This window comes from Pseudoneobacillus rhizosphaerae, assembly GCF_917563885.1.
In the GTDB taxonomy this organism is placed as follows: domain Bacteria; phylum Bacillota; class Bacilli; order Bacillales; family Cytobacillaceae; genus Pseudoneobacillus; species Pseudoneobacillus rhizosphaerae.
Map to the genome: position 1 here is coordinate 1 of NZ_CAKJTG010000003.1, position 104292 is coordinate 104292.

The 104292-nt window shown below is 36.6% G+C and carries 92 protein-coding genes and 1 pseudogene; 54 read left to right on the forward strand and 39 right to left on the reverse strand.

What is annotated here, in order from left to right:
- Positions 1–234 precede the first annotated feature (234 nt).
- Entirely contained in the window at positions 235–468 is a 234-nt protein-coding gene (locus LRP83_RS23300) for a topoisomerase DNA-binding C4 zinc finger domain-containing protein (protein WP_354002321.1), read from the reverse strand.
- Positions 469–490: 22 nt separating this feature from the next.
- On the opposite strand from LRP83_RS23300, the gene LRP83_RS02470 reads away from it, so the two are divergent.
- Entirely contained in the window at positions 491–1411 is a 921-nt protein-coding gene (locus tag LRP83_RS02470) for a serine hydrolase domain-containing protein (protein WP_230495092.1), read from the forward strand.
- Positions 1412–1464: 53 nt separating this feature from the next.
- Here the strand turns inward: LRP83_RS02470 and LRP83_RS02475 are convergent, their stop codons facing one another.
- The gene (locus LRP83_RS02475; RefSeq protein ID WP_230495093.1) at positions 1465–2712 is read right to left on the reverse strand and encodes a DUF4153 domain-containing protein; all 1248 of its coding nucleotides are present in this window, start codon (positions 2710–2712) and stop codon (positions 1465–1467) included.
- 365 nt (positions 2713–3077) lie between these two features.
- Here LRP83_RS02475 and LRP83_RS02480 point away from each other — a divergent pair, with 365 nt between their 5' ends.
- Both LRP83_RS02480 and LRP83_RS02485 read left to right on the forward strand, forming a co-directional pair.
- Entirely contained in the window at positions 3078–3713 is a 636-nt protein-coding gene (locus tag LRP83_RS02480; RefSeq protein ID WP_230495094.1) for a TetR/AcrR family transcriptional regulator, read from the forward strand.
- Between the two features lie 5 nt (positions 3714–3718).
- A complete protein-coding gene (locus LRP83_RS02485; RefSeq protein ID WP_230495095.1) occupies positions 3719–4123 on the forward strand; it encodes a Spx/MgsR family RNA polymerase-binding regulatory protein in 405 nt (134 codons plus the stop codon).
- 279 nt (positions 4124–4402) lie between these two features.
- On the opposite strand, the gene LRP83_RS02490 is transcribed toward LRP83_RS02485, so the two are convergent.
- The 4 genes from LRP83_RS02490 to LRP83_RS02505 form a co-directional block, all read right to left on the reverse strand.
- Positions 4403–6028 (reverse strand): FMN-binding glutamate synthase family protein, encoded by a 1626-nt coding sequence (locus LRP83_RS02490; protein WP_230495096.1) that lies wholly within the window; start codon positions 6026–6028, stop codon positions 4403–4405.
- A gap of 220 nt (positions 6029–6248) precedes the next feature.
- Positions 6249–6758, reverse strand: coding sequence for a DoxX family protein (locus tag LRP83_RS02495; RefSeq protein WP_230495097.1), 510 nt, complete (start codon positions 6756–6758; stop codon positions 6249–6251).
- A gap of 299 nt (positions 6759–7057) precedes the next feature.
- Positions 7058–9274: a catalase/peroxidase HPI gene (gene katG / locus LRP83_RS02500; RefSeq protein WP_230495098.1), complete on the reverse strand. Its 2217-nt coding sequence runs from the start codon at positions 9272–9274 to the stop codon at positions 7058–7060.
- A 391-nt stretch (positions 9275–9665) separates the two neighbouring features.
- A complete protein-coding gene (locus LRP83_RS02505) occupies positions 9666–10172 on the reverse strand; it encodes a DoxX family protein (RefSeq protein ID WP_230495099.1) in 507 nt (168 codons plus the stop codon).
- Between the two features lie 798 nt (positions 10173–10970).
- On the opposite strand from LRP83_RS02505, the gene ftsZ reads away from it, so the two are divergent.
- The 3 genes from ftsZ to LRP83_RS02520 all read left to right on the forward strand — a co-directional run bounded on the left by ftsZ (position 10971) and on the right by LRP83_RS02520 (position 14832).
- Complete coding sequence (ftsZ, locus tag LRP83_RS02510) at positions 10971–12146, forward strand: cell division protein FtsZ (protein ID WP_230495100.1); 1176 nt, start codon at positions 10971–10973, stop codon at positions 12144–12146.
- Between the two features lie 583 nt (positions 12147–12729).
- Positions 12730–13719, forward strand: coding sequence for an alpha/beta fold hydrolase (locus tag LRP83_RS02515; protein WP_230495101.1), 990 nt, complete (start codon positions 12730–12732; stop codon positions 13717–13719).
- 84 nt (positions 13720–13803) lie between these two features.
- Complete coding sequence (locus LRP83_RS02520; protein WP_230495102.1) at positions 13804–14832, forward strand: Ig-like domain-containing protein; 1029 nt, start codon at positions 13804–13806, stop codon at positions 14830–14832.
- Between the two features lie 175 nt (positions 14833–15007).
- Here the strand turns inward: LRP83_RS02520 and LRP83_RS02525 are convergent, their stop codons facing one another.
- The gene (locus tag LRP83_RS02525; RefSeq protein ID WP_230495103.1) at positions 15008–15514 is read right to left on the reverse strand and encodes a DoxX family protein; all 507 of its coding nucleotides are present in this window, start codon (positions 15512–15514) and stop codon (positions 15008–15010) included.
- Between the two features lie 432 nt (positions 15515–15946).
- Here LRP83_RS02525 and LRP83_RS02530 point away from each other — a divergent pair, with 432 nt between their 5' ends.
- Positions 15947–17392: an amidase gene (locus tag LRP83_RS02530; protein ID WP_230495104.1), complete on the forward strand. Its 1446-nt coding sequence runs from the start codon at positions 15947–15949 to the stop codon at positions 17390–17392.
- A 261-nt stretch (positions 17393–17653) separates the two neighbouring features.
- Here LRP83_RS02530 and LRP83_RS02535 read toward each other — a convergent pair whose 3' ends face one another.
- The gene (locus LRP83_RS02535; RefSeq protein ID WP_230495105.1) at positions 17654–19702 is read right to left on the reverse strand and encodes a catalase; all 2049 of its coding nucleotides are present in this window, start codon (positions 19700–19702) and stop codon (positions 17654–17656) included.
- 258 nt (positions 19703–19960) lie between these two features.
- Here LRP83_RS02535 and LRP83_RS02540 point away from each other — a divergent pair, with 258 nt between their 5' ends.
- From LRP83_RS02540 to LRP83_RS02555, 4 genes are read left to right on the forward strand one after another with little or no spacing between them, the layout of a single operon-like run.
- Positions 19961–22084: an MMPL family transporter gene (locus LRP83_RS02540; RefSeq protein WP_230495106.1), complete on the forward strand. Its 2124-nt coding sequence runs from the start codon at positions 19961–19963 to the stop codon at positions 22082–22084.
- A gap of 26 nt (positions 22085–22110) precedes the next feature.
- The gene (locus LRP83_RS02545; RefSeq protein ID WP_230495107.1) at positions 22111–22782 is read left to right on the forward strand and encodes a response regulator transcription factor; all 672 of its coding nucleotides are present in this window, start codon (positions 22111–22113) and stop codon (positions 22780–22782) included.
- Positions 22779–24173 (forward strand): sensor histidine kinase, encoded by a 1395-nt coding sequence (locus tag LRP83_RS02550; protein WP_230495108.1) that lies wholly within the window; start codon positions 22779–22781, stop codon positions 24171–24173. Before LRP83_RS02545 ends, LRP83_RS02550 begins: the two co-directional genes overlap by 4 nt.
- A gap of 4 nt (positions 24174–24177) precedes the next feature.
- Positions 24178–24567, forward strand: coding sequence for a hypothetical protein (locus LRP83_RS02555; RefSeq protein WP_230495109.1), 390 nt, complete (start codon positions 24178–24180; stop codon positions 24565–24567).
- Between the two features lie 159 nt (positions 24568–24726).
- Here the strand turns inward: LRP83_RS02555 and LRP83_RS02560 are convergent, their stop codons facing one another.
- Positions 24727–25689: a helix-turn-helix transcriptional regulator gene (locus LRP83_RS02560; RefSeq protein WP_230495110.1), complete on the reverse strand. Its 963-nt coding sequence runs from the start codon at positions 25687–25689 to the stop codon at positions 24727–24729.
- A 110-nt stretch (positions 25690–25799) separates the two neighbouring features.
- Between LRP83_RS02560 and LRP83_RS02565 the strand changes: the two genes are divergently transcribed.
- Both LRP83_RS02565 and LRP83_RS02570 read left to right on the forward strand, forming a co-directional pair.
- Complete coding sequence (locus LRP83_RS02565; protein WP_230495111.1) at positions 25800–26279, forward strand: GyrI-like domain-containing protein; 480 nt, start codon at positions 25800–25802, stop codon at positions 26277–26279.
- Between the two features lie 21 nt (positions 26280–26300).
- Positions 26301–26768 (forward strand): DUF8821 family protein, encoded by a 468-nt coding sequence (locus tag LRP83_RS02570; protein WP_230495112.1) that lies wholly within the window; start codon positions 26301–26303, stop codon positions 26766–26768.
- A gap of 580 nt (positions 26769–27348) precedes the next feature.
- Here the strand turns inward: LRP83_RS02570 and LRP83_RS02575 are convergent.
- Positions 27349–27972, reverse strand: coding sequence for an acetate uptake transporter (locus LRP83_RS02575; RefSeq protein WP_230495113.1), 624 nt, complete (start codon positions 27970–27972; stop codon positions 27349–27351).
- A gap of 551 nt (positions 27973–28523) precedes the next feature.
- Between LRP83_RS02575 and LRP83_RS02580 the strand changes: the two genes are divergently transcribed.
- Both LRP83_RS02580 and LRP83_RS02585 read left to right on the forward strand, forming a co-directional pair.
- Entirely contained in the window at positions 28524–29198 is a 675-nt protein-coding gene (locus LRP83_RS02580; protein WP_230495114.1) for an ABC transporter ATP-binding protein, read from the forward strand.
- 5 nt (positions 29199–29203) lie between these two features.
- The gene (locus tag LRP83_RS02585; RefSeq protein ID WP_230495115.1) at positions 29204–31834 is read left to right on the forward strand and encodes an ABC transporter permease; all 2631 of its coding nucleotides are present in this window, start codon (positions 29204–29206) and stop codon (positions 31832–31834) included.
- Positions 31835–31889: 55 nt separating this feature from the next.
- Here LRP83_RS02585 and LRP83_RS02590 read toward each other — a convergent pair whose 3' ends face one another.
- The 3 genes from LRP83_RS02590 to LRP83_RS02600 form a co-directional block, all read right to left on the reverse strand.
- Complete coding sequence (locus LRP83_RS02590) at positions 31890–32024, reverse strand: FbpB family small basic protein (RefSeq protein WP_230495116.1); 135 nt, start codon at positions 32022–32024, stop codon at positions 31890–31892.
- Between the two features lie 65 nt (positions 32025–32089).
- Positions 32090–32224 (reverse strand): BA3454 family stress response protein, encoded by a 135-nt coding sequence (locus tag LRP83_RS02595; RefSeq protein WP_230495117.1) that lies wholly within the window; start codon positions 32222–32224, stop codon positions 32090–32092.
- 51 nt (positions 32225–32275) lie between these two features.
- Positions 32276–32539 (reverse strand): hypothetical protein, encoded by a 264-nt coding sequence (locus tag LRP83_RS02600; protein ID WP_230495118.1) that lies wholly within the window; start codon positions 32537–32539, stop codon positions 32276–32278.
- Between the two features lie 658 nt (positions 32540–33197).
- Here LRP83_RS02600 and LRP83_RS02605 point away from each other — a divergent pair.
- Positions 33198–33725: an endonuclease/exonuclease/phosphatase family protein gene (locus LRP83_RS02605; RefSeq protein ID WP_230495119.1), complete on the forward strand. Its 528-nt coding sequence runs from the start codon at positions 33198–33200 to the stop codon at positions 33723–33725.
- Between the two features lie 142 nt (positions 33726–33867).
- On the opposite strand, the gene LRP83_RS02610 is transcribed toward LRP83_RS02605, so the two are convergent.
- Complete coding sequence (locus LRP83_RS02610) at positions 33868–34704, reverse strand: DMT family transporter (protein ID WP_230495120.1); 837 nt, start codon at positions 34702–34704, stop codon at positions 33868–33870.
- A gap of 103 nt (positions 34705–34807) precedes the next feature.
- On the opposite strand from LRP83_RS02610, the gene LRP83_RS02615 reads away from it, so the two are divergent.
- The 6 genes from LRP83_RS02615 to LRP83_RS02640 all read left to right on the forward strand — a co-directional run bounded on the left by LRP83_RS02615 (position 34808) and on the right by LRP83_RS02640 (position 39636).
- On the forward strand, positions 34808–35053 hold the full coding sequence (locus tag LRP83_RS02615; protein WP_230495121.1) for a hypothetical protein: 246 nt from the start codon (positions 34808–34810) through the stop codon (positions 35051–35053).
- A 50-nt stretch (positions 35054–35103) separates the two neighbouring features.
- Positions 35104–35250 (forward strand): conserved phage C-terminal domain-containing protein, encoded by a 147-nt coding sequence (locus LRP83_RS02620; protein WP_435531322.1) that lies wholly within the window; start codon positions 35104–35106, stop codon positions 35248–35250.
- 431 nt (positions 35251–35681) lie between these two features.
- On the forward strand, positions 35682–36179 hold the full coding sequence (locus tag LRP83_RS02625) for a cation diffusion facilitator family transporter (RefSeq protein ID WP_230495122.1): 498 nt from the start codon (positions 35682–35684) through the stop codon (positions 36177–36179).
- Positions 36160–36420, forward strand: coding sequence for a cation transporter dimerization domain-containing protein (locus LRP83_RS02630; protein ID WP_230495123.1), 261 nt, complete (start codon positions 36160–36162; stop codon positions 36418–36420). Before LRP83_RS02625 ends, LRP83_RS02630 begins: the two co-directional genes overlap by 20 nt.
- Positions 36421–36482: 62 nt before the next feature.
- Complete coding sequence (locus LRP83_RS02635) at positions 36483–38252, forward strand: ABC transporter ATP-binding protein (RefSeq protein ID WP_290369482.1); 1770 nt, start codon at positions 36483–36485, stop codon at positions 38250–38252.
- 55 nt (positions 38253–38307) lie between these two features.
- Complete coding sequence (locus LRP83_RS02640) at positions 38308–39636, forward strand: MATE family efflux transporter (protein ID WP_230495124.1); 1329 nt, start codon at positions 38308–38310, stop codon at positions 39634–39636.
- Between the two features lie 96 nt (positions 39637–39732).
- On the opposite strand, the gene LRP83_RS02645 is transcribed toward LRP83_RS02640, so the two are convergent.
- From LRP83_RS02645 to LRP83_RS02660, 4 genes are all read right to left on the reverse strand, one after another.
- Positions 39733–39936, reverse strand: coding sequence for a hypothetical protein (locus LRP83_RS02645; RefSeq protein WP_230495125.1), 204 nt, complete (start codon positions 39934–39936; stop codon positions 39733–39735).
- A gap of 86 nt (positions 39937–40022) precedes the next feature.
- Positions 40023–40388, reverse strand: coding sequence for a hypothetical protein (locus LRP83_RS02650; RefSeq protein ID WP_230495126.1), 366 nt, complete (start codon positions 40386–40388; stop codon positions 40023–40025).
- Between the two features lie 20 nt (positions 40389–40408).
- Positions 40409–41338, reverse strand: coding sequence for a hypothetical protein (locus tag LRP83_RS02655; protein WP_230495127.1), 930 nt, complete (start codon positions 41336–41338; stop codon positions 40409–40411).
- A gap of 179 nt (positions 41339–41517) precedes the next feature.
- Positions 41518–42168, reverse strand: a complete 651-nt coding sequence (locus LRP83_RS02660) for a hypothetical protein (protein ID WP_230495128.1) — start codon at positions 42166–42168, stop codon at positions 41518–41520.
- 618 nt (positions 42169–42786) lie between these two features.
- Here LRP83_RS02660 and LRP83_RS02665 point away from each other — a divergent pair.
- From LRP83_RS02665 to LRP83_RS02685, 5 genes are all read left to right on the forward strand, one after another.
- Positions 42787–45687: a DEAD/DEAH box helicase gene (locus LRP83_RS02665; RefSeq protein WP_230495324.1), complete on the forward strand. Its 2901-nt coding sequence runs from the start codon at positions 42787–42789 to the stop codon at positions 45685–45687.
- Positions 45688–46073: 386 nt separating this feature from the next.
- Positions 46074–46289: a hypothetical protein gene (locus LRP83_RS02670; RefSeq protein WP_230495129.1), complete on the forward strand. Its 216-nt coding sequence runs from the start codon at positions 46074–46076 to the stop codon at positions 46287–46289.
- Positions 46279–47250: a hypothetical protein gene (locus tag LRP83_RS02675; protein WP_230495130.1), complete on the forward strand. Its 972-nt coding sequence runs from the start codon at positions 46279–46281 to the stop codon at positions 47248–47250. The genes LRP83_RS02670 and LRP83_RS02675 overlap by 11 nt, the downstream gene beginning before the upstream one ends.
- Complete coding sequence (locus tag LRP83_RS02680; RefSeq protein ID WP_230495131.1) at positions 47243–47713, forward strand: hypothetical protein; 471 nt, start codon at positions 47243–47245, stop codon at positions 47711–47713. Before LRP83_RS02675 ends, LRP83_RS02680 begins: the two co-directional genes overlap by 8 nt.
- 6 nt (positions 47714–47719) lie before the next feature.
- Positions 47720–49741: a hypothetical protein gene (locus tag LRP83_RS02685; RefSeq protein ID WP_230495132.1), complete on the forward strand. Its 2022-nt coding sequence runs from the start codon at positions 47720–47722 to the stop codon at positions 49739–49741.
- A 142-nt stretch (positions 49742–49883) separates the two neighbouring features.
- Here the strand turns inward: LRP83_RS02685 and LRP83_RS02690 are convergent, their stop codons facing one another.
- A complete protein-coding gene (locus LRP83_RS02690) occupies positions 49884–50279 on the reverse strand; it encodes a (deoxy)nucleoside triphosphate pyrophosphohydrolase (RefSeq protein WP_230495133.1) in 396 nt (131 codons plus the stop codon).
- Positions 50280–50736: 457 nt separating this feature from the next.
- Here LRP83_RS02690 and LRP83_RS02695 point away from each other — a divergent pair, with 457 nt between their 5' ends.
- Together LRP83_RS02695 and LRP83_RS02700 are read left to right on the forward strand one after the other, a co-directional pair.
- Positions 50737–51678, forward strand: coding sequence for an HNH endonuclease (locus tag LRP83_RS02695; RefSeq protein ID WP_230495134.1), 942 nt, complete (start codon positions 50737–50739; stop codon positions 51676–51678).
- Positions 51679–51822: 144 nt separating this feature from the next.
- Entirely contained in the window at positions 51823–52461 is a 639-nt protein-coding gene (locus LRP83_RS02700; protein ID WP_230495325.1) for an SIR2 family NAD-dependent protein deacylase, read from the forward strand.
- A 245-nt stretch (positions 52462–52706) separates the two neighbouring features.
- Here LRP83_RS02700 and LRP83_RS02705 read toward each other — a convergent pair whose 3' ends face one another.
- Together LRP83_RS02705 and LRP83_RS02710 are read right to left on the reverse strand one after the other, a co-directional pair.
- A complete protein-coding gene (locus LRP83_RS02705) occupies positions 52707–53189 on the reverse strand; it encodes a competence protein ComK (protein ID WP_230495135.1) in 483 nt (160 codons plus the stop codon).
- Between the two features lie 445 nt (positions 53190–53634).
- Positions 53635–54498, reverse strand: coding sequence for a hypothetical protein (locus LRP83_RS02710; RefSeq protein WP_230495136.1), 864 nt, complete (start codon positions 54496–54498; stop codon positions 53635–53637).
- Between the two features lie 271 nt (positions 54499–54769).
- Here LRP83_RS02710 and LRP83_RS02715 point away from each other — a divergent pair, with 271 nt between their 5' ends.
- The gene (locus LRP83_RS02715; protein WP_230495137.1) at positions 54770–55306 is read left to right on the forward strand and encodes an RDD family protein; all 537 of its coding nucleotides are present in this window, start codon (positions 54770–54772) and stop codon (positions 55304–55306) included.
- A gap of 289 nt (positions 55307–55595) precedes the next feature.
- On the opposite strand, the gene LRP83_RS02720 is transcribed toward LRP83_RS02715, so the two are convergent.
- The 3 genes from LRP83_RS02720 to LRP83_RS02730 all read right to left on the reverse strand — a co-directional run bounded on the left by LRP83_RS02720 (position 55596) and on the right by LRP83_RS02730 (position 56438).
- On the reverse strand, positions 55596–55697 hold the full coding sequence (locus tag LRP83_RS02720) for a YvrJ family protein (protein ID WP_230495138.1): 102 nt from the start codon (positions 55695–55697) through the stop codon (positions 55596–55598).
- Between the two features lie 266 nt (positions 55698–55963).
- The gene (locus LRP83_RS02725) at positions 55964–56182 is read right to left on the reverse strand and encodes a DUF2922 domain-containing protein (protein WP_230495139.1); all 219 of its coding nucleotides are present in this window, start codon (positions 56180–56182) and stop codon (positions 55964–55966) included.
- 37 nt (positions 56183–56219) lie between these two features.
- The gene (locus tag LRP83_RS02730; RefSeq protein ID WP_230495140.1) at positions 56220–56438 is read right to left on the reverse strand and encodes a DUF1659 domain-containing protein; all 219 of its coding nucleotides are present in this window, start codon (positions 56436–56438) and stop codon (positions 56220–56222) included.
- Positions 56439–56797: 359 nt separating this feature from the next.
- Here LRP83_RS02730 and LRP83_RS02735 point away from each other — a divergent pair, with 359 nt between their 5' ends.
- Positions 56798–57061, forward strand: coding sequence for a YesK family protein (locus tag LRP83_RS02735; protein ID WP_230495141.1), 264 nt, complete (start codon positions 56798–56800; stop codon positions 57059–57061).
- A gap of 254 nt (positions 57062–57315) precedes the next feature.
- Here LRP83_RS02735 and LRP83_RS02740 read toward each other — a convergent pair whose 3' ends face one another.
- On the reverse strand, positions 57316–58212 hold the full coding sequence (locus LRP83_RS02740) for a DNA/RNA non-specific endonuclease (RefSeq protein ID WP_230495142.1): 897 nt from the start codon (positions 58210–58212) through the stop codon (positions 57316–57318).
- A 486-nt stretch (positions 58213–58698) separates the two neighbouring features.
- On the opposite strand from LRP83_RS02740, the gene LRP83_RS02745 reads away from it, so the two are divergent.
- From LRP83_RS02745 to LRP83_RS23305, 5 genes and pseudogenes are all read left to right on the forward strand, one after another.
- Positions 58699–58935 (forward strand): hypothetical protein, encoded by a 237-nt coding sequence (locus LRP83_RS02745; protein ID WP_230495143.1) that lies wholly within the window; start codon positions 58699–58701, stop codon positions 58933–58935.
- Positions 58936–58983: 48 nt separating this feature from the next.
- Positions 58984–59787 (forward strand): annotated as a pseudogene (locus LRP83_RS02750) (PGN_0703 family putative restriction endonuclease).
- 115 nt (positions 59788–59902) lie between these two features.
- Complete coding sequence (locus tag LRP83_RS02760) at positions 59903–60913, forward strand: helix-turn-helix transcriptional regulator (RefSeq protein ID WP_230495146.1); 1011 nt, start codon at positions 59903–59905, stop codon at positions 60911–60913.
- Between the two features lie 193 nt (positions 60914–61106).
- Complete coding sequence (locus LRP83_RS02765; protein WP_230495147.1) at positions 61107–61778, forward strand: DUF1643 domain-containing protein; 672 nt, start codon at positions 61107–61109, stop codon at positions 61776–61778.
- A 145-nt stretch (positions 61779–61923) separates the two neighbouring features.
- Entirely contained in the window at positions 61924–63036 is a 1113-nt protein-coding gene (locus tag LRP83_RS23305) for an SIR2 family NAD-dependent protein deacylase (protein WP_354002320.1), read from the forward strand.
- A gap of 115 nt (positions 63037–63151) precedes the next feature.
- Here the strand turns inward: LRP83_RS23305 and LRP83_RS02775 are convergent, their stop codons facing one another.
- Together LRP83_RS02775 and LRP83_RS02780 are read right to left on the reverse strand one after the other, a co-directional pair.
- Complete coding sequence (locus LRP83_RS02775) at positions 63152–63748, reverse strand: hypothetical protein (RefSeq protein ID WP_230495148.1); 597 nt, start codon at positions 63746–63748, stop codon at positions 63152–63154.
- Positions 63749–63812: 64 nt separating this feature from the next.
- Positions 63813–65114 carry an NCS2 family permease gene (locus tag LRP83_RS02780; protein WP_230495149.1) on the reverse strand — a complete coding sequence of 434 codons (1302 nt, stop codon included), beginning with the start codon at positions 65112–65114 and terminating at the stop codon, positions 63813–63815.
- 313 nt (positions 65115–65427) lie between these two features.
- On the opposite strand from LRP83_RS02780, the gene LRP83_RS02785 reads away from it, so the two are divergent.
- Positions 65428–66594, forward strand: a complete 1167-nt coding sequence (locus tag LRP83_RS02785) for an iron-containing alcohol dehydrogenase (RefSeq protein ID WP_230495327.1) — start codon at positions 65428–65430, stop codon at positions 66592–66594.
- A 498-nt stretch (positions 66595–67092) separates the two neighbouring features.
- Here the strand turns inward: LRP83_RS02785 and LRP83_RS02790 are convergent, their stop codons facing one another.
- Positions 67093–67200, reverse strand: coding sequence for a putative holin-like toxin (locus LRP83_RS02790; RefSeq protein ID WP_230495150.1), 108 nt, complete (start codon positions 67198–67200; stop codon positions 67093–67095).
- A gap of 387 nt (positions 67201–67587) precedes the next feature.
- A complete protein-coding gene (locus tag LRP83_RS02795; protein ID WP_230495151.1) occupies positions 67588–68346 on the reverse strand; it encodes a hypothetical protein in 759 nt (252 codons plus the stop codon).
- Between the two features lie 486 nt (positions 68347–68832).
- Between LRP83_RS02795 and proA the strand changes: the two genes are divergently transcribed.
- Complete coding sequence (gene proA, locus LRP83_RS02800; protein WP_230495152.1) at positions 68833–74649, forward strand: anti-phage protein ProA; 5817 nt, start codon at positions 68833–68835, stop codon at positions 74647–74649.
- Positions 74650–74933: 284 nt separating this feature from the next.
- Here proA and LRP83_RS02805 read toward each other — a convergent pair whose 3' ends face one another.
- Complete coding sequence (locus LRP83_RS02805; protein WP_230495328.1) at positions 74934–75371, reverse strand: cell wall hydrolase; 438 nt, start codon at positions 75369–75371, stop codon at positions 74934–74936.
- A 225-nt stretch (positions 75372–75596) separates the two neighbouring features.
- Positions 75597–76772 carry an MFS transporter gene (locus LRP83_RS02810; protein ID WP_230495153.1) on the reverse strand — a complete coding sequence of 392 codons (1176 nt, stop codon included), beginning with the start codon at positions 76770–76772 and terminating at the stop codon, positions 75597–75599.
- An 80-nt stretch (positions 76773–76852) separates the two neighbouring features.
- Between LRP83_RS02810 and yeiL the strand changes: the two genes are divergently transcribed.
- From yeiL to LRP83_RS02835, 5 genes are all read left to right on the forward strand, one after another.
- On the forward strand, positions 76853–77524 hold the full coding sequence (gene yeiL, locus LRP83_RS02815; protein WP_230495154.1) for a transcriptional regulator YeiL: 672 nt from the start codon (positions 76853–76855) through the stop codon (positions 77522–77524).
- Between the two features lie 1030 nt (positions 77525–78554).
- Complete coding sequence (locus tag LRP83_RS02820) at positions 78555–80897, forward strand: EAL domain-containing protein (RefSeq protein ID WP_230495155.1); 2343 nt, start codon at positions 78555–78557, stop codon at positions 80895–80897.
- A gap of 210 nt (positions 80898–81107) precedes the next feature.
- Positions 81108–81680 carry an RNA polymerase sigma factor gene (locus LRP83_RS02825; protein WP_230495156.1) on the forward strand — a complete coding sequence of 191 codons (573 nt, stop codon included), beginning with the start codon at positions 81108–81110 and terminating at the stop codon, positions 81678–81680.
- Complete coding sequence (locus LRP83_RS02830; RefSeq protein ID WP_230495157.1) at positions 81670–82791, forward strand: DUF4030 domain-containing protein; 1122 nt, start codon at positions 81670–81672, stop codon at positions 82789–82791. Before LRP83_RS02825 ends, LRP83_RS02830 begins: the two co-directional genes overlap by 11 nt.
- A 220-nt stretch (positions 82792–83011) precedes the next feature.
- Positions 83012–84049, forward strand: coding sequence for an alpha/beta fold hydrolase (locus tag LRP83_RS02835; RefSeq protein ID WP_435531323.1), 1038 nt, complete (start codon positions 83012–83014; stop codon positions 84047–84049).
- Positions 84050–84263: 214 nt separating this feature from the next.
- On the opposite strand, the gene LRP83_RS02840 is transcribed toward LRP83_RS02835, so the two are convergent.
- Positions 84264–85475, reverse strand: coding sequence for an MFS transporter (locus LRP83_RS02840; RefSeq protein ID WP_230495159.1), 1212 nt, complete (start codon positions 85473–85475; stop codon positions 84264–84266).
- A gap of 214 nt (positions 85476–85689) precedes the next feature.
- Here LRP83_RS02840 and LRP83_RS02845 point away from each other — a divergent pair, with 214 nt between their 5' ends.
- Complete coding sequence (locus LRP83_RS02845; protein ID WP_230495329.1) at positions 85690–85989, forward strand: winged helix-turn-helix transcriptional regulator; 300 nt, start codon at positions 85690–85692, stop codon at positions 85987–85989.
- Between the two features lie 49 nt (positions 85990–86038).
- Here LRP83_RS02845 and LRP83_RS02850 read toward each other — a convergent pair whose 3' ends face one another.
- The gene (locus LRP83_RS02850) at positions 86039–86485 is read right to left on the reverse strand and encodes a GNAT family N-acetyltransferase (protein WP_230495160.1); all 447 of its coding nucleotides are present in this window, start codon (positions 86483–86485) and stop codon (positions 86039–86041) included.
- A 276-nt stretch (positions 86486–86761) separates the two neighbouring features.
- Between LRP83_RS02850 and LRP83_RS02855 the strand changes: the two genes are divergently transcribed.
- The 4 genes from LRP83_RS02855 to LRP83_RS02870 all read left to right on the forward strand — a co-directional run bounded on the left by LRP83_RS02855 (position 86762) and on the right by LRP83_RS02870 (position 91751).
- Positions 86762–87271, forward strand: a complete 510-nt coding sequence (locus LRP83_RS02855; protein WP_230495161.1) for a GIY-YIG nuclease family protein — start codon at positions 86762–86764, stop codon at positions 87269–87271.
- A gap of 281 nt (positions 87272–87552) precedes the next feature.
- Positions 87553–87978 carry a MarR family winged helix-turn-helix transcriptional regulator gene (locus tag LRP83_RS02860; protein WP_230495162.1) on the forward strand — a complete coding sequence of 142 codons (426 nt, stop codon included), beginning with the start codon at positions 87553–87555 and terminating at the stop codon, positions 87976–87978.
- Positions 87979–88138: 160 nt separating this feature from the next.
- Positions 88139–89899, forward strand: a complete 1761-nt coding sequence (locus tag LRP83_RS02865) for an ABC transporter ATP-binding protein (protein WP_230495163.1) — start codon at positions 88139–88141, stop codon at positions 89897–89899.
- On the forward strand, positions 89892–91751 hold the full coding sequence (locus tag LRP83_RS02870) for an ABC transporter ATP-binding protein (protein WP_435531317.1): 1860 nt from the start codon (positions 89892–89894) through the stop codon (positions 91749–91751). Before LRP83_RS02865 ends, LRP83_RS02870 begins: the two co-directional genes overlap by 8 nt.
- Positions 91752–91955: 204 nt before the next feature.
- On the opposite strand, the gene LRP83_RS02875 is transcribed toward LRP83_RS02870, so the two are convergent.
- The 3 genes from LRP83_RS02875 to LRP83_RS02885 form a co-directional block, all read right to left on the reverse strand.
- Positions 91956–93203 (reverse strand): MFS transporter, encoded by a 1248-nt coding sequence (locus tag LRP83_RS02875; protein ID WP_230495164.1) that lies wholly within the window; start codon positions 93201–93203, stop codon positions 91956–91958.
- 599 nt (positions 93204–93802) lie between these two features.
- Positions 93803–94012 carry a YqaE/Pmp3 family membrane protein gene (locus LRP83_RS02880; RefSeq protein ID WP_230495165.1) on the reverse strand — a complete coding sequence of 70 codons (210 nt, stop codon included), beginning with the start codon at positions 94010–94012 and terminating at the stop codon, positions 93803–93805.
- Between the two features lie 349 nt (positions 94013–94361).
- A complete protein-coding gene (locus tag LRP83_RS02885) occupies positions 94362–95102 on the reverse strand; it encodes a hypothetical protein (protein WP_230495166.1) in 741 nt (246 codons plus the stop codon).
- Positions 95103–95488: 386 nt separating this feature from the next.
- Here LRP83_RS02885 and LRP83_RS02890 point away from each other — a divergent pair, with 386 nt between their 5' ends.
- The 3 genes from LRP83_RS02890 (at position 95489) to LRP83_RS02900 (ending at position 98000) form a co-directional block, all read left to right on the forward strand.
- A complete protein-coding gene (locus LRP83_RS02890; protein ID WP_435531318.1) occupies positions 95489–96253 on the forward strand; it encodes a cupin domain-containing protein in 765 nt (254 codons plus the stop codon).
- 320 nt (positions 96254–96573) lie between these two features.
- Entirely contained in the window at positions 96574–96939 is a 366-nt protein-coding gene (locus LRP83_RS02895) for a PH domain-containing protein (protein ID WP_230495167.1), read from the forward strand.
- Positions 96940–97052: 113 nt separating this feature from the next.
- Positions 97053–98000 (forward strand): carbohydrate kinase family protein, encoded by a 948-nt coding sequence (locus LRP83_RS02900; RefSeq protein WP_230495168.1) that lies wholly within the window; start codon positions 97053–97055, stop codon positions 97998–98000.
- A gap of 127 nt (positions 98001–98127) precedes the next feature.
- Here the strand turns inward: LRP83_RS02900 and LRP83_RS02905 are convergent, their stop codons facing one another.
- From LRP83_RS02905 to LRP83_RS02915, 3 genes are all read right to left on the reverse strand, one after another.
- On the reverse strand, positions 98128–99432 hold the full coding sequence (locus tag LRP83_RS02905) for an alpha/beta hydrolase family protein (protein ID WP_230495169.1): 1305 nt from the start codon (positions 99430–99432) through the stop codon (positions 98128–98130).
- 171 nt (positions 99433–99603) lie between these two features.
- Positions 99604–100026, reverse strand: a complete 423-nt coding sequence (locus LRP83_RS02910; RefSeq protein WP_230495170.1) for a DUF3021 family protein — start codon at positions 100024–100026, stop codon at positions 99604–99606.
- A gap of 18 nt (positions 100027–100044) precedes the next feature.
- Complete coding sequence (locus tag LRP83_RS02915; RefSeq protein ID WP_230495171.1) at positions 100045–100482, reverse strand: LytTR family DNA-binding domain-containing protein; 438 nt, start codon at positions 100480–100482, stop codon at positions 100045–100047.
- A 500-nt stretch (positions 100483–100982) separates the two neighbouring features.
- On the opposite strand from LRP83_RS02915, the gene LRP83_RS02920 reads away from it, so the two are divergent.
- From LRP83_RS02920 to deoD, 3 genes are all read left to right on the forward strand, one after another.
- Entirely contained in the window at positions 100983–101720 is a 738-nt protein-coding gene (locus LRP83_RS02920) for a GntR family transcriptional regulator (RefSeq protein WP_230495172.1), read from the forward strand.
- Between the two features lie 152 nt (positions 101721–101872).
- Positions 101873–103261 (forward strand): purine-cytosine permease family protein, encoded by a 1389-nt coding sequence (locus LRP83_RS02925; RefSeq protein ID WP_230495173.1) that lies wholly within the window; start codon positions 101873–101875, stop codon positions 103259–103261.
- Between the two features lie 30 nt (positions 103262–103291).
- On the forward strand, positions 103292–104002 hold the full coding sequence (gene deoD / locus LRP83_RS02930; protein ID WP_230495174.1) for a purine-nucleoside phosphorylase: 711 nt from the start codon (positions 103292–103294) through the stop codon (positions 104000–104002).
- The last annotated feature ends 290 nt before the right edge of the window (positions 104003–104292 follow it).

The following is a 104292-nucleotide window of genomic DNA, read 5'->3' on the forward strand; positions in this document are numbered from 1 at the left end:
ATTTAAGCTATTTTCAGTGCTATTTCGTAATTAAGCGGAATTTTTCCGTCTATTTAACAGATTTGGTGTTTATCTGATCTCCCATCTTAAACTGTTAGTGTAATTCCAATTATAATGGCTTTAAATTATCACGGATAATATTCGGAAACTGAAAAAGCATGTCAATTAGCTCTTTTTCTTTTTTTTCTTACCAACGAATCTGAAATAAAGGTACTATTCATTTTATGATTCCTTCTACTCTATCTCCATCGTATTCCCACATCTAGGATAATAACTACATCCATAAAAATGCTTCCCATGCCGGCTTTTTCTTCTAACCATATACCAACCACAACTTGTACACTTTATCTGATTGTTTAGAACCTCAATATGTTTTCTGGGCTTTTTTGTGCAAAATCCTGAAAGGTTTAGGTTGCTTTGTAAAATGAAGGAAATTAATTGTTTATAGCGAATAAGTTTCGAGTGTATTTTTTACAGGAGGATAAAGGAATTGGATGTACTAGCCTTAAATAAATTTGAAAAGAAACTAAAAAGTGTTAAAATTGAAGGCTTTATTATTAATCAAGGGAATAAGCGAATTTTTGAATATGTGAAAAATAAGAAGGTTCATGACAAACCTACTAAGGTTTATTCTATTACCAAAAGTGTTGTTTCAATGTTAATAGGAATATTGATTGATAAAGGATTAATTAACAATATTCACGAACCAATATACAACTATTTTCCAGAATTAATAAAATCTAATGAATCGTGGAAAAAAGAGATTACTATATTTCATTTGCTTACGATGACCTCAGGGTTAAAGGTAAACAATTTTCAAGCGTCCAAAAATTGGGTCAAATGTATCTTAGAGCAACCAAGTTTACATAAACCGGGTTCAATCTTTCAGTATAATTCTGGAGATTCTCATTTGTTAAGTGCCATTATTAAAAATGTTTCTGGAATGCCAACTGCTGTATTTGCGGAAAAAAAACTATTTAGCCCATTGGGAGTCAATAAATATTTATGGGTAAAAGATCCTCAAGGAATTCATGGCGGTGGGTTTAGTATTTCACTGAATCTAGAAGATATGATGAAAATTGGAACTTTGCTCCTAAACAAGGGCAACTATTCTTCAAACCAACTCATTTCATCAAATTGGATAGAACAATCAGCATCAACTTATAATCATGTTGAAACCGCTCCATCCGGGATATATGGATATGGTTATCAGCTCTGGACATTTGAGAGTTTTCATACGGAAAATCCAATGGATTATTACTATGCTAATGGGTTATTTGGGCAAAATATATTTGTTGTGCCCAAATTAGAAATGGTAGCAGTGACAAAAAGTCAATTACAGAATGACAACCAATCTTTACCTAGACAATTTTTTGAAGAGTTTTTGCAAGGTCTGGATGGATTAAGGTAACAAAATATGTGTTGAATTTGAAAGGGAGTCGTCGTAAAGGGACTCCCTCTTTTCTATTTAAAAATTAAAGGGAAAGTAAATGCAACGATAGCTGCCCAAAGTGCATAGATCGGCAAGTACTTAGTAACCGCATCTTGGACTAATGATGGTCCGGTTTTGTTTTGTAGAAAACGCAGATAAGGGAACATAATCCAAATTAGATTAGCCCAGATAAGGATGTTTACGCCTAAAACAGCCAGTCTGTTGGGAGTAATCCCATAAGAAGAAAGTCTGAATACGATGGCTGATAAGGCCACACTGTCAATGATAAGCGCAAGAACAATTAGGGCAAAATTTATATAATCAGAAATAGTCTTTTTCTCGTCTGTACCGCTTTCAGTAATCGAAAAAATCGTGACGGCCAAAACAGCAAGGAGTACTCCGTTAAAGGCTAAAAGGAAATTGCGGTCCAAAAATGGATTTTTCCCAACCGCCATAACCGCTATAAGATAGACCACCAATGTGATAAGGACAAGCGGACTAAAAATTTTAGCGATATATGGTGCGATATTTTTAGCAAGTCTAAGATTCCTTGTTACTAGGTAAGTAGCGACAATAGAAAGAGCGGCGGCGCCAAATAAAACGATATTGCTAAAGTAGAATTCTTCGATATCCAAGCCGACAAAGCTAAATAACCTCAAGGTTAATAGTGCTAGTAGTATTCCGCTAATGGCCATGATGCCGTAGAGTATCCCAAAGTCTAAATTAAATTTAATATAGGCCAATCTCGTTTTGCCTGCCCTATATTCATTTCCTGTAAAAGCAAGCCCTACCAATCCCCATAAGAATATCGGCAGGTGTATATAAGCAAGAATCATACTGTCTGTATATTTTAATGGCAGCATATTAAGATAAACCCCGGTGATTATGAACAGCGCTGCAAGGGTGTAAAGGACACTTTTTTTAGGGGTCCGGTTGTAAACTAAATAGGCAGCAATAAAGGGGAGAATACCAAAAGCAAGGTTAATTGGAGCAATTGCTTCCTGTTCGATAAAATGGAAAATGATTCTAGTGCAAACTCCTGCCAAAATGGCTAAAATACCCATGAATAAGAAACCTTTCTGAAGCAATGGAGCTTTTTCTGTAATTGCCGTCTCCTTGAAATTCAATCTTTCATACCAAACAGCAAGAACCTGCGAATCAGGGTTTTGTTCCCAAGCGTGTAAGAATGACTTTTTAAATGCCTTCGGGTCTTCTCTAAACATTCTCTCCAGCACATGGGGGTTAGCAATATTTTCAATAATCGTATTGTTTCTGTCCATGGTTATACCTCCTCTAATATTTGTCATAATAGGTCTTACCTTCCACCACAATGATTAGAAATCCAACATTATGATCCTGACTGATGAAACTACCTCTCTTATGGATTGTTAGTTGATTTTAACACAACATTTATTGATAAACAATAAATTTTTATTAATATTGATAATATTTTTGTTGTTAAATTGCGAGTGTAGACAAAGGGACAGGTACTCCATCCCAATTGTTAAACTTTTAATCGACCAATCATTAGCAGGGACAAGGAACCCTTGTCCCTGTATTAAAATTGACATATGACACTGTGTCATATAGAATTGTTTTATAGAAATGTGACATGCTGTCATATTGTTGAACTGGAGGTAAAAAAGTGCCAAAGCAAACATTTTTTAATTTGCACCAGGACAAGAGGAAAAAACTAATTGAATCTGCAGAAATTGAGTTTACAAGAGTCCCTTTATTTGAAGCTTCAATAGCGAATATTATCAAAATGGCCGGTATATCACGGGGGAGTTTTTATCAATATTTTGAAGACAAAGATGATTTATATTTCTATTTATTAGAAGCAAAATTAAACAAGGCAAAGAAAACCTTTATTGGTTTCTTAGAAAAACATCAGGGTGATTTAATTGAAGCTTTAGTGGAAATGTACTTTTACTTTTTAACTACATTATCCGATGAGGAAGAAAAGAATTTTTTAAGGAATGCATTGCTTTATACATCCTATAAAGTAGAGAGTTCCTTTAGTAGTATGTTTGATACGTACTTAGATAACCAAGAATTTATAAAGATTACCGGGTTAATTAATAGACAATGCCTTAATATAAGTGGAGACAAAGAGCTGTTACATATCTTTAAAATACTCTCTGCATTAGCTTTTAACAACCTTATTGAAAAAACAGTAAAGGGGTTAACGGATACTGAGGCAATGGAATCCTTCAAACTAAGCGTGAACTTAATCAAACAGGGGATATACAAGATAGAGATCGATAGAGCTGAGGTGTAGGTTGAATGACTGTAACGATATATGGAATTGGATGCAAATCAACAAAGAAAACAAGACAATGGATGATAAAAAACAAAATCCCATTCGTGGAACGAAATATTAAGGAAGAACCTTTAACGGTACTTGAACTTCAAGATATTTTACGAATGACACTAGAAGGTACAGATGACATTATGGCTAAGAAATCAGCACCTTATAAATCAATGAATTTAGATTTTGATGAACTTTCTTTACTAGAATTATTAGAAATTGTTCATCAGCATCCAAGGTTACTGAAGAGCCCTCTTATCGTGGAGGGGAAGAAGCTTCAAGTTGGTTATAATGAGGAGGAAATCCGTCAGTTTCTTCCGAGAAAGATGCGGAAATTTCAGTGGTTACAATTACAATGGCGCACTAGTGATGAAATGTAACGTTTAGGAAGACTATATATATCTATTGAAGTAGACCTTGCCTTTGAAGGGATAATTTCAACTTAACTTAGAGGAGAAATTTATAAATGGAAGAATTACTCAGTCAGCACGGGACAAACTAAAATAATATTAGTTTTTAATGTATTTCTAATTCTTATTATTCATCTCTTATATACAACTAGAAATCAATTTGAAGAATATAATTTAGATGTATTCCAGACAAAAAGGAGCGGGTTTTAATTTTCCCACTCCTTTCATAATAAGACTACCACTTGAAATTCAATGATGCATTACATCCATCTTCATTTCCTCAACAGAAATCATATTGCGTTTTATTTCAGTTAAATTTCTAACCGTGTCTTCATCACCTTTAAACAGGACATGTTTTTCTGAAAATTGAGTAGGGCAGGTAATACCACATGCAGCGGCTAGTGCAAATAAATCTTCCCGAAGTGAAATGACATAGTTAGCTGCGCGATATTGTTTTTCTTCAATCACTAAGGCACGCTGTAATTTAGGGTTTGTAGTTGCTACACCAACCGGACAATCATTGCTATGGCATTTTCGTGCTCCAATACAACCTACAGCAATCATCATTCCTCTAGCTAACTGAACTAAATCAGCTCCCATACTAAGAGCAATAGCGATCCGATCTGCTGAAAATAATTTTCCAGAAGCAATTATTTTTACTTTATCCCGTACTCCATGTATTTTAAGAGTTTCGTCTACTATCATCAACGCTGACTTGATAGGAAGCCCCATACTATCCGCCATATATTTATAGGTAGCTCCACTTCCACCTTCACCACCATCAACACTAATGAAATCAGGATATATATTTAATGCTTTCATTTCCTGCACAAATTCATCGAATGTATCAGGACCGCCAACAACAATTTTTATTCCAACAGGTTTCTCCGCTACATCCCTAACTTTTTCCACGAAATATAGTAAAGAGGGGGTGTCGTAGAATTCATCAAAACGATTTGGACTATCAATTGACTTCCACGGTTCTACGCCTCGAATTTCAGCTACTTCAGGCGTTACTTTTGCTCCTTCCACATGACCTCCTCTAATTTTTGCACCTTGACCTAATTTCAATTCAAACGCTTTAATTTTAGGTATTGCTGCTTTCTCCCTTAATTTTTCAAAAGAGAATGTCCCATCTGGATTACGGAACCCAAATTTAGCTGGCCCGATTTGACAGATAATATCAACATCACCTTTTAAATGATATTTAGTTAGACCACCTTCTCCCGTGTTCATGAAACTTCGTGCTAGTCCAAGACCAACAGACAAAGAGGTGATGGCGTGATCTCCCAAAGCCGGAAAACTCATTCCACTCATTCCAATAGGGCTTTTGGTAACGAAAGGGTATTTGCATGTATTTTTTCCAATTACAATCGCATTCTTATCTTCTAATAACCACGGTTTTGTTTCTGTATTTTCTTGATGTTCAAAACGTCCAAATGTAAAACTTTCTTTATCAGTTACATATTTTTTAGTTTCAATTATAAAACTGTTATCAACTTTAAGTTGATCGGTTTGTTTTGAAAAGAAGGCATTTTTTATATAGTAACCCGGCTCTTGATAATCACGCTTTCCCCCAAATGCGATAACACTTTTTAAGTATTTCCCTTTCTTCACAATCTCTTCAAAATGGCCTGGGGCGTATGGAGTCCCTTTTTCTTCATCATCTACAAAATATTGTTTAATTTCATTTCTTTTATGTTCAAGAATATAACGCAACCAACCCAAAACCGGATAATTTCTTTTAACAGAGTGTTGAGTTTGTTTTTTATCATTTTTAATAACAAACATGATAAAAACTACAGCGCTTACAAACAAAATAAATAGTAAAGCAAAAAAGCCTAAAATAAGCCATTGAGTAATAGACGTTAACATTTTTATTCTCCTTTTAATTAAAATCTACCATATTCATATTTACTTCATTATTGTATATGAGGAAGGAGTTTTATGATATTAAAGAAGCTTGAAAGAAAAATCTACCAACCAATCCAATACTTAGAGATACTACTTATTTAAAAATGATTATCGCTTTTGTCCCATCGACGAAAAAGGAAAGGGCTGATCCAATTGAATCAACCCTTTTCGCAGCGTCACACTAAGCAGCTATTTTGTTACCCTTATCTTCTTTACCAAATCTCTTCTTGAAGAATGGAACCACATAACGGTCAAGTCCAAACACACCAGCGTTGTAACCAGCAACCATAATTAGCACACCCATAATAATGTCAGTAGGGTTATGACTTACAGTACCAGATAACAGGAAGCTGAAGTTCATCACGACCGCGAAGAAAGCAGCAGCTGTTGTTAAGCATCCAAGAATCAAGCCTAAACCTACTAAGAATTCTCCCCAAGGAATTAACACATTAAAAATTTCCGCGTTTGGAATCGCAAAGCTTTCAAGGAAACTTACCCAACCACCGTAGACAATTCCACCTGGACCTGCAACCGGATTGGCCACAGCGCCTTTTAAAAACCCAGTAGCATCAAAGCCGCCACCGGTAATTTTACCCCAACCGGCCGTTAACCAAGCATATCCTAAATAAATACGAAAAACAGTAAACAACGCAGCAGACAATTTATTAGTTCTTAAAAAATTTACCAACATGTGAATCAACTTCCTTTCAATGGATAATTTGGATTAATTTATCATTACACTATCAATATACTGGAAATTGAGTTAACAATGCAGGGATATTAGAAACCTTCACAAATCCGTAAAAACATTATGGCAAATGTTTGAACAAGAGTGGAGGGGGAAATAAACAGAAGAAAGAGGTAGATACTTCGCCAATTCATTGGTGATAACGAACCAATGATTTTAATTAGTCCATATTATAAAACCTTAATGAAAGATTTTCGGAAGTCAAAAACCGCCGTCCATTTGACGGCGGTTTCCTCTATCACTTATTTACTAGTAAGCTGTGCCTTCTTAAGGTTAACCGTCTTAAGATCAAAGCGGTCTGCATTCATCACCTTCACCCAGGCAGCAATAAAATCACGAACAAACTTCTCTTTGTTATCATCTTGAGCATAAACCTCTGCTATAGAACGTAGGACAGAGTTTGAACCGAACACGAGGTCTACTCGAGTTGCTGTACGCACTAGTTCTCCTGTTTGGCGGTCACGGCCTTCATAGACATTTTCCTTTACAGGCTTCCACGCCACTTTCATATCAAGCAAGTTTACAAAGAAGTCATTGGTGAGTTGGCCAACTCGATCGGTAAATACACCGTACTGTGTTCCGCCATAGTTTGTACCGAGAACACGCATACCCCCAATAAGAGCCGTCATTTCAGGTGCAGTAAGCTTTAAAAGCTGGGCCTTATCTACTAGAAGCTCTTCTGGGCTTACGCTATAGCGTTGCTTTTGATAGTTACGGAAACCATCAGCAACAGGCTCTAGCACTTCAAAGTTTTCTAAATCCGTTTGCTCTTGTGTGGCATCTCCACGTCCTGGAGCAAAAGGTACGGTTACATCAAAACCTGCATCTTGGGCCGCTTTCTCTATTGCTGCACAACCGCCTAGGACAATCAAATCAGCCATGCTGACGTTCTGATCTAGCTCTTCCTGAATGCCTTCTAAAACATGTAGGACTTGAGCCAGTTGTTCAGGTTGATTGACTTCCCAATCCTTTTGTGGAGCAAGTCGGATGCGAGCACCATTCGCACCACCGCGATGATCGGAGCCACGGTAGGTACTAGCAGAAGCCCAAGCAGTTGTTACTAGCTTACTGATTGTTAGTCCTGAGTTTAAGATTTTTGCTTTAATCTCAGCTATATCCGTATCTGCTAATTCATAATTACCTGCTGGAACAGGATCTTGCCAATTAAAATCTTCTTTTGGAACTTCTGGACCTAGGTACCTTGCTTTTGGCCCCATGTCACGGTGTAATAGTTTAAACCACGCACGAGCAAATGCATCGGCAAACTCTTCCGGATTCTCATAGAAACGACGAGAAATCTTCTCATATACTGGATCATGACGAAGAGCCATATCAGCCGTTGTCATCATCGTTGGCACTTTAATGGATGGATCTTCTGCATCAGGGGCAAGATGCTCCTCAGCAGGATCGACAATCAGCCACTGCCATGCGCCTGCGGGACTCTTTGTCAGCCACCATTCATATCCAAACAAGAGTTCAAAGAAACCATTATCCCACTGTGTTGGGTTAGCCGTCCATGCACCTTCAATCCCACTTGTGATGGTGTCACGTCCTTTACCGGAACCATACGAGCTAATCCAGCCTAAACCTTGTGCTTCAATAGGAGATGCTTCTGGCTCACGCCCCACTTGAGAGGCATCACCTGCACCGTGTGCTTTGCCAAACGTATGGCCACCAGCAATAAGGGCAACTGTTTCTTCATCATTCATCCCCATACGTGCAAAGGTATCTCGAATGTCACGAGCCGAAGCAAGTGGATCTGGCTTACCGTTTGGACCTTCAGGGTTTACATAGATAAGCCCCATTTGAACTGCAGCAAGAGGATTCTGTAAGTCACGTTCACCAGTGTAACGATTATCCCCTAGCCACTCCGTTTCCGCACCCCAATAGACATCTTCTTCAGGATGCCAAATGTCAGGGCGCCCAGCACCAAAACCGGCTGTCTTTCCTCCCATGGATTCAATCGCTACATTACCTGCTAGTAAAAGCAAGTCCGCCCAGGAGATCTTATTTCCATACTTTTGCTTAATTGGCCATAAAAGCCGTCTTGCTTTATCAAGATTCCCATTGTCTGGCCAACTGTTAAGAGGAGCAAAACGTTGGTTGCCTGTTCCACCGCCACCTCGTCCATCTCCAGTACGGTATGTACCAGCAGCATGCCAAGACATACGAATAAAGAATGGACCGTAATGACCATAGTCAGCTGGCCACCAATCTTGGCTATCTGTCATAAGAGTGTGTAAATCTTGCTTAAGAGCACTGTAATCTAGTTTTTCAAATTCCTCAGTGTAATCAAAGTCTTCTCCCATAGGGTTCGATTTTCTATCATGCTGATGAAGAATATTCAAGTTTAAAGTATTTGGCCACCATTCCCGGTTTGACGTACCAGATGATTTGCTACTTGTAGCACTGCCGTGAAAAGGGCATCCTTCCATGTTGCTATTCGGTTTAGCATCCATAATTTTAATCTCTCCCTTTATGTAAGATTAGTAATATATAATACATCTAGTTTTATGAAGCTCAGAAACTAGAATTATTATCATTAATATTAATTCTATTGGAATTCATGACAAAGAGATAAAGTATTTCTAAACATTTTATGAAAAATAAAAAATATTTATCTAGTGTGAATGGACAATTACATTAAGGAGTTAATTGATGATACAGATACAATTTATTTAAACAAAGAGTTGTTATCTGAGAGGAGAGTGAAAAGAAAAATTTAACATTTTATATATTTAATTATAAAGAAATGGAGTGACTTTAAGCAAGTAATAAGGGTATTAGATAATAGTTTATAAAAATAAAAAGGGCTGATTCAATCGAATCAACCCTTTTTGTAGCGCTACATTAAGCAGCTATCTTGTTCCCTTTCACTTCTTTACCAAATCTCTTCTTGAAGAATGGAACCACATAACGGTCAAGTCCAAACACACCAGCGTTGTAACCTGCTACCATAATTAGAAAGCCCATCATGATGTCAGTTGGGTTATGGCTAACAGTTCCAGATAACATGAAGCTGAAGTTCATCACGACTGCGAAGAAAGCAGCCACAGAAGTTAAGCATCCAAGGATTAGTCCTAAACCAACCAATGTTTCTCCCCACGGAATTAACACGTTAAATATATCGGCATTCGGAATCGCAAAGCTTTCAAGGAAACTTACCCAGCCACCATAAACAATTCCATCTGGACCATTAACCGGATTAGCGATAGCACCTTTTAAGAAGCCACTTGCATCAAAGCCACCAGTCAATTTGTGAATCCCTGCATTTAACCAAGCATATCCTAAATAAATTCGAAGTACTGTGAATAAAGCCGCTGCAATTTTATTGTTTCTTAAGAAATTCACTAACATGTGAATCATCTTCCTCTCAATTTATAATTTAATTTTAATGAATGATTACACTATTAATATACAAAAAAACGATTAAACAATGTGGGGATATTAGAAACCTTCACAAAGCTGTAAAAACATTATGGCAGAACGTTGAACAGAAGGGCGAACAGTGCTGACACCATAGCCTTTAAGCCGCTTTACTCATTTAATATGAATATATATTCAAGCAGTTAAGTAGTCACTGTATATACAGTGCGAGAAATGTTAATACGTGAATTATCCAAAAGAGACTCTGTTGGTAAGATTATAGTATGACCTATCCATAGCTTTAAAAGAAAGTGATATAAAAGTAATCAGGAGCCACCATCATCGGTCTAGCAATTGGAGAAAATAATGATAGAACTTCACCTTTTCTTCATTTGACCGACATACATACTGATTTTTAGACGAAAATTTTAGTAATGTTACTGTACAAGTCCCTCATAAAGAAATAGAGGAGTATTCATTAATACCTGGCGACTTCTTTTATTGTTATCAAAGTGATGGTCGAAGAAATTCTCCTAGCTTTTACAGTTGATGAAAAAAAGAAGCACAGTTTTTAGCTAAAAGAAGATGATGATCAGGGTGAAGATGAAGACTAAAAAATAGCTAATAGATGTGCAGGTAATACAAATAGACATTCGTCAAATTGTATTACTAGCACATTTTTAATTGAAGGCCACAATAGTCCCCTTAAAAACAAACAATGTTAATCTTTTAACTTATGGATTTTACAAGAGAGGGAAACTATTTTGGTTTAAGTAGGAGGAGATTTTGATGTTCGAGATGGATATGAATATAGATCAAGTAGCAAGAATTAAGGTAATCGGTGTCGGTGGTGGGGGGAATAATGCTGTAAACCGCATGATAGAGGACGGGGTTCAAGGTGTAGAATTTATCGCCGTTAATACAGATGCACAAGCTCTTAATCTATCAAGAGCAGAGATCAAATTGCAAATTGGAACAGTATTGACCAGAGGCTTAGGAGCAGGTGCTAATCCTGAAATAGGTAGAAAAGCTGTGGAAGAAAGCAGAAAACAGCTTGAAGAAATACTAACAGGAGCGGACATGGTCTTTGTAACGGCAGGAATGGGTGGGGGTACAGGTACCGGTGCCGCTCCTGCCATTGCTCAAATTGCCAAGAAACTTGGTTCACTTACGATTGGTGTGGTGACACGTCCGTTCAGCTTTGAAGGCAAAAAGAGAGCAATAAATGCAGAAAAGGGAATCGAAGCAATGAAGGAAGCAGTGGACACATTAATTATTGTTCCCAATGATCGTTTATTACAGATTGTAGATAAAAAAACACCAATGGTAGAAGCTTTCCGTGAAGCAGATAATGTCGTACGCCAAGGGGTTCAAGGGATTTCGGATTTAATTGCCGTACCAGGATTAATCAACCTTGATTTCGCTGACGTGAAAACCATTATGAGTAATCAAGGTACAGCATTAATGGGTATAGGGGTTGCAAAAGGTGAAGACCGTGCAATAGAAGCAGCAAAAAAGGCGATTTCCAGTCCGTTGCTTGAAACCTCCATTGATGGAGCAAAAGGTGTACTAATGAATATAACAGGTAGCAGTAATCTAAGTCTGTTTGAAGTACAAGAGGCAGCTGATATCGTTGCATCGACTACAGACCAAGAATTAAACATGATTTTCGGTTCCATTATTAACGAATCCCTAACAGATGAAATCATGATAACTGTCATTGCTACCGGTTTTGATGATAAAGAGAATCCCTCCACAAACACAAGTGAAGAAACTATTGAAACACAGCCAAGTTCACGACTTAATGATGATAGGACCATACGTAAAGAACATGTGAATGATCTCTCATGTGACTGGCAGCAGCAAGTAGAAAACGTGAATGAAAGAAGCCAACAATCTCCACAGTTAGAGGAGTTACTTGATACCCCAACGTTCTTGCGTAATCGAAACAAAAGGTATAAGTAAGATCATAGGAATCAGGGAACAGGTGATAAAGTATTGTAGGAAGACAAGTGGTTTGAAAATGCAAAGGTCTTATTGGTATGGGGATTGGATGAAAAAATAGCTTTATATTATATCGGTATACAGTGCGAAAAATGTAGATAATTGCGTAAGTGAATTGGACCGTTAAAAATCAACTGCTGTTATTAAATTCAATCAAACGTTTGTTTGAAAAAAGTTATTTTTAAATAATAAATATATAGTTGTTCTTATTTGGGACTACCAAGTGGATTTCCTATTTTAATAATAGGGTTATAGAGGTCGGGACGGGAGAACGTTTGAGAACTAACAGAAACCATAAAAAAAAAGGGCTGACTCAATTGAGTCAGCCCTTCGTATTAAATCCATTAAGCGGCAAGTTTGATACCTTTTCCTTCTTTACCAAATCTCTTCTTGAAGAATGGAACGACATATCTGTCTAAACCAAACACACCAGCGTTGTAACCAGCAACCATCTAACACTTGGTGCCAGGCACTGTTCGCTAAGAGGACTATTTTATTTCAGCATTGAATATTTTACTTATAGGAAAGAGGGGGAGGAATATTCTTGGTAAAAAGATTGACACCAAAAATTTCGGATAGGAACAATGGGATAGCCAGTTTAGAAAGCTTAGATATTAACGGTTTGACTCAATTTATACTAATACGTGGGCAAAACGTCAATAATCCAATTCTTCTCTATATACATGGTGGACCAGGGATAGCAGCCATTTCTTTTGCGCGAACCTATATGTCCCGACTTGAAGAACACTTTATTGTGGTGAATTGGGATCAGCGTGGTTCGGGTCTCTCTTATTCGAAGGATATCCCTGAAAGCGAAATGAAAATCGAACATTTTGTCACGGATATTGGGATAATTGCTAGCACGTTATGCAAGAGATTTGATCAGAATAAAATCTTTCTAGTCGCATCCTCATGGGGTAGCGTAATTGGTACACTTGCCGTACAAAGATATCCTGAACTATTCCACGCCTATATTGGACTAGGACAGATTGCGAACATGAATGAAAGTGAACGAATCTCCTATGAGTACGTGATGCAAAGGGCAAAAGAAACCCAAAACGATAAAGCCTTGAAGGAATTAAGTAAGATTGGCAAACCGCCTTTTTCGGGAAAAGCATTGGAGATACAAAGAAAATGGTTAGCTGCCTTTGGCGGCTATGTACGCAGCCATTCCTCTCAAGGTCCATTGATAAAGATGATTCTTAAGGAATTAATTCGTTGTACGGAATATACCTTTTTCGATATTTTCACGAAATACCTTCCTGGGAGAAAATTTTCGAATGAAACTCTATGGGAGGAACTATTGACCATTAATTTTTTCAAACAAGTTCCAGAACTAAAGGTTCCAATTTTCGTTTTTATTGGTCGCCACGATTATCTTACCACCTTTGAAGTGGCCCAAGAATATTTTCACTTTGTCCAAGCACCATCGAAAGAGTGTATCTGGTTTGAAAATTCAGCACACATGGCATTAATTGAAGAGAATGAGAAATTTTCGAAACTATTAATTGAAAAAATAAGACCGTTGGTATGAAACATGGGATCGGTTCGGGACGCGGGGACGGAGGGACAGGTTACTGATTCCGTGGACCGTACTAAATAAGAAGGGGAGTTTTAATTGAAAAAATTATTTGTCATGTTGGGAATTATATTGATCATCTTAATGCCATTAGAAGCTGTTGGAGCCATGGCAGCCAATAATAATCTACCAAATTTTAATTCTTTTAAATGTGGTGAAAAGCCATCTTATGAAAAGCAAATTTTTCTATGTGAAAAGGAGCCAAATAACCAATTTAATCTTGCTAATTCAATTGTAGTGAATGAAAATTTCATGGGGACACTTGGTAAAGATGACATTGACTACTTTAAGGTGAAGGTGAATAAAAGTGGTGAGCTTGAGCTCTTTTCAACCCATACGGATGGATTAGAGCTTGAAATGAAACTATTTGATGGGAAAAATAATCTCATTGATCCAGTAGATCGCTTTGAGCTAGAGAATAGCAATACTACTGTCGAAAGCTTCGAAGTGGATCCAGGCGTCTACTATATTAGTATCACCGACCTACTTAATTCAGCTGAGGATCATATTTACATCTTTAGTCCTTTTATGCAAATTGAGCTGCCAGAGTACGAGGAGCCTGAATTTGACAATATTGCACCTGACAAACCTAAAGTAAGTATTGTCGATGATAACGATACGCTTATAAAAGGGACAGCCGAACCTGGTGCCTTAATTATGGCTGAAGTCGGCGAGCTCTATATCGCTGAGGATGTAGAAGTGGGTGCTAATGGCTCGTTTTCTTTTAAAATCAAACCGCTTAAAGCAGGAACAACGATTAAAATTTGGGAACAAGATTCTCAGGGGAATCAAAGTGAAATAACTACCCTTAAGGTACTAGATAAAACTCCACCCAAAACATTAGTAGTGAACAAGGTGACTACAAAGAGCAAAACCGTGTCTGGAAAAACAGAAGCAAACGCTACAGTTGAAGTGAAGTTAGGTACGATGCTATTAGGAAAAGCAACAGCTGATGCAAAAGGTAACTACAAAATAACGATTAAACAACAGAAAAAAGGAAATAAGTTAACCATAAACGCTATGGATAAAGCGAAAAACGTAAAGAGTGCAAGCGTCATAGTTAAATAGAAGGCAAAGAGCCTACTCATTTCATTGAGTGGGCCTTTTTAACAGATAAAATGTATAAAATTTTGGGGCTTGATAAATGTCTAGGCTCTGTACGACTGAGAAGAGGGAACGCCAGATCATGAAAATATAAAAAAGGGCTGATTCAATCGAATCAACCCTTTTTGTATACACTACATTAAGCCGCTATTTTATGACCTTTTCCTTCTTTACCAAATCTCTTCTTGAAGAATGGAACGACATATCTGTCTAAACCAAACACACCAGCGTTGTAACCAGCAACCATAATTAGAAAGCCCATCATGATGTCAGTTGGGTTATGGCTAACAGTACCAGACAACATGAAGCTGAAGTTCATGACGACTGCGAAGAAAGCAGCCACAGAAGTTAAGCATCCAAGGATAAGACCTAAACCAACTAATGTTTCGCCCCACGGAATTAACACGTTAAATATATCGGCATTCGGAATCGCAAAGCTTTCAAGGAAACTTACCCAGCCACCATAAACAATTCCATCTGGACCAGTAACCGGATTAGCGATAGCACCTTTTAAGAAGCCACTTGCATCAAAGCCACCAGTCAATTTGTGAATCCCAGCATTTAACCAAGCATATCCTAAATAAATTCGAAGTACTGTGAATAAAGCCGCTGCAATTTTATTATTTCTTAAGAAATTCACTAACATGTGAATCATCTTCCTCTCAATTTATAATTTAATTTAAATGAATGATTACACTCTTAATATACAAAAAAACGATTAAACAATGTGGGGATATTAGAAACCTTCACAAAGCTGTAAAAACATTATGGCAGTTCATTGAACAAGAAAAAGTGTCTCTGGAACTGCTCTTTTGGTGCGGATGAAAAAAGACTTACTAAACAGGATATCCTTTTTCTTATTGAAAAAAAATCACATTAAAATAGTAAGTCGCACAATTTGGTAAGTCATAATTGATTCATTTCTATGGTATGGAATTTTTGTAAGTCTATCAGATTTTAGAATTGAATGGAGCTGTCTCCTCCACACATGGACAGTTTGCTGAGTGCCAAGGAGAACGTAGACAAAAGTTTCAAATATTAAAAATCGTACACATTACTAGCAAAAAGGAGAAATAGAATGAATAAGAGGGGATGTGAGGAGATGAAGGTTGAGATTCTTGATATGGATGCTACAACTCTATCGAAGAAATTGAGGACAGGAGAAATAAGTTCTGTTGAGGCTACGACTACTTATATCCAACAAATAAAGCGTGCGAATACCAATTTAAATTTCTTAGTGGAGGACAGATTTACGCATGTTTTACAAGAAGCAGAGCAATGTGACGAAATATTGAAAGAAGGAAAAGGGGAAGGCAGGCTATTTGGTGTCCCCATCAGTATGAAAGAATGCTTCGATGTTGCAGGTATGAAAACAACTGGTGGTTTAAGTCATTTGAAAGACTATGTAGTGGACCAAGATGCTGATATCGTTACAAAGCTAAGGGAAGAAGGAGCTATTATTTTAGGAAAAACCAACACTCCTACTCTATGCTTCTGTCAAGAAACAGATAACAAACTATATGGCCGGTCAAATAATCCTTGGGATATAACTCGAACAACCGGTGGTTCAAGTGGGGGCGAAGCAGCTTGTATTGCCGTTGGGGGAGCGGCTGTTGGTATAGGATCAGATATTGGCGGTTCCATTCGATTTCCTGCACATTTTAATGGTGTAATTGGATTTAAATCAGGTGCAAACCAAATATCCTCAATCGGTCATTTTCCCCCTGTTACGGACCCCTACCAAGAAAAGATGCTTGGGATTGGAGCTATAGCAAAGTCAGTTGCGGATGCAGAACTAATTAATGAAATCCTTGCAGTTAACCCTTTGGAAGAAATCGATTTAACAAAATTCGAATTAATAATTCCACCAATCCATCCTAAAGCACCAATAGGAGAGGAGACAAGGGAGCTTCTAGAAACAGTTAAATCGTATCTATCAAACCATTATTCTATAACAAATCCATATCCTCCTTATTTTGAAAAAATGGCCATGATGTGGCAATTATGTATGTCTATAGATGGTGGAGCTGGAGTTGCTAATCACGCTTTTCTTGATAAAAAATCCAGTCCAATAAAGGAATATATGAAAGAACTATTCTACCAAAATGCAAATATCCATCGGCACTTATCGTGGGGACTAATTGGAGTTAAACTCTTTAAGCCATCCAATAAGCAATTAGATAAATTGAAACATGATCTAGCTATTGCACAAAAAGAGAGTAAGGACTATTTTCATCAAAAGGTGCTAATTGTTCCAGTCTATCACGAACCTACTTTGCCGCATGGTGAAGTCTATAAAGAAATATTTTCGATTCGTAAAACCTATCAAAAATATATGCCCTATGTATCAATTGCTAATACACTAGGACTTCCAGCCTTAACCATACCAGTTGGAGAAAACAAAAATGGACTTCCAATCGCCATTCAGTTAATAACAACAGTAGGACAAGAAAAGTCACTTTTTTACTTTGGAAGACTAATAGAAAAAAATTTTCGAGGATATCGCCGTTGTAATCTACATTAAGAATTAGTTGCCCTATTGAAAAAGCAACATATCCGCAGACCTGCGTTTTTGGATGAGTTGGAGAAGTTGAAATAAAAAGAGTTAATTCAAAAGGACGAAGGGACAGTGAACTATAACCCGCTTAATGTCCCTTTTTTAAGGTGTCTATTAAACGGGTTATAGTTCACTGTCCCATTGTACCTTCTAATTTCCCAAATTACACATATTCACTTATTTAGATGACCGAAATAAGCGCAAGAAGTCCCCGTGCTTTACAGTGAATCAACTCAGTTGTCGGTCCCAATGACGATGAGCAGAAATGGCTTTTACGAATTCAGGGACAAATCGATTCACATCGTCTTCAAGTACAACTCCTGGGCTATTACCAATCTTATCTTTCTTCAGCCAATCTTTACCATCGTGAGTAGCACCAATTGGCTTATAGTGAGTGAAGGCTTCATAAATAAATCGAGCGGCATCTCGATTAAATTTCATGTTTTTGGCGCTACCTCGAACCATGTAGACGGCATCGTACAGGACGGAATCTGTCGTTAAAAATGTATGGTCAACCTTAAGTTGAGCCCCATCTCTACCTGTTACGTTCCCCAGCTTTTCACTAATCACTTCGTACTGGATGTCGTTTGATTTTAAAGAGTCGAGAACATATTTCAATTCTGCTCCATTATAGCCTTCTGTCACAATGACAGCGACTTTACGGCCATTTGGTTTTTTGACTGTATTCATTTGACTTAGTGCCGGTGATGATTTTGTCACATTAGAGCCCCCACTTTTAGGTGGATTTACTCCAATGTTATCAGCAATTGTCCTTGCCAATTCAAGATTAACATTCGCAAACATATCAACAACCTGTTGTTTAACAGAATCACTTTTCACATGAGCTAATTCAAAGACAAAGGCTTCCGTAATATGGCTTTTTTCAACTGGGCTCATACTGTTCCAGAATAAGGTTGCTTGCGAGAAATGGTCTTTAAAGCTTTCACTTCTAGCACGGACTTTACGACCCTCGACCTTTTCTTGATAGGTAGCGAAACCGCCTTCCTCTGGACTAACAGGGGCTGGGGTATTGCCAGCTAATGAATTTCGATGATAGCTGACCTTTCCAAGATTTATCGTTTGTCTATGATATCCATCGCGTTGATTATTATGGAAAGGGCAGACAGGACGATTAATCGGAATTTCATGAAAATTTGGCCCACCTAAGCGAATGAGCTGTGTATCAGTATAAGAAAATAATCTTCCCTGGAGTAAGGGGTCATTGGTAAAATCAATACCCGGTACAACGTGACCAAGATGAAACGCGACTTGTTCGGTCTCAGCAAAGAAATTATCAACATTACGATTAAGCGTCATTTTGCCGATGATTTCAACTGGGACATCTTCTTCAGGCCAGATCTTTGTAGCATCCAAAATATCAAAATTAAATTTAAATTCATCTTCTTCTGGTAATATTTGAACACCTAACTCATATTCTGGGTAATCACCTCTTTCAATCGCATCCCACAAATCGCGGCGATGGAAATCTGGATCTCGGCCAGCAAGCTCATGTGCTTCATCCCATACAAAAGAATGGACCCCTAAAATAGGCTTCCAATGGAATTTGACAAAATGAGCTTTTCCATCGTCATTGACTAAGCGGAAGGTGTGAACTCCAAACCCCTCCATCATACGAAAGCTTCGCGGAATCGCACGGTCAGACATGATCCACATAATCATATGGGCAGATTCCTGATTGTTGGCTACAAAGTCCCAAAACGTATCATGGGCTGTTGAGGCTTGAGGAATTTCATTATCGGGTTCAGGTTTAAATGCGTGTACAAGATCTGGAAACTTAATCGCATCTTGAATAAAGAAAACAGGAATATTATTACCAACAAGATCATAATTTCCTTCTTCCGTATAAAACTTTGTTGCAAATCCACGGGCATCCCGAACAGAATCAGCTGAACCTCGAGAGCCATTAACGGTAGAAAAACGTACAAATACAGGTGTTTTTACAGAGGAATCCTGTAAAAACTTTGCCTTCGTATATTTCTCCATGTTTTTATAAACTTGAAATTCTCCATGTGCCGCAAAGCCTCTTGCATGCACAACCCGCTCAGGAATCCGTTCATGGTCAAAATGAGTCAACTTTTCTCTAAAATGGAAATCCTCCATTAATGTGGGCCCACGTTCCCCGGCCTTTAATGAAAACTCATCTTCAGACATTTTCAATCCTTGATTGGTTGTAAGCTTTTTGCCACGGTCATCAACACGGAAAAATTCTAATTGCTCATTTTTACTATTTTCATTTCCCTTTTTCCTATCGTTCATAGTCCATAATCCCTCCCTAAGGAAAGATATATGATTAAAAATCCTGAATTATTATTAATGTAGAAGTTCTTTTGAAGAGGCAAAGGGAGTAACTAGAGCATTCATGGAAAAGAATGTGTATTTTGTTGATACCTAGTAAATAAATGCCATCGATACACAATAAAATCAATTTCTCGACAAATGTAAACAAAAGTTGAGATTAAATTTATATTCACCTAGTAAGATAATCATCGGATGACATGAAAGGGGACTTACATTTTGAGAAAACTGTTAATTACAATTACCGATTGGATATCAACAAAACGTGGGATGTGGGTGACAATTACCGCTTGGCTAGTCCTGATGGTCGGATTAAGTGCAGGACCTAGGCTTGATGATTATAAAGTGACTAATTTTCAATCCCTCCCTAATGAAGCGCAATCAATCATTGCAGAGCAAAAGGTTGAAGAGATATTTCCAAACAAACAGGGGACGCCAGGAATTCTAGTTTTCCATAATGAAAATGGAGCCATTAGTATAGATGAGGTTAAACAAATACTTAATGGGATAGAAGTAGAAGATATTAAAGGAATTGAGACGATCCTTGATATAGTGGCACTCCCACCTCAGGCGTTAACGGGCTTTATCTCTAAAGATGGTTCAACGATGATAGTTCCGATGGAATTGGAACAGGGCTTGGGTAATAGCGAGTATTCCGAAATTAATGACAAGGTTTCTGAGATTGGTAATAAACTAGCAGCTGAGTTTGAAAATATGTCTTTTTATATTACCGGTCCAGCGGGGATTGCTGGGGATACACTGAAGCTGTTTGAACAAGCTGACTTTGTTCTATTACTCTCAACAATCGTGATTATTTTAGCATTACTAATTGCGATTTACCGTTCACCGTTACTTGCATTCATACCGCTTCTTGCAACAGCAATTGTCTACCAGGTTGTGAATCAAAGTATTGCCTTACTAGGGGCGGGTGGGTTAGAAATCAATAACTCTACAACCTCTATTATGAGTATTTTACTTTTTGCGGCAGTGATTGATTATTCACTATTTGTCTTTTCCCGATACCGTGAGGAACTCAACAATTTCGAAAATAAATATGAAGCAATGAAACGGGCAATGCGTGCAACTGGTGAACCTGTATTTTTTGCCGGAGGTACTGTATTAGCAGCAATGCTAGTCCTATTCTTCGCTAATTTCCGTGATTATCAGAACTTTGCTCCCGTTTTCGGTCTAGCCATGTTCTTTATCATGTTAGCATCTATCACATTGGTGCCTGCTTTATTTACGTTATTTGGTCGTAAGGCATTTTGGCCGAAAGTTCCGAAGTATGGCCAAGAAAAAGAAGTAAAACACGGAATCTGGGGGCCAATTGCCAAATTTGTCGTGAACAAACCTGGTTTCTCTGGAGGCATTGTTGGAGTTATTCTTCTCCTTACTGCGATTAATGTGTTTAATCTTGACTTTGAATTCGATATGGTTAAAAAATTCCCTAAGGACTTACCTTCAAGAGTCGGCTATGAAATTGTGGAAAAAAGATATGAAAAAGGAGAACTTGCACCTACAACACTGTTAATCGAAAGTGATAAAGCTTTAACACAGGAGTATGTAACGGCTATTACACAAAAGCTAAAAGAAGAAGAAGAAGGAATTGCTTCTATAAGATTGACTGCACAATCTGAAGATGGAAAGGCTATAAAATTAAGTGTTGTGTTAGCAATGGATCCATATTCTACGAAATCTATGAATATTATAGAAGATTTACGGGGAGATACACCGAAACTGTTAAATGATCTATCAATATCTGGAGAAGCACACTATAGTGGGGTAACGGCAAAACTTGTAGATGAGCGCGATGTAAATAAGAGGGACATTTTTACAATTGTGACACTCGAAACATTACTCATACTCAGTCTTTTATTTGCCTTAACTCGTTCCATTAAAATGCCAATCTATATGATGGCCACCATCTTACTATCCTATTTATCTGCTTTAGGACTTGGTATTTTCCTTGTTGATATTTTATTTGGTTATGATGCTGTAAGCACTCGAGTGCCAGTATATGCTTTCATCTTCCTTGTCGCATTAGGTATCGATTATAACATCATCCTTGCCTCTAGATTTATAGAAGAGAGGAAGACTCATCGGGTAAAAGATGCTCTTGAAATAGCAATCAGAAATACCGGTGGCGTCATTTCTTCTGCAGGTATCATTCTAGCCGCAACCTTTGCAGCGTTGACAACGATGCCGATTGCAGACCTATTCGTCTTTGGATTCATAGTCGCTATTGGAATCTTAATGGATACATTCCTCGTTCGCGGAATGTTATTGCCAGCTTTAATACTATTATTTGAAAAAGACAAGCAAACCTCGCATAATAGTCAATAAATCCTACCTAATAGGAGGTTTAGTATATGAAGATTCTGGTGATAGACGATGATGTTTATATACAACAACTTGTTTCGATACATTTAAGCCGAGAAGGCTATCAAGTATATAGAGCGAACCATGCAGAAGAAGCATTAGCCTTCTTGGAAAAGAAGACAGTTGATCTAGCAATTGTTGATGTGATGATGCCGGGAATGGACGGATTTGAATTGACAAAGATATTGTCGAATGACTTTGATCTCCCGGTTATTCTGCTTACCGCCAAAGGGCAAATTGATGATAAGGAACAGGGCTTCTTATCAGGTTCTGAGGACTATATCGTTAAACCCTTTGAGGTGAAGGAACTCCTATTCCGGGTTGCTGTTGTTTTACGGCGTGTGGAACGTGCCTTAGAAGCTGTCATAAAAGTAGGAAATCTCATGATAGATCGAAAGAACTTTGAGATAAACATCAATCAAGAAACCATTCTTCTGCCTTTAAAGGAATTTGAACTACTAAGCCTATTAGCTTCACGTGTGAATAAGATTACTCCAAGATCTGTCCTAGTTGAACAAATTTGGGGAGCTGATTATGAAGGGGGAGAACAAACCTTAAATACGCATATTAACCGTATCCGAGAACGCTTAAAAAAATACGAAGCTACTGTGGAAATTCAAACGGTTCGAGGAATTGGCTATAAGTTAGAGGTCATGAAATGAAGACTTTATATAGGAAATTTATCGTTGCAACACTAGTAATTTTAACAATAAGTATTACAGTCGGAATTATTTTAGCTAATTTTTTTTACATGACATCTACCAAACAGAAGATTGATCAACAAAATGTAGAGATTGCAGAGAAGATTACATTAAACCTTGAGAATATGCATACCCATAGCTCCTCCTTTGAGCCTTTCTTGGAGTCAATTGGAGATCTAGGGTATCAGATTTTGGTGGTAAACGAAACGGAGAAAAAAGTTTATTTCGGCCAGCCTTTTATCAAGACAGAACTTCCTGAAGGGGCTATGAAGGTTCTTACAGAAAAGGAAGTTTATCATGGAATGAGTCATTTTTCTCAGTTTTGGATGATGGGCCATTTCTCCAATGATGTAAAAAACACAGTAGGCGTTCCATTCACAATGAATGAGAAGCAATATGGATTGTTTTTACGCCCAAATAATAAGCTCCTCTTTTCGGATATTCATATGATTCTTGCCTGGTTTTTTGTAGCAGTTGCTGTTGTTAGTATTTTGGGGGTCATCCTATTTGCCAAACATCTTATCCGGCCAATTACCAAGTTAACAGAAGCAACCAAAGAAATTACACGTGAGAATTTTCAGTATCCTTTAAAAATCGAACGTAATGATGAGATTGGTCAATTGGTGGAAAGTTTTAACACCATGCAGAAGCAGTTACAGCATAATGATGAAGCTCGTAAATCTTTTATTAATAATGTATCGCATGACTTTCAGTCCCCACTTATGAATATTCAAGGATATGCAGAGCTTTTACTGTCACAAAAAGTGACTGATCATGAATACAGAGAATACTTACAAGTCATTGATCAAGAATCAAAGCGGCTCTCAAATCTAACGAAGCAGTTATTGCTGTTAACATCCCTTGATCAGAATGCCTACCCCTTGAGGGTTTCAGAAGTACAAGTGGATGAACAAATTAAACAAACCATCCGTAGGTATCAATGGAGACTACAGGAAAAAGAGATTGAGGTTTCATATAAATTACCATTTATTCGGACGAGGATGGATGCGGAGCTTATGAGCAACGTTTGGGATAATTTGTTAACCAACGCGATCAAGTATAATGCTCATGGGGGTAACATTTGGATTAGCTTAGTTAGAAATGAAACGTGCCTAACTGTCATTTTTCGAGATACAGGAATAGGTATGTCCGAAAAGGCCATCACACAAATTTTTGACCGTTTTTATCGTGTCGATTCATCCAGAAAAAGGGATGGTACAGGATTAGGACTATCCATTGTTAAACAAATAATCGATCTACATGGAGGAGAAATCAAGGTTGAAAGCGAGGTTGGCAAAGGAACAACCTTCACTATCATCCTCCCAAATATAAATAGAAAATTGGAGGAATAAAAAAATGGAACAAACTTGGAGTATACGATTAATTCGATTTGCAGCAATATTTGGGATAATCGGTACCTTTATTGGCTCGCAAATGTCTGGAAGTATGGATTATTCGTTGAGACCCATTCATGCCCATATCCTACTGGTTGGATGGCTTTCAGTGTTTGCTTGGGGAATTTTTTACAGAGTATATAAGATAAAATATAAAAAACTTGTACCAGTTCACAGCATACTTGGAATGGTTGGGGCAGCAGGATTAACCTTAGGTATGTGGATGTACAATATTAATCCATACAATCTAAATGAAACCTTTGTAATGATCTTCTTTATTGTGGGAGGAACCTTACTTTTACTAGCCTTTCTCCTTTTCGTTGCAATCACTTTCCTTATTGATAAACAATGAAGCGCTGGGAGGGACAGGCCATCGTCCCAATCTAATGCTTATAAATTTAATATGGAAACTGATACAAAGACTGATCAGAATCCTAAAAGTTAGATAAGAATATTTAGGCTGCTATTTGGGTATGAGTTCGATAGTTTATGGACTCATACCTTTTGAAAATCATGGGCAAAATAAGCCTAATCTTTCTTGAAAACATGTTAGAACTTCATCTGGCACTTCTTTGAACTTTATATCCCCTCCTAGAAAAAGTAGCCAATTGGTGATTTCAATTAATTCTTCGGAATTATCAACATTGATAAACGTTTTGAGATTGGCTGTAGTTTGATACGGACTCGTGTAGGAAAGGGACACTTTTAACGGGTGGTATTTTTTGAACTGCGCAATCGCCATTGGACCTAGTTCAAGAAAAAGATTAGTGGCTTCTTCATCTTTACTTAGTTTTTCTACTATTTTTTTCCTACTCCATTTAATTTTGGCAGGGTATGGTTCTACATCAATGAGATGGTCTACTGGGAAAACTTGTTTCCTTTCTTCCTTTAAGTCAAAGCCTTCAATCAACCAAAAGCTTTTTTCATGATAAAGGTGCAAGAGATAAATATGATAAGACTTGATTACCTTCTCTTCATTAATCGTAATCGTTAAATGGCGATCTAATAAAAGGAATTGGATCAGTTTTTCTACTATCGGATGGGGAAGGTCTGACAAATCAAGTAGGTCGGGATTCTTGGGGTTAGTCCCTTCAAATAGCAAGATTTGATTTAATAGCACAAGATCATCTTGCTGGTTTTCTGAGATGAGTCCTAATAGTTTTTCAGCTAAAGACTGACGACTCTTTAAAAAGGGGAGTTGTTGATTTCTGGTGGCCATAAAGGCAATAAAAAGAGCTTTGATCTCATTATCAGTGAAGCGAACTGTAGGTAAGACAGAGTTGTTCATCACAAAATAACCCCCATCCCTTCCAACTTCAGCAACAAGTGGCATCCCGAGTGTCTCAATCTCTCTAATATCTCGAATCGCTGTGGAACGAGAAATATTAAATTCTTGCATGATTTCAGTAATGGTAAAGTGGGCACGATTATTGATATACCGCATAATAGTATTAATCCGTTCAACTTTTTTCATCGGAACCTCCTAAACAGTATCACTTTTTGACATGATTTAAGGCTATTATAATACTATCAAGTGAAAAGACAAACCATTTGATTCATACTAAAAAAAGGAAGGTTTTGAATATGACAAATTATACTCTAGAAGAAAAAGACAGCTTTACCGTTTTAGGTATTGGTACGGAGCTTAAGAGTCATTACACAGACTATGCTGGTATAATCAAGGAAAAGTCAGACTTTTGGACGGCAGTCAAACAAGATGGCAGGCTTGATTCTTTAAAAGCGTTAGCTACGAATGACTACATTTTTGTAGTAAACGAAGCAGTGAATAATAAAATGATGCATTATGCAGGGGTCATGACAGAGCAGACGTTACCAGAAGCAGACCGAGTGATCCAATTTCCTAAAGGGGAATACCTTGTTGTAAAAGGTGAAGCGAAGAATGCGGAAGAGTTGAGCAATATGCTTACTGGGATTGCCTTCGGTCAAGTCCTGCCAGAAGCAAAGGACTTTGCTTACGTTGGCGGACCAAATGCATCGGTAGAGATGGGGGAACGAAACGGCGTCCTTTTTGGTGAAATGTGGATCCCTGTTGTGAGGAAGTAACGAGGTACAAGGAGGAAGGAAATGTCTTATATCGTTGATTTTAAAAATGTGTCTACAGTCGGTTTAGAGTCTTCGCCAGTAGCAGAAGCACTTGCTGGATTACGAGCTAACGAAGCTCGTTATTTTATGAACAAGTACAAGCATGAATTCACGGTCGTTCCAGCGAGCGAAAGCCAGGAGACCCTTGATTATGTGAATCAAATTTTGAAAGAGGAACGTGGCATTGAGTTTGCGGCCAAACCTTTAGAAACATCTAGTAATCAAGTCGAAAATATCAAATGGACCTACGTCTTTTATGAGGATGGTCTTGCGGTTAATGTCTTGTATACAGTTGATGGCCCTAAGCCAAAGCGGGCCGTCGGATTTAAGCTTTCGGAGGGGATGGAAGTACCAAAGGAGCTAGAAGAGAAGTTTAAGTTTGCTAGACAGAAGTCTAAACTAGCTGGAACCATTCGGGGCTCGTACTTTGTTATTAAAGGAGAATATTAAAAAACTGATAATAGTAGGAGCATTGACACTACCCGAATTCTCTTGTTCCACGAATGAGGAAGGATCTCATACTCTTTAATCGATTAAAAAGTAAAAGGAAGCTTTCACTTGAGTTGAGAAATAGTCACCGGAGCTGGCAGGGTGGCTATTTCTATTTTATTGCTTGGCTCAGTTAAAGTTTAATGTTGTTTTTATCAATATGGTTGGGGTTTGCGGACATTGGTTCCGCTATTCTAGTAAAAAGAGAGGTTTTTAGGGCTTTTGCGGACACAGGTTCCGTTATATTGGATTATTAGAGGCTATATTCTATGAAATAGCGTAAATAGCGGATTGTATGTCCGCCCAAACACGAAAATAGCCTAATATGGATCAAATAGCGGATTCTATGTCCTCATCCATTTGTCCAAAAACAACATTCTTATTTAACAGAGCCTATTGCTTAAAAGACGAAAGCGCATTGCTTAGACCTGACAAGCATAAATTGTTTTGAATAGAAGAAGTCGCGTAGAATACCATTTTTACACCATAGCTACAAAAAGAAAAACCAAATTCTTAAGAAGTTGGTTTTACGAAAATGAAATTATGAGTGCTTTTTAAATATTCCAAAGGGTTTGCCGAGAGGTAGCAGGGTTTGTCCAAAATGGGTGTTTAATACGGTTCCGGCTGATCCATAGAAAGAGAGCAAGGCGATGCAAAGCTCGGAAATAGCAGCTAGCATATGAGTTTGTTCGTGCATTATATCGAATGTGCTCAATGCAAGACCAATAAATAGAAAATCGATGAACACAAAGATAAAGAATAATACCTTGTGTGTTTCCATTGCCCCAACCGTCATGTACAAGCTAAAAATGAGATAGCCAAGAAAAGCGACCCCAAGCTGTTTTGAATCCACGTTGCTAGCTAATTCTTCCCCGAAAGCCCCGAGCTGAATGAGCCAAGACATTCCAACGCCAAACCAAAATAGACCAAATGCCCCAAATGCTGTTACTCCAAAAATATTATTATGCTTAGCATCATGAATGCACGCAAATAATTGTGCGAGACCACCTAAAAAAAATGCCCACGGAATAATAAATGAAAGTCCATCCGTTAAGCCTAGCTTTTGTGAAGATGCTACCAGTGTAACCATGGCCAGTCCAAATAGGCCAAGTGCTGATGGATCTGCTGTCATCACTTTCACGTGATTTATATTCTGAGTGTCCATGAGTCCCTCCAAATGAAATGAGTTACTGAGTAAAGAGCGGTTTATCCATATTCTTTGTAGTGAAGGGGAATTTATGCAAGATAGGGAGTGTATGGGACATAGGGCACCTTAATTGATGTCTCGCTTCCCGAATTTTCTTGTTTCACATATTTATTGTAAGAAAAATAAGGTGAACAATCCCATCCGCAGAATTAGTTACACTTTTGAAATTGTTCCTACCAGTGGCATGTGATTACAAGTTATCAACAAGCTAAGATGGGGATTACATTCTTTGGAGCGAGTATGATCTGCAAAAAATTCAGATTTATCAACAATAATCGATAAAGTTGTATACAAAAGTGGATAAGTGCTTGTTTTTTTAGACGAACAAATAGCTTATCCACAATATAAATCCTTGAAAATGGAAGCAGGAGAACCGTCCCCTTGCTTCCTGAAAAATTTAAAAGTTTACAGAATATACCAACAGTTACTATCATAAATAATAGGTACAACCCAATGTGATGTACGCCGAATACATACCAATATGATTCATGATTAGGAGGGAAGAGGAAATGATACATATACAAAATTTGGAGAAGTCTTATTATGGGGATGGGGTCGTCACGAAGGTGTTAGATAACGTGAACCTAAAGTTTGAAAGGAAGGATTTTACTACGATTGTGGGTCCTTCGGGTTCCGGGAAATCGACACTACTAAATATAATGGGCACACTCGATTCACCGACAAACGGTAAGGTGCTTTATAACGAAGAAGATATCTTCACAATCAAAAATAATAAACTAGCAGACTTTCGTTTCCAACACATTGGTTTTGTTTTTCAACAATTTCAATTGTTGCCAACTCTGACGGCGATGGAAAATATCTTAGCACCTTTATTTGCAAGGAAGACTACTTTCTCCAAACAAGAACGTGTTGAGGAACTTTTGGAACTACTCGGTTTAGGAGATAAGAAAAATTCGTTACCTTCCCAATTATCAGGAGGGCAGCAGCAAAGAGTCGCGATTGCCCGGGCGTTGGTCAATTCACCCAAATGGATATTAGCTGACGAACCTACCGGAAATTTGGATCAGAAAAATGGTGAAATCATTTTTGAAATCCTTCAAAAGTTAAACAAAGAACAGGGCTGTGGGATTATTTTAATTACACATGATGATACATTGGCCAAGAAAAGCGACAGAACCATCTATTTAACAGATGGAAAAGTGGTCGATGATGTTCGGAGGTGAAGGGATTGTTACGATTTATTTTGAAAAATTGGCTTCGAAATAAAAAACGAATGCTACCGATGTTGATTGGTGCCCTCATCATTAGCTCTGGACTAGGGCACATTTCGGGGGTGCAAGAAACGAGCAGAGGCACGATTGAGTATCTTTTACAAAAGAAGTGGAAGTCTGCTTATGATATTGTGGTGCGGCCGCCAGATTCTAGAAGTATAACGGAAGAGCACCGGCTGCTCGAGCCGAACTATTTAAGTGGGATTTCAGGTGGAATCTCTCTTGAACAGCTAGACAGGATTAAAAAAATGGAGGATGTAGCGGTTGCTGCTCCCATCTCGGTTATAGGAAATACATCAGCGCTTGTGACGTTTGATACGTTGAAACAGGGGAAAATGGAGGAGCCAGGGGTTTATAGTATTACCTTTAAAACCGTGTCGGATAATGGGTATCGAGAAGAAGAACGGGATTCTTTCACCTCTTACTTTACAACAGATGAATGGGCTCCAGCAAACGATGTACCTGAGGCATATTTTCCTTATGGGTTAGTCGGTTGGCCAGGGAGGTTATTTTCACAAACCAATCAATTATTAGTCGGTGTCGATCCTGCTGAGGAAGCGAAGTTGGTTGGACTTGATCAATCCATCGTCAAAATGGGTTTTAGCCGATACTTTCGAGATGAAGATAAGGTTACAGTAAGTGAAGGGAATCATACGAATCGAGGGAAAGCTTTTACCATGTCCCATATTCCGCTTCTTGTAAGCAGTGAACCTTTCGTGAATGAAACCTATGAGTTTACAATACGAAAATTAGATCTTCCTTTTTCTGATAAAGAGACGGCCAAGAAAACGATGGAAACGGTATTAGAAAAAGGTGGAGAAACATATTTAAAGAGTATTGAATCAAAGCCATTCAAAGAGTATACGTTTGATTCGAAGCTAGGGCACAGGATTTTTCTTGGGAAGCTGACAGGGATTGACCCTGAAACGCAAGACACGTTTTCCCACCCCAAATATGATGCTGACTTTTCTTGGTTGATCACGACAAAGGCTTCACCTCTAGAATATAAAGAAATTCAGAGTCCATATAAAGAGAAATGGAATTACGCCTTTGAAATTGAGCCTCAAAAAATCTATTCAGGTGGTGCAAACGAAAGGTACGGCTATCGAGCTTTAAATTATTATTCAGAAGATGTGTTTGACTCTCCGAAAATGGATCCTTACTACGTGGGAGTTTATGATCCTACGAAACTTGCTTTAACAATGGATCCTTTAACGGATGTACCGATGGAAACGTATCGCCCAGCCACAGCTAATCTTGTGCTAGATAAGGATGGGGAGCCGGTTAATCCTCCAGTCACCATACAAAATGAAGGATCAGCTTATAGTCTTTTAACAAGTCCACCAGTATTACTAACGACAATTGATGCCGCAAAGAGCATTATGGGTGATAAGCCAATTAGTGCCATTCGAGTGAAGGTGGCGGGAGTCGATACCTTTAGTGAAGAAAGTCAGGCAACCCTTGAGAAGGTTGCCAAGGAGATTGAAGAGCAAACCGGACTCATCACGGATATTACGTTAGGTTCTTCACCGCAACAAACCTTAACCTATGTTCCTAAAATGGGATCAAAAGAGGCAATGGGCTGGATTGAGCAGCCATGGGTTCATATTGGAGCATCAATAGGAATTTTTAAAGAATCGAAAGTTGCCTCAAGTTCCTTAATGTTTATCATCATGTTAGTAGCCGTCATTTACGTCATTTCGACGAATATCGTCTCGTTTTTAGCTCGTAAAAAAGAACTTGCCTTGCTGCTAGCCATAGGCTGGAAAAATAGATATTTAGTTAAAATGGTATTCTATGAGGCACTTATTCTAGGCGTATTTGTAGCTGTGTCCTCTTTGACGATGAGTTTGATTGCCTATTTCCAAAGTGATGATGAAGTACCGATTTCAATCATAAAATTTATCATCATAGGGTTAATTGGCTTTTTGATCTATCTATTGGGAGCAATTGTTCCAGCCTTTATAGTAGGTAGAATTCAACCGAAAGAAGCAATGAGTGCAGGCGAAATTTCGCAGAATTCACGCCGATTAACAAAGGTCAATGGAATTTTCTCGATGGCCATTGGACATTTTTTTGGTAAATGGAAGCGGAATGCTTTGTCCGTCATATCGATACTTTTGCCTACCTCACTTTTGATGTTTTTCATCTTTATTTCTTTCCGATTAAAAGGGGTTCTCTATACCACTTGGCTAGGGGAGTTTGTTGCGATGGAAATTGGTGTGTCCTACTATATTATTGTTGGAGTATGCTTATTAATTGCCATCTTAACAACGTATGAAATCATGTGGCAGAATGTCACGGAAAGAAGTGCAGAACTATCGGTGTTAAAAGCGTTTGGTTGGAGCAATAGCTCCGTGCAATCCCTAGTGCTGATGGAAGGACTCATAACGGGAATCCTCTCAGGTATATTTGGCTACCTATTATCACTAGGAATGATTAACCTTATCTATCAACAACTCGTGATAAAAGAAATTTGGTTACTTTCTCTTGCGATTATTCCCATCATCGTCGGACTCATAGGTGCTTTTATCCCTGCACGAATGGCTGTACGTATTAATCCGGTGAAGGGGATGAATCGGTTGTAGTGATCCCAAGTGCCACTTACAACAAATCGAAAGAGCAACCAAATTGGTTGCTCTTTTATGATATTTGTAACTTATTGTAATGCTTATTATCAATTTTGATTTCAATTCTCTCAATCGCTTTTGTATCCCGAATGATTTCTTGCTTGTTTTCTAAGATTAATTCCTTGAAGCTTAGTTTTCGTTTTCTCATGATAAATTCCTCCGCTATCTAATTTTTTTTGAAATTCTATTCATTATCGTTCCGTGTATTGGTATTTATTTTGCCCATTGACTCAATACTTGATCTCTTGCAATCTGAAATATTTCTTCTTCTGTTTGGTCTTTGTTAGCAATGACATTAGTTTGATAGATTTTCCCTTCGAGTTGAACATCAATCGTATATTTGTACATAATAATTGTGCACCTTTTCTTTCTTCCATTTTTTTTATTTTATCGTAGGACTTAAGCTTCCTTAGCTTGTTGATCCTGATGCAGTAGAGCTTCTAGGCTGTAAATATGTTGAATGAGCTTTTGAATATCGGTTTTGGCATTTGCAATAAACTCACATTCTTGTTTCGTATACGGCCTTTGTGTATCCCCATTAGGTGCCACATCGTAGAAAACCACATTTCCTACAACAACCCTACACATTTCCCATTTTTCATTTGTTAGTTGATTACAACGATTTTCAATCTTGCGAAATTCTCTTTCTGTCAAAATGGACATCCCTATCCCTCAATCCTTTTTATGCTTTTCACTATGACAATGTTGTTTTTGTGTATAAAAGAATTATAAGGGATAAGACATTGGCCTGAGAATGTCATCACGATAGGTGTCCCAAATTTGTCACAAAGCCTGTCACAATTTCTTCAATTATTTGAATCTTTAATCTGATTCCATCCGCAAAAAAAAGAGGCAGTCTCAAGATTGCCTCTTCCACTCTGAAGAATAAGTGTAAAACAGCATGCTGGAAGGTGAAACCTCTCCGCATGTAGAAGCCGGATCCTAAGGTGGAATAATCAACCTATAATTAAACCCACTTTATCAAAATTCCAAAAAATAGTTAGCAGTTTTGATTCACTTTTTATAATGATATATTTACTAGAAAAGGGAATAGGTTAACCAACTCGTTGAGATAGGAAGAAGGAGTATAAATTGAGATTAATAAGCTGGAACTCCCAAAGGTTTGCAAGAAGCGGACCGGATTAAATTGACAATTCCATCGTTTGGAACAATCACATATGACTTTGTTAAAATGCTGTTGGATGAGTTAAAACATAGAGGGCTGTAATATGAAGTAGCAGCTCAAAATGAAAATCAACAGTTGACAAATATTCCGGATAGCAACGGAAATAGGATTAGTTTCTTAGACCGGGATGTCTTATTGATTCGAAAAGATCATCAACTTAAGGTTATTAAAAAACAAGAATCGAATTTCACAGCGAATTTTAACGGGATTCTTCAGGGATGGTCCTCTATTGATGTTCAAATGGACAGACAGGTTTTTAGAATGATCAATACCCATTTAGATCCTCTTAATCCTACAATCAGGAATGCCCAAGCATTGGAGTTAATGAATGGTCCAGCCAATAGTATTCTCCCATTGATTATAACAGGAGATTTAAATGCTCCCCCTAACAGCTTAGCTTACAGGATATTTATTGATAATGGATTTCATGATGTTTGGAGCGAAGTAGGTAAAGGTTCCGGATTAACCTGTTGCCAGGGATCCGATCTTTTGAATACACTTTCCACTTTGATTAGAAGAATAGACTATATACTGTATAAAAATGGATGGAGGCCGGAGAAAGCAGAATTAATTGGAGAATCCGAGAGTGATCGAACAAATACGGGTCTCTGGCCATCCGATCATGCAGGAGTATGGGCTAGATTAGAGAACGAAGGGGAGTGACGGTTCTGGCGTTATTTTAGGAAAAAGCTGTGTTAAAGGCTAATGTTGTTTATTAGCACCTGCAGCGGAAATCAACAGTCTTCTTTAACACAGCCTAGGAAAAAAGGAAGCGCGGGAACGGTCCCTGCGCTTTGACCTTTTGTTAAAGTTTTGTTAGCACTATCCCAATTAATGCTGAAATAACGCCGATGATTTGGTACAATTTAAGCCTTTCTTTATAAAGCCAACAGCTACTAAGGACGACAACTAAACAACTTAAACTAACAATTGGGAATACAATGCTTGCTACTCCAGTACTTAGAGCAAAAAAGTAGCTGCTATAACCTACGACACTAATACATCCAATAATGATACCCAATTTTAACTCTTTTCGTTGCCATTTTTCCTTCATAAATAAACTATTAATCATTAAATAGACTGCTCCGCCACCATACATACAAACAAGCGTATTAATAGAATCAATATGGAAATACGAAGTAGTCTTCATGAGCACACCGAGTACACCAAAGGACGTAACTGATAATAAAACGCGGTACATCCACGGCTTATATTCCATTTTAACACCATTACCAGGTACATATTGGATGATAGCTGCAGAAGCAAGCATAACAATAATGCCGATCCACTGAATAAGTGTGATGTGCTCCTGAAATATAAGAGCTGCACTTAGAATAGGAATAACCGTATTTGTGCTAATAAGTGGCGAGGTTATACTCGCAGGTCCTTTTTCAAATGCCATAGACATTTGAATATTACCATTTGCATTTAAGATGCCGATGACTGCACCTAGTACGATTGTTAAACTATTAAAAGATGCAAACCCAATAACTGTTCCATAGCTAAACATTAATAAAAACGCAATAAGATAAAAGAAAAACTGCATATGTACCTTTGATAGTCCTTTTCCTGACGTGACCTTAAAAATCATATTATTGATTCCAAAGCAAAGCATTGTCAGAACAGCTGCTACAATCCACATTTAAAATCCTTCTCTCCCTTTTATAGAATTATTTTAATATAGATTCCACGGAATTCAAAGATGTTTATTAATGATTAAAATAGGTCCAAGGGGGATAGGTCTGTTGTCCACCTTATTTTTTCAAATTATTTCAAAGCAACCAGAAAAATTGGGACATGCCTGTCCCTTTGGACCTACGGAAGCGAATGGGAACGCTACAGAAACCAATTTGACCGGACCAATACCAGAGATCACTTCAAAGAATACAAAAGAGAAGTTTAATCCTCTACCATTCGAGCAAATAATTGATTATTTGAATGCCAAAACCCAATCCAATTACAAAGCTAAATCGAAAAAACTCAGGAATTGATAATCGCCAGTTGGAGTGAAGGCTTTACATTGGAGGACTAAAAGAAGGTAATCGACTTAAAAACAGAGGAATGGCTGTATGGTCTGTATTGGAACAAATTCTTGCGACCACAAACCTTATTCGAACCCAAGTTTGAAGCCTACGTAAATCAAAAATCTCCCAACAAATTGTGTCAGGAAGAGGAGTTTAAATCTTAATGACTAACTTGAAGACGTTATATCGATTTTCTACAGCTAATGATAAAATAGACAAAAATATTATGCAAAGGAAGTGCCAGGCACTACTTGTGGACAATGTACCTAATTTGTCCATGGATGGTGCCTGGCACCAACTTTACATCTGAAAATGATGGTTATAGACACCGTGTAAAGGGAGTAGACCAGCAGGCCCAAGGTAATAAATAAAAAAAGTAATCGGCATTTTTCTCTAAGGAAACATAGTTTTCTTCCTCTTATATTTGTTTACCATGTAAAAAAGATTGCTATAGACCCACTCGGCTTCCCTCTGCTATTATAAATTGGCTATTAAGGGTGGCATATTAATTTATGGAGGAAACAAAATATCAAGATCTTAAACGCGGTGAAACGGCGCAAGGATTAGCATTATTTCTTATATAATTTTATCCATATTGAAAGTAGTCATTGGTCTATGGGCAGGGTCTGAAGAAATAAAAGGCAGATGGTCTAAACAATGCAACCGACATTGTTGCTTCTATAGCTGTATTAATAGGATTAAGGTTTGCCCAAAGCCAGCTGATAAAAATCATCCATATGGTCATTGGAAAGCTGAGACTGTCGCTTCTATGGTTGCTTCATTTATAATGGCTGCGGTGGGGATTCAAGTTGTTTATCAGGCGGTTCATAAATCTATTATTGGAGAATATCAATCACCAGATTTGATTTCTGCATGGGTAGGTATTTTCGCTGCAGTTGTCATGTACTTTGTTTATCGTTTTAACAGAAACCTGGCTAGAGAAATCAAAAGTCAATCTGTTATGGCGGCAGCAAAGGACAATTTATCCGATGCATTGGTCAGTATAGGGACTGTAATTAGAATCATTGGCGCTCAGCTGGGACTACCGTGGTTAGACCCAGTGGCTGCAGTAATTGGGTTTAATAATATGTAAGACAGCTTGGGAAATCTTTAGAGATGCATCTCACCATTTAACAGATGGTTTTGATGAAGAAGAGATACTGATTTATAAGGATACGATTATTAATACTAATGGAGTAAGAGGCGTTAAGGATATTAAAGCGCGGTATTATGGTAAAAATCAAGTGGTTGATGTGGTCATATTAGTGCATTCTGAGCTTAGTCTAAAGGAAGCGCACAATATCGCTGTTCATGTTGAACCTCTTGTACGATGATTTTAAATGCTAAGGAATTTCGAATATTGAAGCTTTCTATCATGTAGCAAGGAGTGTTACTTTTGTCGAGTTTTAAAGCTTATAGTTATTTTGTAAAACCTTATTGGAAGTTAGTCATAATCACTATGGTAATTGGAATGATTAAGTTTGCAATTCCTATGACTCTCCCATTTGTAATGAAGTATGTTATTGACCAGATTTTGTTAGGATCTATGCCATTAGAAGATAAGATTACTAGACTTCTTTATGTCATTGCTGTTACTTTTGTTTTATTTGTTGTCATCCGATTACCAATTGAATATTATCGTCAGTATTTTGCTCAATTAATTACAAGCAGAGTCCTTTATGATATGCGTAATAAGCTATATGCACATATTCAAAAGCTATCTCTAAGATTTTATCAGAATCGAAAAGTCGGCGAAGTAATTTCACGAATTATGAATGATGTTGAGCAAACAAAAAACATTGTAGAAACTGGTATGATGAATATTTGGTTGGATATCTTTTCTCTTTCCATTGCACTTTTATTTATGTTTTTTATGGACCCGATTTTAACATTGATTTCAATAGCAGTCTTGCCTTTTTATGGAATGGCAGTTAAAAAACTTTATAAAAGATTAAAGGATTTAACAAAATCGAGATCACAATCTTTAGCAGAAATGCAAGGCTATCTTCATGAACGTGTAAATGGAATCGCTGTAACTAAGAGCTTTACTCTTGAGGAATATGAAGAACAGCAGTTTGATAAAAAGAATAATCAGTTCTTACATAAAGCTTTAAGTTTAACAAGATGGAATGCTCTCACTAATTCAATTATTAATACGTTAACAGATATCTCTCCTTTACTTGTTATTGGATTCGGAGGATATATGGTTTTGAAAGGGAGTATAACCATAGGAGCGTTTGTGGCATTCTTTGCTTACTTAGACAGGATTTACAGTCCACTTCGAAGACTTGTAAATTCATCCACCATTCTTACGCAGGCTACGGCATCTTTTGATCGAGTGATGGAATTGTGGGAAGAACCATTTGACATTATGGATAAACCAAATGCCAGAGACATTAGCCAATTTCAGGGTGAAATTCGTTTTAATGATGTTTGGTTTAAATATGATGAACAGTCAAATTGGGCATTAAAGAACATTCATTTATCCATATCCCGAGGTGAAACAATCGCTTTAGTGGGGATGAGTGGCGGTGGAAAGTCATCTTTAGTAAGCTTAATCTCTCGCTTTTATGATATACAGAAGGGTTCCATTATGATTGATGGGACAGATATAAGAGATATGAAAATAAAGGGCCTAAGGAAAAACGTTGGGATGGTGTTACAAGACAACATCTTATTTAGTGGTACTATTCGAGATAACATTCTCTTGGGAAATCCTGAGTGTACTAATGAGGAAATTGTTTTAGCGGCAAAGGCTGCGAATGCACATGATTTTATTACTCAATTACCAAACGGGTATGATACGGAGATTGGTGAAAAGGGAGTTAAGCTTTCAGGAGGACAGAAGCAACGGGTTGCTATTGCTCGTGTATTTCTAAAAAGTCCACGTATTTTAATTCTAGATGAGGCTACTTCTGCTTTAGACTTAGAATCAGAACACTTAATCCAGGAAGCATTGGAAGAATTGAAAAAAGACAGGACGACCATTATTGTGGCTCATCGGCTTTCAACAATTACCTCAGCTGACCAAATTGTTTTATTAAAAGATGGAGAAATCAAGGAAAAAGGTACACATGAGCAGTTAATGGATCTGGCTGGATATTATGCAAGCTTATATAATATTCAAAATTTAAATGAAGGTAAAAAAGAACTAGCAAGCTATTAGAAAGCATTCCTTTTTAAAGCAACAATAATAATTCCAAACGAAAGAAGGAATTAAGATGCAAGTTTCAAGTAAGGCAAAAAGAGTATTTCATATTGCATTACCAGCCATAGGTGAGTCCTATTTACAAAGTTTACTAGGAGTAGTAGATTCTATCTTTATCGCTCAGTTAGGATTACTTGCAATTAACGCGGTTGGGGTAACTAATATCTATAGTATGACATATGTTGGGGTTTTTACAGCATTATCCGCGACCCTATCCGTCTTTTTATCAAGAGCTTTTGGAGCAAAGGATATAGGAAGAAGTAAATCAGTTATTTTTCATGGACAATTAATATCTGTCATTATTGGAGTCCTTTTTGGTGCTGTTTCCGTCATATTTGCTGAACCTTTGTTGGACTTAGTTGGTGCTAATACAGAATTAAAATCCGAAGCCATTGATTACTTTAAAGTGATTCTAGGATTAACGCCCTTTGTAGCCCTCTTTACTGCTCAATCAGCATCTTTTCGTGCGATAGGTGATACCAAAACTCCATTGCGTGTAGGATTGGAAATGAATATTATCCATGTTATTCTTGATTATGTATTGATATTTGGCATCGGATCCTTTAATGGAATGGGATTAACCGGTGCAGCAATTGCCATGATCCTGGCAAGGGTGTACGGTTTTCTAAGGTTGTTTTTAAAAGCCCAAAGAATTTCATCTATATCATTAGAACTTAGAGTTTTTAAGCTTAATGGAAAACTAGCAGGTAGTATGGCTAAATTTGCTATACCCGCCACTCTAGAGAGATTATCAATGAGATTAGGGCAAGTGGTTTATTTTGGGTTAATTGTCCGAATGGGAACAGAAGCATACGCGGCACACAATATTGCTGGCACATTAACCACTTTTGCATACACAATTGGCGGTGGTTTTGCGATAGCAGCAAGTACATTAATAGGCCAAGCTATCGGAGAAAAGAACCTAGAGGATATTAAGGAATATCGCAAGTGGAGTTATATTCAGTCGGCTTTATCCATGACACTAGTAACTTTCATACTAGCCTTTTCAAGTCCTTGGATAGGAAAACTATTTACTACTGATGTGACGGTAATTCATTTGTTAACGATAGTATTGTTTATTGATTTAATTTCGCAGCCTTTTCTAGCTTCCGTATTGGTCGATACCTCTGCGGTTCAAGCTGGTGGAAATAGTACATTCCCCATGATTGTGACGATTATTGGAATCTGGATCATTCGCACCTTGGGTGTTTATATTTTTGCATGGAAGTTAGGCTACGGATTGCCAGCAGTTTGGATTTCTATAGCGGCGGATAATGCCTTAAGGGCAGGTCTTTTCATTTGGTATCGAAGAAAAAGAGATGTCATAAAAGATCTAGGTTGATTTACGAGTAACTCCTTTTTTAGTGGAAGAAATAAGATGGTAATTAAAAGTTCAAAATAAAATCCCCCCTGAATCACAAATGATTCAGGGGGGATTTTATGCAAAACGGAATTCCTTTCTTAGTAGATTTTTCACTGTTTCATTTCCTGTTAACTCTAATCTTATTGAATCTACATCACCACTTACAAATAGTGAGAAATTAATAAATAGAAAACATCGATTTTCGTAAGAAATCCATTTAGTCATTTTCAATAATAACGAGAATTCATTGGGATAAATAATCGCATAACCATTATTCATTTCTTCAATTGTCAGATTCTTGGTCTATTCCTTTCGAAGTACATCATAACGACTTCTATCTACTGAATTGAAGGTACCAATATAAGTCAATGACCTCGCTTTATGGTTTCTTGAATTTCCACCTCGGTTTTTCCTTTTGCGCGTAATTCATTTTTTAGTTCCAGAATGACCTTCATATATCCACCATTTTGTTCATAAATAATGAGGCAGGTTTCTATAAATTCTCGTAAATATTGCTGGGTAGCCCAGGATTCGGCTTCAAAGTAGCGGTCTACCCATGAAATGGTTCTATTAAGGGGGGAGAAGTTTCTCGGTGCGGTTAGATTATGGCATAATCTTTCTACCACATTCATGGCAGACTCATCGACCACAGTAAGTTTCCGTTGTTGTTGACGGAGGATTCTGTTTAGCATTAGTCTTTTTCTGTATTCAATATAGGTCTCTAAAGGCATAACTGCATTCTCCCTCGCTTCTAAATGTCATAGTGAAGCTCAATCCATTCTGGAAATCCCAATTCATATAAACGACAGGATCGTTTCACTTTTCTTAAAAAATAGGGCCATTCCGCCTTTTTGAAGGCTGCTTTTCGATTTTTCCATTTATCATAGAACTGAATCTCTTGTTGCAATTGCTCCTTTGTAAAAGAACCAGGGAAATGGTTTAGCTTACAGACATAGCAAAAGAACCAACCGTCTTGATAAGAGGGTGTTTCGGAAACGATAAGGAGTTCTTGGCATTTTCCATCACAGAAATGTCCATGATCCGTTTGGAGTTCACTCAGGCTATCATGAAATCTCATGTTCAATTCAAATAAGACCGAATCAAGCATCCTTTTCGTTTTGAAATAAAAGCTCAGTTTATCTGGTGAGTACACATGCTTCTTTAATTTCAAATTCAAATCATGTGCTCTAATCAGACGTAGATGTTTCGAAAGTTGATGCCAATCAGCCACTCTGTCATCGAATGCCTGATCATCCAACTCAAAAGACAAATAAAAAAGGACCTTACGTTTAGGTCTCCATTGCAAAATCACTTTCTGTAAGTCTATAAATTTCAATAAATAGAGATAAATCTCCCTGGAAAAAACACCGTCATCCCCCTCACTTCGATAATAATCCCCATAACTATCGAAGACTTCATCTATGGTATCAAGCATTTCGTCAATTTTTAACATAAGCCTTTTACCTGCATAGGTGACCAAGTCGTTTTCCCAATTCTCAACCCAATCAATATAATTACTTCGGATGGATTCATAATCATCGATATAAGGATGACCATCATCACCACAGCTGTCGTTCTCTTCAAAATACGCCTCATAACAATCATCATCGCAAAAAACATCACCGTGTTGGTTTATTCGATACTGGTAATCTACTTTAGAACGGCAATTTATACACTTCATTTTGAACTCCTCCTTCATAGGTAACATACATATGGTATTTCCTTTTTTCTACGAAGTGTGTAATAGTCATTTTTAGATCTCATAGTGGCGAGGGCTTCTGATTTACTCCCCCGCCATTTGGGATGATCATTATTACTATACATAGGCTTAAAAATATCTGTGACGGACGTGTGTGGACATTACACCTTAGGGAAAACAACCAACTCTCCCTTATACTTATCTAAATGCATCAGAAGCCGTTCCACTAGATCGTAAGGTTGCGCCGGCAGGTTCATGTAAAAGATATCCTCATATTTTTCTAAAAAATTCACAATATCTGCGTCATAGAATCGACCATTTTCTGTTAGCAGTAAATAACATTTTAATAAACCGATCTCTTCATACACACAGTTCTCAATTAATTCTTCATCGATTTCCTCCAAATAGGTATGAGCATAATAAAGTAGATAATCATTTTCTTTATTAGACTTCAACAATCTCACAATCCCAAAGCCCATCGATATCGCCATATGATAGTCGAGTGGGCTTTTTAATCTATAAAAATGAGGGGCTGGATATTCTGGAAAAGGTGTCCGGCACAAATTTGTGGGATTTATCCCAGTACCTTTTTCAATCTCCGTGGATATAAGCTCGATAGGGGAACCTCCACCTCTAAGAGCGGAAAGTAGTTTACTAGAGTCAAAGTTATAATAATGATCAATCGTGCGAACCTCATCATTCTGAAAATCCCAAACAAAAAAGGAGATGACCTCAAAGTCAACTCCCTCCTTCATTGTACCTACTGGAATAACCTCTTTAATAAAATTCTTTAATTTATTCGTTTTCATCATTGGCCACCTCATTGAAATTGTATATTGAGTCAATTGTTTACTCGTATATTACTATACATAGTACTTTGGAAAACACACATTATTATAAATAAGAGCCAGAGGGACGGTTCTCCCGGCTCTTTTTTCTTAGATGACTCCAACAAACAACAAATTGATAAAGAGATATGAAATTAAGGAATCTTACGTAAAACCTCAGCTTTTAATCATCTTCCCGTTTTTTTTTTGAATTTCCCTTTCTACTTTTTTCCTTAGGTCATACCTGGCCGCTTTTCCAGCTTGAACCAGTTTAACAATAAAGTGCTTGATGGGTGCGAATAAAGCCAAAAAGAACCAAAAGAACCAAAAGAACCAAAAGAACCAAAAGAACCAAAAAACCAAAAGAACCAAAAGAACCAAAAAACCAAAAGAACCAAAAGAACCAAAAGAACGGTGCCCCTGGCTTCCCAATCTAGGAAAACGTATAGAAAAACTATGTAGAGAAAATAAGTCGTTATAACCCATCTACAAATAAACAGGTATATATTTTTTGAAAAAACTTACTATACACAAATATCAATTGATCTCCACAAACGTCAGTATTACAATATGAATAACAAATTGGAAATCAATGGTGATTATATGGAGAATTTTATTAGAAACCTCGAGGCTTCCCTACATAAAGGATTTATTGATCAAAATTCTAGTAAATCTGGGAGCTATAAACCAAAATTATTAATAAATAACGCAAAGAAAAGTGAAAATGTTCTAAATACATTGTTAGAGGAGCTTAATAATTGTAAGTCTTTTCTCTTTTCTGTTGCCTTTATTACAGAAAGTGGATTAGCAACACTAAAGTCAGTCTTCTTGGATCTTAAACAAAAAGGAATTCATGGACGGATTCTAACCTCCACTTTCCTTAGTTTTAATCAACCAAAGGTATTTAGGGAGTTACTCAAGATTAGTAATGTTGAAGTAAGATTGACTGATATAGAAGGATTTCATTCAAAGGGATACATATTTAACAATGATAATTATTATTCTTTAATAGTTGGTAGCTCGAACCTTACCGCCCATGCCCTTAAGGTTAATTACGAGTGGAATGTAAAATTGACCTCACATGAGAATGGTGAAATCGTTCATCATTTTAAAAATCAATTTGAAGAAGTATGGGAAGGTTCAAGACTATTATCTGAAGAATGGATTGAAGAATACGAAAAGACTTACGTTGAGAATGTAAGTAATAAGGTATTAGAACAGGTAATAGAACACCCAACACAATACAATACAAATTCGATTGAAGAAGCGCTTAAAATTGTTCCAAATAAAATGCAACAAGCTGCGTTAGAGCAAATTCAAGTTGTTCGTAATGCTGGTAACGAAAAAGGCTTGGTTATCTCTGCAACGGGAACTGGTAAAACATACTTATCAGCCTTTGACGTAAGACGATATGCTCCGAAAAGAATGCTGTTTATTGTCCACCGGGAGCAAATATTGAATAAAGCAAAGTCTGACTTTATTAGAATACTTGGTGGAAATGAATCGGAGTTTGGTATTTTAACAGGTACTAATAAGCAAAAGGATGCAAAGTATTTATTTGCTTCCATCTTTACGATTGCAAAAGATAACTACTTACATGAATATGACCCTGAAGAATTTGATTATATTTTAATAGATGAGGTTCATAAAGCAGGTGCAAAAACGTATCAAAAAGTTATTAATTACTTTAAGCCTAAGTTTTTAATGGGTATGACCGCCACACCAGAACGTACAGATGATTTTAACATATACGAACTATTTAATTACAATATTGCCTATGAAATTCGATTACAAGAGGCATTGGAAGAAGATATGCTTTGTCCCTTCCATTATTTTGGAGTAACGGATTTTGAATATGATGGAGAATTAATAGAAGACACTACTATTTTATCTAAGTTAGTAAACGAAGAACGTGTTAACCATATAATTGATAAAATCAATTATTATGGGTATTCAGGTAAAGAGGTAAAAGGGCTAATTTTCTGTAGTAGAAAAGAGGAAGCAAGGGAGTTATCGCAAAAGCTGAATGAAAAAGGTTTTCGTACGGTTGCTTTAACTGGTGAAGATTCACAGGAGGAAAGAGCACGTAGAGTGACTCAGCTTGAGAACGGAATCTTAGATTATATTATTACTGTAGAAATTTTTAATGAGGGTATTGATATTCCTTGTATTAATCAAGTGGTAATGCTAAGACAAACACAATCAAGTATTATCTTTATTCAGCAGCTTGGAAGGGGACTTAGAAAGCACGAGTCCAAAAATTACGTAACAATAATTGATTTCATCGGAAACTACAAAAATAATTACCTAATTCCAGTTGCACTTTCTGGAGACAAGTCGCAAAACAAGGACAGTATTCGCAGGCATACAAAAGATACAAGCTATATTAAGGGTGTATCAACCGTTAACTTTGAAGAGATAGCAAAAAAGCAAATTTTTAAGGCTATTAACAATAGTAATTTAACCGCCTTGAAAACTTTAAAAGAAGCTTATGTAGAGTTGAAAAATAGAATTGGAAGATCTCCATTAATGTTTGACTTTATATTAAACCATTCCATTGATCCTGTTGTTTTTGTGGAAGAACATAATAATTATAATCTATTCCTAAAAAGGATTAAGGAAGAAGTTCCAACCTTAAGTGAATATGAAAATAGTGTATTAACGATGTTTTCATTGGAAGTATTAAATGGAAAACGTAAACATGAAATTGTCCTTTTAGATTTATTGTTAAACCGGGAAGGAGTGACCTTTCAAGAGTACTTGGATCAACTTGTAAAAGCAAATTGTAGTATAGATGAAGGTACAATCGCCTCGGTTAAAAGAATTTTTGACTTGTCATTTTTTACACAACAAAATAAAAATAAGTATGGTCATGAACCAATCGTACTATTTAATGAAGATGGAAAAATTACATTTAATGCCTTAATTAGAGAAAGTCTTACTCATAATAACAATTTTTACACATTGTTAATAGATATTCTTCGTTGTGCAGAGGAAAAGTCAAAACGATATATTTGTCAACGGCCTTTAACTTTATATGAAAAATACTCAAGAAAAGATGCATGTAAACTTTTAAATTGGAATAGTGATGAAAGCTCCACTGTATATGGCTATAAAACCAAACATCAAACCTGTCCGATTTTTGTTACCTATCATAAAAAAGAAGGTGTTGAGTCAAGCACCAATTATTCAGAAGAGTTCTTAAGCCAAGATGTTCTAAGATGGTCTACAAGAAGTAATAGAACTTTGAAATCTGAAGAAGTTAAAAAGATAATAAATGCACAAGAAAATAACATTGACCTTCATGTGTTTGTGAAAAAGGATGACGATGAAGGAACAGATTTTTACTATTTAGGTAAAGCAGTTCCGGACAAAAACAATATTAGTCAGAATGTCATGAATGACAAAAACGGTAAAGAACTTCCAGTGGTTCACATGAACTTAGTGATGGAGCAGCCTGTTGATTCTACATTGTATCGATATATCCAGGATGAAAAAGCATGATTAAAACCTACTAGTTTCTAACAGAATGAAAAAAGTCTTCTCAAATCGAGAAGGCTTTTTCCCTATGTATTGATAGCACAGCTGCAAAGATATCAATAGATGCTTTTTCAATTTTATTGTTTTCATATTAGTCATCTCATCATTTCTATAATCCCCCTTAATAGAAAGGAGTTTTGGATTTAAGTTAATGTTTCTTCAACAATTGGGCCAGATTGAGGCATAGAATCTGTTGATTTCATAGTTTAATTTATCACGATTTACAGGTTATTAAAAATAATTGGTATTTATGTTAATATATAGGAAATAAATCCTAACTAAAAATAATTATTTTAATAGATTGAAATACATAAAAATAAATTAAGAAATGGCTTGAAAGAGGATAAAAGATGATTGATATAAAAAGGAAAAATCAATCTTATTATTTTATTAATAAAGAAATAATAATTGTAAATCCAAAAAATCTCCTAAACATGGTGATTGTTAGATATGTAGATTCAATTAGAGAATTCATTGTTGATAAAAATTTCATTAAAGAAGAACCATTAAACGAGCATTTTATATCTATTTCAGATTTAACAGGGAGAGAAAGAAATGATTCTTGATTTTTTAGATTCTTCATTGGATGGACATAGCTGGGAGAAACTAAGTGTTTCTTGTTATAGTATGCGGTATCAAAGCGAACATTTTCAAGAAGTTCCCGCCCAACATAAAGGAGACGGTGGAATTGAGGGCTTTACACGCTCAGGTGTTGTAATACAGTGTTATTGCCCAGAAGATAGTAACTACTCAAATGATGATCTTTATTCCCATCAAAGAACAAAGGTTACAAATGATATAGAAAAATTTATTGACGCAAAAAATGCAGAAGTGCTAAAAAGTATGGGTTTACCTTGCATAAAAGAATGGCATTTTGTTGTCCCTGAATACAAAGATAAGAGAATAATTCAACACATTGCAAAAAAGACGAAACTTGTAAGGGAAACTAGAGAGAGAAACAAAGAATTTTATGATTATATTTCGGAAGACTTTGTAATAATAATAAAAACAGCGGAAGATTTTAGACTAGAACTTACGAGAATCTTGAGAACAAATTTAACAGATACAAAACTTAGTTTTGCTATTTTGCAAGATAGATATCTTGATTGGTCAGGCTGTTCTACCGAGAAGGTGGAAAATGTTAGAAGGAAGTTAATTGCTATAAATCCTGACTTTTGCACAGATAGTGAAAGCTTAAATACACTATTGGATATCTATATGTCCGCTTATATTTCCGGAATTGAATTGATGGAGCGTTTAGGAGAAGGATTTCCAGATATAAGAAAGGATATTTTAGATTTGGCTAATCAATATAAGAGACACGTTTCATCAAGAACACTAATGAATAGAGATAAGTCTTTAAATGCAAAAATTTTTGACGAAATATCAGATGATTTCGAAATTAAACTGAGAAAAGAATTTAAACATATTAGTACCGCTTCTATAATGTCTTTAAAAATGGATTTAGTTGCAGGATGGCTTGCTGATTGTTCAATGGAATTTAAAGGGGAAATAGTTAATGGATAAAGATTACATATTGACTGATTTTATAGTTTTTAATTCAAAGCCAGATGCTGTTCCTTATCATTATAGGCTGAGTTATAAAATAGCTCTGGCCTGTTTAATTTTCGGATTATCATGTGGCAGAAGCGGTTGTTCACTCTCTAAATTGCATATGATTATTGTTTGTATGTATTCAGAAAAAGAAATGGTTAATTTGTTGAATTTTGTTAATGAAACGAACAATAACTACATCGTTTTGAGATACGATCCAACAGTAAACAAAACTGTTGATTTTATGCTAGCTGAGAAGATAATTTTTCAACAAGCTAATGGATTATTCCGTTTAACAAAATCCGGCATTAAATTCTTTGAAAATATCATGAAGGATCAAAATCTTTTAGTGAATGAAAAAAAATTCTTAAGAGATTTATCTAGCAAGTTAACTGAAAAGTTAATAAATAGGATAAAAAGTTCATTATTGGGGTGAAAATTTATGATAAAAATTAGAAGATTGAGAGTTGAAATACATACTAAGCTCAGTATCCTCGGATTTGATGAATCCTTTGATGATCAAATGAATATTATTTGCAGTGATAAGAATACTAGTGGAAAAAGTTCAATAATCTCTAGTATATATTATGCTTTAGGATTAGAAGAGATAATAGGTGGTAGGGGTTATAACGTTTTAAGTTCAGCTTTTAAAACCAAAATTGAAAGCGAAGAGGGAGAGTTAAATGTTCTTGAATCTAAAGTATACCTAGAAGTAACTAATGGAACAAAAGATATTACTATACTAAGAGCAGCTAAAATGAAGGATAGGGAAAGCAATTTAATGACTATCTTTCATTCGAAAATGGACAAAATAAATGAAATTAATACTCTTATAGAGGATATGTATGTACACTCTCAAAATTCCGCTACAAGTAGAAAGGGATTTTTCACTTTTCTGGAATCGTTTTTAGGTATGGAATTACCAAGTGTTCCAGGGACTGATGATAGAGAAAAAAAGTTATATTTACAATTAATTTTTTCCAGTATGTTAATTGAACAAAAACGAGGTTGGGCAGATTTATTCTCAGGGATGCCCCATTTTGGAATCAGAGAGCCTAAGAAAAGGGTCATAGAGTATTTATTAAATATGGATACATTAACAAATGAAAAATTGAAGCATCATTTAAAAATTAAAGAGAACAAAATTATTGAAATGTGGAAGCAATTATATAAGGAAACTACTGAAACTTTAAGGGAAGTGAATCTTAACTTAAGGGGAGTTAATGAAAACGTTGAGATACTACATGAACCTGAAAGATCTATAAATATTGTATATAATTCAAATGGGAATTTATTCTCGCTCGATCAATTTATAAAATATAAGAAATTTGAATATGGAAATTTAATCAAATTAAAACCTAAAAATATAAACAACTTTCAGGAATTAAAGGCTGAATTGAGAAATATAGAGGAAGATATAATTAACTATGAAACTAAACTTAAAGATACCAGATTCGTTTTAAATAATGAAAATAATAGTATAGATAGGTTAAAACACAGTTTAGAGTTAATTCAAACTGATATAGTTAACAATCAAGATGCTAAAAAATTACGAAATTTAGGATCAAAAGAGGGATTTAATTCATATAAAGATATTTGTCCAACATGTAATCAACCAATATCTGATACCTTATTAGTTAGCCAAAATAAAGCGGATGTTATGAGTATTGATGATAATATTAATCATTTAAAATCACAAGAGAAAGTATTTGAACATGCTATCGAGCAAAAAAGACAAATTGTTAAAAAATTAAATAAGGATATTTCAGAAATAGAAAAAGTAGTTACCAATCTATATCGTCTAGCTAAAGTTACTAGAAACGACATTTTTGCAATCGATGGTACGATTTCGGAAAGTGACATATATAAGAAAATTGAATTAACAAAGATAATAGAGCGTTTGGAAATTATAGAGGTTGAAAATATTATTAATAATTTCAAGAAATTATCGGATGAGTGGAAGCTATATCTCTCCGATTTAGAAAAACTACCTAAAAATAAGTTTACAGAACTTGATGAGAAAAAATTAAAGTCTTTAAGAGATCACTTTGTATCAAATCTAAAAACATTTGGGTATAGAAGTTCTTCTGATATCGATAAAGTAATGATTTCAAGAGATTCCTATATGCCTACAATAGAAAATTTTGATTTGAAATTTGATTCATCTGCTAGTGACCATATTAGAAGAATATGGGCATTTACAATAGCTCTAGCACAGACAGCGAACGAACTAAACGGAAACCATCCAGGAATTCTAATATTTGATGAACCAGGTCAGCACAGTATTGTGGTAGAAGATATGGAGGCGTTTTTTGATTGTTTAAGGAGCATAGCAGTAAAAAACCAAGTATTAGTTGGAATAACAATTAAGGAAAGTGATACAAGGGAGTTAATTATAAAAAAAATAGAAGAAGGTTCTAAAGGTATTATTATTAAAGATAGAGCATTTAAAAAATTTGAGTAGTATAGGTCTCAGTACAACTTTATCGGTTCTTAATTTTTATTTATTTTCACTTCAGGTGCTGTTTCTTTTTAAATAACAATCTTTAGCAATCAGGCGCGATTGTTGAATAGTAAAACCAAAATAGTCTTCTACACGGAGAAGACTATTTTTCTTGTATTAATAGTTCCACAGCTGGGATATCCGCTGGTGCCCAAACAAGGGAGGCTAGGTTTTCTCTCTTTAACCAGATTAATTTAGAGTGTTCAGTTGGAAGTGGAGTTCCTCCAATGATTTTGCATTTTATCGCGATTAGGTTAATGATGAACGTTTCATATTCATGTACGATGTCGTTATGCAATTCTTTTGTTTCAATCTCGCAATGTAGCTCTTCTTCAATTTCTCTTTTTAAAGCTGTGAAGATGTCTTCATTAGGTTCCACTTTCCCACCTGGGAATTCCCACATATTAGGGATAGCCATATGTGGCGATCTTAGGGCACAAAGTATTTCATTTTGATCGTTTTCTATGATGGCTGCTACAACTTTTACTGTTTTTTTCATTCTTAGAAACTCCTTCTAGCTAATAAGTTCTTCGGATAATCATAGCATGTACAGAACTTAATGTGTACTTTCTAAATGATCCTTGGAGATAGACACATTACTCCGATAACAAAGCAAGTGCAAGATGCTACTTGTGGACAATGTACCTAATTTGTCCATGAAGGTTGCCCGGCACCAATTCTTATTACAAATGAAAACAGGGGTAAATAGAAGGAAACTTTGTACCTACCGTTTCTGGTGAAAAATACTAAAGTTTTGAGGGAAGTGGATGGTATAATTCAAGCAACACATTCGAATCGTATATGGATACTATGACCTTTGATTAAAAGAAGAGACCGGAGATAGAAAAGTGGTCACTAGAAAGGTATAAAACATAGCGAATATATTTGCTTTGATTTCTGAAGCTTCCAAACACAGGGGATAGTAATGGAAGGTTGAAACGTATTTGGAGGGAATTATGAACATAAAAGATGTATTTAAAATGCCAACACCTGTAAAAATAACTGGACGAACATCAAGTATTACCAATGCTTTTGTTAATGGGATTATTCCATGTATTCCACCTACTGAAGTAGAAATTGCCAAAGTGTTAGAATTACTTGGTATGAGTCAGCATACAATTAGATGCGCGTATTGTGGGGATAAATATACGGAATGGGACCATTTTCGCCCACTAATTCATAGAAAAAGACCGACAGGATATATATCAGAAATACATAATTTAGTTCCTGCATGTGGGAAATGTAATCAATCTAAAGGAAATTCTTATTGGAAAGAGTGGATTCTTGGTGATGCAGCCCTTGCACCTAAAAATCGTATCATATTTAATTTAGAACAAATTATTAAAAGATTAGAAGATTATGAGGCTTGGAGTAAACCAACCATTGTAAATTTCGAGTCAATAGTAGGTAAAGAGGTTTGGGAGCAACATTGGGCAAATTGTGAGATGTTACATAAAATGATGCAAGAAAGCCAAAAGTTATCTGATCAAATTAAAACAGCTATTAAAATAGGGGTAGACCAATATGAGGGCTTGGAGCTTTTGGAGGTTAAGGTTAAACAGCCTATAGTAGAAACTAATAAAACAAGTAGTGAAAAAGTGGGCACGATTGCACAAACAATCTTGAAAGATTTACTTGAAAGTAATCGTATTCCTAATTCAGTAATTCAATTGTTGAAAGCAGAGAAGTATTCTAAAGAAAATTTCGATTTGAATTTTCCTATGCTTAAGGAAGTAGATTGGACCAAAAACCTTGATGACCAGAAAAGAGATTCAAATGGTTATAATCGCTATTACAAATCTCCAATATCGATTCGTGGGAAAAAATACCTACTGTGTTCACAATGGTATGAAAACAGTAAGCAACATTTAATAAAATGGATTGCTATGCATGACTAGCAAGTTTTTCCTTTTTGAGATAATAGTGTGTAAAATCATTAAAGGTTATATAAGATAGTTGTGAATCGGGTGTCAGTATCACAAAAAGACAGTTGTCTATTTGCGGTGCCAGACACTTTTTTTACTTTATTAACAGGTGCAGGGATGTCAACAGAATCAAATATTCCCGACTTTCGATCAAAGGAAGGATGGTGGAGAAAGATTGATCCTAGAACAGTTGCAACAACACAAGCACTAGAGGATCATTATGATTTATTTCATGAGTTTTATAGCAGGAGAATTAACGGACTAAAAAAGTGTTCTCCTCACATAGGGCATGAAATATTAGCTCATTGGGAGCGAAGAGGTTTCATTCAAGCTATATCTACACAAAACGTAGACGGGTTCCATAAGACTGCAGGTAACATGAATGTCTATGAACTTCACGGCAACATTCATGACATTCGTTGCAAAGAATGTCATAGTGTCGCTAGTGAGGAACAACTTTTGAGTAAAGATAGTTGTATTCAATGTGGCGGACATCTTCGTCCTGGGGTAGTCTTATTTGGTGAGTCTTTACCTGAGAATAGTTGGGATGCTTCGCTTTTTCACATAAGAAAATCTGACCTCGTTATTGTCATAGGAACGAGCTTAGAAGTATACCCTGCTAGCAATCTTCCACAAATGACAAATGGAAAAACGGTTTACATCAATACCGAAATTTCTAGAAACAGGATCCAATTTGACCTGGTTATTAAAGGTAAAGCGGGAGAAGTACTTAGGAAAGTAGATGAGTTGCTTTAATATAGAATTTAATATTTTTAAACGGTACTAATTTCGGCCTCCGGTACCGAAAAATTTCAATTAAGGATAAATTATTAAAAAAGTAACTTAAAAAGGACACTCTTTCTTCAGTGATGGTTACCCATTAAATAGTCTATATGATTCAACTATAAGTAAAATTAAGTCATTAGCCACCCATAAACAAGGTGGCTAATGACTTAATTTTCTATCCTTTAGATTAAAGGCTAAATCTTATTCAAATACATTTAGCTAACAGAGCTCGGATTCTTCCCGCCTTCTATCTTATCATCCCGAAACCGTTCAGCGATAAACAGCTTATTATTAAAGAAAGCTAATTTCATATGAACGATAATGGTTTGACCATTTCGAAACACGACAATTGTTAACTTTTTCTTACCCCTTGTTCTTTTAATATGATTTGGGTTAAACCATATAACATCTTCATGCTTATGTGATTTAGTTGGAAAAACAGTAATCCCGAGTATAGGATTAACCATTAAAGGGAGCATATGTATATCACCAAGGTCCCGTTTTGAAGACTCTAAAGCACCTTTTAAATTAAATCCGACTTCTCTAATACTATCTTCTAGAATTTCTTTAGGTGATTGATCGACAAGAAACATTTTATTAAATTCATAAACTAAGGTAAACGTTTTCCCGTACCGATCCAAATACCCGGCCATACTCATAAACTCCTGATTAATTAAATATGATTTTTCTATTGACAAGTTCTGTAACTCCTTTAACTAGTTAATATTGCTTTATTTTAGAAAAAGGATATACTAACATTAAAGTTAGGTATCCTAACTGAACTAGCCAAGAGCCCGTCTTCCAGGACATTAGTAGCTCTTGGATATTTTTATTCTATTTTGCAAAACTTCACCTCCTTTAATTTTCTCAAAAGGTTTTACAATCTAGTTAGTAAACTGTGAATATTGGTTATTGAATAGAAGTTTCAAGAAACTGTATTTTAGTGGTGTTAAATTTCTGATGACTAGACTTAGGGGAATGGTTGCCAAAATAAATGTGCATAATCATGTTGGGTTATAAATTGTGTCTTTATTATGAGTATACAAAATATTCAAAGAATAAAATTAGTTGATATTTGTCGAAATAAGTAAAGATTTAACAGTTTACCAGGTTTGTTAGAATAGGAGTGGAGATCTTTCAACATTAATCTAAGAAGCCAGGTAGAATGAAGTCATCAAACAGATTTTCTTCATCATTAATTCCCAGTTCCAAGCATTCCTCAAAAAACAGCTCACCAAACTTTTTATTCATGATTCCATAATAATAGGCAATTGGCTTAATGATTCTTCCTAACTTCATTTTTCTAATTAACTGCTTAAATGATTGAATAGCAATATGTATAACTCTCCCCATATCTTCTTTATGTCCATGTTTACAGGCGGAAATAGTAGTCATTCTCCAAAATTCTTCGATTGTTTTTACTTCAGAGTAAAAAACCTTTACTAATTGAATGAATTCATTTGGAACTCGGTCACTAGTATATGTATGGTCTAAGTTAATTTTAGATAATGATCCTTCTGTTAATTTTTCATCTTGGCTCGCTTCTTTACGTGTTATTATCTTTTGATCTATTTCTTTAGTTTTAAAAAGATTATTAGTTTTATTATGGTGGTTCATTTGCTCCTCTTTGGGTGGTTCACTTTTAGGAAAACAATTAAATATATAAAGATTACTAGACTGTGAGCCGTTTTTTCTTTCAGTTTCATGAACAGTAAGGATTCCTAGCCTAATGGCTTTCTGGATCATTCTCTTGAAAGTAGAACGTGAAATACCATTCCCTTCGTATTCATCATGAATGGCTTTTAGCACGGCACCAATTTTAGCATTACAAACTCCAGGAATCTTCGCAGCAAAACGAACTAGTCGTTTCAAACCAACTAATTCACCTTTTGAAAATTCATGTTTACATGTGGCCAACCACATTTCCATATGAGTATTAAATTGTGTGATTGTAGTAAAGGAAGAAAACGATTCGAATTGTTCAATACGGCCTGATTTATGGGTCATGATTGTGCACCATCCTTTCACAACCTATATAGGTTTGAAAGGACTTAAAAGACATGGTTGTTTGAGTTGAATTGTGACAGATTTATGAAAAGAGAGAAGGGCTAGATGAGGTAGAGGAAGAGGTGCTGGATCTAGTTCCTATCACTAATTTGAAAATTTTTCATTTGTCCTTTTTCTAAAAAAGAATTTTGATATTTTAGACCGAAAAAATTACTGTATAATAATTACTAGAAATGTAGAATTTGGATTATTTTAATAGGAGGTAAAATCAATGTCAGATAACCAAAGGTTAGATGATTGGAAGAAGATGTATGAAGAAAATCAATATAAAAATAAAGGCAGAAGAGAAGTTAGTCCAACGTCCAATAACGTTCCCAATAATTCGGTTGTTTATCAATATCATGACCACCAAATACATACGATACACCACATTCATTCGGATAGGGACTCTATTAAATATGTAGGTTTTTGGAGAAGACTATTTGCTTTTATTATTGATAGTATCCTACTTTCATTAGTATATTTATTTTCTGATAATTTCGCAGTACATCTTACAATAAATATTCTTTATTATAGTATTTTGACATCTTCACCTATGATGGGGACTATAGGCAAAGCAGCTATCGGCGCAGTAGTTGTTGATAAAAAGGGACAAAGGATTTCTTTTATACACGCTTTAGGAAGATATATTAGTTATTTTGTATCAGCTTTAGTACTTGGAATAGGATTTATAATGGTTGCATTCCATGGTCAAAAAAAGGGATTACATGACTTAATAGGTGGAACGGTTGTAATTAATAAAAAATAAAAGATCAGAAATAGTCACCCGACTTGGACTACAGGGTGACTATCATTTTTTTTGCCTAAAAAGCTTAAGTATCTTGCTCTTGTCCACTCCATTCTTTCAATTGTTGATTAGTAGGTAAGTGTAATGAGTTTTTGTTATGTCAGTGCCTGACCCATAGCTATTAGTACATGGTGTTTAGGGACACGGTATTGTATCCCACCTTTTTGGGAAATGGAACCTGTCCCTTTTAGTACTTTCTAATTATTTTCTACGTTCTTTCCTTTAACCGCTCAGGTAGATTCTGAATCGATTACACGACTATATCTAACTTTGATTCAATTCGATAAAGCAAGTATAACGTCACGACAATGGGAAAACCTACCTCGCTGATTAGCGGGACGAACTGTTCCATTCAGATTGCCTCCTTTCATTGAAATGCGGAAGTGCCCGTTTAATGCCCTATGGACTGGAGCTCTCTTGACTGAGATATAGGAAACACGAAGAGCGCACTTTGCTCTTCGATGTTGACTTATCTTCGGTCATGTAAAAATCCAAAAACCGATTTTTACTCGGAGAGTGAAGTCCACTAGGCATTGGGCGCTGTAGCTGGACACTGCTCAAAGTCAAAAATTTTACAAAAAAGACTGACCTCATTACTGAAGCCAGCCTCTATACCGGTTAAACGATTTCATAATCTGTTACTTCACGTTCAATAACTCGTGCTCCTTTTACAGAGACAAGATTTCCTGTAGGGGAGAAGAAAACTCCAGCAGCAATAATCTGATTCATAGAATCTTTCACTGTAGCAATCTCAATCGGTTCCTTCGGATTATCAATTGTGATGCGAGCCGTTCCGCCCATCTCTGTTGCGAATTGAAGTTCTAATGTTTTCGCCATACCTTTCACCTCCTTTTGGAAAAATCAATAAGGATTATTACGCCATAATGTCAGAGCGGTCTGTACGTTCCACGGTGTAAAGTGGATCCTTACATAAAGCACCAAGAGCTTGTGCTGCCTGATAAATCTGACCCGCGGTTGCTTCATGCTTCAAATTGCTATACATCTTCCCTTTGAAAATCGGTTCTCCTTTCTCATTCACTCCTGTTTCAAACACCAAACGTAAATTCGAATCTACTAGAGTAGCTTGTGCCATGTTTGCCTCACCTCCTTTCACCTTCTATATACAAATAAAAGGTGGGGAAGGACAGGGTGAGATGAATTTTAATAAATATTTAATGAATAAGGTCATTGGTAATCCTTTGAAGTTCTACTTAAGAAACATGTTGTTGGCATTTAATTAATGTAAGTTTTGGCAGTATGTTTATTAAACTGAATGAAACATATTGCATAAAAAAGTTGTATAAGCACTAATATATATACATAAATGTATTGCTGCAGTTATGGAAGTAACGACGCAGTAGAGTTAAAAGTGTTATGGTAAACTTTGTAAGCGTGATATACTAATTAGTAAAATATCAAATGGTTAAACCATTTGGGTAAGGGGTTATTGAGATGGATATTTTTATACCAATTGGCTTAGGATTTTTTATAAATTTATTAGTTTTTATTATTTCTAAGAGTCTAAAACAAACTAATAATAAGTCATTACTAATATGCTTGTATGCCGTTTTAGTATTTCTTCTATCATCCTTCATTATCGGTTCTTGGTTGGGGATGGGAATAGGCGTGATTAGTTCAGGTATGCTAATTTTCGTGATTTTGATAGGAATTGTTATCGCAATAATTCCTCGTAAAAAATTTATGATATTTAACTAACGAAGGCTTTACCTAAACAAAGAAATAGTTTTAAAAGCTTAAATTATGCAAGTTTTTATACATTACTCGTTAGATAGTAGCGTCAGAAAATTGCGGATTTACAGCGCTAAGGAAAGTTTCTCCATAAAAAATAGCCGATTCCAAGGAATCGACTGTTAAATTAAAGCACCTGTTAGTGAAAAATAATTATTTTTTCATCATACGAATTTTATAGAGTTATGACTATTTTTATTTTGCCTCTAAGTTCTAGGGGCTTACTCACCTACCATACCATCCTTATCAGCATCGTGCATATATGGGTATAACCAATGATCACTCGTTATCGGCATGCTGAAACCGGCATCTTTCGCTTCTTTAATGGTCACCTTTCCATTACTGTTTGTATCAACTTTAGAAATATCACCAGTTGTACTTGGATTAGTTGAAGCCTTACCGCCTGTTAAACCGAGCGATGCGTTTATATCATCTGGATTCACATTATCAAATTTATCAACGATTTCGTTCCCCCTTAATGTATAGGTGTACTGATAACTTGAAGGAATCTGCGTTTTTGTATTCGGATATGTGATTATGGCTTCAAAATTAGTGCCTCCACCTGCTTTGCGAATTGCGTCTTCCATATAAGCTTGGTCACCATGCCGGTTGAGTGTACTATCTTGTGGGGTGATATTATAAGCATTTGATACCCCGCCGAGAGAATCAGCAATGACATGTCCTTCATCTAAAACGGGACTTTCGACACCAGGCACCTTTGCCTCATCAGCGTAGTATCTGCCAGACGATAACACAGGTTCTTTAAGGTCATCTTGTAAAATGATTTCGTCAGCGATGACACGGACTAATTGCCCGTATTCATTCGTAAATGCCCAATATTCACGGTCTCCATATCCAATATCAACGACGACGTTAGGTTTACGATATCCAGATAAGTCACCACCATCAACTTCAATAAGTTTGTATCCTGAAAACAGTTCATTATTTGGTTGGGTTGGTGTTTCCTCCGCAACCGTAGTGACAGTTTCTTCTTTTTCATTATTCTTATTTGATTCAACTGTTTCTACATCTATATTGGATGTATCTTCTATGTTGCTACAACCAACCATAGAGATGATCGTTAAAAGTAAGATTAAATAATTCATTTTCTTTTTCATTTTAGACTCTCCTATAATAGTTTCATACTTTTTATTTTAAAAACGATGACTTTCAACGTATTCTAAAATCTTACCATAAAAAAACTAATGTCAATTAAATTATCCTGCGTCGTTAGCAAAGCAAGTGCCAGGCACCACTCGCGGACAATTTTACCTGAAATTTCCACGTTAGGTGCCTGGCACTATTTAATTGTATTCGGGGATAGGTGGTTTCCATACCTTAACTCAACTTTTTAATGATTTAAAAATAAGTAGCTGTTATCACCGTTTTTACCATGAAGATTTTGGTCAGGAGAGTATAGCAACTTATTTTCACCAAAGAAAAAGTCAATTACCCTTCCATATTGATTATTGTTTTGTATCAAGAAGTATTTTAGAAGACATAAAGGAATTTTACATTGGAAAATCGAAGGATTGGATAGAGGTAAGTGACCACTTCCCTTTGATTTTAGAAATTGAAAAGATAATTTAAGGAGGTATTTTTCAATGACGCAAAATGAAGTTATTATTGAGGCTTTAGAAGCCCTCGGTGGGGAAGGGACCATCAAAGAAGTCTGTGCTTGGATGGATGAGATGTATCCAAACAGATGGAAGGATTATGGAACGGCCATGGCAGATATGGTACCTGTTTATCTTGGTGGAAATAATACGTCTAATGTAAAGGATGAACTACGTATACTTGAAAGAATGGCACTAGGGCGATACCGATTGATTTATAAGTAAATAGTATGGGGTGATAAGTTGGATTATCAGAATCGAGTAAAAGAACATTTGGCCGATTATAAACAAAATGTACTATGTATTTCAGAAAATGGCATTTGGAAGAGAAATCAAAAAGAGTATTCGCATATTTTGCCGGTTGAACAATATCATTTGAACTTGTTATGGAATTATCGTGAAGCCCTTATGGCATACATAGAAGCGCAACGAATTAAACTTCACCAAGACTTTCACCATTTGAACTCCTCACAAGCAGCGTGCTTAAACTTTTTCTATCCATTAATTCAAGAAAATCAAATATATTTACTGCTTCTATTGCTAGGGGTAGAAGGTGAAGGTGTAGACCAGTGTGAATTTGAAAAAGTCATAATTAACGAGGAAGGAACTAATTTTGATTTTTATATAAAATTACAATCTGGTAGACAGCTATTTTTTGAAATTAAATTTAGTGAAAATGAATTTGGAAAAGTTAAAGACGAGGATAAGTACCGCCAAAAATATGAAGCAGTTTATAAGGATAGGCTTGCCGGAAAATTGAAATCGGGTCTATCAGAATATCAAACTTTAATACAGAATTATCAATTGCTCCGGAACATTTCATATGTTAGTGATGAAAACTAGGATTTGCTCATTATTATATGCCCAACTGAAAACAAGAAGCTTCATAAGGAATATGGGTATGTGGTGGATAATGTCATTGTTCCGAGTTTGCACAATAAGGTTCGGATGATTACTTGGGAGACGTTGTTAGAAGAGATGGCTGCCTTGTTGCAGAATACTAGTAAAGTTCCTGATCGTTTAGTTGAACATTATGAGAAGTTTGGGGAGAAATACGTTTTAACCTCAAAAAACTAGAGATGAGTTTCAGGCCAAGTGGTATTATTCTTCATCGTAATTGAGGTAAACATTTTATCTAATTCTTGCTTAGGTGCAAAATGGGTAAATATCTAGTGTAATGAGGTGTCGTAGTATGAGTAATAAAGTTCAAGAATCCGAATTCTCCAATCGTAAAAGACTATTTCTTCTAATGGAGATATTAAAAAAATATACAGATATCAATCATCAACTTACGCTTCAAGAAATAGTTGAATTATTTGAGGATGACTTTGGGATTGTGGTTAATCCTGTTGGACTAAGGAATGATTTAAAAGAATTAGAAAAAATAGATGCATTTGCAGTGATTTTTGATAGAGAAGCGAACGGTTTACCGACCTATTATAGCTATCAAAATCGCCCCTTTGAAACTCATGAGCTACGTCTAATGATTGATGCCATTTCCTCTGCAAAATTTATTACAAAGATAGATACAGAAAAAATAATTGAAAAACTAAAGAAGTTAACAAGTGTGTACCAAGCACCACAGCTAGAAAACCGGATTGTCCTATCAGAACATAATAAATCTGAGAATCGGAATGTTAAATACATTATTAGTGATTTACACGAGGCGGTTTCGGCAAAGAGAATTATTGAATTCCAGTATGTACGTTACAACACCAATAAGGAATTTGTATTAAGTAATAATGGGGATGTTTATCGCGTCAAACCCTATGGACTAGTTTGGAATAATGATTACTATTACTTGATTGGAGAATATGTTCCGAAAAGAGAGATCAGGCATTATCGTATCGATCGAATCTATAAAAATATTACAAAAACGGAAGAAACTTTTCTGCCTGACAAAAACTTTAATATTACTCAGTATACAGAGAAACTTTTTCATATGTATGCAGGGGAAGAAACTACTATTGAACTGGAATTTTCATCAAGTCTAATAAATGTTGTTATAGACCGATTTGGAAGAAAAGCGGATATACGTTCCATAGACGAATCAAGATTCAAATTGTTCACAAAAGGGATAATTAGTGAAGGATTGGTCCGTTGGATTTTAACTTGGGGAAGTGAAGCCAAGGTTTTGTATCCGCCTATGCTTGTTGAGCGTTTAAAGATTGAAACAGAGAAATTGTATCATATTTACCGATAAACCTTGGAAGAAAAAGGATACGTATAACTTTGATTAAATATTTTATTTAAGATAATAATTGATCATCAGCACCTACATGTAACACTAAATGTAGGTGCTTTTTCCACCCCTCATAAAATTGTAAAGGGTCAATAAAAATTATCTCATACAATTAAAGTAGTTAAACACAAGGGAGTAAGGGGGAGTTGGAAATATGGAGTTTTGGTCAGCGGAACAATTAAGAAAAGAATTTGATGTGATAGCAAGTTTCTATCAAATTGAGGTTGGTAGTATATTGTATCAGTGTAGAAGCCATGCTGTGATTTTTAGAAAAGGGTATAACAATCAAGGATTTCCTGATGCTATAGTTTGTATGGCTAATCCAGGGGGAGCTCGTCCAGAAGATTCGTCTTATCAGTTACCAATCATTCAAAATCATTTTGATAAAGTTGCTTATGTAATGTCTAAAGATGATTCAACAATTCGCCAATTACAGAGGCTAATGCAGAAAATGAACTGGAATGTTATTTCGATTATTAATCTTAGTGATTTAATTTCTGATAATATGGAAGATTTTCAAGTAAAACTAAAACAAGTAGAACAATATTCTTTTAAGAAACACTCAATTTTTGATGATACTAGATTATTGGAAAGAGAAGCGTTGCTAGATTGTAACAGTAATTATACAAAAATTATTTTAGCATGGGGTAAGGATTCTAGTATTAATCAGCTGGCATGTGTTGCTATTGGTATTCTTTCAAAAAAAGAAAAGCATTTATTCGGTTTAAAGTATTCAAGTCAAAAATGGGACTATGCACATCCTTTTCCTCGTAAGAAACAGCGATGTATAGAGTGGCTTAAGAAAATGAGTTTACAATTAAGTTAATCTGAGTGTTTTAATTAAACAAATTAAAAGTCAAGGTACCCCTGAAACTATTTTATTTCGAGGTACTTACTCAATAGAGTATATAAATATTGTTAACAAGGTACATTTTGTGCAAACTTTAATTCATTGAAGGGATGATGAGAGTATGAATAATGACTGGCAGACAATTATTTCGGTTGGGGTAGAAGGTGGAAGTATCACATTATTGGGAAGAGAACTTCAACCAGGAGAGTGGGTTTTTAAAAAATCAATAAATGAGATCAACTTATTTGATGGTGAAGATGAGACGATTCTATCCCCACAACCGACTAGAGAAGTTCGTACACTTAAATATCCGTTGCCGGATCCAGATGAGGTAGATTCTTGGGATAGGGCACTTCAACTATTAGATAGATACCCTTGGCCACGTCTTAATCCTCATAAAGTGCATCCAGCTTTTCGTAAGAAAGTCTGGGGAGCATTACAGAAGATTGGCAAGCAAAGAAAGGAAAATACATTTGATACTTTTCAATTTAATCGTTGGGTAAGATTGTGTTTTCCAGGCTACTCTATAGAAAAGGTTGTTTTATCCACTTGGCTTCAAAATTCAAAGTATACAACTATACTAACTGGGGCAGGTATGTCCACTGAATCCAATATTCCTGACTTTCGTTCGAAGGAAGGATGGTGGAAGAATATTGATCCTCGTACGGTTGCAACGACTGAAGCACTTAGGAACAGATATGATTTATTTCACGAATTTTATAGTATGCGGATAAAAGGACTTGAAAATTGTTCTCCACACAAGGGGCATGAAGTCTTAGCTTCTTGGGAACAAAAGGGCTTGATTCAAGCTATCGCTACACAAAACGTAGATGGATTTCATACTGCTGCAGGTAGTCGCCATGTATATGAACTTCACGGATCCATCCATAAATTTCGATGTGATAATTGCTCTTTCTCGTCAAGCAAAGAATTATTTTTAACCAAAGTAGCATGCAGCCATTGCGGCGGAAAGCTTAGGACGGGAATCGTTTTATTTGGTGAGTCACTACCTGAGACTAATTGGAACTCGTCACTGGAACACATTCGTAAATCTGAGCTAGTTATCGTGATAGGCACTAGCCTTGAAGTCTTTCCTGCTAGCAGTCTTCCACAGATGACAGATGGAAGAACTGTTTATATCAATTACGAAATGAATGATAACCGTCCTAAATTTGACCTGGTTATTAAAGGTAAAGCGGGAGAAGTATTGCAACAATTAGAGGAGATTTTGTAGAAGAAGGAAGCGAAGGGATGTTCTCATGCTTTCATACTAAGGTTAAAGTGCCAGGCATCACTCGCGAACAATTTTCTCTAATTGTCCACAGAGGATGCCTGGCACTTTTAGTAGGCTACCCACCAATAATCTGCACTTCCTCGAACCCCTTTGTTTTCTTAAAAGACATGGCATGCTGGAAGTTGGTTAAAGCATCAGACGGGTCTAATTGATCGAAATTTAGGTGGTTGACGGTCGGTAAGTCGTATCTAGCTGATAAAATCACCACCTTTTCTTCATGTCCCGTCGAGCTGTTTAAGCGATTTTCAAAGACGTGCACATAGACATCGCGAACGGGCAATAAGGCAAACATGTCTCTGGCAATTCGTAAGGCACAGCTGCAAACGTAATCCTGAAGTAAATCATAATAGGCTGTTTTGGACATTGCCTTTTCTGAAAGTTTTCCTGTTTTCGTGAGGCTAATAGCTTTTTCAGGAATGACTTTGGTGGCATTAATTTCAAAGGACACATGGATTTCATTTTCGTCATCTGTGCCAAATTCAAAAGAACTGCCAAACTCGACTAAATCATCTAATGGTCTAAATTCATCAATAACGATAAAGTAAGCATCAATGTCTTTCTCGAGAACTCGTTTCGCCATCAGATGCATATCGTGCCACTCGGACCAGTCAGCTTGGTCCTTTTGTTTGGATGCATAAACTTGATCAATCAAAGTATAAAAAAGTGCTAGGCACCACAAAAAGACAGTTGTCCATTTGTGTTGCCTAGCACTTTTTTTAATGTGGTAAAAATGCTAGTTGATAGAAGAATAATACAGCAAACAAGTATAGAAGTGGATGAACTTGTCGCCATTGTCCTTTAACAACTTTTAATAATGGATAAGAGATAAATCCTAGAGCAATGCCTGTTGCAATGCTGGATGTAAGCGGCATACTTAAAATAATTAAAAATGCAGGGAAAGCTTCATCTAGCTGATCCCATTTGATGTGTGAAATACTTCCCATCATTAAACTCCCGACAATAATTAATGCAGGTGCTGTGATGGCGGCAGTTCCTGAAACCGCACTTACTAATGGTCCAAAGAAAGCTGCAACAATAAAAAGAATGGCAACAGTTACAGAAGTAAGTCCTGTTCTTCCACCGGCAGCAACCCCGCTAGACGATTCAATGTAAGCAGAAGTTGGGCTTGTCCCAAACATAGCTCCAATAGTTGTCGCTATCGAATCAGATAAAAGAGCTTCACGAGCACGTGGCATCGTATTCCCCTTCATTAATCCCGCTTGTTGGGCAACACCAATCATTGTTCCTGTTGTGTCAAAGATGGTAACTAATAAGAAAGAGAAAACGACTGCATATAAACTATGTTGAATCACTTCAGAAAATGCCTCAATAGGATTTAAAACAATTAGACCATCTGGAAGTGTAGGTATTGAAACAAATCCTTGATCAAAGGATAGTTGACCTGTAAAAAAGGCAATGAAACCTGTAATAATCATTCCAAAAAACAAAGCCCCATTAACGCGCAGAACCATTAAAACTAATGTAACAGCCAGTCCAATTAATGCTAAAATCGCACCAGGCTCATGTAAGTTTCCAAGCGCTACGAGATTCGTAGGATGAGCCTGAATAATTCCAGTCAGACGTAAGCCAATAAATGCAATAAAAAGTCCAATTCCTGCAGTGATCCCATGTTTCAAATTTTCGGGAATCGCCTCAATTAAATTTTTTCTAAAAGGAGTAAGCGATAGGATGATGAAAATTAATCCTGCGATAAATACTGCTGCAAAAGCGGTTGTGTAAGAAATATTCCCATGAGTTCCTACTACTGAATAAGCAAAGTAGGCGTTTAACCCCATACCAGGAGCAATGGCAATAGGATAATTAGCAAATAACCCCATCCATAAAGTCCCTGCCACCGTTGCAATAATCGTTGCGGTAAATACTTGATTAAAAGGTACTCCAGCATCAGCTAAAATTATCGGGTTAACAATGACAATATACACCATAGTTAAAAAGGTAGTAATACCTGCTAAAATTTCTGTTTTGGTATTTGTTTGATTTTCTTGAAGCTTAAACACTAAAACACCTCCGTAAACACGAACAATTTTTAACACAACTAATATAATATTCGTTATTAGGGTTTTAGGCAATAGGGTATGTGGAATTTGAGCTATTAAGCTGAAATGAGTAAAGACACTATTTTTAGTTAGATTTTGGTTTTCCTTGACTGTTACTCCACTTGTTTCGTTAGAAAATGTTTTTGGTTGATTTATTCTAAGATGAAATAATATCGCTATTTTAATTAGTTAAGTTATATTCTGAATATTGTATAATTTAGTAAAGAGTATCATGTGTCAACTTAAAACCAATGAAGGAAGAGGCGAGGAGAACATGCAAAGTTATAGCTATTTTTGTAATACTAGAATCGAAATGGGGATTGGAAAGGCTGAACAGATTTCCAACTTATTGAATTCCCTTGAAATTGGCAAATCTATTCTAATAGTCAGCGACAAAGGGGTAGTAAATGCAGGAATTGTCCATCCAATCCAAACGGCCCTTGAGGAGTCAGGTTATCGTGTCGAACTGTTCGATTCAGTTTCGCAAAATCCAAGAGACACGGAATGTTTAGCTGGTGCAAAAATATTTAAAGAAAAAGGGATGGAAGCCGTAGTGGCCATTGGGGGCGGAAGTGCGATGGATACGGGCAAAGCCATTGCTCTATTTGGGCCAAATGGAGGAACTCCGATTGAGTATGTAGAAGGAAAACGTCCGTACACTAACATTGCACCTATAATTTGCATTCCTTCAACTGCTGGGACAGGGTCAGAAGTGACGCGCTCTTCAGTCATTACAGAGTCAGCAACTCATCGGAAGTTAACCCTAAAAGATGCATCATTACGACCGACGCTTGCCGTTCTTGATCCAAAATTAACTTTCACAGTGCCACAAGCGGTTACAGCTGCTACAGGTGTAGATGCGTTGGTTCATGCAATTGAAGGCTATACATGCAAAGTGACCAATCCAATCTCACAAGCGCTAGGTGCACGAGCGATGAGAAAGATAGTAGAATCATTACCAATCGCATTTAAAGACGGAGAAAATGAAAAGGCTCGCTATGCGATGCTAGAAGGAAGTTTACTGGCAGGTTTGTGTTTTGGTTCCAGCGATGTAGCTGCTGTCCACTGCTTAGCCGAGGCACTAGGTGGACTCTATGATACACCACATGGAGTAGCCAATGCGGTATTTTTACCGTACGTCTTAAAATTCAACGCTGAAGCGGAAGAGCATATCCACGCGGAAATAGCTCGACACATGCTCTTCGCAACAGTATCCGATTCTGATGAATCTGCCGTTAACAAATTACTTACTGGAATTCGAGAATGGACGAACCAACTTGAAATTCCGAAATTAAAAGACTTACCTGGAATACGGATGGAAGACTTCGAAACAATCGTAGAGTTAGCTGTAAAAAATAATTCAACTCCTAGTAATGTAAGAAAGATAGGATATGAGGATTATATGTCTATTCTTAAAGAAGCATATGATGATGCCTACTAATCTTTGATCTAAAGCTTTGAATATCAGTTTCCGGTACTGGCAAAAGACAAAATGGGAGTTCAGTCCATCAGCTAAGGACATTCAAAGCAAGTGCCAGGCACCACTCGTGGAGTGAGAGGGCTATTTTTCTTGGAATAATAGTTGAACGGAGAAAGGTCTTGTGGAGAAAATCCGTAAAGTGTGTAAAGTATTTGGTTTTAAAATGAGATTCTATCTAATAATGAGTTGAAGATATAAGGGACGTGGGTGACATTGTCCCCTTTGTCCGTGTTTCAAGGTAATGGTCACCGTTGCTTGGTCGGCATGGTGGCTATTTCTTTTTAATACTTGCGACGACAATATCTTGAGTAATTGGAATAAATTTTCTATAATAAGGATATAAAGAAAAATATCAGGTGCTCGACACACCTGATCATTACAACACACATGCCGCAGGATGAAGCGGCTAACCGTTAAAATTAGGTAGAAATAGTCACCGTTGCTTGGCCGGCAGGGTGGCTATTTCTTTTTTGTTATAGCGACGACAATAGCAACAATAGCTGATATAAATACTGCTTCAAATGTAAGAGCTGCAAATACAATTGAGAGTACTTCGTATGTCGTCATAACTGACACCCCCTTTCATAGGGAGTGTCAGCCGCCACCCTGGATATGTAGTTGTAATACTATCATTATATCATTTTAAGGAATAATTTTCTATAAAATTAGGAACGTGCGTTCGCTTTTTGGTGTTGGCTAATCTTTTCTACAAACTTTCTAAAGTAATTCAACTAGTGAAACACATGTACATTCAAACAAGCTAAGAACCTTCCCAACAACCACAAGTGGGAAGGTTTTATTGCGTGGTCCCTTGAATTATCCAAGTTGACACGGGTTATTCTTAATTAAGAATCAGTTCTTACACACTATCAAAGCACTATGATATATTGATCTTTCATTGGGTGGAAGCGTGGGGACGTACCTGTCCTTTTGTCCCTAGTATCAATAGCTAACTTATTTCCCTGTCACGACCTTTACATAATAGGTGTACCAGTCTAATGCTTCTCCGCCAACAGTATTTAAAGTAATGGACGCTTCTTTTTGTAATTCAAAACTCTCGTCAGAAAAGCTTTCTTGAGAAGTTGCAGCATATTTTTTTATCAAATCTATGCATTGTTTAAACTGATTTAGAGAGTGTCTAGTCTCGGAAATCATTCCCTCAACGATAGCGATATCTTTTTTAATATTGATGCCTTGAGACTTCGCAGATGCTTTCATTTTTCCAAAGTCTTTTGAAATGGATTCTAGTTTCTCGACTAGCGAGCTTTGCAATGCTTCTGCGGTAAGGAGACTAGTTGGTTCCTCGCCAATACTAATAGCATAGGCCGAATAATGTAGTGAATCTGCTAAATGGATATGATAATCCGTTAAGTCTTCTAAATTTTTGTATGTATCCATCAATTGAACCTGGATTTTAAGATTATTGACTGTTTTTTTCGTTATACCATCTTCCTTTACCACGGGTGTAATCGCGTAGGTATTTCCTGTTTTTTTGACAGTTGCACCGGATAACTTCGTAAGTTCATCCATCTGAACATACACTTTTGAACCATATGCTAACGTTTCAGTCGTCTGTGTTTTTCCATTCAGTTTAACGACATGTGATCCAAAAACAGCCGTAATCTTTTTGCTAACCGATTTGGCATATCCAGTATTTGAAACGACTAAAAAAACAATCAGGACTAAAATAAATACACTGCTTTTCTTTTTCATAAACCCATTCCTCTCTCTCTCTCGTTACATTATTTCTACTAAACTATTAGGAGAGCACCGCCTCCAGTCCTTCATTAATACGTATAGCGTGCGACTTGTTCGTCATTGATAATAAGTCCTTCTATTTCTTGGAATCCTGCCTTTTTGTAGAGGTAACTTGTATGTTCGTTCGTTGGTTTATCATTCCTCTTAGTTGAGTTAGTATTCTATTAGATACTAGTTGGAAAAGGTTCCCATTCTCATATTATTAACTCTTATATGTCAAACTGTCTATTATTTATTTTTTTTAAAAAGAACATTACCTTAATGTCTCTTTCTCCCATCAACTCAATACCATATTTCGCTTCATTGCCACATATACATTACATTAGGTCTTTTGTAATAAATTCTTCCTACTATCTTACAAATTTCGCCAAATATTAACAATCTTTGTTTTATGGACGGCCATAATTAACTATAATTAAAACTAAAAAGGGGTGTAACTGAATGGATGCCGTGATGAGCTGTGAATACGAGTATGATCAAAAGGTAAGCTTTGCGCTGCAACAGAATCATGTACCTGTTATTAAATATCTATCCTTAAAAAATACTAGCAGCGAACCTCTCCAACAAATCCATATACATATTTCATCCAATCCGAACTTTTCCGAACGGTTTACAGTGAGCCTAGAGGAATTAGGGGCTGGAGAGGTCATACAACTTAAACCCAATCTTATCTTAAACTCGGAGTATTTAAGCAATCTGGAAGAGAGTGTTTCTGGACATCTTCATATTCAGATTACATCAAAAGAACGTACGATTTACGAGGATTTTTTACCAATCGATGTTTTGTCTTTCGATTCTTGGCCAGGTGCTTCGATTGTTCCTGAAATCATCTCTAGTTTCATCACACCGAATAGACCCTTTGTTATGGAGATTTTGAAACAAGCTTCGACGATTATGGAAAAGAACACAGGTACTAATGCTTTGGATGGTTATCAGAGTGGTGATCCTAATCGTGTACTTGCTCAACTTTCTGCTATTTATTCTGCCATTCAATCACACCACATTGTGTATGCCAATCCTCCTGCTAGTTTTGAACAGGAAGGACAGAAGATACGTTTTCCTGACATGATTAAAGATCATAAGCTAGCCACCTGCTTAGATTTAACTCTCCTTTATGCTGCTTGTGCGGAAGCCATTGGAATTTATCCGATTATCGTTTTTCTTAAAGGTCATTCCTTCCCTGCTTTCTGGCTAAAAGAGCAAACCTCAGCGGAGAGTTTTCAAGACGATAAGAGCATTTTAACGAAACATATGGCAAATGGGATACATGAAATTGTAGCGGTGGAGTCTACTCTATTAACAAACCCTCATACTAGTTTTACGACGGCGGTTCAACAGGCGAGAAGTAGTCTAGAGAAACCAGGTTATTTTCTCTTTTTTATCGATGTCTACAGAAGCCGAATTGGTCAAATCAAACCGATTTCATTACGAAGAGTAACAGGCGATAGAGTTCAAGTTTCTTTAGAAGCTGACGAGCCTGTTAAGGTTGACCCTCATTTTTCGTTTGAAAAGGTCGAAGTCATTCCGGAATCGGCTTCAAAACCTGTAGAACTGAGTAGGCAGACGGAAAAGGTGACGTATTGGCAAAATAAACTGATTGATATGAGCCTTCGCAACAATTTACTCAATTATCGGTTACATACACAAGGTATCCCGCTCATTACCTCTGATTTAGCAAAAACAGAGGATCTTCTAGCCATGGGGAATAAAGTGTTTATCCAGCCATTGCCAAAAGAGCTGAGAAACCAAGTTCGGGATTTTAAAGACCATAAAGTTTTAATGTATTCACAAATCCTTAAGGAAGATATGCAAAACAATCGTTTGCGTTCAACATTGTCCGAAGCAAATTTAGAAAAAGAGCTTGTTAAACTATACCGCAAAGCTAAAAATACACTGGAAGAAACGGGAGCTAATTCTTTATTTGTTGCGCTTGGCTTTTTGAAGTGGGTTGACCCAAAATCGTATTCTACTGAGCGGTTTGCACCCATATTATTAATGCCTGTTGATTTAATCCGCATGTCTGCAAATAAAGGCTACTACATTCGTGGACGTGACGAGGAAATTCAAATCAATATCTCACTTATCGAGTATCTTAGACAAAAGTTTGAAATAGATGCCTCCATGCTTTTTGATATCCCAAAGGATGACCATGGAGTAGATGTCAAGAAAGTGTTAACAACGATGAGAAGGCTTATTATGCCTATGAAACAATGGGATGTCGAGGAAGATGCCAGTATAGGTGTATTCTCTTTCTCGAAATTTGTGATGTGGAACGACCTTGTTCATCATACAGATGAGTTAAAAAAGAATAAGGTTGTTAGTGGGCTAATCGATGGGAATTATGTAGCTGAAGTTAGCCAATCCATGACGGAACCCTTAACAACGGAGAAGGATGAAGAAGAAACGATTTATATGCCTTTAAGTTCTGACAGTACCCAGACGGAAGCTGTTCTGGCAACTGGTGAAGGAAATAGTTTTGTTTTGCACGGGCCACCTGGATCGGGAAAATCACAAACCATTACGAATATGATTGCTCATGCCCTTGCATTAGGTAAATCTGTTCTTTTTGTGGCGGAGAAAATGGCTGCCTTAAGTGTCGTACAATCGAGACTAGCCAATATTGGTCTAGGACATTTCTGCCTTGAAGTGTACTCCAATAAAGGGCAGAAAAAAGATATTCTTGCCCAGCTGGAAACTTCATTTGAAAATCAATATGCAACGAAAGGAACCAATTGGAGTGCAAAAGCTGAAGAGATTAAGAAGCTAAAGAAGGAATTAAATAGCTACGTACATGAACTACACCAGACGACTTCGTTAGGTCAAAGTATCTTTCAAATGATTGATATCTATTCGAACTTAGAAAAACCGCAAACGGAAATGAACTTTGACAGAAACAAAGTAAAAGAAATGGATCAAATGTCCTTTGAAAAATCCAAGCAACTCATTGAAAATATGACACTTGCGGGGGAAGTGTGCGGCAGGGTAAGGGATAACCCGTGGATATCGGTTAAACAGTCGGATTATTCGTTAAGACTTCAAGATGAAGTAAAAGGACAGTTAACATCCATATCCGTTAGCACAACCCAGTTGCTAGAATTGGAACCTCATTTAGAGAAAATAGGATTAGTCGATCGTGATAGAAAGCATCAGTGGTACAAATTTATGAATGAACTCCTCCCATCTTTACAGTCTTTACCTGAACTGAATTTTACCTTACTTGGAGTGGAGTCATTTGAAAAAGTGAAGGTGAAAGTGGAAGACGTTATTCATAGAGGACGCAGTCGCGACATAGATTCTCATAAGCTTTTTCAAAAGTTCGATAAAATGATTGTAAAACTAGACACCACTGCTTTACTTCAGGATTTAAGACTTGCGGAGAACAGCTGGTTTTTAAAAAAGGTCTTGGGAAAGAGTAAAGTGACGAAAGAACTGAAAAAGTATTTAGCCTCAAAAGATAAAATAGCACCTACTGAATTAGAAGAAATACTCACGACGATTCAGCGGCTGCAAGAAAATCAACAAGTTTTGGAGCAAAATAATGATTTAATGAACAATTTTTTTCCTAAATTGTGGGAAGATACGAAAGCCAGCTGGGATGATATCGAACGAGGAATGAAATGGGCTGCACTGGCTCGTTCCATGATTAGAAAAGTGAATGATTCCTCCGAATACCTTGGGGAAGTCGCTCAAAAGTTAGAAAATAACAAGCAAATGCTATCTGACATAAACGTAACAGCCCAAAGGATTTCCTACGAAAAGGCTTACAGAGAGATTATGAATGGGTGGGAAACGCTTCAATCGAAGTTGATGGTTTCTGAGTTTCATGAGCCAGAGCAAAATGACTGGGTCCACTATATGACAGGTAAGGCCAATCGCTTGATGGACTCATTACCTCAATTAAAAGATACTTGCCATCTGGTGCGAACGATAAAAGAAGCTGACTCGTTTGGGTTAGAAAACGTCACCCTACCCTATTTGCAGGGTGACATCAGTCATCAAGATCTGCTAGCTACTTATCTGTACGGTTTTTATCGAACTAGAATTGACGAAGAGATTACAAGCAGTCAGACACTTTCCCATTTTACAAAAGCAGAATTTGAAAATAAATTGCAACAGTTCAATCACCTTGATGAGGAAATGAGTGAATTAACCAAATTAGAGGTTTACGTAAAATTAATGGAGCGTGTGCCGGATTTACAAAACAACATTATTCAAAGTTCTGAACCTGGAATAGTAGTGAAGGCCATCAAAAGTAAAGGAAGAGGCATTGCCATTCGTCAACTTTTTGAGCGTATTCCAAACTTACTTCCAAAGATTAAACCGTGTATGCTCATGAGTCCCTTGTCGGTGGCACAATATCTAGCGCCGACTTTTCCGAAATTTGATTTGGTTATATTTGACGAAGCTTCCCAGCTGCCTACAAGCGAAGCGATTGGCGCAATGGCCAGAGGTAAGAATGTCATTGTCGTTGGTGATCCGAAGCAATTGCCTCCAACGAGCTTCTTTAGTGCTCAGCAATCAGAAGAGAATTTTGATTTGCAGGACTTGGAGAGTGTCTTGGATGATTGCTTATCGATTCGAATGCCTCAAAAGCATCTAAGGTGGCACTATCGAAGTGAACATGAAAGTTTGATTTCTTTTTCTAACAATCATTTTTATGAAAACAAACTAATTACGTTCCCTTCCATAGATGATCAAGTTTCCAGAGTCTCCTTCCGAAATGTGGGTGGCATCTATGACCGAGGTAAGACGAAACAGAATAAAATCGAGGCGGAAGCGGTTGTCGATGAAATTTTTGCAAGATTAAATGATCCTTTGAAACAACAGGAAAGTATCGGTGTGGTTACATTTAGTCAGGTGCAACAGACATTGATTGAGGATCTAATCGATGAACGTTTAAAATCGGATTCCACATTAGAAAAGTTTTTTACCGATGAAGTGACTGAACCTGTTTTTGTAAAAAATCTAGAAAACGTCCAAGGTGATGAGCGGGATGTTATTCTATTCGCTGTTGGGTACGGTCCAGATGAAAATGGTCAAATGACACTCAATTTTGGTCCGCTCAATCGTGATGGAGGATGGCGTCGTCTAAATGTTGCGGTATCCAGAGCTAAAAAAGAGATGATCATTTTTGCTTCGATGGAGCCTGATAAAATTAACCTTTCTCGAACCAATTCAGAAGGCCTCCATAGTTTACGAGCATTTATGGAGTTTGCAAAACGCGGAAACGAACCTCTTTTATTAGAAAACCGCCAGTCGGCAACTAAAAAGCACCATACCATTATTTCTAAACTAAAAAGGCGATTAGAAAAAAACGGCTATAAAGTGGCAACCCATGTTGGAAAGAGTGAATTTAAGGTCGACCTAGCTATCCTTGACCCCAAAAATCCTGGTAAATATATGGCAGCCATCCAATTAGATGGACCAAACTATGCCAATCGGAAAACAACACGTGATCGTAATAAACTGAGTGACCTGATTTTAGAACGACTAGGTTGGGAATTGATTAAAATTTGGTCGATTGAATGGTGGCATAATGAGGAGAAGCAGATTGATATTCTATTTGAAAAACTAAGGGAGATTGAAAAGAGATCTGCTTTAAAAGGTGTTCAATCGGTAACTCTTCGGCATAAGAGGAAAGAGGTAACCATACAACAAAAAATTAGTCATTTGGTTATGGCCTCTGGTGAAACAGGTGGAAAAGATAACTATTATGAACAGATAGCATTAGCTGATGTAGACATAAATAATGAACTGTTTTACACCTACCAAGGGAAGCCGATTATACGAACTCAAATCGAGCGTCTTGTTAGCGAAGGAGCTCCGATTAGCTTTTCGGAGCTTAGTAAGGCCATTGTCAGTGCTTGGAAATTTACCCGAAGCGGTGCCAAAATCGAAGCGATCATTCAAGATGTCTTATCAACAATGAAGGTGCATGTAACAAAAGAAGAAAAAGGAATGTTCATTTGGAGAGATAAAGAACAATACGATTCCTATACGGAGTTTCGTAGGCAGAACATAGATAGACGTGCGCTACAAGATATCAGTACAGTGGAATTGGCCAATGGCGTCATGGAAATTATGAAAACAGCACTGCGATTACCTAAGTCTGATTTAGTCCGAGAGATATTGAGACAATTGGGTTATACCCGAATGAATAATCAAGCGGAGGGATATGTCCAAGAAGCCATTGATTTTAACATAGAAAGAGAATTAATTACTGAGGATAACGAAGGGCATCTTGAGGTCAGGAGGTAGGGACCTAAAGTAGGGACACAGTTTGAACTGCACCACAATTGTTAGACAAAACTAACAATTGGAGGTGTAGTTTTTTTATGACCATGACCAAGAAATATCCTTCATTTTGTGATGCCATAAGGATTTAAAGAAAAAGATCAGGTGCAGTCACACCTGATCATTACAATACTCATGCCTAGCACTATTATAAGTTGCAGTTAAATTCCAAAATCAAGCCATCCGAATTGCTACATAATCCTCTAACTTTTGGGATTCGCTACTAATGTGTGTGGGGTATTGGTTAATTATCTATAAGCGCTGTCACATGTATTAGCCTGAGGTTCATAATAACAATGCTGCTTATATTGCCCTGCAAATGGTTGGTCGTACCATGTCGGAGGACAATTACCGAAGGGATTAAAATACCATAGAGCATACTTTGAAGGGTGTTGTCTCCAATGCTTTATCACATCTCGTGCCAATTTCCTCTCTAAATCTCTTGCTGGTCCATAAAATAAATTACCTTTTTGGACTGCTTCAAAAGAGTAATTTCCACCTTGAACTTGAAAAATCACATCACGTATGGTTCTTACATCCCTAAAATCTAAACAATCAGCTACTGCTCGGTTTACAATGACATTCCCGACCATAAGCATCCCTATCCGCCCCTCACCGACAGCCTCTGCATGAATCATCCTTGCGATCAAATCAATATCCTTGCTGGTATGTTTTACTCTTGCCACAATCATCACCTCTAAAATCATTGTATGAGTAAAACTTTGGAAAATGTTAGTTTGGTGCCTTTTTGTTCGATGTCTGTCACTACCCGCATAAACAAGTGCCTGGCACCACTCGTGGACAATTTACATAATCTTTCCATATCGGGTGCAGGGCCTTTTTCCCTTGCAACTAAAAAAAGCTGAAACTCATCCAAAAGATTAGTCTCAGCTTTTTTGCACCAGCCATCGTTAAGCAGAAAGTAAAACTTCTTTACGACGATCTAGTCTTCGATAGAAAATCGCAACCAACATAGCTGGGAGTGTACATAAAATCATTCCGATAAAGGCATACCTAGGCTCAATTTCGTATAAATAGCCTCCTAAAAGGGTGAAAATGGCTGTACTCCAACTGAGTGCAAGTGCTGAATAGATACCTTGTGCCCTTGGTACTAGCGAGTGTGGAATGTGTTTGATTAAGTATTTCATAAAGGCATAGTGGCTCATCGCAAAAGAAAAGGCATGTAACGTTTGAGCGAAAGAGAATACAATGACATTTGGAAAAGCAAATACTAAGATCCAACGCAGGGAAGAACCAACTGCTGCTATGAACAATAAAGTACCTACTGAAGTGTTTTGAAAGTATTTATCTGCCAATGAGAAAAAGATGATTTCTGCAATGACTGCGATGTTAAGGATGACCCCAATGAGGTAAACGGGTGCCTCGATATCCTGGAGAAAAATATAACCGTAATTGTAAATCGTAGCATGTGCGGCTTGAAGTAAAAGCACAATCACAAGTACTAGACTAAAGTGTTTGATTTTTAATAACTGTAATATTCCAAATCGTTGTGTTGGATGTTTCGCTTCCGGCTTAACAGATAAGATTTCAGGTGCACTCATAAACCCTAGACACACAAACAAGATGATTCCAAGCAATAATGACCAAAAAATAACGTCATCTCCAAACATTCCTGTGAAAATGGTAATGATCATACCAACGGTGACAAAACCAATCGAGCCCCATTGACGACTTTTTCCATAGTGTTTTAATTGTTTATTTTGTACTAGAACACTGGCCGAACTATCTAGTGCAGGCATTAGTACTGGATAAAATAGATGTAAAAGGATGGTTACTAGGAGTAAACCGGTAAAGGAATTTACTGGAATGTAACCAATCAGAGCAACCAATGTGCCAATTCCCGCAATATTTAATAGAATCTTACTGCTGAATCTTCCGGATAAATAGGGGAAAGCAAATAAGGTAGAAAGCCCTCTTGCAAGTAAACCAAAGCTCATAATGAAGCTAGCCTCAGAAACGGTAATTCCTTTTGTATAAATCATCCATCCTGACCAATACGGTAAGAAAATGCCCCATGTCAGAAAAAAACTGAAAAAACGTGTACTCATCCAACGATGTGTGTTCATGATTATCCCCCTTACTGATTGCATGATATCATGGTATAAAGATGAATAATATGAGATATCTCCTATTTTAGAGGTGGAAAATGGAAATTTATAAAGGTGAGAAAAAAAGATGGTATTTGGAGAAACACCCCATTGCCCATCATTTTTCCTTTCGAGTCGAAGAGTTTATCGAAGTACGTGAGTATCAAAGAGATGAATGGATTATTCAAGAGGGCATGAGACCGGATTTTTTGTTTTATGTGATTGAAGGAAAGGCCAAAATATATGTCACCCATCAAAATGGCAAAGTCTCTTTAATTAATTTTATCAATGAAAATGATTACATCGGGGAAATGGAATTATTGAATGATGAGTATTATACAAAGGGAATTCAGGCATTAACGAAGACGATTTGTTTTGCTCTTCCTTTTCTGCACTATCGCAAACGGTTGCTAGAGGATGCTAAATTTTTAAGGGAATTAACCAAATTTTTGAGCGGGAAAGCCACCCATATGGCAGCAAAGTATACACAGAGCCTTGCTTTCCCACTAGAAAACCGGCTTGCTGATTTTATTCTGCAAACGGCAGATGAAGGGATCTATAAGGAGAAGCATGTCATGGTTTGTGATTATCTAGGGATATCCTATCGACACTTATTGCATGTACTATCCCAATTTTGTGAAAAGAACTACTTACAAAAGGATGGACGGAACTTTCGAATTAAACAATACCAGTCATTGAATGAACTGGCTGAAGTTTTGAAGAGTAAATAAGGGATACTATTTGGAGTTGTTTTGGTTAGGATGACGCTTGTTTGCGGACATTGGTTCCTCTAATTGGTTGCTCTTCAAGAAGAAGTTTTATCCTTAATTAAGTAAGTAACCAGCGGCGAAAGTAATATAAGGGGAGATTTTCCGGTTAAATTCAGAATAGAGCTCTTTTCGGGCTAAATAAGGGGAGATTTTCCGGTTATGTCAAGCAAATTCCCCTTTTTTAACGTTTTTCTAGTCAATAGGCGGAATTTCTTCCCCTATTAAAGCTTTTTTCAATGCTATTTGCTAATTAAGCGAAATTTCTCCCTCTATTTTTCGAGAGGATGATTCAAAGTCCTTCAAAACTCCAACAACTACCCTCTTAAACTGCTGATATTAATATTCCAAATAATACGACTTTGATTATGACAGAACATATTCGGTAGCGAAATATCAACTTTTGTAGATTCAGGTGCCAGGCACCAAAAAGAAGACAGTTGTCTATTTGTGGTGCGCCTGACACTTTTAAATTCAAGAAGAAGCAGAGGACCGTTCCCTGCTTCTTCTTTGTCATAAAGTTGTCACTAAAGAAAAGCCTTAATGTCATAGAATTGTCAGCCCTGTATAGATTAGCTTTTGTTATGATATTTATATACCAACTATTTACATGTCTGATCGATTTAACAGATAGATCGTTAGCTCTTAGAAACTATAAACTTACTTCTATGGCGAGTAGGGGAAAGGCTTGTTCCGAATGAAAACTTTTTCATTAAAATTTAATTCTGAAACCTTAGTTTTTGCTATCCTTTTAGGATTTATCATGGTTTCCTCCGTCTACCATTTGAATTTTTATTATGGTGTTACCTTTACTTTTACAAGCATTTTCCTTTTTTTGATCCTTCGGCTGTTTGGCCTTCGGTTAGCCATTTTTGGGCTATGTGTCACTTTTGTGTTTATCCCTCATGAATTCACTTATGTCGCGTATAATCTGATTTTATTTGCCGAAATCTTGTTTGTAGGTACCTATTTCCATCTTAAAAAGAGAGCAAAAATGTTTTTTGTTGATGCCTTTTTCTGGGGGACAATGGGCCTTAGTGCGCTCTTTTTTCTTCTTCATTCGTCACTAAATGGAGATGCGTTATATTTTCAGATTCTTAACGATATCGTCAATGGATTATTTAATGTTTTGATTGCTGATATGCTCTTAGCTTATTTCCCTTTTTACAAGGTGATGAAATCTCGTTCAATGAATAAAAACAATGTCTCGATTCACCAGTTTTTATCTCATATCACCATTATTTCAATCATGGTCCCGTTTTTCTTAATTATATTAACGAAGACATGGACGGTCCATGAGTTATTTTCTATCAATTTAAAAAGTGAAGTCGAGGAAAGTGTCCATGAAATAGAAAAAGAATTACATCTATTGGATACAACCCTGCCAGTAGCTTCTCCCTTACAAAAAGGGAAGCTAGAGGAGATAGTAGACGAACATACGTCACCTAAATTTGATCTAATTATCACTGATTCCCAAAATAAAATGATTACTTCTAGTTTACAAAAGAACCAAGATTCATCCTTTAATTTGAATGATAAGTATGAGATTAAAGAAATCTCAACTAACTTTTATGAAGCTGTTCCTAAGGGGCAGTATGAAGTTCTACCGATTCTAAAATGGAGATCAGGAAAAATAGTTTTTGAAACTCAAATGGAAGCCTTGTCTATTAAACTATTTATTCAGTATCCACTCTCACAATTCCAAGACCAAATATTTAAAGAATTAATCTTTCATTTAAAATTATCCATTTTGTATTTAATATTTACGATCGGTATTGCAATAGTCATTAATCGAATCATCATGAATAATTTAAGTCAATTAACCGATGTCACGACAGGCTTGCCAGCGAAGGTAAAAAATCTAGAAACGATTGAATGGCCTCAGTCTACTATTTCGGAGTTCCGTTTGCTTTCTCAAAATTTAAAAGTAATGACACAAAAACTAAGAGAATCCTTCCAAGAAAAGGTGGAAATGAACAGAATTCTCACGACTCAAACGAACAAATTAAAGGAATCTGAAGAAAAACTGCATCAATTAGCTTATTATGATGTATTAACTTCTCTTCCTAATCGGTTGCATTTTCAGGATTATGTAAGAAATTATATTAAAACTAATCCTTCAGCACCACTTGCGATTATTTTTATTGATTTAAACCAATTTAAGCAAGTCAATGACATATTAGGTCACAATGCAGGAGATGTTCTGCTACAGTTATTCGCTAATAAACTTCGAACGTTACAAGGTCCTAATAGGGAGGTGTTCCGGATTGGTGGAGATGAATTTGTCGTTGTTCATCAAATTAATAGTCGGGAAGAGGTCTATGTAACCTTAGAAAAAATTCAAGAGCAGTTTTTTGCACCTCTTACCATCAACGGGCAAGTTCTGTATGTGACTGGAAGTGTAGGGGTAAGCTTGTACCCTTACGATGGAATTGATTTAGACACTCTTGTAAAATGTGCGGATATAGCCATGTATGCTTCAAAGGAGAAGTGTGGTAAGAATCCTCAATTCTATAATGACTCGATGATGGACAGGTTTCAAGAACGGTTAATCATTGAAAATGCATTGCGAAAAGTAGTGAATCAAGGTGGCTTTAAGTTATTTTATCAACCAAAGATTCAGTTTGATGTCGTATCTAGTATAGAAGCACTGATACGATGGAATGACCCGACCTTGGGGAATGTTTCACCAGAGATCTTCATTCCAATTGCAGAGGAAATGGGAATTATCTCAAAAATAGACGAGTGGGCCCTTCTAGAAGCATGCAAGCAGAATAAAAAATGGCAAGATGCTCATTTACTAAAAGTACCTATTTCTGTTAATATATCAGCGAAAAATTTTCAGCAGGATGATTTAATCTTATGGATAGAAAAGGCTTTGTATGAATCAGGATTAAGTCCCCAATATTTAAAACTTGAAATCACTGAGAGTACATTTATCAAACATCCTAAGCAGGTTGTTAAAATGCTCCACTATATCAAAAGCTTAGGTGTTCAAATTTCTATCGATGATTTTGGAAAGGGGTATTCATCCTTTACACATTTACTTGAATTACCTGTTGATGAGATTAAAATTGATAAAAAGCTTATAACAGGTATAGATCAAAATGAAAAACAGGAACTATTAGCAAAGTCTATTATTGATTTAGGGCACGGACTACAGCTTAACATTGTTGCAGAAGGGGTAGAAAACCCAAACGAAAGAGATCTACTAATTCAATTGGGATGTGATGAGCTACAAGGGTATTTGTTCAGTTTTCCCCTTAATCCTTTAGAAATGAAGGATTTCTTATACATGAACACTAAGAGCCAAGCAAAATCATTCGTTAACGTTTAGTCAAAACAGAATTTGAGGAACTTCCCTTGCTTTAATAGAACAAAGGTCAGATTCCCGTTAAGAATCTGGCCTTTTATGTATTCTCACATAAGCAAAACTTCCGATTGACCCCGAAAATAACCTTCCACGCATCTTTTTTAAAAAAAAGTGAAACCAAACCAGTCGTTTGTTTCGTTTACTTTATGTAATCACTTGAAAGAGGAGGTCCCCATGAACAACGACCAAGAATTAATCATTAGAATAAGGAGCGGAGATAAGGAAGCATTTGGCTTGCTCGTGAAGAGTCTGCTACCAACAGCTTTTAAAACCTCGTTTTTAATTCTTAAATCAAAAGAACATGCAGAAGATGCGTTACAAAATGCCCTAGAGGGTGCTTATATCAGTATTATCAAGAATAAGGAAATACCGAATTTTCGTGCTTGGTTTTTCAGTCTGGTTTATTCGCGTTCTATAGACATTTATAGAAAGATTAACCGTCATGTGCATAATGATATTGAGCATGTAGAAGCTCAGGTAAGTATTAGTGATCCATCTGTCCAGCAGGTTGTGATTCAAAAGGAAAATAAAGCGGAAGTGATTGGACATATCATGAAGTTGAAACGAGAACAGAGTGTTCCTCTTTATCTCCATTACTACGAAAGTTTAACGATAAAGGAAGTTTCTCTCATTCTTGGTGAAAATGAAAATACCATTAAAACGAGAATGAAACGTGGAAAACAACAGCTAGGGCAGATCATGAGGCAATCTCATATTTTACAGGAGGTAAAAGTGAATGGCTTATAAGAACGAAGATTTTCAATCATTGAATGACCTTCAGATTCCTCATTCTCTCAATACATTCATTAAAGAATTGCCAGACCGTTATGAGAATGGAGAAATTGACCAACAGATAGAAGTACAAATGGGAAAAGACTGGAGCCGATTTTCTCAAAATGCTAGAAAGGTAAATAGAAAGTTCAGCAATAAGGTTGTTTATTTTTCAATCGTCATAGCAGCCACATTCTGTCTCTTTATTGGAGCAGCATTCGTATCTCCATCCGTTGCAAGAATTGCTGCAGCCATTCCTTATTTACATTTAGTATTTGATAAGAAAATAGAAGCAAAACCATTGATTTCGGAAATAAATGACGCACTTTACGAAAATAATTATAGCTTTTCCAATATTGTCGTAAGTGTAAATAATACAAAACAAGAAGTGACTGTTGCTGTCCTTGATACTGAAGAATATTTTAATAATGTAAAAGAGCCTCTTCACTCTCTCGTCGAAGAGGTAACTAAAAGAAATCATAAACATTTCACGGTAACAATGATTAATGACCCAGAAACTGGCAAACTTTTTAAAGATACGATGCAAAACCCGTCGGAAGAGGATCAGGAGCTTGAACAAGTCTCGGCGATTGTGGAAGAAGTTTTACAATTATATGGCTATAGCAAAGGTGGACTTGGCGTTCGGTTAGGGAGAATCGATTTGGAAAACATCCCTAATACGGAAACTCGAGTTGAAGAAATAAAAACAGATATAATCAAAGCGTTACGAAATGAGAAAAAGGGAGAATACGAGGTAAAAGTACATCTTTATGACCAAAAGGCAAGAGAGCGAGAAGGAAAGTTTATGCCTATCTATCATACAATTCATGAGGGGTTATCGGCTAAAACAGAATTCTATCAATTCGATAGTGTAGGCTATTCAAGTAAAAAAGATTATTTTTACATGGAGGTCCGCACTACGGTAGCTTCCACCTACAAGGACATTGAAGGAGTAGTCAATAAACTTGCCTCTACCATCCAAGAATTCTTAGATTCAGCAGAAATACAACAACAAATTCAAAACGAACCATACAAAATCGTCATAATCAGCACCGATAAAAAGGAACTAAAAGTGATTCAAAATTAATGTGGATGAAGCCATGGAGACGTTTCGAAATCACTGAAAAGTTTATTTAGTTAGCGGACACTGAAGGGAAATGGGGACAGTATCTCATCCGATCCACTTTTTTGGAAATTCGGACAAGGTGCCTGTCCCTTTGTCCATGGTGGATTTTAAAAGAATGAAGAAGCATATAATGTATTGGAGTAATAGTCGATCAACAGGGGGGGATTATATGAAACGTAAGATAATGACTTATAAGTGCTTAAAAGGTTTTATCGTCCTAATCGTTGGTATTTTATTGCTTGGTCTCATTTTTCCTACATGGACACCTAGAATAAACGGGGTAAATAGCATTAGTACATTAGACCAAATTGAAGTTAATGGGACAAAACTGGAAGTGATGATTAGAGGTGTTGACCGAAATAATCCAATCATCCTTTTTGTCCATGGGGGTCCAGGCTGTTCAGAAATTCCTTATGTAAGAAAGTATCAAGATATTCTGGAGGAAAACTTCACCATTGTTCATTATGACCAAAGAGGGAGTGGCAAATCTTATCACTTTTTTGAGGATTATTCTAATTTATCAGCAGATTTGCATGTGGATGATCTTATTGCTTTAACAGAATATATCACGGAACAATTGAATCAAGAAAAGGTCCTACTGATCGGACACTCGTATGGTACATACATAGGCATGAAAGCAGCAAAGAAAGCTCCTGAAAGATTTGCTGCCTACATTGGAATAGGGCAAGTGGCTGATACTGTTCAAAGTGAGATGGATAGCTTGGAATATACCATTAATCAAGCAGAGCTAGCTAATCATTCCAAAGATGTGGAGGAACTCGAAGCTCTTAAAGAGTCCATTTTACGTGAAGAAAAACTCACTCCTCGTAGATTGGTGCGTAAATATGGTGGTGCTGCAAGACTTATAAATGATAATATCGATTATTATTTGGGTTTTCTACTTAATCGGGAATATAATTTACTAGACATTATTCGTTATGTTAGAGGGGTAGCCATCTCACAGGAAATCTTGATACCTGAAGAAAGAAAGCACAATATTACTAGTATTAAAGAATTAGAGTTACCAGTTTATTTCGTCATGGGCAAATATGATTACATGACTTCTACCAGTGCTGCCAAAACCTATTACCAGCAGATAGACGCTCCACTGAAGGATTTCGTCCAATTTGAACATTCCGCACACTATCCGCAATTCGAGGAAAAAGAGTTATTTGCAGAATGGTTAAATCAAACTTGGAGTGAGCTTGTTGGACAATAGGGGGTGCGATAAGGAAGTAAGGTATTAGATGAAATAATAGATACAGTATATGCAATTACAGATCATGGTGGACTCATTATTGACCAGCAAAAAAGGATGTTGCTAGGGAATATGAGGAAATTTAGCAGGCTATATAAATAGACTATGAATCATGGGGATGGTTCTAAGGCTTCTTTACCTACCTAAGGAAGAACTGTCCCCATGCTCCAAACCATTAAGCTAGCTTATTATCTAAGCCGGTTGAAACCGTCTCTTTCTTTTGTGCAAATGCAAGTTGGAAGAATAGTGCACCTACAAAGGATCCAACAGCAGAAATGAGACATAGGTATAGATAGCCTTGTTGATTTCCTGCCACTTGGACAGTGTACATGGCAAAGGGTCCTAGTAAACTAATACATAATGAATTGACCATGAATCCTAAACTATTAGTTAATCCTCTTACTTCTGGCTCTACTTTTTCCATCATAAGCTTGGATACGATGGGATTAAGTCCAAAATTGGCTGATCGAAATAAGATAAATGCGAAGATGGCGATCCAAAGGTTTTGCGATAACCCTAGTATAATAACAGCTGGAATGGATAATAAATTGTATAGAGAAACGGTTTTCACTTCAGAAAATCTACGGATCATTTTAGGGTTGTATGACATGAAAATGACGGTGGCGAGTGTTCCGGCAGCTAAGACCATACTGATATGGCTGTTGGATAAATCAAATTTAACCAAGAAGAATAGATTGATGAATGGCGCAATGATTCCTAGACTGACTCCGGAAAGAACCTTTGAAAAACTAAACTTCAGGATGGGCATTAATGATTTTGGGTTGCCTTTTATGAAAGATACGAATGAGTGTGTCAGTTTATTTCTAGTTTCAAGTACTTGATCTAGTTTTACAAAAAGTAGCGGAATGGTGCACAGAATGAATAAAATCACTGTCAGAGAAAGCGACAAACGAATACTCATGGTATCTGATATATGTAAAATACCTGAGATACTATCCGAAGTTATTCCACCTACTAATGTCCCTAAAAAAGTAAAAAATGTACCGGAACTAAAGGCAAAAGTAAATAAATCTTTTCTTTCCATTTCATTAGAATACTCCGTTAATAAAGGAACGAAGGTCACGATTGATGCCGCATTTCCTAACCCAATAAGAAATCCCCAGAATAATAGTTCGTTTGGATGAGAGGCAAATAAGTTTCCTATCAGGGAAATGATGAAAATACTTATGCCTACCAATACCCCTTTCTTGGATCCTACACGGTCTGAAAATAGTCCGGCTGGAATATATATAATCGCTTGCGCTAAAAAGTTTAGCCCTACTATTTTTCCAATCATACTCTCATCATGAACGATGCTTTGTAAATACAGATTATACAATACTAAGTGAATTCCCAAACCTAAACAAAACGTTACATTCCAAATCAAAATGGACTTTATATTCTTGGAATAAGTTTGAAACTGACTTAAAAACTTAAAAACATGCATTGGATAACATCCCCTTTGTTGTAATTCATTTACATATTATCCCTGAGTGTTATACCATAACAAGTAGGCACTTTTTTGTTCGTTTTCGAAAAAGGGAGGGGAGTTTGTGAGAAAGAAGCTGTACAATTGTCCCGTTGAACTGACCGTTGAAGTAATGGGCGGAAGATGGAAGTCGAGAATCCTATGGCATATTAGTAAAAGACCTTATCGCTACGGGGAATTGAGAAGACTAATTCCTAATATCACACAAAAAATGCTTACACAAGCCTTAAGGGAATTAGAAGAGGATGGGTTAATTGAACGAAAGGTTTTTGAAGGCAGTATTCTAAAAGTGGAATACTCTTTAACAGACTATGGAGTATCCGCCAGCCCTTTACTAGAACTGATGAGCCAATGGGGGAAAAGTCATAAACAACGTGAAGACCTGTTAGAGGCGGAGGAGAAAAAGGGGTAAAGGATTAGCGGGTCAAAGAAGCATAGGGACGTCCCTATGCTTCTTTGTATTAAACAAACATAAATCGAGCCACTTGCTCGTCCCCAATAATAAGTCCTTCTATTTCTTGGAATCCCATTTTTCGGTATACATAACTTGCATGTTCATTTGTTGGTTCATATGACAGTGTGATGGTTTTATGGTGTTCCTCTTTAATATTCTTAATATCGTCTATCACCAGTTTAACTGCTGCCAGTCCATATCCTTTCCCCTGATGCTTTTGATCAATCATCATGCGATAAATCCAGTATTCATGGTCGTCTTCATCAATTCCATAGAGAGTAAAACCAATCATTTCCTCGCCATGATAGATTCCTTTTGCATGGAAATTTTCAAGAAAGTTCAACTGGGCTAGTGATACTGCGTTGGAAGCAACAAACTTCGTTTGATCTTCTCGGACACGCAGTGAAATTGCCTTTACCCAATTTTCTTTTGTGATAGTGTTTAAATGTAGCATACTTCATCATTCCTTTTTTTAGAGATTATTAATCTATTGATATTTTAAAATGCTGACCATCAATATTATTAAAAACCTTAAAGGTCTGGCCGTCCAGTATTTAGAGTGATTATTTGGAAAATTTGTATTTTACTTCTATCATATTGGTAAACAAATTGAAATATAGTTGGAAAGAAATACCAAGTTTAAAGGGATTTTATATAGTTTGAGAAGAAAATATAGTTCCCTAATAGGAGGAAAAAAATTAGTAAGAATGAATGATAGGGGGATATACTCATGAATTACGAAAGGTTTTTAATCGAAAATGGAATTTTGCCGATTGAAAGGAATTGGAATCATTTTAGGATCAATCATGTAAAGCCAGTGGATGAGGTTGCTAAAAACCAGGTAAGAGGGTATATCGAAAACAATGTGGCTAATCACAACGGTCTATATATCTATAAAAACAATAAAGGCGAGATCCTCTATATTGGCAAGGGAAAACCGCTAAAAAATAGATTGTATAGTCATTTTCTTGAATCGTTTCAACCGGTTAAAGGAGATACAAAGGATCAGCGTTGGCATCCATTTTTCCTTAAACACCAGGGGGAACATGATGTCTATTGGATCGAATTAGAAACGGAGAAAGACCGACAAATTATCGAAAAAATGTTGGAATATGTGTTAAATCCATTGTTTGCAAAGCCGCCTCCACCGCCTCCACATGTCCTACCGTTAATGGATCATCCTTTAAAGCCATCGTTGGTTAAAAAGGAAAATAAGAAACAAAATCCTACTGATTATTAATTTTATCAATATGAAGAAGAGTTGGATGGAAAAGCCGTAATTAAGAGAGAAAATCCTTTACAACTAGACGGCAGTTAGGTTATTCACCTATCCTTTTTAAAGATAAACCTTCTCGTTACGAGAAGGTTTATTTTCGGTAGGTAATAAAGAGGGAATCCGTCGAATATTATATGTCTTCAAGGTCAACTTTTTTTAAAATTTACACCCCCTGCTGCTAGTTGACGTTTTTACCATTATCATTTATTATCTAACAGTATTAGGTACTTACGAAGGAGCATAATATGGATTACAAGGCACTCGCAAATGAGTTGTTTCAAAATATGATTAGGACACGAAAAAAATCGTTTTATAAGAAAGTGGATGAAGTGTCTCATGGTGAACGGAAAATCCTAGGGTATTTGACGTATGGGAAAAATAAGGTAACTTCAGGGGAGCTTAGCGAGTATTTGGATCTAAGTACACCTCGAGTAGCATCTGCACTAAATAGTTTGTCTAAGAAAGGTTTTATCAAACGAAAAAAAGATGAACAAGACAAACGGGTTGTGATCGTCAACATTACAGAGTCTGGCAAAAGCTTTGTAAAAGAGGAACATGAAGAAGCGATGGGGGCACTCGAAAAGATTCTAGAAAAGCTTGGTGAACAGGATGCGAGGGAATTTGTTCGCATAACTAAAAGGATTCAAGAGATTTCAAATGAAAATGAATAATATTTTGTAGACACTTAGAGGTGTGAAATTATTTTGATTAGATATCTAACGCTATTAGACTTATTATTTTGATTAGATATCTAACACTATTAGACTTATTATTTTGATAAAATATCTAATACTATTAGATTTATCCAAATGAAAAAAGGAGAGCTAATGTATGCTGAAAATTTTTAAATACCTTCAGAAGAAGGAATGGCTGCTAATTATATGTAGCTTGGTGTTCATTGTGACGCAGGTGTGGCTAGATTTAAAGCTACCGGATTATATGTATGAAATCACTATGCTTGTTCAAACCGAAGGCAGTAAGATGAGTGATGTTCTAGTTCAGGGCATTTATATGCTGATATGTGCGATTGGGAGTATGGCTGCAGCGATGTTTACAGTTTATTTTGCTGCCAAAGTGGCAGCCGGATTCTCGCTTAGATTACGTGGAATGGTATTTGAAAAGACGATGTCCTTTTCGATGGAGGAGATTAATAGCTTTTCTACTGCGAGTTTAATTACACGCTCCACCAATGATATTACACAAGTCCAGCTATTGATTGTGATGGGATTTCAAGCGATTGTAAAGGCTCCAATTCTAGCTACTTGGGCCATTTTTAAAATTATGGGAAAAAGCTGGCAATGGACGGCAGCAACTGGCACGGCTGTGTTAATCATAATTGTCATGCTCTGCATCATTATTTTTATCGCTTTGCCAAAGTTTAGACGAATTCAGAGTTTAACGGATAATTTAAATCGAGTTACCAGAGAAAATCTTTCTGGTATTCGTGTTGTTCATGCTTTTAACGCCGAAGGCTATCAGGAAGATAAATTTGAAAAAGCAAACAGTGAACTCACGAAGACGAATCTCTTTACGCAACGGACAATGGCAGTCATGATGCCGACAATGGGGCTCATCATGTCAGGGATGAGTCTTGCGATTTATTGGATTGGTGCATTCCTCATCCAAGATGCTGCAATGCCAGATAAGTTATCTTTATTCTCAGATATGGTCGTTTTTTCTAATTATGCGATGCAGGTGATCATGGCCTTCATGATGCTTTCCATTGTTTTCATCATGGTTCCTCGTGCGTCTGTTTCCGTGAAACGAATTAATGAGGTTCTAAATACGAAAGCAAAGATTGTCGATGGAGACCAAAGTGAAGGGAAAGCAGGCGTAACTGGTGAAATCGAATTTCGAAACGTCAGTTTTAAATATCCAGATGCAACCGATTATATCCTTCATAATATCAGTTTTACCGCGCGTAAAGGAGAAACCGTTGCATTTATAGGGTCAACAGGAAGTGGGAAAAGCACTTTACTTAACCTCATTCCACGCTTCTATGATGCGACGGAAGGAGAAGTGTTAATCGATGGTATCGATGTAAAAAAATACTCCCAGGAAGCACTACGCGACAAGCTTGGCTATGTATCGCAAAAAGCTATTTTATTCAGTGGTACTGTAAATTCAAATGTTGCCTATGGAAGAGAAGCTATGCATTCCGCGGATGAAGCTCTCAAAAAAGCTGTCGAAATTGCCCAGGGTACTGAATTTGTTGAAAAGATGGAAGAGCAGTATGAAGCTAAAATTGCACAAGGTGGTACGAATCTTTCTGGTGGGCAGAAGCAAAGGCTTTCCATCGCGCGTGCGATTTATAAAAATCCAGAAGTTTACTTATTTGATGATTCTTTTTCAGCGTTAGATTATAAGACTGATAGGGTGCTCCGATCCATGCTAAAGAAAGAGATTAAGGATGCAACCACTTTAATTGTTGCGCAGCGAATTGGTACGATTAAAGATGCCGATCGAATCGTTGTCCTAGATGATGGGAAAATTGTTGGTATGGGCACCCATCAGGAATTAATGGGAAATTGTAGTGTTTATCAGGAAATTGCTTATTCTCAATTATCGAAGGAGGAGCTTGAAATTGGCTAAAAACAATCATGAACGAAGAAAACATGATAAACCAGAGCCTCCTGGAGGAATGCAAGGACGAGGAGGTCATCCGGGGGGACCGATGGGAGCTCCGAGGGCGAAGGTAAAGGACTTTAAGAAAACCGTTAAACAGCTGATTGCCTATTGTAAAGTTTATTTGCCATTGATTATCATAGCTCTTATCCTTGCTGCGACAGGTGCGGTGTTTAATATTTTGGGACCAGAGCTGCTCAGCCGAATTACTGATTTGGTTACAGAAGGCTTGATGTCAGGTATTGATTTAGATGCAGTTGTAAACCTCGCAACCATTCTCGCTTTTCTTTATGGCGTAGGCTTTTTGTTCAACTATATTCAAGGCTTTATGATGGCCACAGTCACACAGCGAGTGTCGAAGAATTTACGAACGGATATTTCAAGAAAAATTAATCGATTGCCTTTAAAATATTTTGATTCTACAAGCACAGGTGATGTGCTAAGTCGCGTAACGAATGATGTTGATATGATTGGTCAAACGATGAACCAGAGTATTAGTACATTGGTTTCCGCGGTAACCATGTTTGTTGGATCACTTGTGATGATGTTTTATACAAACTGGATAATGGCGATTTCAGCTATACTTTCAACCATTGTCGGCTTTGCATTAATGACCTTTATTATCACTAAGTCACAAAAATATTTTGTGGAACAGCAAAAGGAGCTTGGTAAGCTAAACGGGCATATTGAAGAAATCTATTCAGGTCACACGGTGGTGAGGGTTTATAACGGAGAAAAGGCTGCAAAGGAAACCTTTCATGACATTAACTCCAGACTTTATAACAGTGCCTGGAAATCTCAATTTTTGTCTGGTTTAATGATGCCGTTAATGATGTTTGTAGGTAACTTTGGTTATGTAGTGGTCTCCATTGTTGGGGCAGTGCTTGCCGTGAATGATCATATTTCGTTTGGTGTAATTGTTGCCTTTATGTTATATATTCGCTTGTTTACACAGCCTCTATCCCAGCTTGCCCAAGCAGCGAACAGTCTACAATCAACGGCTGCAGCTAGTGAACGTGTCTTTGAATTCCTTGGTGAAGAAGAGTTGGAAGATGAAGAGGCTAAAACAACAAGTCTTGAAAAGGCTCATGGGGATGTTGAATTTAAAAATGTCCGATTTGGCTATGACGAAAATAAAATGGTTATTAATAACTTCTCAGCCACTGTACATGCTGGACAAAAAGTGGCGATTGTTGGTCCTACTGGTGCCGGTAAGACAACTTTAATTAACCTGCTAATGCGTTTTTATGAAGTAAATGGCGGGGAAATTCTAATTGATGGTGTTCCTATCAATCAGCTAACTCGAAAAAATATCCATGAACTATTTTGTATGGTGCTTCAGGATACATGGTTATTTGAAGGGACTATACGGGATAATATCGTTTATAACCGAAAGGGAGTTATTCATGATGAAGTAGAGGTTGCCTGCAAAGCTGTTGGACTGCATCACTTCATTAAGACACTGCCAAATGGTTACGATACAGTACTCGACGATAAAGCGAATCTATCTGCTGGTCAGAAACAGTTAATCACCATTGCCCGAGCGATGGTGGCTCATGCACCACTGTTAATCCTTGATGAGGCAACTAGCTCCGTCGATACACGTACAGAAATACTTATTCAGCAAGCTATGGATAAACTGACGGTTGGAAAAACATCCTTTGTCATTGCTCATCGATTATCAACCATCAAAAATGCTGATCTTATCCTCGTCATGAAGGATGGAGATATCATTGAAAGTGGAACACATGGAGAATTACTATTAAAAAATGGCTTCTACGCCGAGCTATATAATAGTCAGTTTGAGGAAGCTTCCTAGGTGGGAAAAGTGTCAGGTGCTGTGAACACCTGAACATTCCCGACACACATGCTGCAGGATTTAGCTACTAACTGTTACAAAGGGAGAAATAGTCACCGATGCTGGGTGGCTATTTTTTTCTGAATAAGCGCATTGCTTAGACCTGTTCAAACTAGATGCTAGTCTTTTTTTACGCTTAAAAGTATACTCCTTTAATGCATTTACTTAATTAAGCTCGGCCCCACTCCATTCCTTCAACTGTTGATCAGACGGCAAAAGCAATGTGAGCAGTCCGAATATAGGAAGAACCGACACAGCAATCATTGTAGTTTGGATCCCCATTAAATCAATCAGTGCCCCAAGTGCCACAGAACCAATAGCGCCCATTCCGAAGGCAAGACCAACAATTAAACCAGACATCGTTCCAATTTTGCCAGGTATTAATTCTTGTGCATAGACAACTGTTACGGAGAAACTAGACATTAAGATAAGACCCGTTAAGGCGAGAAGGATATAAGCGACGGTAGGTCCCACAAATGGCAATAATAAGGTAAGTGGAGCAGCACCAATCAAGGAAAGGAAGATCATATTTCTTCTTCCAAAACGATCGGCTAATGGTCCTCCTAATAATGTCCCAACAGCTCCCATAAATAAGTAAATAAAAATAAAAACTTGTGAGTGAGCAATGGTGACATCGTATGTCTTAATCGCATAAAACGTATAAAAATTTGAAATCGCACTGCCATACCAAGAACGTGCAAAGACAAGTAGAATTAATAGGAGAATGGCCGTCTTAATACTTTTAGCATGGGGACCTAATCCATTTTTAACAGCTTTATTTCTTTTTATCTCACCGGCTTGAGCCTTTAGGCGTTTAGAATACCATCTTGCAATATAAATGAGAAATAGGACGGCAATAAAGGCAACAATGGTAAACCAGATCCCTCCAAATTGACCAAATGGAACAAGAATCAGCGCTGTAAAAACAGGTGCCAATGCTTGGCCGGAATTCCCTCCTACTTGGTAAATCGATTGTGCCAAGCCTCTTTTTTTCCCTGCCGCCATATGAGTTACGCGTGACCCTTCTGGATGGAAAACAGCCGAACCAAAACCAATAAAAATAACACTAATCAAAATCATCCAATAGTTAGGAGCAAGCGCTAATCCTAAAATACCGAGCATACTGCTTGTTAGACCTAATGGAAGTGCATACGGTCTTGGACGTTTATCGGTATACCAGCCGACAACTGGCTGTAAAACAGAAGCAACCATGTTTAATGAAAAAGCTATTAATCCTAGCTGTGTAAAGGATAATCCCATCGACTTTTCTAAAATTGGGAACATCGCCGGGACAACGGATTGCAAGGAATCATTTAATAAATGACATAGACTCATAATAAATAAAATATTATACATCGTTTTCGTATCTTTCGGTTCTGCCTTTCCCACTGGAATAGATGTAGCGGTGGCCATTTTAGTCTTCCTTTCTGGATTATAAGATTATGAATGTATGAGAATGATATGAAGGATTATTTCGTGTTCCTAGATATTTTCATTATAAACGGGGGATAGGGTATTGAATAGATTTAATTTAGTGCGCGGTTTTTCTTGGGGCTATGCCTCAGAAGTACCTTAACATTTAGTTAGAGGAGAATGAGAAATAAACTGGTAAGTAAAATGTATTTCCTATATGAGTGAAACAGAGAATTCACCGTATGTTAATTTCGATAAAAGTGCATAAGCGATAAGGGAGACGTTTGAAGCGTTTGATTATAAATGACAATGAAAAAGGCGTGCAATCTGACAACAGATTTGACACGCCTTTTTCATTTATTATGGATTCTTTGATACCGATAAATTTAAATAAAGAGCGAACCCTCAAGGAACAAGAGGAGGAGTTAATAAGGGTTGATAAATAAGCGGAGAAATTTCTCTTAATGACTAAATTTGCACTGAAAATAGCTTAAATAGACGGAAGGATTCCGACTATTTACTCAAAAAACGTCAAAATGGGTCATTTCGCTTTGTTTAACCGGAAAAACTCCCCTTATTTTAAATATCACTAAGGGACCCTATTGATTCTCCCTGTTACCTTTAGCAATAAGTTCTGCTTGTCTTAATGCTCTTTTGTCAGCTTTCTTTTCATGGATAACTAGTATTGCATGAATTAGACCAGGTACATAAAAAAAACATGTTAAAACTAAGTTAAGTAAAGCTTGAAATGGTTTACCTATAAATAGTACAGCTAATGGTGGACAAATTATGGCTAACAAATACATCATTGCAAATCAGCTCCAAAAATAATTTGACAAAACATTATAACGTCAATAAAAATCTGAGTGGTGCCTACCTTTTTAGCTTTATCATTTTTTTTGAAAAATAAACTTTTGGGCAATGGTCTCTGGTCCAGACAAAAGATAAAATGCACATTTTTGTCCATCAGGTAAGAACATTAATAGATACAATTGAATAGATGAATTTTTGCTTTATTTCTCCTTTCTAGATTATAAGATTTTGACTGTAAGAGAATGATATTGAACTACCCCCACTTAACAACTTTTGGTTGTTTGAAGTAGGGATTCTTGTAAAAAACAAGACATATACCAAGATATATGACCGCTTCCCCTTCAACTAGGAAGCGGTTTTTCCACTTTTTAATTTAGACAAACTTTTCGACTCCAAATCTGTAAGAGCCTCGGGAGTGAAGAAATCGTTCGTAGAACGAAACCTGGCCATATCAAAAAGATCTGATTGGTAATAGGCACAGGTGCGTATCCCTTTCAGCATTTTCGTCACATACCCCCACTGCGCCATATTTTTCTTGAAAGTTAAAAACCCAATTTTAGTCCTGATTCTTTTCATCTCTTTATCTAAGTATTCATGCTCAAATTGATAAGCATGATCATAGAGGTCGGTTTTCTTTTTGTAAGACACAAGAAAGAAGTTCCCAACCTTTTTCATATTGGAGTTTTTAGCAAAAGAGGGTTTACCAATGACGAACGAAGCTTTTGCTTTCGTTAAAGTGGTCATACGAGATTTTTCTTTTTTTATCTTGTTCTTAACGGAATCAATTTGTGTTTCTTTATTTGAGACATACATTTTATTTAGTTCTGTTAAACTACTTTGAATGGCCTTTGCTTCTTGTACAACGCTATTGGCATAATAATCGTCCAAGTTAAAGCGGCTTTTCACCGTAAGGTGCATGGATTTTGAACGTTTGCATTTGCCAGAACGTTTCTCTTTGATTGACGTGCTAAAAGCAAACTGTTTCGCCCTATTGAATACTATAAGGGCATGTTCAATGGCTTTTACATATTCTTTCGTAAGAGCGTTTTTGTACACTCTATTAGTGAAATATGCTTGTATACTCATTTTCCATACCCTCTTTCTAAATTTTTATGTTTATAGGTTTATTTTATCAGAATGTATGTTCTGTTTTTAATCAAAACTTTCCTTCGGAAGGGCGATTCATCCCCTCCCTACTCATTGGGTTAACACCCTTCACATTCCTTGAGGAAGGGGTATTCTCGCCCTAAATGATAAACAATTATTTCGTGTTCCTAGATATTTTTATTATAAACGGGGGATAAATTATTGAATAGACTTTAATAATTGCCTGTATTTTTGAGAGATTTTTAAATGGACGTTTCTAAAATAGGTACATATGATAAGGTGATTAATCTGCGAAGGGATTGAAGAAATTGTATTATTATGAAAATGGTTATCCGTATCAAAACCCTTACCATGTCAGTGTGCCAATGAGTAATTATTATAGTGGGAATTCAAATTACAGGACATATCCGAACGAGTTCATTCATACAAATCATTTTACTCACGCTTTCGAGGGTAATAATAGGCTGGCGTTAAAAGACTACGGCCCAAACCCGTTTGTCATTAATATTAATAAAGCATCGAAACAAAACAATACGTATCGAACGGCTATATGGACTGGAAAACATCTGCAGGTTACATTGATGAGTTTAAATCCCGGAGAGGATATTGGACTAGAAATGCACCCAAATGTTGATCAATTTTTGCGTATTGAACAAGGGCAGGGTATTACTCAAATGGGCAAGAGTAAAGAAAATTTAAACTTTTCAAGAAAGGTATATGATAATTCCGCAATCATGGTACCCGCTGGAACATGGCATAACCTAACAAATACGGGGAATATTCCTTTAAAGCTGTATTCGATCTATGCTCCGCCTAACCATCCATTTGGAACTGTTCATCCTACGAAAGCAGATGCAATGGCTAAGGAACGAGGCGGCGGTCATAGCAAGGGTAATGCGGTTATTTCCGGTAGAACTCCAGATGAATGGGTAAGGTATACAGAGTTTTTAGTAAACAAAGGTTTAGAGGATGTTAAAGAAGGAATTAATGCTACTCATATTCTTCAAGAATTTATTCTTATGGGAGTTCTAGTTGGAAAAGGATATTCTCCTGAAAAAGCCTATCAGACAGTGGAAGAATGGGAACGGACAGGGGAATCTAAACTTCTAAAACAAAGTAAAAATATGTAAACAAATGTCAAGAAAATCGATGTCAATAGATTAATAAATTTAAGGGTTTGCCAACTTGGTGAAACCATTTTAATTTAGATGAGATTGTGCAGGAATGTACTTAAACGCTTACACGCATGGGAGGGAATCTCATGCTTTTTTTTATACAATACATTTCGGATTTAGACCCTACAACGTAGCCTGCACAGATACCCATTGAACGAATACCTTTAGATAAAAAAAGTAAACTGTGGAAACATCATTCAATAGTTTATATTCTTGAAATATATTATAATTTTAGTAATATATGGATTTAGTGAATTTAGATAGAGGTGATTTATATGGCAGCAGTAGGTGAAATTATGTCATGGACATTTTATGAAGAAACTCAGGTACCGAAGGAAATCCTAGATGTTTTAATCGATGGAGAACGGGCAGAAGTAGCTTATAAAACGATAAGAGATGTTGCGGTAGTAACAAATAAAAGAATCATTATCTCAGATCGCCAAGGATTAACAGGTAAAAAGGTAGAAGTTTACACTATTCCGTTTAAATCTATAATAATGTATTCCAGTGAAAATGGTGGGATGCTAGACTTCAATGCCGAGTTGGAGCTTTGGACAAAAGCTGGTAAATTTAAGTTGAATCTAAACAAAAAAGTAGATATTAGAAAGCTTGATCGGATTATTGGGAAGTACATACTATAATCTGTACAAAAGAAACGATTTCAAATGCTTCTTTATTTTTTTGAATAGGGCAGGAAAATACGTATAGTGACAAGCACGGAAAAGTAAATTGTTTAAAAAATAGAGGTGTTAAGATGAGTTCATCAATTGTTTGTATAGGAGAGTTACTAATTGATTTCTTTTGTACAGATGTGGATATCGATTTAGTGGAAGGGCAAAACTTCCAAAAACAGGCTGGGGGAGCACCGGCAAATGTGTGTGCAACGATTGCAAAACTGGGTGGGACTTCTTATTTTTGTGGAAAAGTTGGGAATGATCCTTTTGGCCATTTTTTAAAGAAAACACTAAATGATGTAAAGGTTGATACATCGATGCTTGTGTTCGATGATGCACATCCAACTACCTTAGCTTTTGTTTCTTTAAAGGCGAATGGGGAAAGGGATTTCGTCTTTAATCGCGGTGCAGATGCCTATTTATTTGAGGAAGAACTGGATAAAGACAAGATGAAGGAAGCTTCTATTTTTCATTTTGGATCCGCAACTGCCCTATTAAGCGACCCTTTTCAGTCCACTTATTTCAATGCGATGAAAATGGCTAAAATAGATGGGAAATATATTTCCTTTGATCCAAATTTTAGAAAGGATCTTTGGAAGGAACAAATTTCGACTTTCATTGCATTAGCTAAACAAGGAATGACTTTAGCTGATTTCGTTAAAGTAAGTGATGAGGAATTAACTATCATTACGGGTATGAATGATTTGGCAGAGGGCGCAAACGCTTTGCATCAGTTAGGAGCTAAAGTAGTTGCCGTTACCTTAGGGAAAGAAGGAACCTATCTATCTGATGGACAAACTAGCGAAATCGTTCCAAGTGTCAAGGTTCATTCCATTGATTCCACAGGTGCTGGTGACGCATTTGTTGGTGCAACACTCTATCAACTGGCAAAAGAGAATAAACTGCAAGACTTAGACTTTGAACAGCTAAAAAATATAATCTCCTTCAGCAATAAAGTGGCCGCATTCGTATGTACCAAAGTAGGAGCAATAGCTGCGATTCCAACAATTGAAGAAGTTACTGGGTGAAACATGGGGAGTTACTTCTGTGCTTTATTTAAGAAGGAAGCGAGAGATGAACTGCACCCCAATTGTTAGGTGTTACTAACAATTGGGGTGCAGTTCATCTCTCGTCCGTCTTAGTACTAGATAAAAATCAATATGTTTCTTCAGGCGTGAAATGGCCAATGCCCTTTAATTGGTAGTCGAAAAATTTAACAATTAACTCATTTGTCGTTTCAATACTGTAATATTTATCAATGTCTGCTGTTCCGCCTTGCAGGATATTTGCAAGTATAGGAGAGAAAAGTGGTAAATCCGTTAAGCTTAAATGTTTTGCTCCTTTAATATGAACAGTAAAGGCGTCTTTGAATTGTTCGTTATTGGGTTTGTTCGCAACATAAGTGGAGTTGCTATCGAGTTGATCCCAAACATCGTCAGAATAAATGTTTAGAAGTGGGGTCGTGAAGGCTTCATCACTTGCCACATAATCATCGATTTCTTTTTTATAAATAAGCTCACTAAAGAACGGTGCATCAATATTTACAACTGCACGTATATCCTTACGTTCTTTGCCTAACCAAACACTTGCTGCGCCGCCCATCGAGTGACCGAACACACCCATTTTCTCTGGATCGATAAGTGAATAAACTGGGTCCTTGTCACTTTGGGCTTTTGTAAGGATCGTATCAATGACAAAATTCATATCATCTGTTCGAAGTTTCATCCATTTTTGAATGAGTCCGAAAAGTTCTTCTTTCGTGTAAATGCCATCCTTATTGGCATTGCTGACTTCCAGATTATAATCTGAATTGATGAAAGCCTTTGTTCCATCCTCTGAAGCCGTAAAAAAGGAGTGATACGGATGATCGATGGAAACAACTACATAGCCATGGCTTGCAAGCTCCGTATAGGTAGAGGTATTGCTAGTTTTAATACCAGATGCTCCATGTGAAAATACTAGTAGAGGGTATTTACCATCTGCATTTTCGGGATACCAAAATTCCACATTAACAAATCTGTTATCCCCCTTGTCAGTAAATTCCTCAATACGGTTCTTGTCAACATAAGTATAAGTAGCGGTTGTGACTAGATAATCACCTGTCACTTTTGGTGATTTATGCTGCGGAAAAGCAATTGTAGGTGCAAGTGCAAATACTAATGCAAAAATCATAATTATTGATTTCCACACTATTTTTGAAGTTTTGTAATTTGGGTTATTTGTTTTGTTTCGGATAAGAGAAACCGTTCCCTTTAGTGCTAATATAAAAAGTAATATAGCAAGCATTCCCCAGCGGAAACTCCACTCAATCACCGGAGATAGTGTTAGAAAGACAAAAGCTATAAAAATAGCTATTCTAATCCAATTCTTAACTTTATTATGGATTTCCTTTGTAACGATACAGTAGATTGCAAAAGCAATCTCGAAAATCAAAGCGATTAATAATATTAAAATCCCCACAGTAATGACACCTTACCTTTTGAATTAATTTTGATGAACTCATCATAAAAAATTACAGAAAGGAAGTATATAGAAAAACAGTAAGTTGTATCCACAGGCAAATAAGATGCAAAAGAGAGCGGTAAGCTATGTAGCTTACCGCTTACAGACAACCGCTGCAATCTAATTTTATTAAACGTCTTTCTTTAATACCTTTAGTTTTTCATTGATTTTTTGGGCTTCTTTTTTATCCTTTTGCCATGACAGCAGACGAACGAGGATATAGATGACTGCAATTTGCAGTGCTAATATGAAACCGTCTACTGTACTATTCACAATATCAAAAACGCTGGCAAGGACAATCAATAGAATCTCTAAAGTGAAAAAATGAATAACCATTCTTATACGTATTTTTTTCTCGCTTATATCATTAGGAGAATACAAAATAAATCCCATCAATGCACTTATAAAGGAAAATGCCATAATAATATAAATGGACTTCAAATCAAATGCCGAATTAGGATAATACATTTGTCTTAAAATAGTGATAATAATGATGATGGCTGCAAAGATGATCAAGAAATCCTTCATAATCTTCTGTACAAATTTGAACATGTTTATACGTATCACTCCTTACAAACCAAGCATATTTTTAAGCACAGGCACATACTGCCTTGAGACAACAGTACGTTCCCCATTATCAAGCACTACTTCGAAGCGGCCACTTATAGACGGATAAACAGATGAAATTTTAGAAATGTTTAAAATAGTTGATTTGGATGCACGAAAACAGTTTTTTCCTTGGCATAATTCCTCTAACTCATAAAGCTTCTGTTTTACCTCATAAACGTTGTCCTTGCAGTATCCAAAAACCTTTCCGTCAACTGCCTCGAAATAATAGATATCACGAAGTAAAATCCGATGAACTTTATCATTTTGATAGCCATGAATATTGGGATCCTCCATTTGTAGCTTGTTTACGATTTCAACTATTTCGTCATCTACCTCATGACATCTAATGAGGATTTCTTCTGCCATTTCTTTGTTTATTTCTTCTATTGAAATTTTCACATTATCACCTACGAAAATTCAAATTATTAAAAGCTACACATTTTGAGGAATAAAACTCTACCTTCTCGAAATCTTCCGTTTCACTTTCTTGCCTCTTCGGTCTTTACCTTGCTTGATCTCCTATAAATGTATAGTTATAGTGAAATTCTAACAGATTATGAACCTTTTTATAATGACTTTTGAAATTAAAAAACCACTTGAGGGAACCGGTCTTTTTATTAAGTTAAAGGCTATTAGTCCGCCTAATAATGTCCCGTATTTAGTGAAGATATTCCATATTATACCTCTTTTATGAACCGAAAGAAGCGCAAGAGCCGACCCTCTGTTTCCACGAATTTTATTTATGAAAGTGCTTGCATAGATAATTTTTATATGTTAATTTTAACTTGTATAAAAAATAGACATGTTTATTCCGAGTACAATTTATCGTGATATTTTCTAAGTTGAAATGCCCGAAAACGATAGTTCTCTCTTAAAATTTCTAACAAGAAGGAGATTAAATGAAAAAAGACATAACAAATAAGTTGAAAAGGCCACTCTATGTAAATGTGTACGATGAGCTTCTTCTTCAAATTACGAAAGGGGAATATCCTGTAGATAGTAGGCTCCCTTCGGAACCAGACTTAGCAAAGGAACTAGGGGTTAGTCGTTCTACTTTAAGACAAGCTTTAGCACTTCTGCAAGATGATGGATTGATAAGAAATATAAAGGGAAAAGGAAGCTTTGTTATTGACTCCTTTAATAAACATCAAGCCAATCTTCAATTAGAAAAGCTAAGTAACCCGATTCATAAGTGCCATATAAGTACATTCGATCAAATTGATGTCCAATACTATATGGACGTGGGAACAGAATATACGAAACAAGTATTAAAAACAGATTCATCTAGAGTAGTAGCTGTTGAACGTTTTTATAGTAGAGGGAACGATTTAGTAGGCTATGCTTTTACTTTCATAGCCATGGAAACAGTAGAAGATTTATCTTTGGACTTAGATAATAAGGAATTGCTACTGGATTTTATGGAGAATCAAGCCTATGTAGATGCAGCTCATGGAGAAATTGAAATAAAGTTCTCACAAACGGTTAACATAGCTAATCGAAAAGGCAATGTATTTGGTCGTAATAATTGCTTTTTACTATTGGAAAGCCTCTACAGTAAAGCAGATTATCCAATCATGTTTAATAAATACTATGTCCCTCAGCAGTTTGCGAACATTAAATTAAATGTATTTAAATAACTACTTTAAAAGTAGGCATAGGGGATTGACTTTGAAAATAGATGGTTGAATGCAGTAGTTCTTATAAATAAGAACTACTAGCATCCTTTAAATTCCCAATATTCCCAATATTGAAAATAAAATAAAGATAAAAGAGAAGAGGTCTAGGAGAAATGAGTCAAAAATACCCTGATTTAATTCCAGAAAATGAAAGAGTTGGGCAACCTAAGCAATTGTTTTGGATATGGTTTGCATTAAATATAGGTATTATGGGATTGGTTTATGGTGGGATTATTGTTAGCTATGGTCTCAACTTTATTCAATCCGTTATAGCTGCATTCCTTGGAGCAGCATCATTTGCCCTTATCGGCTATCTTAGTTTACCAGGTAAGCTAGGAAAAGCACCGACATTTGTGTTATCCCGAGCACCTTTTGGATCAAAAGGAAACTTGATTCCAGCGGTACTAGCATGGATTTGTTTGATTGGTTGGCTGAGTGTTGGAAATGTTCCTACTGGTATTTTCTCTATTAATGCTATTGTTACTGCACTTGGGTTTGAAGTAACAACTACCGTACAAATAATCGGCCTTATCGGTCTTGCGATTGCGATTATGGCATTATCTCTTGTAAAACAAGAAACGCTTGTAAAAGTTCAAACAATATTTACCTATATTTTTGGCGCACTAACAGTGGTGGTATTGGTTATTTTAGTTCCACAAACAGATTGGTCAGCACTTGTAAATATGCCAAATGGAGACTGGATTGGAGGCGTATTGCCTGCTATTTCCATCATTATTGCTGGTTCTGCACTTAGCTGGGCTATGGTTGCGAGTGATTACTCTTCTTACCAAAGTCCTCAGTCTTCGAATAAAGCGATTTTCTGGACAACAACGTTTGCTGCAGGAGCACCATTATTTGTCATCATGTTCTTAGGCATTTTAATGAATGCAACGAATCCTGAACTAGTTAGTTCAGCGGATCCAATCGCGGCATTAGCTGCACAGATGCCTAAATGGATGGTTATTCCATACTTTATTACAGCATTGGGCGGAATCATTCCACCGGCAGTTATTTCACTTCGGTCTGGACGTACTGCTTTAGAAGCTACAAACATAAAAATTTCTGAACGTACATCAATTATTTTCCATGGTTTAATCATGGTATTACTTCCGACTTATGTATTATTCATAAACGGTGACTTTTTAGGGTCATTCATGATGTTCTTAGGAGTTGTCGGCATTGGCCTTGCCGCTTGGACAGCTATATTCGTAGCCGATTACATTATCCTTCGCAAAAAGCAAGGGTATGATCCTGAAATCATTTCAGGTGATAGAAATATTTCTGTGAATAAAGGCAATGTTATTATATGGTTTGTAAGTGTTATAATTGGGCTTCTTTTTACCACTAATCCACTATTTCCTGCGCCATTTGCGAAAGGGATTTTTGATGGTAACAGTCTAGGAGTAATATTAACATTCGCAGTTGGTATAGTTTTAAGCTGGATCTATTCGTCAGCACAATTGAAAAAGCAAACGGTAGATAAAGAAGGAAAAGCAGCTTAACCTATTAATTATTTGGAGGTAAAATACATCATGAGTATTCACTTAAATGCAAAAGAAGGTCAACTATCTGAAAAAGTCTTAATGCCAGGAGATCCACTTCGTGCTAAATATATTGCTGATACTTTTTTAGAGAATGTTGAGTGTCATAATACAGTTCGGGGAATGTATGGCTATACTGGAACATATAAAGGACACAAAATTTCAATTCAATCTTCTGGAATGGGTGCTCCTTCGATGAGTATTTACGCCACTGAACTCATTAAGGATTATGGTGTGAAGAATATCATCCGCATTGGGACAATCGGAGCGATGAAGCGCGAAGTGAAAATCCGTGACATTATCATGGCAATGGCAGCTACCAATGATTCCAAAATGCAGAACATTATTTTCCCGCAAATTAATTATGCACCAAACGCAAGCTTTACTCTTCTCGAGAGAGCGCATCGCTTATCTAAACAAAATGATGATTTGAGAGTTCATGTAGGTAACGTATTTACCGGTGATTCATTCTATGAAGACGATGATTCCATGATCAATAAGCTGGCTGATTACGGTGTGTTAGGTGTTGATATGGAAACATCAGCTCTCTATACACTTGGAGCAAAATATAATATCGACGTTTTAAGTATTATGACAGTGAGCGACCATGTTATTACAGGTGAAGAAACAACAGCGGAAGAACGCCAGACAACATTTAATGATATGGTGACTGTAGCGTTGGAGACTCTTATTAATGAATAGTCTTCAAAAATAAAAAACTTTCCTATGAATATATCGATTTTATTGGAACAGGTGATAGTGGGCTTATTAAAAACACTTTGGTTTTTACTAAGGCTGGTTTTGTCCTTAAGAGGGGTTAATAGAAGCTAATCGTGCCCGAAACCAGCCGAAGAGGTAGAAAACGGTAACGAATAGAAGCTAATCGTGCCCGAAACCAGCCGAAGAGGTAGAAAACGGTAACGAATAGAACTTAATCGTGCCCGAAATCATATTAGCTAGGTATCAATACGTTAAACAATAGAATTACAAAT

Coding starts and splice junctions, on each gene's coding strand:
- LRP83_RS02650 (WP_230495126.1), bottom strand. CDS start 40,388: ATGCCTTTAGAGACCTATATTGAATACAGAAAAAGACTAATGCTAAAC.
- LRP83_RS02475 (WP_230495093.1), bottom strand. CDS start 2,712: ATGGACAGAAACAATACGATTATTGAAAATATTGCTAACCCCCATGTG.
- LRP83_RS02850 (WP_230495160.1), bottom strand. CDS start 86,485: ATGCTACATTTAAACACTATCACAAAAGAAAATTGGGTAAAGGCAATT.
- yeiL (WP_230495154.1), top strand. CDS start 76,853: ATGGAAATTTATAAAGGTGAGAAAAAAAGATGGTATTTGGAGAAACAC.
- LRP83_RS02495 (WP_230495097.1), bottom strand. CDS start 6,758: ATGTTGGTAAATTTTTTAAGAACTAATAAATTGTCTGCTGCGTTGTTT.
- LRP83_RS02925 (WP_230495173.1), top strand. CDS start 101,873: ATGAGTCAAAAATACCCTGATTTAATTCCAGAAAATGAAAGAGTTGGG.
- LRP83_RS02790 (WP_230495150.1), bottom strand. CDS start 67,200: ATGACGACATACGAAGTACTCTCAATTGTATTTGCAGCTCTTACATTT.
- LRP83_RS02535 (WP_230495105.1), bottom strand. CDS start 19,702: ATGAACGATAGGAAAAAGGGAAATGAAAATAGTAAAAATGAGCAATTA.
- LRP83_RS02555 (WP_230495109.1), top strand. CDS start 24,178: ATGGAACAAACTTGGAGTATACGATTAATTCGATTTGCAGCAATATTT.
- LRP83_RS02645 (WP_230495125.1), bottom strand. CDS start 39,936: ATGAATAATGGTTATGCGATTATTTATCCCAATGAATTCTCGTTATTA.
- LRP83_RS02595 (WP_230495117.1), bottom strand. CDS start 32,224: ATGTACAAATATACGATTGATGTTCAACTCGAAGGGAAAATCTATCAA.
- LRP83_RS02565 (WP_230495111.1), top strand. CDS start 25,800: ATGACAAATTATACTCTAGAAGAAAAAGACAGCTTTACCGTTTTAGGT.
- LRP83_RS02715 (WP_230495137.1), top strand. CDS start 54,770: ATGTCAGATAACCAAAGGTTAGATGATTGGAAGAAGATGTATGAAGAA.
- LRP83_RS02570 (WP_230495112.1), top strand. CDS start 26,301: ATGTCTTATATCGTTGATTTTAAAAATGTGTCTACAGTCGGTTTAGAG.
- katG (WP_230495098.1), bottom strand. CDS start 9,274: ATGGATGCTAAACCGAATAGCAACATGGAAGGATGCCCTTTTCACGGC.
- LRP83_RS02600 (WP_230495118.1), bottom strand. CDS start 32,539: ATGTCCATTTTGACAGAAAGAGAATTTCGCAAGATTGAAAATCGTTGT.
- proA (WP_230495152.1), top strand. CDS start 68,833: ATGGATGCCGTGATGAGCTGTGAATACGAGTATGATCAAAAGGTAAGC.
- LRP83_RS02700 (WP_230495325.1), top strand. CDS start 51,823: ATGTCAACAGAATCAAATATTCCCGACTTTCGATCAAAGGAAGGATGG.
- deoD (WP_230495174.1), top strand. CDS start 103,292: ATGAGTATTCACTTAAATGCAAAAGAAGGTCAACTATCTGAAAAAGTC.
- LRP83_RS02890 (WP_435531318.1), top strand. CDS start 95,489: ATGAGTAATTATTATAGTGGGAATTCAAATTACAGGACATATCCGAAC.
- LRP83_RS02695 (WP_230495134.1), top strand. CDS start 50,737: ATGAACATAAAAGATGTATTTAAAATGCCAACACCTGTAAAAATAACT.
- LRP83_RS02795 (WP_230495151.1), bottom strand. CDS start 68,346: ATGAAAAAGAAAAGCAGTGTATTTATTTTAGTCCTGATTGTTTTTTTA.
- LRP83_RS02665 (WP_230495324.1), top strand. CDS start 42,787: ATGGAGAATTTTATTAGAAACCTCGAGGCTTCCCTACATAAAGGATTT.
- LRP83_RS02910 (WP_230495170.1), bottom strand. CDS start 100,026: ATGTTCAAATTTGTACAGAAGATTATGAAGGATTTCTTGATCATCTTT.
- LRP83_RS02765 (WP_230495147.1), top strand. CDS start 61,107: ATGGAGTTTTGGTCAGCGGAACAATTAAGAAAAGAATTTGATGTGATA.
- LRP83_RS02680 (WP_230495131.1), top strand. CDS start 47,243: ATGGATAAAGATTACATATTGACTGATTTTATAGTTTTTAATTCAAAG.
- LRP83_RS02845 (WP_230495329.1), top strand. CDS start 85,690: ATGGGCGGAAGATGGAAGTCGAGAATCCTATGGCATATTAGTAAAAGA.
- LRP83_RS02720 (WP_230495138.1), bottom strand. CDS start 55,697: ATGGAACAGTTCGTCCCGCTAATCAGCGAGGTAGGTTTTCCCATTGTC.
- LRP83_RS02740 (WP_230495142.1), bottom strand. CDS start 58,212: ATGAAAAAGAAAATGAATTATTTAATCTTACTTTTAACGATCATCTCT.
- LRP83_RS02875 (WP_230495164.1), bottom strand. CDS start 93,203: ATGGCCACCGCTACATCTATTCCAGTGGGAAAGGCAGAACCGAAAGAT.
- LRP83_RS02525 (WP_230495103.1), bottom strand. CDS start 15,514: ATGTTAGTGAATTTCTTAAGAAATAATAAAATTGCAGCGGCTTTATTC.
- LRP83_RS02745 (WP_230495143.1), top strand. CDS start 58,699: ATGACGCAAAATGAAGTTATTATTGAGGCTTTAGAAGCCCTCGGTGGG.
- LRP83_RS02545 (WP_230495107.1), top strand. CDS start 22,111: ATGAAGATTCTGGTGATAGACGATGATGTTTATATACAACAACTTGTT.
- LRP83_RS02760 (WP_230495146.1), top strand. CDS start 59,903: ATGAGTAATAAAGTTCAAGAATCCGAATTCTCCAATCGTAAAAGACTA.
- LRP83_RS02710 (WP_230495136.1), bottom strand. CDS start 54,498: ATGACCCATAAATCAGGCCGTATTGAACAATTCGAATCGTTTTCTTCC.
- LRP83_RS02490 (WP_230495096.1), bottom strand. CDS start 6,028: ATGTTAACGTCTATTACTCAATGGCTTATTTTAGGCTTTTTTGCTTTA.
- LRP83_RS02830 (WP_230495157.1), top strand. CDS start 81,670: ATGGCTTATAAGAACGAAGATTTTCAATCATTGAATGACCTTCAGATT.
- LRP83_RS02575 (WP_230495113.1), bottom strand. CDS start 27,972: ATGGACACTCAGAATATAAATCACGTGAAAGTGATGACAGCAGATCCA.
- LRP83_RS02580 (WP_230495114.1), top strand. CDS start 28,524: ATGATACATATACAAAATTTGGAGAAGTCTTATTATGGGGATGGGGTC.
- LRP83_RS02690 (WP_230495133.1), bottom strand. CDS start 50,279: ATGAAAAAAACAGTAAAAGTTGTAGCAGCCATCATAGAAAACGATCAA.
- LRP83_RS02895 (WP_230495167.1), top strand. CDS start 96,574: ATGGCAGCAGTAGGTGAAATTATGTCATGGACATTTTATGAAGAAACT.
- LRP83_RS02735 (WP_230495141.1), top strand. CDS start 56,798: ATGGATATTTTTATACCAATTGGCTTAGGATTTTTTATAAATTTATTA.
- LRP83_RS02610 (WP_230495120.1), bottom strand. CDS start 34,704: ATGTGGATTGTAGCAGCTGTTCTGACAATGCTTTGCTTTGGAATCAAT.
- LRP83_RS02900 (WP_230495168.1), top strand. CDS start 97,053: ATGAGTTCATCAATTGTTTGTATAGGAGAGTTACTAATTGATTTCTTT.
- LRP83_RS02485 (WP_230495095.1), top strand. CDS start 3,719: ATGACTGTAACGATATATGGAATTGGATGCAAATCAACAAAGAAAACA.
- LRP83_RS02820 (WP_230495155.1), top strand. CDS start 78,555: ATGTTTTTTGTTGATGCCTTTTTCTGGGGGACAATGGGCCTTAGTGCG.
- LRP83_RS02880 (WP_230495165.1), bottom strand. CDS start 94,012: ATGATGTATTTGTTAGCCATAATTTGTCCACCATTAGCTGTACTATTT.
- LRP83_RS02810 (WP_230495153.1), bottom strand. CDS start 76,772: ATGAACACACATCGTTGGATGAGTACACGTTTTTTCAGTTTTTTTCTG.
- LRP83_RS02655 (WP_230495127.1), bottom strand. CDS start 41,338: ATGAAGTGTATAAATTGCCGTTCTAAAGTAGATTACCAGTATCGAATA.
- LRP83_RS02825 (WP_230495156.1), top strand. CDS start 81,108: ATGAACAACGACCAAGAATTAATCATTAGAATAAGGAGCGGAGATAAG.
- LRP83_RS02725 (WP_230495139.1), bottom strand. CDS start 56,182: ATGGCGAAAACATTAGAACTTCAATTCGCAACAGAGATGGGCGGAACG.
- LRP83_RS02675 (WP_230495130.1), top strand. CDS start 46,279: ATGATTCTTGATTTTTTAGATTCTTCATTGGATGGACATAGCTGGGAG.
- LRP83_RS02855 (WP_230495161.1), top strand. CDS start 86,762: ATGAATTACGAAAGGTTTTTAATCGAAAATGGAATTTTGCCGATTGAA.
- LRP83_RS02660 (WP_230495128.1), bottom strand. CDS start 42,168: ATGATGAAAACGAATAAATTAAAGAATTTTATTAAAGAGGTTATTCCA.
- LRP83_RS02640 (WP_230495124.1), top strand. CDS start 38,308: ATGCAAGTTTCAAGTAAGGCAAAAAGAGTATTTCATATTGCATTACCA.
- LRP83_RS02865 (WP_230495163.1), top strand. CDS start 88,139: ATGCTGAAAATTTTTAAATACCTTCAGAAGAAGGAATGGCTGCTAATT.
- LRP83_RS02885 (WP_230495166.1), bottom strand. CDS start 95,102: ATGAGTATACAAGCATATTTCACTAATAGAGTGTACAAAAACGCTCTT.
- LRP83_RS02590 (WP_230495116.1), bottom strand. CDS start 32,024: ATGAGAAAACGAAAACTAAGCTTCAAGGAATTAATCTTAGAAAACAAG.
- ftsZ (WP_230495100.1), top strand. CDS start 10,971: ATGTTCGAGATGGATATGAATATAGATCAAGTAGCAAGAATTAAGGTA.
- LRP83_RS02920 (WP_230495172.1), top strand. CDS start 100,983: ATGAAAAAAGACATAACAAATAAGTTGAAAAGGCCACTCTATGTAAAT.
- LRP83_RS02670 (WP_230495129.1), top strand. CDS start 46,074: ATGATTGATATAAAAAGGAAAAATCAATCTTATTATTTTATTAATAAA.
- LRP83_RS02785 (WP_230495327.1), top strand. CDS start 65,428: ATGCAAAGTTATAGCTATTTTTGTAATACTAGAATCGAAATGGGGATT.
- LRP83_RS02685 (WP_230495132.1), top strand. CDS start 47,720: ATGATAAAAATTAGAAGATTGAGAGTTGAAATACATACTAAGCTCAGT.
- LRP83_RS02560 (WP_230495110.1), bottom strand. CDS start 25,689: ATGAAAAAAGTTGAACGGATTAATACTATTATGCGGTATATCAATAAT.
- LRP83_RS23305 (WP_354002320.1), top strand. CDS start 61,924: ATGAATAATGACTGGCAGACAATTATTTCGGTTGGGGTAGAAGGTGGA.
- LRP83_RS02505 (WP_230495099.1), bottom strand. CDS start 10,172: ATGTTAGTGAATTTCTTAAGAAACAATAAAATTGCAGCGGCTTTATTC.
- LRP83_RS02860 (WP_230495162.1), top strand. CDS start 87,553: ATGGATTACAAGGCACTCGCAAATGAGTTGTTTCAAAATATGATTAGG.
- LRP83_RS02550 (WP_230495108.1), top strand. CDS start 22,779: ATGAAGACTTTATATAGGAAATTTATCGTTGCAACACTAGTAATTTTA.
- LRP83_RS02530 (WP_230495104.1), top strand. CDS start 15,947: ATGAATAAGAGGGGATGTGAGGAGATGAAGGTTGAGATTCTTGATATG.
- LRP83_RS02730 (WP_230495140.1), bottom strand. CDS start 56,438: ATGGCACAAGCTACTCTAGTAGATTCGAATTTACGTTTGGTGTTTGAA.